The following is a 113,459-nucleotide window of genomic DNA, read 5'->3' on the forward strand; positions in this document are numbered from 1 at the left end:
GCAACAAAGCCATTCAGACACACCACGCAGGCATGCGCTCTTTCATGCACATGCTGCCTGAAACAACGACAGAAGCAGAGCTGCTCACGCTGATTAAGCGCCTGAATACTGACCCTGAAATTCATGGTATTCTGGTACAGCTGCCCCTGCCTGCCGGGCTGGATGCGCGCACCGTGACAAATGCCATTTTGCCTGAAAAAGATGTTGATGGTCTGGGTGAGATTAATGCAGGCCGTCTGGCATCGGGTAAGCCAGGCCTGATCCCCTGCACACCACTGGGCTGCCTTATGCTACTCAGACATGAGCTGGGCGACATGAAGGGCAAACATGCTGTTGTCATTGGCTGCTCAAACCTGGTAGGCAAACCCCTCGCGCTGCTGCTGCTCGAAGAAGGCTGTACGGTCTCTGTCGCACATATTCACACTAGAAACCCTAAAGAACTGGCACAGCAGGCTGATATTCTGGTTGTCGCAACCGGCGTGCAGGGTCTGGTAAAAGGGGACTGGATTAAACCGGATGCTACGGTCATTGATGTCGGCATTACCCGCATCACACTTGATAACGGCAAAACACGCCTTGCCGGAGATGTTGTGTTTGATGAGGCCGTCAGGACAGCGGGGCGCATTACCCCTGTTCCAGGCGGGGTTGGCCCTATGACGATTGCCTGTCTGTTGAAAAACACACTAACAGCAGCGCAGCTTCTGGTCACAGGACAGGCAGAATGAGCCTGTCACGCCTGTCTGTTGAACTGATCCCCCGCAGTCCCGAACATCTGCTGGAAGATGTTGCTCAGGTTAAAGCTCTGCTTCCTGCTGCTGACACACTGAATATTCCTGATCTGCGGCGATTTGCGCTCCGCAGCTACCAGGCAACTGATCTCGTTCGTCCGCTGTTTGCACAGGCTATTCCGCATATTCGTGCCATTGATATCGCACCTGACGCTCCCCTGCCCGGTGCTGAACAGGAAGGTCTGAGCGAAGTACTGATCATTCATGGTGATCCGCCACCTGATCTGTCTTACCGCACATATCCAAACAGCACAGAGACCATTATACGTCGGTATCGCAAAGAAGCGCCGCATCTGAAAGTTTATGCTGCCTTTGACCCGTATCGTCGGGCACCATGGCAGGAGCTTGAAGATGTTGCCCGTAAAAAAGAAGCCGGAGCACAGGGGTTTTTTACACAACCTGTATTTGACCTTAAACTGTTTGACCTGTGCCAGGAGTGGCTTGAAGGTGAAACTGTATTCTGGGGTCTGTCACCGGTTATTGGCCCACGCTCACGCTCTTACTGGGAAACGACAAACCGTGTGATTTTTCCTAATAATTTTATACCAACGCTTGAAGAAAATATCCGGTTTGCACAGGCGGTATTACGTACCCTGTCACAAACAGAAGGGCGGGCCTACCTGATGCCTCTGCGCGTTAAGCTGGAGAACTATCTGCCACCGCTTCTTGAGGCCCTAAACTAAAACTTTCATAAACTGTCTCATTATTTTAATAACAGGGCAGTTTATGAACTACTTTATTCAAAATAAATTTTCAGAACTCATCCTGAAAATTTCAGATTTTATCATTAAATCACCCTTACTTTATGATGCAGTAAGGGTGATTTTTTAATTATTCTCCGCCATATAATGCTGTCAGAGTGGCATGCCCTAATGTGTGGTGGTGCACATAAAACCCAACAGCGGCAGCGCTGGTCTGCTCACTGACATCAATAACGGGGATATCGAGCGCATCCACACGAAAAATATAGCGATGTGGTTTACCTGGCGGCGGAGCTGCGCCACCGTAACCTGGTACCCCGAAGTCTGTTCTGACCTGAGCGGCAGCGGGTGGCAGCCCTCCTTTGCCTGAACCTGCTCCTTCAGGCAGGCTGGTTACATCAGAGGGAATATTTGCAACGACCCAGTGCCACCAGCCTGAACCTGTCGGGGCATCAGGATCATAAACCGTGACAACAAAGCTTTTGGTGCCCTCCGGTGCGCCTTTCCAGGACAAAGCCGGAGACAGGTTCCCCCCGCTCTGCCCCATGCCGTTATAAACCTGTGCCTGGGGCATAATCTGCCCTTCGGTAAAAGCCGGGCTTGTCAGAACAAATGTCATGAGCTGCGCTCCTTAAATATCTTACCAGTTCTGGCTGATGAGCCAGAATTCTTCAGATGTCAGCGTAACCGCTTTTCCTGCATCAGACTCTGCTGCAGCCTGCGCCAGTGCCTCAATACGCTCAATCATAATCACTTTACGCTGATGGGCTTCAGTTTTTTCTGTGACAGACTGCAGCACACCAAGTGATGTTTTAGCTGCACAGGCAACGCGGGCAGCATCAAGCAAAGCATAAGACATCGTTTTCACACTCCTGTAGATATAAATAAAACGCTCCGGGAATCTGGCTATTAAACAGTTTTTATTCAACCCCTCTGGCGCGCACCCGCACGATTGCGTAAACCCAAGCTGTCATGAGCAACCGTACCGAAGATTTTGATTTTCACCTGCCCGATGCCCTCATCGCACAGGAACCCGCCCGCCCGCGTGAGAGCGCACGTCTGCTGGATGTGCCTCTGCATGGTGCGTTTTCTGACAAACGCATGTCTGACTTCCCTGGCTTTCTGAAACCGGGCGACCTGCTTGTTGCAAATGATACCCGTGTTATCCGTGCCAGCATTCAGGCCTGTCGGGGTGAAGCCCGTATTGGCATTACCCTTGACCGCATTCTGCCAGATACATCATGGCATGTGCTGCTGCGCAACGCCCGTCGGGTCAAAGCAGGAGATACACTGACTTTCCCGACCTCAGCCCACACAGCAACGGTGCTGGCTCGTGAAGAAGGCGGTGGTGCCATCCTGCGCTTTTCAGCCGAGGGCAGTGATTTTGATACCTTCCTCAGCGAAGCAGGCACACTGGCCCTGCCTCCTTATATTCACCGCCCTGACGGCCCGACTGAACAGGATGCCCACGACTACGCCACCATCTTCGCACAGCATAAAGGGGCCGTTGCAGCCCCCACAGCCGGGCTACACTTTACGCCGGCTCTGCTCAGCGCCATTGATGCCACAGGGGCAGGCCGCTGCACTCTGACGCTCCATGTCGGGGCGGGTACCTTCCTGCCAGTGCGCAGTGATGATATTTCTTCACACCATATGCATGCCGAGCATGGCATTATTACACCCGAAACTGCTGAGCGTATCAACGCGACACGTCAGGCTGGCGGCCGCATTATTGCTGTTGGCACCACAAGCCTGCGCCTGCTTGAGAGTGCGGCTGATGAACATGGAGTTGTTCATCCTTTCAACCAGGAAACCTCTATTTTTATCCGGCCGGGCTATCGTTTCCGTGCTGCAGATATGCTACTGACTAACTTCCATTTACCGCGCTCCACTCTCTTTATGCTGGTGAGTGCCTTTGCCGGCCATGAACGCATGCGCCAGGCATATGCCCATGCTGTAGAGACAGGTTATCGCTTTTATTCCTATGGCGATGCCTGCCTGCTGCGCTGCGCCAGCTCTGTACACACAGCTCCCTCCCCCGCACAGTCATCATAGAGGCTGACTATGACCCGTTTTCACTGGACCTGCGAAAGCACTGATGGCGCAGCCCGTGCCGGCACACTCCACACGGCCCACGGCCCTGTTGCCACGCCCGTTTTCATGCCTGTGGGAACGGCAGGCACAGTCAAAGCCATGACGATGGATTCTGTGCGTTCAACCGGAGCAGGTATTGTTCTGGGCAATACCTACCACCTTATGCTGCGCCCGGGTGCAGACCAGGTTCAGCGTCTGGGCGGGCTGCATAAATTTATGGACTGGCCAGGCCCGATTCTCACCGATTCAGGCGGGTTTCAGGTCATGTCGCTGGGAGCTTTGCGCAAACTCGACCAGGACGGCGTCACCTTCCGCTCGCACATTGACGGGTCATACCACCGCCTGACCCCTGAAAGTTCGACAGACATTCAGCATAAGCTCGATGCAACCATTACAATGTGCTTTGACGAATGCCCTGCCCTGCCGGCACCGACAGAGAGCATTGCCGCCTCTATGCGTCTTTCCATGCGCTGGGCTGCACGCTCACGTGAGGCCTTTATCGCCCGCCCGGGTTACGGCCAGTTTGGCATTGTCCAGGGAGGCACCGAAGCTGACCTGCGCGCAGAAAGTGTAAAAGCTCTGACCGATATCGGCTTTGAAGGCTATGCTATTGGCGGCCTCGCCGTGGGGGAAGGTCAGGAACTGATGTTCTCTACCCTCGACAGCACCGTGCCACTAATGCCTGAAAATACTCCGCGTTATCTCATGGGTGTTGGCACACCTGATGACCTGCTGGGAAGCGTTATGCGCGGTGTCGATATGTTTGACTGCGTGATGCCAACCCGCGCCGGTCGTACTGCACGAGCCTATACCGAGCGCGGCACCCTCAACCTGCGCAACGCCCGCCACGCTGACGACTCACGTCCTATTTCTCCTCATTGTGACTGTCTGGCCTGTTCACGCCATAGCCGGGCCTACCTGCATCATCTATTCCGTGCCCGCGAAATTCTTGGCCCCATGCTGCTGACATGGCATAACATTGCCTATTATCAGCGCCTGATGCGCCAGATCCGCGAAGCAATTACTGAAAAACGCCTTGATGCTCTGGCGAGCAGGCTCAGGGCAGAATGGGCTATGGATGACTGGAGCGAAGATGAAATGCCTCGCCCGATAATACCACCGGTACCCTGACCTGGTGCCGGCGCCCGACCACACTGCGCCAGCGGCTCTGACCAGACTGGCAGAGCGGATCAGACACAAAGCCCTCACCCTTGGTTTTAATGCCGTAGGCTTTTGCCCGGCACATCTTGGCCCTGAGGTACGCCACCGCCTGAAAGATTTTCTGGCACAGGGGTATCATGGCGAAATGGGCTGGCTGGCAACCCGCACTGACGAACGTGCTGACCCTCAAAGCCTGTGGCCCGAAGCCAGAAGCGTCATTGCACTGGGCCTGTCTTACGCCCCTGAAGGTGACCCGCTGGCAACACTGGCCCGGCCCGAATGCGGTAATATTTCTGTTTATGCCAGGCACCGTGATTATCATGATGTTGTTAAGGGCATGCTCAAACATCTGGCACAGTTTGTCGTCAACGAAGGTAAAGCAACCCTAAGCAGGCAAAACCTGCACGACCAGATCCCTCCTGAGGTCAAGGTATTTGTGGATACAGCACCAGTTGCTGAAAAACCCCTGGCTGAACAGGCAGGCCTTGGCTGGCAGGGTAAACACACAAACCTCGTTTCACGCACAGAAGGCAGCTGGCTTTTTCTGGGAGAAATTTATACCACCCTTGCTCTCCCCACATCACCTCCTTCAGGGGGGCAGTGCGGCAGCTGTACACGCTGCCTTGAAGCCTGCCCGACACAGGCCTTTCCCGAGCCTTATAAAATGGACGCCCGGCGCTGTATCTCTTACCTGACTATCGAACATGCCGGTCCTATACCGCACGATTTACGCCCTGCCATAGGCACACATATTTACGGTTGTGATGACTGCCTGGCCGCCTGCCCCTGGAACCGCTTCGCCCGGACCTCACGACATATCAAACTTCAGGCGCGCCCTGACCTGACAGCACCTGCCCTCAAAGACCTGGTTCAGCTTGACGACGCAGCTTTTCGTAAATTATTCGCAGGCTCACCCGTTAAGCGCATCGGCCGCAATCGCTTTATTCGCAATGTACTCATTGCAATCGGTAATAGTGGCCAGACCGACCTGCGCTCTGTTATACAGCCCTTGCGGCATGATTCTGACCCAATCGTAGCAGAAGCTGCAGACTGGGCAGAGGCCCGCCTTAAGGAGACCCTGCCATGAGTGCCCATTTGCGTAAGCGCACGCTTATTTTATCAGGACACGATACCAGCGTCGCTCTTGAGCCTGAGTTCTGGGATGTTCTTGACGATATTGCTGCAGACAACAAACAATCTGTTCCTGTGCTTGTTGCCACCATTGATGCAAAGCGTACACCACCCCAGTCTCTGGCCTCCGCATTACGCGTGCATGCTCTGACAACAGTCATCAGCCGCCATGCATCACAGACGGCTTTGCAGGAAAATTCTCCCTGACAGGGCGCTTTTCTTCTCCTCTCCTTTTTATACTGCTATAACTTGTTACCAGCGGGCATGGCCGTGTGCCTTCGCAAACGCAACAGAGGACTGAGACAAACAGGATGGCTATCTGGGGCAAAATTTTCGGGGGTGTTACCGGCTTTGCTGTTGGGGGGCCCGCAGGCGCGGCATTAGGAGTCGCACTGGGGCATGCGGCTGATACCGGTGCTCTGCTTCAGCCAGAGAGCGGATGGAGCGACCGCTTTGCCGCACGAACCAACCCTGACCCTGGTGGAGCAGCGACCTTTATGGCTGCAAAGCTGGCCGCAGCTATGGGTAAAAAAGAACAGCTCTACGGCCTGTGCAGCGTCATTTTATGTGCCAAGCTCGCGAAATGTGATGCCCCTGTGAACCGCCACGAAATTAATGCTTTCAAGGCCCGCTTTCGCGTTCCTCAGGAAAATATGCGCGAACTGGGCCGCCTGTTTGATATGTCACGCCAGCGCACAGATGATTATGATAAATTTGCCCGCGAACTGGGGCAAACCTACGCTGATGATAAACAGGCCCTTGAAAACCTGCTGGCTGTTTTATTTGCCATCGCCCGCGCTGACCTGAAAGCCGGTGAACCTCTCGCCCCTGAAGAGTTACGCTTTCTCAGGCAGGTCCATTCGCTGTTTGGTCTTGGAAAAGGCGCATGGGACAGGGCAGATCAGGGCATGGCCAGCCCTGCAATGGCTGAAAACGATGCTTACATGATCATGGGTATCGAGTCGTCTGCTTCAAACGAAGAAATTCGTGCGCACTGGAAAATGCTCGTAAGGCAATATCACCCTGATGTTATGGCCGCACGCAATGCATCCGCCGCAGAAATCGAAGTAGCTTCGGCTAAAATTTCACGAATCAACGCAGCATGGGATATTGTAAAAAAAGAACGGGGCATCTGACACCAGGTAACAAGAACGCTACCCGGAGAAAATGCTCTGTGATCTGATGTAATGAAGCAACAAAGACTGTAAAATTTTACCTGCAAAGCGTATGATCTGTTCAGTCCATATTGCTTTTTTTATACCCTGCTCTCAGTGCAGGGGTGTTTTGCGTTGCATGGCTCCGTTCTCGTGCTAGATAAGTTGCGTACCAGACGGGAACTACAACACGATCTGACCGTATTCTAACTACGGCATCTCGTCTTTCATGGCGATATGGCAGAGTAAAGGTGACAGGTAACAATGAATTCCGGACGAAACGGTGCGAGGGTCTGCTCTCACGCTCAGAGAAGCAACAGACAGAACCAGACACACACACAGGCTCGTGGCCGTTTCGCCATACGAAGTGCTGTCGTGGTGTGCTCTTTCATGGTGCTGGCAGGATGCAGCAGCATTAAAGCACCTGTGCCAACAGACCCTGACGCTCTGGCTGACTATAAGCAGGCTAACGACCCGTATGAGCCGCTGAACCGTAAGATCTTCACCGTCACTATGAAGGTCGATAAATGGGTTCTTCACCCGGTTGCTAAAGCCTATGTCTGGTCTGTTCCGCACCCTGTTCGTAATGCCATCGGCAATATGATCACAACAATGAATGAACCATCCGTCTTCTTTAACGATGTCGGGGCAGGCAAACCGCGCCTGGCAGGCGATGCGTTTGTACGCTGGTGCATTAATATGTCAGCCGGGCTGGGCGGATTGATTGACGTCGCTAAAATGGCCGGCTACCCCCATCATAATAACGATGGTGGCATTACAATGGCTAACTGGGGCATCGCTTCAGGGCCTTATCTTTTCCTGCCAATGGGCCCCTCCTCTTTCCGTGATGGCATTGGCTATGGTATTGATCAGGGCCTGTCACCGTGGAATTATGTCCCGCGTGGATATGGTCTTGTAAGCTTTAACTGGGCCTATAACATGATGGGTATCGTCCATAGTCGTTCAGAGCATCTGGATGACCTTGATGCGCTCCAGCGTGACGCTCTCGACCCTTATGCAACTATTCGCAGCGCTTACCAGCAGCAGCGCAAAGCACAGGCTGAAGCTATTAAAAACGACCACCGTGCCACCGTGCCTTTGTGGTACCATGTTAAGAACCGACAGCAGGGATAAATCAAAGATGAAATTTTTGCCTGGCCGCCGATTTGTTCTCAGATCTGCCAGTCTCTTTATGGCATGCAGCCTTTTTGTTGCACCGGCATGGGCAGCCCAGAGCGCAAGGGACTTTGTTAACAGCCTGGGCACACAACTGGTGACAATCGTTAATAGTCCTATTTCTCTCCCTGAAAAGAGGGAGAAAGTGCTGCCACTGCTACAAAAAAATGTCGATATTGATGCCATTGCCCGTTACTGCCTCGGTCGCTACTGGAAAGTCGCCACCCCGGAAGAGCAAAAAGAATATCTGCAGCTTTTTCATCAGACTCTGGTCGGTGCCATTACCGATAAACTTGGTGATTACCGCGGCGTCAGTTTCTCAATCGGTGCGGTGACCTCATCAGGAAATGAAGACTCCGTAGAAACCACTCTCGTCCGCCCGCAACAGCCACCTGCTAAAATGCAATGGATTGTAAGCCGGGCATCGGGCTCAGAGAAAGTCGTTGACGTCATTGGCGAAGGTGCCAGCCTGCGCATGACCCAACGCCAGGATTATGCCTCTTACATTGCCCGAAACGGCGGCAAGGTCAGCGCACTAATCAGCGCACTAAAACGCCAGATTGCCAACCACAGCGCAGCGCAGCAGTAATCTTGCAAAACAGCGACGCCTGATATTTTTCATTTAACGTATCAGGCGCGCTCTTCTTCTGTCAGAAAACGCAGGAAGGCGCGGCGCTGGCCGGAAGCTTTCATAAACCAGCATACGCTGGCCATCACGTTCAAACGTATCACACTGCCGCATCCCTATCCCTTTAAGAATGCTGCATGAGGAAAGATTACTTTCCTTAGCAACGGCGATAAGACGTTCAACACCGGCATCATGTGAAAAATTAAGCGCAGCACTCGCCGCCTCACGTGCGATTCCTCGCCCGCTTGCCCAGGGGTAAAGCGAAAAACGCAAACTAAAGCCACGACCATCCGGACGGTCGTGCACACCGGTCATACCAACGAACCGGTTTTCTTCATGAATAGTAAGAATACCAACCTTGTGACATGCCCAGAAGGCAATATCGTCAGCCATATCCTGCTCAGCCTGCTGCCGTGTCCGTACACCACCGAGCATCTGCCCAAAAGCACTGCCATCCTGCTTCAGGCGCACCATATCTTCCATATCAGACCAGCTGACAGGCTTTAGCAGAAGTCGGCCTGTGCGCACGGTACGCGCATCAGTCATTGGGCAAGCCCTCTTTTCAGAAAAGCCTCTCCGGCATCAATACTAAAGAACACGAGCGAACAACCGTAGCTAAAAAAAAAGCACTGACACAAGAGCGCCAGTGCTTTCAGCCTGATCAGCGCGCTATAGGGCGATATCTGATACGGCTGGGCTCTGTTGCATTTGGCCCCAGGCGGCGGCGTTTATCTTCTTCATAGGCTTCGAAGTTTCCTTCAAACCATTCAACGTGAGAATCACCTTCAAACGCAAGAATATGCGTAGCCAGACGGTCGAGGAACCAGCGGTCATGGGTGATCACCACAGCACAGCCAGGGAACTCAGCCAGAGCCTCCTCAAGTGCACGCAGGGTATCAACGTCAAGATCGTTAGTAGGTTCGTCAAGCAGCAGAACGTTACTTTCCTGGCGCAGCATTTTAGCCATATGCACGCGGTTACGCTCACCACCGGAAAGGATGCCGACCTTCTTCTGCTGGTCTGAGCCTTTAAAGTTAAAGGCACCGGTATAAGCACGCGATGGCACAGCCCGTTTACCCAGATAAATCACATCAGTGCCGCCGGAGATCTCTTCCCACACTGTTTTTTCAGGGTCCAGATCATCGCGAGACTGGTCAACATAACCAAGCTTAACAGTTTCACCAATTTTCAGCGAACCCGCATCTGGCTTTTCTGCGCCAATAATCATTTTAAACAGGGTCGATTTACCCGCACCGTTTGGCCCGATCACCCCAACAATGCCGCCTGGTGGCAACTTGAAGTTAAGATTATCAATAAGCAGACGCTCACCAAAGCCTTTGCTCAGGTCTTCGGCCTCAATAACGGTGCTGCCCAGGCGCGGACCGGGCGCAATAACGATATCTGCAACGCCGTTCTGCTTCTCAGCACTCTGCGCCAGCATTTCTTCATAGCGGGCAATACGTGACTTACTTTTAGCCTGACGCGCTTTAGGGCTTGACCCAATCCACTCCTGCTCAGCAGCAAGAGCGCGCTGACGGGCACTTTCTTCTTTCTCTTCCTGAGCAAGACGTTTGCGTTTCTGCTCAAGCCATGAAGAATAATTGCCCTCGAAGGGGATGCCACGGCCACGCTCGATCTCAAGGATCCAGTTGGTCACATTATCAAGGAAGTAACGGTCATGGGTGATGACCATAACTGTGCCGCTGTAATCCTGAAGTGTTTTTTCCAGCCATGCAACGCTCTCAGCGTCAAGATGGTTGGTTGGTTCATCAAGCAGAAGAATGTCAGGTTTCTCAAGCAGCAGACGGCACAGTGCCACACGACGGCGCTCACCACCTGAAAGTTTATCAACCGGGCTGTCGGCAGATGGGCAACGCAGTGCATCAAGCGCCATATCGAGCTTACGGTCGAGCTCCCAGCCATCGCCTGCATCAATTTTTTCCTGCAGCTCTGCCTGTTCAGCCAGCAAGGCTGTCATTTCATCATCTTCCATGGGCTCGGCAAAGCGCATGGAAATCTCGTTAAAGCGATCAACAGCTTTTTTCAGGTCACCGAAACCCTGAGCAACGTTTTCGCCAACTGTGAGAGACGGATCGAGCTGTGGCTCCTGCTCAAGATACCCGACTTTAACACCTTCAGCAGCCCAGGCCTCACCACCATATTCTTTATCAATGCCGGCCATAATTTTCAGCAGGGTCGATTTACCCGCACCGTTAACGCCGAGAACACCGATTTTTACGCCGGGAAGGAAGGAAAGCGTAATGCCTTTAAATACTTCACGCCCACCAGGATAAGCCTTGGTCAGGTCTTTCATCACATAGACGTATTGATAAGCTGCCACGAGATGAGACTCCTCACAATGGAATAATAAATTTAGGCCGTCTGGTAAGGGACGTGAGGTTATAGAGAAACCTGCGCCCGGCAGGACTTGAACCCGCAACCTAGCCGTTATGAGCGGCCCGCTCTAACCAGTTGAGCTACGGGCGCGCAGGTGTTCTCTGATTTACGCAACCTGAGCCATTTGGCAAGAGCTGATGAGCGAATTTTCGATAAAAAGTCATCTTTTCTGTTCTGCCTTGGCAAGAAGCCTTGCGCCGGATAGGGTCTGCCCTCTCTACTGACTGATAAAACCGGAGTACCCTGAGTAATGGATATTTCTAAACTTTCCCCTGGCAAAGATGTTCCCAACGACATTAACGTCGTGATCGAAATTCCTCAGGGATCATCTGTCAAATACGAAGTCGACAAAGACAGCGGCGCAGTTATTGTTGACCGCTTCCTTTTCACACCAATGGCTTACCCGACAGCTTATGGTTTCATTCCCGGCACACTGGCTGCTGATGGTGACCCGACCGATGCCCTGGTGCTGACACCGTCTAATGTTGTGCCCGGCTCTGTTATTCGTGCACGCCCGATTGGTGTACTGAAAATGGAAGACGAATCAGGTCAGGACGAAAAAATCATCTGCGTACCACATGATAAAATCTCCCCCATCTTCAGCAAAGTGCAGAGCATTGCCGACCTGCCCGAACTGACAGTGAAAGAAATCGAACATTTCTTCACTCACTACAAAGACCTTGAGCCCGGCAAATGGGTTAAAGTAACCGGCTGGGGTGACCGCAATGAAGCAGGTGCTTTCATTACCAGTGCTCTCGAAGCTGCAAAAAAATAAGCCTGACGTACTGTCACGCCTGATATAAACAGAGAAACCGGAGGCGGCCTGACATCGGGCCCTCCGGTTTTTTAATTCTTTTTTGCAAAGAACTGTTTTCATAAACATACGGCATCCCCATCTGTCATGATATCCTGGCCTGACATAGCAGGCCGCCATCCGACAAAGGAATTGCCGCGCATGAGCAGCACCTCTCCTGCAACCACGCATAAGCGCCAGCCAGCAGTTTTTATACCCCATGGGGGCGGCCCCTGCTTTTTTATGGACTGGCCTGATGTATGGGACAAAATGGCAGAGTTCCTGCGCGGGTTCAGCCATACACTCCCTCAGAAGCCAGATGCTCTTCTGGTCGTTTCAGGACACTGGGAGACGGAAACACTCACAGTAACAGCGTCAGAAAAACCTGAGCTGATCTATGACTATCACGGCTTTCCTGAGCATACCTATTCCTTACGCTACCCCGCTCCGGGCAACCCGGCACTGGCCACACAAATCTGTTCGCTTCTCAAAAATGCGGGGATTAGCGCAACATCTGACCCTGATCGCGGCCTGGACCACGGTGTTTTCATTCCGTTCATGCTGGCTTTCCCTGATGCAGACATCCCGGTTGTTGAGCTCTCCTTACGCCAGGACCTTGATCCGGCCTTTCATATTCAGGCTGGTAAGGCGCTCGCTCCGCTCAGAGACCAGAATGTACTCATTGTCAGCACAGGCATGAGCTACCATAATCTGCGTCACTTTATGACAGCCAACCCAAAGACAGATCAGGACGCGGTAGCATTTGACACATGGCTTGATAAAGCAGCCTGCCTGCCCGAAGCAGAGCGCAACAATGCCCTGATACATTGGGAGGAAGCCCCCGCTGCACGCGTCATTCATCCGCGTGAAGAACATCTGCTCCCGCTGATGGTCGCAGCCGGCGCAGCCGGAGCTGATCAGGGGGAGCGTATTTATAGCGACACAGTTCTTGGCAAAGCTCTCTCGGGCTTCCGCTTCGGATAATCTCGGGGGCCTGCTCTAACGCAGGCCTCACCCCTCACAGAACAGATCAATCAGAACACTGTATTCAAAGCACACTGGGGCGACACCACAAGACTGGTATTGTGGCCGGCAAAGTAAACTGATGACCCACAGATGACGCCAAAATTGGGGCTCCAGCTGAACTCAACTGCCGGTGCAGCCAGCCAGTCACCTGACGGGCTGCCCATATTGTCAATGATACTGCCATCCTTCATGACACCGCGCACACGGCTGCCATTGCTCCAGTCACGAGCAATATCCATTGCCAGCACCCACTTCTGATTAATACCATATTCGAGAGAGAAACCTGCCGAACCAAAAAGGCCGGCGCGGGCGTTGCCACGAAATCCGGGCTCTGTGCCGTAACTGCTCATACCATGCAACTGCGCTTTGTTCAGGGGCTTACGCAGCGTTGCCCACATACGCAGGCGCAACGCATGGTTACCGGGCAACGTGTAAGTGGACTGCTCAGTCAGAGCCAGGCGCAGAGTATATGTTCCAGACCCTACACCATCCTGAGTGCGGTCGATTCTCTGATAATCTCCGGTCGGAAATGCCATACCCACAAAAGCACTCAGAGCCGGAATAAAACGATCAGGATTCGCATCCAGATAACGCCACATCACATCAACCGGCAGATCAGAAAACTTGACCCCGCTGCTTGTCTGGTTCCCGTGACCGCCCCAGCGATAACTGAACGTCGGCAATGTCTGCACACTGACGTTGTCCGTGATAGAATATTTAATCATTGTAAAATTAGTGATATTTTTTGTGCGCGGATGTAACGGCCCGATATTCCCGTTACTATCAATATACCCCACAGGCTGATTGTAGGTCACATAAGGCTCAATCGCGAGGATACCCTTTTGCGTCATAGCCCCGGAAGGAGAGACAAGAGAACCCGTATACCATTGCGGCTTCGTAACAGCCTGTACTTCAGGAGGAGCAGTTAAAGAATGTTCAGTCTCAGATGCCAGGACAGAAGAATAAGAGCTGAAACAGAGCGAAACGGTAAATGTTGTTAAAAACTTTACTGCATAACGTGCTCTATATCTGATCAATTCTGTGCCCTCCCTCTGACCGCATCTTTTTCAGCTTTTTTGCCAGTCATTCTGCTTCATTAACAGAGAAACAGGCACGGTCTTTATTATTACAGAGAATAGCACCAAAGATAAATAAAATTTCATTTTAGCAACGATAAAATGCTGAATGTTGCTTTTCAGGCAACAAAATGGACATATTGTAACAGCACCTCAAAACGATAAATTTAAAAAAATGCACAAAAACGTATTTTTTTGAAAAAAGCATATTGCCAAAGAAAAAAACAACGCTATAAAACGCGACATACCGACGCACACGAAACGACAGTGAGCGTCAGAAAATGCGGGTGTAGCTCAGTTGGTTAGAGCGCCGGCCTGTCACGCCGGAGGTCGCGGGTTCGAGCCCCGTCACTCGCGCCATTCTCTTAAAAATTTTATCAGAATGAGCGCACCATGTGACACAGAGTTGTGTCCTGGCATGTAACTTCATATCAGCATATGACTTAAGGCAGACCCGCTCTGCGGTGCCTGCCTCTGATCACATTTAATCACTACAAACTGTTACTCAGCTTTCAAGAGCGCTTACACCGTCAAGCGTTACAGCAACGCCGTGTACGGTAGCCGCAATACGTGCAGCAGTCTGCACAGCCTGAGCACCCAGAGCTTCTCTCACAATTTTTTCATGGCTCGTAATGCACAGCTCACAGCCATTAATCGCTGAAACAGCCAGAGACCACAGTTCAAAATCTTCTTTTTCGACCCCGGGGCGGCCAATAACACTCATACGCAGCTGTGCAGGCATTTTAGCATATTCATCACCAGCCATATGAACAAAGCGATAATAAATATTATTCATACCCATAATCGCGGCAGCAGATTTTGCTGCATTCAGCGCTTCAGGAGAAAGACGGTCAGAAAACTCAGCCGTAACAGCTTTAATCACTTCGTCATTACGCGACGCAAGGGCTGAGGCAACAAAGGTACCAGCCAGCTGCTGCGGTGTCAGCGTAACATCGTTTGCCAGAGAGCTAAGGTTAAGACGCAGGTCTTTTGCATAATCAGGAATACGATTTTTCAGAGCATCAATAGACATCAGATCCATCCTTATCAGGAAAATAAAGCAGGCAACATCAAACACTGTTTCATTGCACTGAAACAGACAGCAGCAGACTCAGTTATAAAAAAGAAAAACGGGCGCTTTGTCTGAAATCAGAAAACGCACAATGGCAGCGCAGCGCGCTTCTGCCATCAAAACCCCACCACAACAGGAAGGGATGCCAGAGGCATGCTATGCTGCCTGAGCAGCATAACACCCCCTGACGCACAAAGAAGATCAGACTTTAATAAAGTCGTCGCCTTTGTTCCAGTTACATGGGCACAGCTCATCGCTCTGCAGGCCATCAAGAATACGCACGATTTCCTGTGGGTTACGACCAACTGACAGATCGTTAACAGACACGTGGCGGATGATACCCTGCGGGTCAACAATGAAGGTCGCACGCAGAGCAACGCCTGCGTCTTTTGCCATAACGCCCGTGCCTTCTGTCAGCTCACGCTTAATGTCAGCCAGCATCGGGATTTCGAGGGTTTTGAGGTCCTCGTGGTGCAGGCGCCAGTTCAGGTGAACGAACTCGCTGTCGATAGAAACACCGTAAACAACGGCATCACGGTCAGCAAAGTCAGAAGCCTTTTTACCGAAAGCAACGATTTCGGTCGGGCAGACGAATGTGAAATCTTTAGGCCAGAAGAAAACGATCTTCCACTTACCAGCGTCAGATTTGTCAGAAATCTGGACAAACTGCCCTTTCAGACCTTCCGGACCACCAGGAACGGCTGTCAGATCAAACTCAGGAAATTTATCACCAACTGTCAGCATAAATCTGCTCCTTTATTATGCCAGATACATCAGACAACGACACAGACTGCCGTTGTGTGTGGGCTTATCTATGGCGCGATATGACAATTCATGCCAATGAATATTTTATATCCAAATCATCGACCCATTCGATCATTACATCTCACCAGCGACCTTACCGGAGACCACATCTGTGCTTCCCCTGCCCTCTGCACAGCAACTGCGCTACCTTATTACCCTCTCAGAACTGCGCCATTTCGGGCGGGCAGCGGCGGCCTGTGCTGTAACGCAGTCTACCCTGTCAGCCGGGATTATGACACTCGAACGTCAGCTTGATGCCCAGCTTCTTGATCGTACCGTTGGCAAAAAAGTAGTGTTTACCCCCCTGGGGCAGGAGGTCGCCCGTAAAGGGCGTCAGGCCCTTGAGGCTCTTGAGGCTGTACCACAACTTGCAGCAGCTGCCCGTACCCCGCTGACAGGCCCTCTACGCCTGGGCGTTATTCCGACAATAGGGCCTTTTCTTGTTACCCCGATGGTGCGCACAATACAGGAGCGCTTTCCTCAGATTGTACTCTCCGTGACAGAAGATACGACTGAACGTCTCCTTGAGAAACTGAGCCTTGGCCGCCTGGACCTGCTCATCCTGGCAATGCCCTGCCTGTGCGATGGCACCGAAACCCTGCCTCTGTGGCGCGACCCCCTTCAGGTCATTATGCCTGAAGGGCATCCTCTCGCCTCAGCCAGCCACGTTTCTGCCGAACAACTTGAAGATCAGCGTATGATTATGATGGAGGACGGTCACTGCCTGCGCGAGCAGACACTGGCCGTCTGCCGTCAGGGACGCGGATGGGATAGTTCAGACGAAAATGATGCAACATTTACGGCTACATCCCTCCATACGATGGCAGATATGGTCGCCCTTGGCCTTGGTATCGGCGTTGTGCCGACTCTGGCCATCGACAACGGCCTGCTCAGCACTCATCCGGTTATCAGCCGTCCACTCTCAGGCGGGCCGGTCTGGCGTACAATCGGCCTTGCCTGGCGGCCGCGCTCTCCGCGTTCTGCTGATTTTCATACCCTGGCGGCAGCCTTTTCAACCTTGGCTCCCGCGGCAGAATAAAAAATGAAAAACTGCCTGATGCAAAGAAAATCACTGTATAACGGCTCAAATTATTGACTCAGAGCGCCCGAAACGTTATGTGCGCACTCATCTTAATTTCAACTCATCTGGAACTGGCGGAGAAAAACAGGCCATGAAAATCAGAAACAGCCTGAAATCGGCCAAAGTGCGTGACAAAGACTGCCGTGTAGTACGTCGTCGTGGCCGGGTTTATGTTATCAACAAAAAGAACCCTCGCATGAAAGCCCGTCAGGGCTGATTTATGTTGTCTCTGGCCTTTTAAGGCTGGCAGATGAGACATGATATCCGTATAACCCGTTTTTCCATTCTATGGAGGAGCGGGTTTTTGCGTTCAGGATCTTTTATTCGCAGCGCCTCAGGGCATCTCATTAAAGGCCTGCTGCTTTATACTGCACTCAGCAGCACTGCGGCTTTATGCGCATCAGCACATCATAAAAAAGCTGAACAGACATCTGAAGCCCTGCCGCCGCCCGCAGCGGCATCAGCCCATGCACCGAAAAAATCACCTGCCGATGAACTTCAGGCAGCCCTGGTGGTACAGCTGACGCATACAACATCAGCTGATGAGGCGCATCTTATCGCTGATAAGCTGGAAAGCCTTCGCTCAGCCGGCCTCTCTCCCACGACACTTCTTTTGCTGCGCCGCGCCAGAAAGGATGTCACAGACCAGAAACCTGATGACGCCTCGGAAGACATGAACGACGCTCTGGCATTGCAGCCCGAAAAAGCTGTGTTATGGCGCTCTCGCGCGCAGATTCGTCTTGTTGCAGGTGACCTGAAGGGCGCTGTCAGTGACCTCGGCACAGCCCTGCAAAAAGACCCGGATGATGCGACCAGCTGGGCCCTGCTCAGCACGGTGGAGGAACAGCGTAAAGACGGCAAAGCCGCACTGAAAGCATGGCAAAAAGTGCTCTCGCTTAATCCGACAGCTGACAAAAACCATAAACGCCTTGATGCCCTGCATATCCTGGCTTACGGGCAGCCAACCTGATTTTCAGGCCTGACGGTTCTGAATAAGGCTCTTACGGATTTTACGACCGCGTTCTATCCGGTCAACGATATACTCTTCATCAGCCCAGCGGATAGCACGGGCCATTGCCTGTGCATCTTCAGTAAAGCGCGCCAGCATTTCCAGCAGTGCCTTGCGATTAAGCAGGAAGATATCACGCCACATGATCGGGTCAGAAGCTGCGATGCGTGTAAAATCCCGAAATCCTGATGCTGCAAAGTCCAGCACTTCAGAGCGCGTTTCATCTGCCAGATCATCGGCTGTACCACAGATTGTAAAGGCCAGAAGGTGCGGAAGATGGCTGACAATCGCACAAACCCGGTCATGGTGCGCAGGTGTCATTTCACGCAGGCGGCTACCACATCGCTCCCAGAAGGTCAGAGTCGCTTCAATCGCTTCATGCGGTGTGTCTTCGAGCGGTGTCAGCAGGCACCAGCGATCTTCAAACAGGGTAGCAAAACCTGCATCAGGCCCTGAGAATTCTGTACCGGCCATAGGATGCACAGGCACATAGGCAATATCAGGCCGCAGGTAAGGCGTAATCGCCTCGATGACTGAAACCTTAACCGAACCGACCTCGCTCAGAATAGCACCAGGCTTCATAGCGGGCAGAACGCTGGCTGCAACATGCCCCATAGCACCAGCAGGCACACACAAAAGCACACAATCAGCCTGAGCTGCCGCCTCAGCAGCATCGGTCGTTACTTCGTCAGCAATACCAAGCTCCTGCACACGGGCACACACCGCAGGATCAATATCAACAGCGATAGTACGACGCGCAAGCCCAGGAAATTCACGCACACGACGCAAAACTGAAGACCCGATAAGCCCGGGGCCAACAACAGCAAGAGTCTCGAAAACAGCTTCAGTCACCACCCTCACTCCTTCACGGCCGAGAAGTCAGCTTCCTCAATAACCTCTGGCTTCTGTGCTCCGTCCTTACTGGCGGGCAGCTTTCGCAGCCCACGCATTTCAAGCATCTGCCACACCAGCAACACCGGTACACCAATACTCAGCTCCCGGCCACGCCGCAAAAGGGAAAGGCCCAGGGAAACTGAAGCGTCAATACCAAAAGCATGCCCAAGAGCAATATAAGCGCCCTCCTGCACCCCGAGGTTGCCTGGCACCAGAAAGCCCATAGACAACACAGCACAGGTTACGCCTTCAATCGCAATGGCGTTCACCAGGTTAAGGTGCACTCCCAGAAAACCAGCTGTAAGCCACAGCATGCCTGCACTGCTGATCCAGCCAATAAGATGATAAAAAGCGGAGAGAGCAATACGCAACGGACGCGACCAGACGGCTTCCATACGCTGCTGCACTTCGTCTGCACTATTCAGCAGGATATCCTGCCACTGTGCAAGAATGTTACTGGTCAGCTTATTGCCCAGATGGCGAAACAGACTGCCGCCGTGCCTTTGTGTCCAGACAAAGCCTGCGGCACCCATCATCAGAAAAACCGCGCCAATGATAACAGGTATGACAAGAGGACTGTTACGCTGATGCGCAGCAAGGCACCCAACAGCCAGCAGCACAAACGCTACCTGCCCCATCACCTCAGTTGTAATATCAACAAGGTTCGCGGTTGCAGCCTCAGGCAGGTCCACTTTGCGTTTACCGGCCCCGCGCACAGAACAGGTGGCACGAATACCGATAACAAAACCGCCGAGCTGGGAAAATGGCAGACAGGATGCCGCTGCGTCCCGCACCATACGCGCACCGGTCAGCTTCAGGAAGCCAATCTCTGGCACAGCCGCGCTCCAGGCGAGCCCAAGCACACCATCAACCAGAAGCTGACACAATACCATAAGCAGAAAGCCGCCCGGACCAATGCGCATAACCGCATGCGCCACGGCACCAAAACCACTCCACGCCATAGCTGCAGTAATAACAAGTAAGCCCAGCAGGGTCAGAAAAACAGTAAGCTTCTTCACAGTACGCGCTTTAGTGTCTGCCCGAAAAGCCCCCGCCGGACCTTCCAGAAACCTGTCATGAAATCATCATGAAGGAGGGCGTTAGGTATATAAGTCAGACCTATTACACCAGCACAGGGTCTGGCGCCACCTTGGATGACAGGATAAAAGAAACAAACCAGCATTTCGGGCTTAACAGCCCTGTTCTTACTTCATACCCCTGCGGGAGCCCCTTTGATGACTGCTCATACGCTTGTAACCGGCGCAACCGGTTTTGTTGGCTCAGCCGTAGCCCGCGCTCTGGTTAAACATGGCCACTCGCTCAGGCTGATGGTGCGCAAAGGAAGCGACCGTCAGAACATTGCCGATATTCCGGCTGAACTGACAGAGGGCGACCTCTCCCGCCCGGAGAGTTTTGATCAGGCCGTCAAAGGCTGCCGCTACGTATTTCATGTTGCCGCTGATTACCGTCTGTGGGTGCCAGACCCAACACCGATGATGACCGCCAACGTTGAGGGCACACGCAAACTGATGCTGGCTGCAAAAGCAGCTGGTGCAGAGCGCATTGTCTACTGTTCCTCCGTCGCTGCTCTGGGGCTGATTGGCGATGGCACGATCAGCAATGAAAATACACCGGTGCATGAGCATAGTGTTATTGGCATTTATAAACGCTCCAAATACAGAGCTGAGCAGGAAGTGCTGCGCCTGGTACGCGACGAAAACCTGCCTGCCGTGATTGTTAACCCCTCAACACCAGTGGGACCGCGAGACATTAAGCCAACACCTACCGGGCAGATGATTCTCGACTGCGCTGCCGGGCGAATGCCCGCTTATGTTGATAGTGGTGTCAATATTGTGCACGTCGATGACGTGGCCGAAGGTCACGCTCTGGCGCTCGAGCGTGGTGTTATAGGCGAAAAATATATTCTTGGCGGAGAGAACTACCTGCTGCGTGACCTGTTCGCCATGGTTGCAGAGATTGCTCACGTCGCAAAACCAAAAGTCCGCCTTTCCCCCGAGGTGATATGGCCCGTTGCTATTGCTTCAGAATGGCTATCCCGCAGCTTTGGCATTACCCCACGGGTCACCCGTGAAATGCTGGCAATGTCACGAAAAAAGATGTTTTTCTCCTCTGACAAAGCCATCGCAGAACTGGGCTATGCTCCCCGCCCCGCACGAGAAGCCGTTGAAGATGCCGTTAGCTGGTTTCGCTCACATGATATGCTGAAATAATATTTCAAATATCAGTAAAGACTTAAAAAAATATGGTAAAATCAGGCGGTTTTTTATGCCTGTTTTTACCATAAAAAATAATTAAAATTAATTTACAATAATCTATATAATCTATAAACGATCCAAAGATATTTTTATAAAAATCAAAATGGAAATTTGTTATGAAATTTTCTGCATATATTATAGCCGCCTCATTACTTCTCGGGTCTGTTACTTCGGCTTACGCAAACGCATATGACAGCATCTCTGTCTATGCCATCGAAAAATCTCACGGATCAATCGCTACCGGGTCAAACACAGCCTATGTGAAGACCTATAATATCACCATATCTAATTTATCAGATACAGAAGCTGATTTATCCAAGATCTGCTTAAAAGCATACTCTGCCGAAAACAAAGAACTCAGACTTGATACAGTAGATGCCAACCTGGTTACTGGTTTCCTGAAAAAGGGACAACCAGCAACAGGTACGGCTATCTTTGCCTCACACGATGACATCATCTCAAAACCCGTTATCGTCAAACTCTCTGACAACTGTAATTTTGTCAGAATCTCCCGCTAACAGACTTATTAAAATTACTCAGGGTGCTGACAACAGGGAATGGTCAGCCGCATCCCGCTCTGTCTGACACTGTGCAGCATCCACCGGAGGCTGAGTGTGCGCCATAGCGCGCAGCTCATCCTGAGCAGCTTTAAGATCCTCCTGCAGCGAAGGTTCCCGCAGCAGAACACTCATTTGCGATGCTGCATTCAGGTAACCAGCCTCTACGTCTGACTTCCAGTGGACGCCGCAAACAATCCGGCTTTCACCAAAAACACGACCCCGCTGCAAAACAGGACCAGCCTTCTCAGGCAAAAGACTGGCCAGCACCAAGGCCATGCCATATCCCGCTGTTGTGTGACCAGAAGGGAACGAAGAATAAAGCCCTAAGTCAGCGACTGTTGTGCATGTTGGCTGGTCAGTACCAACAAACGGACGACGACGGTGCCAGAGGTGCTTAACCTGAGATGTTCTCTCTTTAATCGCCGGGGCAACCTTATCAAAAAACGACTTCAGATGCGGAGCTTGTTTAAGATCAAGTTTATACCCAACAGCGCATGAAAAATCTTCCAGCAGGGTCGCTTTATCAAGGAGTGCATCATGCTGAGCAAGCATCCAGCGTGAGCTGCCCCGCAGGTCACGGGTTGCTTTAAATACCTGATCATCATCAGCCTGACCTGCACTACCCGGAACAGGCGGCGGTGGCAAAACCTCACGCGCGTCAGGCAAAGACGCAGCCGGAATAACCGAACCAGCGTGCCCTGAAGAACAGGCCGACAAAGCAGCTGTAAAACTCACTACAAAACACAGAAGACCTGCGCTCTTTTTCATTTTCATCTTCTGTATCCATTACACCATCTGAGAAGGCTACGTTTCACACATCGTCTTGAAAATTTCTATCCTTTCACAAAATATTAACCATTACTCTCCATTAAGAACTCAGACTCTCTTTTATAAGAACCTCAGTCAGAGACCTGAGTGCTGAACTGAGTTCAGAAAAATTTTCAATTTTTTCATACGTTGCCTCTTTCATATATAGGCTGCGACGCATTTCGATCTGCAATGCATGAAAGCCGTTCTGCGGTCTGCCATAATGCTGCGTGATATAACCGCCAGCATAAGGCTTATTACGTGACACTCTAAACCCGGCCTGGCGCAGTTCATGTTCAGCACAGTCAGTAAAACGGGCCGCACAGCTCCGGCCATGACAGTCACCCAGAACAAAATCGGGTGAACCCGCATCAGGCGCATCAGGCATGGAGTGGAGATCGAGCAGAAGCACTATTCCAAAGCGTGTATGGGCCTGCCCCAGTAACTGATATAAAGCGTGATGATAAGGGAGCCAGCATGTCTGTATTCTTCGTGCGGCCTCCTCAAAAGGGATTGCCTTACGATAAATATTACAGTTACCTGCGGCGATACGCGGTACAGACCCCAGGCCAGAAAAAGCCCGTTCAGACGGTTTTACAAAGGCCGGCACCGGCCCGTCAAACATACGAGGATCCATATCCCAGGCTGCGCGGTTTGCATCGCAAAACACACGGGGAAACAGGGCATGAAGTAAGGTCGGCCCACACGCCTGAGCTTCAGCCGCCAGCTCTTCAACGTAGCTATCTTCACCGCGGCGCAAAACAGATAAAGGCTGACGACTGTTACTGACAAACGCCTCAGAATAACACCGCCCGGAATGAGGAGAAGCCAGCACAACCGGCACGACAGTCTTACCCACAACGCCATATGGTGCGCTGGCTTCACTATGAAATTGTTCACTGTGAGCAGGAAAAAAGGATTTCAGACCTTTACGCACAAAAAAATGGGTAAAATTTTTCATTCCTCTATCATTGTAGGGTTGCACACAGAACACAAGCAGGATAAAAGCCCCACAGGACAGGAATGGTGGGCGCATAGCTCAGCGGTAGAGCACTACCTTGACATGGTAGGGGTCGTAGGTTCAATCCCTGCTGCGCCCACCATTCCTGTCGCAGAAAACTGCGGTTTTTAAGACATTCCCCAAAAATTTATATATCATTTAATGCCATCTGATACCGCTTAATATCATTTGGAACTGTGCCAGATCCGTGCCAGATCCGTTCTGCTATAAACCCCACCAGACTCGTATGTCCTCTTTATATTCAGCAGGCATTTTTTTGGCATAGTGAGCAACGATGGACATTGTAGCCCATCCCCCCTCTTCTTTTAGAGCCAGAATGTCTTTGTGCAGACAATAATGCCATGATGCCCATGTGTGCCTCAGATCGTGCGGAGTTATATCCGGCACAAAAAATGACTGCTCTCTACTTTTCCCCTTCGGAGTCCATACACGCATATGGCCAGAGAATCCGGCATTGCGACATGCGACAGACCATGCCGCCTTAATCTGGCCGCCGCTCTGCCGTTTGTTATCCGCGAATCCAGCCGTCACCCTATCAACTCTGTGCTTTGGCCTAAAAACCGGGCCATCACGATCTTTTAATGACAGCAAAGAATTTATAACTCTCGGCACAAGCTCAACGTACCGTTCATTCCCCTGTTTTTGCCAGACGACTGCCCTCCTCCCTCGTATGTCAACATCTCGCCAGTCCAGTTCAACCGCCTCAGACAGCCGGCATCCTGTGCATAGAAGAAATATAAGCAATGGCCTGATGTGGGGTGCGGCCGCCTGAACCAGTCGTGTTGCGTCGTCAGGATTTAAAAAAAATGATCGCGACTTCGGAATTGATGGGCCTTTAAATGCAGGCTTGTCACACCACTGACGGATTGCTGCAAACGTCAGAACAGACTGTATCGGTGTCAAAACTCCTCTGACTTTTGTAGCTGGTGAGGAATCGCGACCCTTTTGCAAAATCCTGGCATAAGAGTTGTCGATTACCTCCTGCGTAATATCAGCCAGCTTCATTCTGCCAAAATGAGGGAGAAGTCTTGCAAGATAAGCTTTTGTTGCTTCTGACCGATCTTCAGCTTCGACATACGCCTGAACAGCACTGGAAAATGTTATGACAGCTCGTGCGCCGTAAATTCCTGCCGTCCAGAGCTCCGCCTCGCGTTTTGCCCGGTATGCTTCGGCTTGCTTTTTGTCAGTAGTGCCTGTGCTCTCAAATATGCTTTTTCCGCAGACGGTTCCACGGACGTAAAGGTATTCGCGGCCGGCGCGACTGACAATTTTGAGGGACATTCTAAACTTTTCAACAGTCTTTCAATATCATCACCAGAGAAAACAATTTTTTTACCCCATCGTCTATGAGTGGGGCCTCCTGCAAAAACAGGCGTCTCCTGCAGGTGTTTTCTCAGTCTTGTTTCACCTATTTTGCCACTCAATCTAGGCAAAAGATCCTTCATCATGAGAAGGTTAGATAACTCATCACCCATGCCGCCCCTCCTTTTTCAGCAATTCCGCGGCAATAGCAGCATACCTCTCGTTAAAAATAGCGCATGATAAACGAGGGCATGCAGGATCAGGCCAGTTGTTTGTGGTCATACGGCGGCTCCTGAAGACTTCAGATGAAAAAACAAACGAGCGCATGCCCGAACATCAACAAGAGCGTCATGTGCTCCCTCAAGCTTTTCTCCGAAAAAGTGCTCTATACACTCCTCAAGTTTTGGCGCTTTTGGCTTATTAATACCGGCTCTGACCATCCGGGGCGTTGGCGGCAAATCAACAATCGGAGCTGATATCTCCATCGTGTCACAGGCAGGTTTATCAAATACCCAGCCACGCTTCAGACGGCTGAACATAATTCGTATAATTTGCCGATCAAACTTCTCATTATGAGCAACGACAAGATCTGCTTTATGAAGAAGGTCATAAAAGGCTGTTGCAACAACTGCCTCTCTGATTCCTATTTTCTTTGCTGTTTCTGTGGTGATGCCATGCACAGCTGCTGCGCCAGCAGGGATAGTCCAGTCGTCAGGATGAACAACCAGATTAATACATGACTGCTCAACGCCTTATCATCTGTAAGAATTGCCGCAAGCTGAACGCAACGTGGCTGCTTAGGATCATCCAGACTACAATATTTGTCCGGAAGGCCGGTGGTTTCTGTATCATAAAAAAGAATCATGCTACCACCTCTTCAATCTGTTCTTCTGCTACCTGCTCTGAAAACTCTGAGCGTTTATCGCCAATCATATCAAACACGGTTGACTGAACCTCAGGCGCAATCGGTCGTCCTGCTTCCTCTGCTCTCTGAATTACCATCTCCCACTTCGACCACAAACCATCCACATCATTCGCATGAATGCACTTAGTTAGACGTTCCGCAAAAATCTTTATGTGATCTATATTTGCTGCAATAGTCTTACTCTCCGTCTGAGATGGGGTTATATCAATGGTCGGCCCCAGGATTTTACCGTCCATTTCATCATTAGTATTTGTACCACCCGTCTGCTCAGGAAACGCCATGCGCAATGCCTGAGCTTCAGCGCACTTTGCCAGCTGGCCGTAAGCACGTTTTTTCCACATGGTATTGGGTGCATCAGTATCTTTTTTTGCTGTTGCGTAGTTCTCAATCCAGTACTCCTTGGCTGTAAACTCACATTCGCGCCCATGCACCAGGCGGCGCACCGTCATTCGGCACCATTCAGGGAAACGAACCCGAACACCTCCAAGCTCGATATTTTGCAGGGGGCCAAACTCAGGCTCACTTTTGCCGATATATTGACCAGTACGTGATGCTTCAATTCGATAAAGAGAGATGCCGGGCATAACCACATCCCGCATACGGCCAATACTCTTGTCCCATATAGGAACAATATGAACCGGCTTTTTCATCACATCCAGAGAAGCTGCACGACAGTATCCGATAACCATGCGGATGCTGTTATCCTCAGCCCCCGGATATAAACTGTCCCTTAAGACGTTTATTAACTCGTTTTCCTGCTCTGGGTTAAGTGGCACTAAATTAGTCATATCACACATCCTTCCTAGCACTCACACGGAGAACCGGAGCACCACCATTCGATAAGCTAACGCCAGGTAAAGAACCTTTACGGGCCAGCTTGTTTAATTCGGTTCTGTTGAGCTTGTCTGGCTGGGGTTCCCACAACTCAGGATGCAGGATCTTGAGCGCAGACTCATCCGTTATCATCGCGGTCTGAGGAGATCTGGCTAAACTACCGACCCACACATCGGACTGCATAGCAACAACACCATCCTCCTGCATTTGCCCGCCAAGTTTTTCACGCAGTATTTCAGCTGCACGTTTAGTGTGCTTTGTAAGGCTCTCAAGAGTTCCGATCAGATCCAGCGTATCATTGTCTGTTCGCGCATTTTCTGAACGAATAGAAAGCATCGTTTTATTTATTGCCGACAAATCAGCTTTGAGGTGGTCGGCGTAAACCTGATTGACAGCAGTTAACATAGGATCAGACACAGCTCACGCCCCCAACGTAATCACGCACTTCCCTGCGCAGTTCAGGATTTTTCCTAAACAGGTCACGAACCTCCTGACGAAGGTTATACAGCTCGTTAAAATTGCGTTGCACACTTCTGAGATTTAGCGTGCTGAAATCTGCCATTGAGCAAAATGAGTCTAACAGGTTGTCAGTGTTTCGCTGAAAATCCTGTAGCTCACCTTCGAGTAGCAGCTGCGTACATTTAATCAGGCGCTGCATACGCTCAACGCATTCAATTGCCTGCTTGCGGCTCATGACAACACCCCGCGTCCGATATCAAAAAATACTGAAATTATCGACAACAATGCGGCAATCAGATCACCTGTTACGGCCTCTCCCGTCTCTGTGAACATCATCCACAGGGTTATGCAGAGCATAAATGCAATACCGAACAATGCCTGCACCAGTTCATTGTCAGCGGCGCGACAGAACGCATTGACAACATAGCCAGCTATCCAGCCAGCTATTGCGCGAAAATTATGCGAGTTCACAGGCGTTCTCCCGTGCGAGTTCATGGATTTTCTCAACATCATCGCGCTCTATTTCCTGAGCGAGTGCTTCCAGATCAGGAGCGACTGCGAGAACAGCCAGATCCCCGTTACACTCCAGCTTGCGCGTCAGGCCTGCTATCGTCTGAGAGGCCTCTCGCAAAATGCTGACGATCATTGCAATCGTAGCGTTATCTCGTGTCGGCGATACATTGTGCCGGATAGGTGCATAGATCGGGCTGCCCGGTACTGATCGTATATTGTCAGGGTAGTTCATGGCCCATCTCCTTTCGGTTGATGGGCTCAACGTAAGTTTTTCTTACTTACGCGTCAAGCAAAAAAGAAAGTATTTCTTACTGTTTGTGATTTACGTTCTTACACACCAAAAGGTATATGGAGCCTAAATATTTATTTTCAGTGTGTTTTGCCACGGTATAAACTTACCCGCCCCACAAAGCGGACATACGCAACACAATAAAATGCAAAAATTTTAATAAACAACAATAGTTATCAACAGGAAAAATCTGCAACTCAAGCTAACCGTGCAACCACTTATGAAAATATTCTACAGATTAACGATAAATATTGAAGTGCTAATGCTTATAGATGCGCATTAAATCACTACCTTATTAGCTAATAAGCCATACCTAAGGTAATAAGCATATTCCTATTTATTGCATCTATTTCAACCACGTTCGTAATAGATGCTAAGAGCGATAGGTTTTCAGGGCCAATATCTTTTGCTATGGCAGGATCATAAATCGCCCAACGAGAAACATTAATATCTTCTCTTCTGCTCACGTCAAAATTTGCAGAGACAATAGAGTTAACTTTGCGTGGGCGAACTTCATCGATCAAAAGTGGTGTCTTGTTCTTATACACAGCTTCAATGTCGAAAGTGTGCATCTTCTTACTCGCCCCCAAAAAATCAGCATTTTTTTTAGTGGAAATTCCCGGGAACCAATCATCCAATCGATCTATGAACTCCTTTGCTATGTCGCGATAGACACGAGGCTCTGCATAGTTGGCAAGTGATAAAGCAAGCTCAGAACTTGCATTCGAGACGAGTGCGACAAAGGATGGTATCTCAGATACGGATATTTCTGGACTAAGGAGTATCCCATCACGTGACGTAAGCCCATATCTTTTGGCGACTGCACTTGCCAGTCTCGCACCAGAATAAGGTCTCTTTCCTTCGGACACAATCCTATCCAATGCATTACCATCATCAGTAACTAATATTCTATCACCCTTAGGGCCAATGATTATTCGCACAGAAACAGAAGAAAAATCATAATATAAACAATCAGTTACAACTGATATAATATCGCCACGGACAAGAAGCTCTCTGTCTGCATTTATTTCTTTTTTTACCTTCTCTATAATAGCCTGTCTTGTGGAGGAAGACCGAATTTCTCCATGTGTTCCGGGAGAGCTACCCAGCATTCTGTGATAAACCATAAAACAGCCTCCTCCCAATTTTCTATAGAATTAGGTAAATTATTTGCTAACGGTAAATGTGCTTTTTGTGCACCGTCTATCAAGCGTAATCGATTATCCTGCCATAAGTGCACATGTGGACAGCCAACCCGACGAGGAAATCCTGGAGGAAGCTCACCCTTATTGATGTGCCACATGTCCTCATGGCCAATTTCTAACCTGGCAGCCTGAAAGCCAGATTGAGTCGAATAATGCACTTTAGCCCTTTTGTCACCCTGACCGGGGTAAGCAGTGAGTATAATCTGGTCCGTAAGCCCTATACCTTCTAGGCTCAAAGCACATATTTTTTGCCACTCACCGGACGAAACAGGAACTGGCGTCCACCCACCAATTACCCCAATTTCTTTCTGAGAACCCATCCTACGATCTAGGTCTGAAAATTGAGACTTAGTAAGCTTCATATCAGAGTAATATCTCTTCCGTTAAGTTAAAATATCAAAGCCGGAATTAAAGTCCGGCAACATCACTTCCAGGCCCATTTCCCGATTACTCGCCCATTAATACTAATCTCATCGAGAGTCAGTTCATAAGTGGAATACGCAGGATTTATACTCATAATCCTTACGCGACGTGGCTCTTCCATCCCAGGTAACAACTCCAGCCGCTTAAGAACCAAACCGTAGCCATCCCAAAGAACATAAACCCCAGGAGGAGATGGCACACGATGAGAAGTGTCCATTAGCACCCGATCGCCCGCTTGATACTCAGGCTCCATGCTATCTCCCGCCACTCGAATGATGGCGAGTTTATCCGGGACGTCTGAAAAGGCAGAAATATAAGCACGAGGTATCTGCCAATGCTCTGCTGGCCTCAAACCTTCACCAGGCGAACAAAGCTGCGGCACCGCGCCTGGTCCCGCTGAAGTTACCACATCATATTCGGGTATAGTTATGTAAGAAGGAGCGTGGACTATTTTAGTAATCTCTCGTCGACTGCCTTTTTCTGAATGCAGTTCCTCCCAAGAGGTACCTAAAAAAATAGCAAGATCCTTTAGACGCTTCCCAGTAGGATGTGTCTTGCCTGAAATCCATTGACTAACCGCCTGCGATGAAATGCCTAAGGCGTTCCCTATGTCGGTTGGTCCTACACCAGCGGACGCCATAGCATCCTGAAGATTCTCTTTGAAAGACATTCTTTCTTTTACCCTCCTTTCGCATATTTACATAAGTAAGAAATACTTGCTCTATTAGAAAGAATAACTTACGGTGCGGGTATGACCAGAAACCCTACTAGCACCAGGCCACCATGTGTGCAGGCCGCAATCAATAAAGCGGGCAGCGTGTCAGCGCTCGCGAGTATTGTTGAAGTGACACCCGCTGCTATTCGTCAGTGGCGCGCCATTCCTGTTCATCATGTAAGAAAAATCAGCGAAGTTCTTCAAGTTCCGCTATGCGACCTTATACCCACGGCACGCTCCGTAAAGAATAAGTATCAGGCACAAGCTGGGAAAAAACATTCCGTATCCTCATCCACTCCGTATGTGGAGCCTGTGTGATGACCACTCAAATAATGCCGTTCCATATTGAGAAGAAGCATGACGGCGAATTGCGCATTAGTGAAACTGAACTGGCGCGACGTCTTGGTTACGCGCGTGACCGAGATTTTCGTAGAATTGTGAAAGCATATCGCCGCCGCATTGATAGGCTCGGTTCCGCGCTGCTGCTGCGCGAAACCTCTGGCAAGGCAGGCGGAAGGCCTAAAACTGTTGAATGGTTCACTCAAGAACAAGCTGTATTTCTTGCGAGCAGGTCCGACACAACAGCCGCAGATGACGTAATGGAAGGTATTTCTGTCCAGTTCGTCGAAATGCGCAAGCGTTTGACCAATACGGCTCCAGCACTAACAAAAGAGCTACTGGCAATGAACATACTCTCTCCTGAAGTCAGAGTATGGGAAAAGAAATTCGAACCGCCATTTTTTGAAAAGCTCCACCGTGTTCTCGGTGTACACAGATCGACACGCAACAATCATCCACTCTGTGGGAAATTCATCAATAAATATGTGTATGAGTTCCTGTTTGGTAATCTTGGTCTTGAAGTAATACGCGACGCCAACCCATCGAATACTGAATACCACCGTGCATTCAAACATCACCAGATGCTGAAGCCAGAGCATGATGAGCCCTTCAGAACTCATATAAAAATGCTGACCGCTCTGTTGTCTGTTGCACAAAGCCCGAAGCACTTCAATGACATATTCAATACGGCATTCCCTAAGAAACAAACCCAAATCGGCATGATGTTCAACGAAATATCGCAACGGGTTTCTTCTCCAGCTCTGGAGTATGTAAAATGACAATCACCCTGGAGAAGACTTCTGCCCGGCGTCCTCGATCCTGGACGCGCGATGAGGATATCGCGCTGGCGTGGGCCGTATACCGCAACCAATCTACGGCTGACGTGTTGCGCGAAATTGGCCGGAGTTCAACACGATGATCGTCACCCGCCAGAAAACAATCCCATGCGGGTTTAAGCCTGCGTTTTCTAAACCAGACTATGCCCGCGAATGGACAGCGTTCGGCAATCAGAAGCGCAATCCTGATCATCTGATAAATCAAGCCACTCTCGACCCTGATATTCTCGTGGTTCGTCAGGACGGCATGCAGACGATCTATCTGAGGCCATGAGGTCACGAAATGCTGTCCACACCCAGCAACTGCGCTACCTGCACCAGTAATTTTCTACGTTCGTCAAGCGTAGCAAACGGGTGCAGGAACGACCACAACTCGGCGGTATCAACCAGAGAATGTGCCAGAAATGGCGTGCCGATTAATGTGTTCGGATCAGCGCAGTCGTATGAGTGTGGATCAGTATCACACAAGGTTTGTCTCCGTATTCGTTCTCACAAAACAGAATATGGAGGAAATAATGAGAAATATTTTGGAAAATCGTTCCAAAATTTTGGAAAACTGTCCAATGACGATGACTAACTCAGTCACGCATGACGCCCAGATGATGGCCCGGACAATCGTTAAGACGTTTGGCCCTGGCCTTGGCGTCAAAGCGACCATTCACCGCCTTGCTCGCGTCCTGAATATCTCAGAGCGGCAGGCGAAAAGCATTTACTATGGCGAGCCGATAACAATTACGGCGCAAATTTTTATGAAGATGCTCGCCATTTATCAGGAAACACTGGGCCGACTGCAAAAGAAAGCGGAAGAAGAAGCCGCTATCTATCGCGCCTTAAATAATGAATGGGACGAAAATGGGGAAACTCATTTTGCAATGGCGGATTGTCATCACTCGAAAGCGCGCAAAGAGAGCACTGTGCCGAGCGCTCTACTACAGAGAGATTGCTGAATGGCTGAATGCCCGGGCCAACGCTCTACAGGAAAAAGCAACTCGTCTCTCGAAGGAAGGCTGCGAATGAAAAATATGCTGGATACAACCGATATTTACGCACTTCTTAACCGCAAGGTTAATGAAATGAAGACAGCTAAAAATTTTGCTCTGGCTCATGGGCTGACAGAGGGCTTTCTTTCAGCTGTGCGTAACGGTTCCAAACCCATCCCAAAACAAGACAGCCCGTTAACCCGTGCCCTGGGCATTGAATGGGTAAAACCAACTGATGGTTACTGGCGTTTCCGGGAGAATGTATAATGAGTGACATTGGCCACAACAGCGAAGCCACGACCGGCGGGATTGCAGCTGACAGGCTGCGTAGCATCATAGAAAGAATTGAGAGGCTGGAAGAAGAGCGCAAAGCTCTGGCAAGCGATATTAAGGATATTTTCACGGAGGCAAAATCAGCCGGATTTGATGTAAAGGTTATTCGACAGATCATCCGCCTACGCAAGCAGGAACCGGCAGAGGTGGAAGAGCAGGAAACGCTGCTCGACATATATAAACGCGCTTTAGGGATGTAATGATATGGCCCGTATACGTAGCATTCACCCTGGTATTTATACAGATGAGTCCTTCGCCACCCTCTCTATGGCTGCACGCATTCTCATTATAGGCATTTGGAATCATGCTGATGATGGAGGTGGCTTTGAGTGGAAGCCTCTCTCTTTAAAAATGAAAATTTTCCCGGCCGACAATATTGATGTGTCTGAATTACTCCATGAACTTGAAGCTGGCGACGTTATAAAAAAATACGAAGTTGACGGAAAAAATTACGGAGCAGTTCGGAACTTCGGTAAGTGGCAGAGGCCTAAAAAGCCTTCCAGGTTCTGCCCTATGCCGGAACCAGTTCGGAATTATACATGCACAAATGATGATAAAAACGAAACCAGTTCCGAATTGGATGCATCTGAGGCCACCAATAATGGAAACCAGTTCCGTACCAGTTCCGAACCAGTACGGAAATTCAATTTCAGAAGGGAGGAAGGGAGGAAGGTAATAGTTATACATCCTCACTACGTTCGGATGGCGCGGCGACGCCGCCCCGAGACGAACAGGTTCGTGCGACCTGGGGCAAGATCGAAATTATACCGGGAACCTGACCAATGAGCACCGCTGTAAAAATTCAAAACGCTAACTCCGCTCCGGTTGCAGCAATGGCGGCCCCGTCCGCCAGCCTCGATGCAATGCTGTGGGCCATGCGCTCAGGCATCCCGACGATTGCCCGCGACCTCACCAGCGAGCGTGTGCAGGAAGCCCGCGCTATCGTTGCCGCCGGATGTGGACCGGCAGACCCCCGCGTTGTGCTCTCATGGCTGACAAACCTCGCAGCAATGATCGTCAATGCGCCGGTTTTCGAGAATGCGCCGGAGAAGGTCAGTGCCATCCTGGAGGTCTGCGAGGATCTGCCCGCCGGTGTCTGGACGCGCGAAACCCGCCTTGCCTGGGTACGTCAGGGCGAACGGGGTAAGTTCTGGCCAGCTCCCGCCGAGCTGTATGCGCATCTCAGGCCGTATGCCGACCGCATCACGCGCCAGTTCGAAGGCTGTCAGCGAATTGTGAGGACGGCAGAGCAGCAGACACGCACTAAGAGCCGTCAGGTTTAGCGGAAAGCACGATGAAACGTGCGGGACTATACTTCACACATAAAAGCATGAAAAACGCATGTGCGATGAAATATGAGGGAGGCCAGACATAGCCAAGGGCTTTGAAATCCTGCCTCGCTGCTGGGTGGTCGAACGAACATTCGCCTGGCTCGGTCGCTGCAGGCGGCTCGCCAAAGACTGGGGAAAATCCATAGCCTCGTCAACAGCGTGGACTTTGATCGCCTCAATCCGCATGCTGACACGCAGAACCGCAACGCATTGTCAGTGCTGAAAAATTTCGGATCAGGCTCTTAAGCCGAATAATAATATAAAAGACTTGCGTTTTTGATACACAGGTCCTGAAATAGGCATTCTGAGGATAGTCCGCTGGAGATTCTTCTCATTTCCACATAACCGCTTTTGCATCAACATGGACGAACCAGACGATGACAGGATAACGTGTTCATTGCGCGGCGCTTGGCGGGTGTCCTTGGAATAATACACGCATATCTAAGACCAAGTCATATGGCCACCGCAGCACCGTAAAAAGAGTAGTGCAACAGCAAACATTATCTAAGTCCAGAAGCTCTCCGAATACAAGGAAAGAAACTCTATGATATTCAGAGTGCAGTTATCTTCTTACCTTAAGAAACTATCATGGGTATTTTTTGGACATCTTTCATCGACGGTCAGAAAAGAACGGAACTGCGCAATGTTACCTAAGGCCGATTTATTTCCGGATCCTAATCTACCTATCATCGAAACCCTTAATGATCATGCAGACAGCGACACTCCTCGTGACTATTCTTTGCTTGTAGATGGTCCATGGGGCACTGGTAAAACGTATTTAATCAAGAAATTTATAGAAGGACGAGGAGCAAAAGAGGAAGATCGACCTCTATATATATCTCTTTACGGCATAAAGGACGTAGAAGAGCTTGATTCTGAAATATTAACAAGTTTATATCCGCGCCTAAATGGAAAAGGTGCCCGTCTAGCAAGTTTTGTTGGGAAAACTCTTCTGAAAAATGTTCGTATTGATCTTGATGATTTTAAGAAAGGGCTGACGGCAGGCGGCGGTGGTATCGAAATTGGTGGGTTTAAATTACTAGAAACTAGCCCGAAAGGGCGTATCATTATTTTTGATGATCTTGAGCGTTGCGCAATTCCACCAGGTGTTCTTTTGGGGCATATCCATCAGCTGATTGACGATGGTAAGAACCGGGTTATTCTGGTGGCAAATGAGACTGAAATCGCTCAAGATGACAGTGCGGCTCTCAGTGAATACAAGAAAGCAAAAGAAAAGACCGTTGGTTTTTCATTGACATTGCAAAGCGACTTCAATGGAGCGTTTTCTGCCTTTGTTTCGGAAATGTCTGATCCGACATACAGATTGTTTTTAGATGATGCAAAATTAAGGATTGCAGAACTTCCGGTTCATACCTCGGAGATTAACCTTCGCGTTTTGAAGCGTGCAATTACAGCATTCGAGATATTGTTCTCCTATATAGATGAAAATTTAAAGAAAAAAAAATATTGGTTAGGAATTCAAGATATATTTCTAAATGTCTATATGGCATTTATTTTAACGAGAGAAGATCACGTGTCGATTGAAGTTTTAAATAACGAGGCTCTTCAAAAGGAGCGGCGCTATACCTATTTTTCTTCGCGACGCCATGAATCTACAATAGCCACCCCGCTTAGTGATGCGATGAGGCAGGTGCGCGAAAGGTATACATTTGACTTCCTGAAAGCGTCCGCTATCTCGTTCCCAGTTTTGCATGACCTCGTATGTCATAATCACGTTAATCCGGAAGCCCTGAATGCTGATCTTTCCAAGCATTCCTCTTTCAATCCACCAATATCGTGGCCTGCATGGCGGAAACTGTATACATACTGGGACTTGGCACCAGATGAATTTGTAAGTGCCCTGAATTCTTTCAAGGAGGATTTTATCAAACGCGTTTATGTAAGCATCGATGATATTCTTCACTCATTTAGCGTCTATCTGCAAATGAAAGAAAGTATGCCAGAGAAGTTTCCTTTAGATGATAAAATGTCGCAATTTACCTCCTATGTGGATGATGTGATAAGAAGCAAGTCGGAGTTATTGGACTGCTCAATTGACTCTAACGGCGATAATGAAAATCGTTCATCGTCAATACTTGGCTACCAAAGTGAAGGACACGGACAATTTTCAGATGAATTCGCACAGGCGAAGGAGATGTTGATCCATAAAATTCGTGAAGGGAAAGTCTCACGAATTGCAAAAAATGCTGAAGATTTTTTTGATAAGACCAAAGATAACCCTGACCTATTTGATGAGTTGCTTGTCAGTAACGCGTCTCGTAAGGCACCCTACGCCAGGATTCCGATTTTGGCCGAAATTGATTATAAGCTCTTTTCTCGTCACCTAGTCGACTTGGATCCTGTTACACGAAAGCGTTTTCTTGCTACATTATTCAATCGACATGATCTTACTCGCAATCTCAACGATGAACAAATACGGAAAGAAAAATCTTGGTTAGATCGTGTAAGAACGGAAATGATAGATTTATTTGGAAAAGAATCAATACAAATTTTAAAAGACTCCTATATCGATACTGTTAAGAAATATATTAATCCATGTATTCCAGAAATGAATGAGTGACGCGCAGTGGTTTCCTTAAGAGTCTATCGATTTTCAATAAACCTCTACGAAGAGGACATGACTGAAGATACTGCCTGACCACTACTGCTGACGCCAGCAAAATCATTCGTGCCTAAAAAGACAGCGATGCAGGTATGGTGACATACCTGTGGTCTCTTCAGAGACAGTCACGCTTGAGCAGGTAAACCTGCTCATAATAAAGGCTCTTTCAGGAGATTAATACGTCTCGGCAGATAGTTGCTCTAATCAGTGCACCAAGACTTTAAAATTACGAACCTGGTGCACCAACTAGTAGCTCTTCAACTCTCCCGGGTCAGGCTTGAATAGCAGATTGTTCAGGTAATCTATTTTCTAAAATATATGGACCTCCTGCATGGATATCTATTGCCATCAAAGCAATACTACCCATCGGGCGCTGGCCCAGCTTTAGAAGAGCATTACCCTTTGTCCAGCGCACTGTCTCGCCTTCTATATTATTCCACCCTGATAGTTCAGGATCCTGCAAGTGATCTGTCAGCGTAATAGTTGTATCTCCTTCACAGAGCATCACGCTACCTACAAGAACACCAAGTTTCCTGCGATCATCGACAAACGGACCAATAACATCACAGGGGCGACTGGCATGAGAAACAAGTCGAACACTCTCAATACCAGCAGGTATCATAAACATTACCCGGCCATCGCTCTCACGGATCTGACGTATCGTTGCGCCAGTTTCCGTAACAAGATAGAGGTTATGGTCATGCACTAAAGGCTGAACGATGGTCTGTACATCACGCCCCTTTTGTTCAGCACGACTTTTAATCTGACAGAAAATTAGTTCAACATCATCGCGTGAGACAGTCAAAGGAGCTGCCGCGTCATTCCAGCTCAAAGTGCGAGATCGTGAAAATGAAACGACATTTCCTGTCTGTGTAAATGTATGACGGTTACCGGTATCGAGGTAGCTTTCTGTAAGCATACCATCTGCCATAATGACTGAGTGCTCTTCAGTTTCGATGTGATAATACTTATAAGCATTAATGGAGGTATCATAAAAAATAGAACTACCATTTACGAGCATTCTTGCCGGAACAAATTTGCCATCAAAAAATAAACAATGTTCAGCTGTAATCAGAAGGTCTTTGAATGGCACTCCATCTGCAATAGAATCCTTAAGGATGCGAATAGGGTAGCCCGCCTGATCCAAAGGAAGATGTGGGCGTATTACACAATGTCCCTCTCCTGCCCACGTCACATGACGATTTTTTTCAACACCATCAACATAAGCAATCACTTGATCACCAACTGACAACTCCTCAACCGGAACCAGTCCTGATGGTGTAGTAATCAAGCTGCCAGCCAGAAAACATGCTTCTGATGATTCAAATGTTGCTGTCTTATAAACAGTAAGAGCTTCATTGACGACTGTTGGGTTTGATATATAGCCACCGCTACCAACTAATACGTAACTTGTATTATCCCCACCAGCGAATTTACTACCATTTAGCGTTCCAGACGTGTAGCCACCGCTATATGACTCTGTAAAAACATCATCTGTTGATGATCCGCCAGAATATATAGTAGTAACCTCAGATTCATACGAGTTGCTTAAAGATGACCCGCCGGAATATATATTCAAATAACCATTTGCTGTATATGATGATTCTATAGTTCCACCAGATGATACGTATATAGTACCATTTGCAGCTCCAAATGTAGCTACAGATACCAGGCCAGATACAACAGCTCCGCTACTTATTGTCAGGCTTGCATTCCATAAATTAACCGGACCAGAAACAACTTTCGTACCACTAACGTATACAGTTTGCCCTGCATTATTAAGCTTTGCTACCCAGGTTCCTCCTGATATTACATTGTTGTTATTTGTGATATCAGGTGGCGTTGTTTTGCTAACAGCATTATTATAAACTGCGCTAGAAGCAAGAGTAAATTGTTGATTTGAAATGGATGGATATGATATATAACCACCGTTCAAAACATTTACATAACTTGTATTATCCCCACCAGCGAATTTACTACCATTTAGCGTTCCAGATGTGTAACCACCGTCATATGACTCTGTAAAAACATCATCTGTTGATGATCCACCAGAATATACAGTAGTAACCTCAGATTCATACGAGTTGCTTAAAGATGACCCTCCAGAATAAATATTTAAAGGTCCATTAGCAACATACGATGATTCTATAGTTCCTCCCGACAATACAGTGAGAGTACCATTCCCAAGCCCAAATGTAGCTACAGATACCAGGCCAGATACAACAGCTCCACTACTTATTGTCAGGCTTGCATTCCATAAATTAACCGGACCAGAAACAACTTTCGTACCACTAACGTATACAGTTTGCCCTGCATTATTAAGCTTTGCTACCCAGGTTCCTCCTGATATTACATTGTTGTTATTTGTGATATCAGGTGGTGTTGTTTTACTTTCGCTCATTTACAACCCCATAAAAAGTTAGATACTTTGTAACTGATTTTAATTTCATAATAATTGGTTAATTTTTTCAATAAAAATATTATTAATTTTAAATAAATGTGTCATTCACTGTAATGTGACCTGCAAGAATGACACTATAAAATCACATGTATGTGTCTGATCGTCACTCTATGCACACCTTTAAATTTTGTAATGAATATTTAAAGTGGTGCATTACATTAAACATAAATTTCCTGCACAATATATGTTTCCATTTTGAAGATAGATCGCTTTCCTTTTGACTGTATAAAAACTCTGGTACTCGCCGGCAGTTTGTACTATGACGAATCATGAGCAATACAAACGAGTTATGGCCGGGTTGCTGCACGGAAAACTACCGTGAGCATCTGACGAAGCCCAGAGACTGGAACGCGGCGTGTTTGATCACGCAGATGCGTTCGGGCCTTACTCTTGAGCAAATGACTGACGCACAACGCAAAATATGGGAGCGTTTACATGGCGATCACGAAAGCCCGCAAACGCAGGCCGATTGTCTACACACCTCAGTTTCAGGATAACGGCCCTACAGACGAACGCCGCCAGCATGATACGATTACAAACTCATCACCCCCGCGCGTACGCCAGACTATTCAGAGCCTGCTAAATAATGGTGATATCAGCCAGGATGCCGCCAATGCATCAGAACGCTGGCACCGCGACTATGTATTTGGTTATCACGGCTACGCTGAATATCCTGAGAACTATATCCCTGAATGTAACGGACGCCATGATGAAGTATCGTGGGCGTGTGTAAGAGCAAACGCATGCGGGCGTATTATCGATATCCGTCGCGCTCTTGGCATGTGCAGTCATATACGGCTTGAAATGCTTATCGTTAAAAACATGAGCTTTCGTGAAATGGGGGCTGAGCTATTCCCTAGTATCAACAAGGTAAAAGCCGGACAAAAAACATCTACACAGTGCTGCCTCCTCCTGGAACAGCTCCATAATTTTTATGCCAACCAGAAAAAAGAAATTGACAGGTAATTACCCAAAGGGTACAAAAACACCATAATTCGATAACTACGTCTAATAGCCGCCATGTGCGGCTTTTTTTGTATCTGGCCCCATGAAAAACTTAAAACCCGGCGACGTTGTGCGGCTAAAGCTGCATGACGCAATCTGCGTTGCGGTCGGCAAAGATTATGCATACGTCTGCACAATCGTGTCCGGAAAAGAACCGACAAAGCATCGTGCAGATATCCGACTTCCTCAGATGGAGGCGTCGTCTTTCAGCTATTCGACATTCAGCCGCATCCGATGCACACCTGAAACTGCAATGAAGCTCGGAAAAACAATCGGGCGTGTATCAGAGAAAACACTCAGTGATATCATTATTGGCATCACCCGAGAGCACCGCATGCGCGAAATGGAACAAGAGACCGCGAAACGCGGCAACCTTGCCCACGGTTTAAGTGGATGGATACGCCATGAGCATACTGCCATCGCTTAATATCCGCAGGTGGGAACCCTCAAATCTCATGCTCTCAATTATGAATTTTAAATTCTTCGAAAAATGACAGAAACGCAGAAAAAACAACGCGGTAGACCGAAAGGTAAAGTCGGACAAGCAACCATGCGTCGCCGTGCGTTAGTTGAGCGCGTAGAGAAATCGCTGAAATCCAAAGGCCGAACCCCCCTTGAGATTTTTGCCGCCGTGATGGGTGGTGATCTCAGCATTACTGAAATGCAGTTTGAAGCAGCAAAAGCGGCTGCCCCTTACATTCATCCCAAACTCTCGTCCGTGGAAATGAACGCGACTGTAAGGCGGCGCATAGAGGATATGTCTGACGATGAGCTTGAAGCGCTCGCAAACTCTGGAGATAGCGCGGAAGAAAGCTAAAGCTGAACTATCCAGACGCCAGACTGCACGTGAAGGCTCTCTCGCGTTCGCTCAATACACAATGCCGGGTTACAGGGTTGGTGCTCATCACAGGTTACTCTGCGAGAAACTCGACGCTGTAGAACGCGGTGAGATTAAGCGCCTGATGGTGTTTATGCCCCCACGACACGGCAAGTCAGAGCTGACCAGTAAACGCTTTCCTGCATGGTATATGGGGCGGAATCCTAAAAAGCAGATTATCACAGCATCCTACGGCGCCACTCTCGCACAAGGTTTCGGACGCGATGTGCGTAACATTGTCGGATCCCCTGAGTTTGCGTCTTTGTTTCCTGGCGTAGGTGTTGCGTCTGACAGCTCTGCCCGTGACAACTGGCACACCAATAAAGGCGGCGTTTATACCGCCATGGGTGTTGGTGGCGGCCTCACTGGTAAGGGCGCGCATGTTGCCCTCATAGACGATCCGGTTAAAGACCGTCAGGACGCAGAAAGCCCCGTCATACGTGAGGCAACATGGGACTGGTATCGCTCTGTATTGCGAACCCGACTAATGCCGGGAGGAGCCATCGTTCTGGTACTTACACGGTGGCACCCTGACGATCTGGCAGGGCGTCTGCTTGATGAAATGGTGAACGGAACCGGTGAGAGCTGGGAGGTTCTTTCTCTCCCTGCCATCTGCGAAACTGAATCAGATCCCCTGGGGCGCAAAGCTGGCGATGCACTCTGGCCTGACGTTTTCCCGCTCAGAGAGCTGCGGCAGATTGAAAAATCTGTTGGCCCTCGTGAATGGGCAGCTCTGTATCAGCAGAAACCTGCTCCATCTAAAGGTGCACTATTTGATACGTCTGTCATCAACATTGTCGATGCTGCGCCAACTGGCGGAACAATTGTCAGGCGATGGGATCTGGCCGCAACAAAACAAGTCGGGACACGCGATCCGGACTGGACTGCAGGTGTCAAAACGTTACGCACGTCAGACGGCAGGATTTATATCCTTGATATCGTTCGCCTTCGTGGTGGCCCTCTCGATGTTGAAAAATCAATTATGGGGACGGCATCACAGGACGGCCCTCAGATTGAAATTATCCTTCCACAAGACCCGGGGCAGGCAGGAAAATCTCAGGCAGAGTATCTGATACGAAAGCTGGCGGGATACCGCGTCAAGGCTGTTCGTGAAACAGGAGATAAGGCAACTCGTGCCGCTCCTTTTGCCTCGCAGGTAAACGCAGGGAATGTCTTCCTGGTTAAAGCCCCATGGAACAGGACATTTATTGATGAACTCACATCATTCCCCGCCGGGGCTCATGATGACCAGGTCGATGCCGCAGCCGGAGCTTTTGACCGCCTCGTAAACGAAAACAACTGGACCAGTATTTACGAAAGATTAGCCGAGTGACGACTAAACCAAAATATCGCGTCCCGGCTCGCGTTCGGACATTTGACGGCTATGTAAACCCCGCAACCCGGACTGGTCGTGGGATGGATAACCTTGCCTCAGCCGGTGGCTATGCCTTCACCTACTGGACAAGAAATCGCACTCAGCTGGAAGCTGCCTACCGTGGTTCATGGATTATCGGAAACGCTGTTGACTGCGTTGCTGAGGATATGACCCGCGCAGGAATTGACATAACCGGGCTGTCAGATTCTCAGCAAGATGAGCGTCTTCAGGCAGAAATTTCACGACTGGGCATCTGGCAGGCATTCTCAGATGTTGTGAAATGGGCACGTCTTTTCGGTGGCGGTCTCGGCATCATTATGATCGACGGGCAGAACGTCTCTGACCCTCTGAATGTAGACAGTATAGGCGAAAATCAGTTCAGAGGCATTTACGCCATGGACCGGTGGGTCGCGATACCGGATTACACAAGACTGGTTAAAGAACTGGGGCCTGACATTGGTAAACCTGAATTCTACCAGATTGCCCCTGGTGACTGGCCTTTCTCTGGCCTCAGCGTTCATTATACTCGTGTTATACGCATGGATGGCGTGCGTCTGCCCATATACCAGAGACAGTATGAAAATGGCTTCGGCATGTCGATTGTCGAACGTATTTTCGATGCACTGACTGCATTCGACAGCGGTACCGTAGGCGCATCACAGCTTGTGTATAAAGCACACCTGCGTGTGATGAAAATTGCCGGGTATAAAGAAGTTATGGGCGGCATGAACGACGCTGCCAAGCGTGGAATATTCGCCCAGATTGATAACATCAGACAATTCCAGTCAAATGAAGGAATGTCTGTTATCGACAAGGAAGATGATTTTCAGGCACTCGTTTACTCGTTCTCAGGATTAAACGATATTCTGATGCAATTCGCTCAGCAGGTTTCAGGCTCAGTCCAGATACCAATGACACGGCTGATGGGACAGTCTCCCGCGGGTTTTTCTACCGGAGACAGCGATATCCGTCAGTATCAGGAGGGTATCAGCCAGAAACGCGAACAGGCACGTCCTGTCGTTCATCTGATCGTGGATATGCTTTACCGGTCACTCTTTGGAAAGCCACCTCCAGAGGCACTCAATTTCAGGTTTAAGTCACTATGGGAAATAGACGACGAACAGAAAGCAAATATTGCTTCAACCCGGACAACATCAGTCATCAGCGCTTTTGAAAGCGAATTGATCAGCCAGAGAACGGCCCTGCAGGAACTTAAATCCGGGGCTGATGTGGACGGAGCGTGGAACACAATCACCGAGCAAATGATCGAGGAGGCGGACCCCACTCCACCATCCTCCAGTGAGTTTGATGATCAGGGAATGGGCATGCCTCTCTCCGGACTAACAATACACCGCGTTCCTGAGAGAGATTTAACGAAGGAGGTCATTACTCCTGACAGTGAGTAAGCCTCAATGGATTACGATAATCAGGCTGTATTTCAGGCACGGAAAAGTCAGGCCGGCGAATATGAGCGGATGCTCAGAAAAATTGCCCGCAATATAGGCGACCTGACTAAAACGATGGGTGCTGATGCTGTTATCGACAACCCTGAGCCATTGCAGGATGCCCTCAGTAAATACGCTGAAGCCATAGAGCCATGGGCTAACGTTGTCTCAGGAAGGATGCTGAAAAGCGCAAACCGCATCAATTCGCGGCAATGGAAATCATATGCGCAGGTCATTGGTCGTGAGCTGGCCCATGAAATTGCAAATACTGATACGGGAGCCGCAATCAGAGACCTGCAGCAATACCAGGTGCTTCTGATTAAATCACTTCCGATTGAAGCCGCTCAGCGCGTGCAGAGAATTGCCACTGAAGCACTCAGTAATGGCAACAGATACGACGCACTCAGGCAGGAAATTTTACGGACTTCTGAGGTCACTGAAAGTCGGGCAACTCTCATTGCACGAACCGAGAGCAGCCGCTGTGCCGCTACACTCACTCAGGTTCGCGCGCAGATGAATGGCTCATCTGGTTACACCTGGCGTGCACACCGGGACAAACGAACAAGACGCTCACATCGCGAAATGAATGGTCGCTTCGTCGCATGGGACGAGCCTCCAACACTGGATAATCTGACCGGGCACGCAGGGTGTGTCCCTAACTGCAGGTGTTTCACGATGCCTGTATTCGACTAAGGCAAACAATGCGCACTGTTGATAAAACCATCGGCAAACTCAAAGATGTTTTCACGATCAGCAAAGAAGGAAATACCCGCGAGCGGTTAGCTGATGGCTCCTTGCTCTGCCGTGATGTGCCCTTCGCCCGCACAGGAACGATGCTTTATGATCAGTCAGAGTTTGCCGGGTCACCCGATACAAACGGCGACCCGATAACCTCTCCTGATGGTGTCATAATTGTCCATCGTGACGATGAAACACTGTTTTCTGAGCCCACAATAACAAGCTTTGAATCAGCCCCGGTTACAGTGGGGCACCCGCCCGACTTTCTGAATCCTGATAACCGCGCAGCCTATGACCAGGGAACCATCAGAAACATACGCCGTGGCGATGGAGCTCTGTCTGACTACCTGCTGGCTGACGTTATCGTTAAAGGCCGCGAAGGTCTGGACGCTATTGAGAAAAAGGGAATCCGCGAAGTTTCTCCGGGATATGACGCGGATTACGAGCCCATCGAAGGTATGCCCGGTCACTACAAACAATCCACAATTACAGGAAACCATCTGGCGATTGTTGAACGAGGCCGTGGTGGCCGAGGCGTCAGAATTGGTGACGAACAAAAGGAGCCAGACGTGGCTTTCAGAAAAAAAACATGGGGCGCTCGTTTACTGAACGCCATTACGACAAATGATGCTGATGGTATTGAAGAAGCAATCCGTGAAGGTGCCGATGAGATGCCAGAACGTGTGAAGCCAACCATCGCGAACACGAGCGATGAGCAGGTTGCCACAGTCGAACAGGACGATCAAAAACGCCATACTGAGGTCCTCGACGCCATCCACGATCTTGGCAATAAAGTCACAGCTCTGGTTGACGTGCTCACTCCAAAAACAACGGATGATGAGCAGACAGAGCAGGACAGGACTGATGAAGCAGTTGGTGCTGCACGGGCAGATCAGCGTAAAGATGACCTGAAAGCCGTCGAAGAAACGGAAGATGAAGCGGAATGCCTGACCGAGGAAGGCAAACGCGTTCCTACCGGCGATGCCGCTTTCTCAGCAGTACGCCTGAACACAATTCAGGTTGCCGAAATCATTGCTCCGGGTATGCGTCACGGTACCGTTGATACCAGCGCATCACGAAAAGAGCAGCGTTCTGCTGTGAAGAATATCCGTGTTGCTGCACTCGAAAGTGCGTTACGTGGCCCACATGCTTCTGTCGTGCGTCGCTATGTTGGCGCTCAGCCTGTCCGCAATATGACTGCAGATGCTGTGTTTGTGGCGTTCCGTGCCGCGGGTGATGCGATCGCGAATACAAACCGAAGCAGCGTAATGCCGCAGTCCGCATACATACCCTCTCACTCACACACCCATAGCAATCCAGCCGCAGAAATGAACGCCCGTAACCGCGCGTTTTGGGGTCGGAATAAATAAGGCGAACTCTCATGGTTGCTTATCTCAAAAGAATGGACACAGGCTACGCTGGCGGATTATCCCGCGAGCCTGGGCCTGGCGATATTGTCAATGAAACCCTCGACAGCACGATAGACTGGTCAACATACGGCTTTGGCCGCCCGGTCAAATACACAACCGCCGGTAAAATTACGCCGCTCGCATCAGGTGATACCTCAGCTGATATCATCGGGTTTCTGGTGCGTACCTTTCCCGGCCGTGCTGTCTCTTACACAGGTCTGGCCGCTTACCCTCAAATCAATGGCGGTGCTGTACCGGTTGCGCGTCGTGGCTTTATGACCGTCGCTCTTCAGGGAGCAACAGCTGCGACCAAAGGCGGAGCAGTTTACGTCCGTGTTGCGGGCACATCGAGCACGGAGGTTCCTGGTGGTATAGAGGCTGCAGATGACAGCACAGCTGGTAATACCATTCTTCTGGCAAACGCGCAGTTTGAAGGTCCTGCCGGCACAGACGGCATTGTCGAAATCTCTTTTACGATCCTGTAAGGACGGCGATATAATGATTGAACTGAAAAGGCGCGTCCGCACACAGGATGGCGCGTTTACTTACGATGCTCAGACACGTGACAGCATCGGCAACTTCTTTGTCGGTGAGCTTGAGCGTCTTGACCCTACACTGCACGAGCCTCTGGCTGCTGTTACCTGGGGACGCGATATTGATCTGCGCGAGGATGTTGGGCCCGGGGATGACCTGTCCAGCTTTACGCAGTCAGCATTCGGATCTGTAGGTGGCACCACGCCAGGCGGTATCAACTGGATTGGCGATGAAACAACGTCTATCCCTTCAGCAACGGTTGATCTGGATAAAGTCGCACAGCCTCTGCGTCTGGTTGGCTACAATCTGTCATACACCCTGCGCGAGCTTGAGAAATCCATGCTCCTGGGGCGTCCTGTTGATCAGCAGAAACTGGCTGCGATCCGTCTGAAACACCAGATGGATATTGACCAGATGGTCTATGTTGGCGATCCGAACAGCTTCGAAAACGCATATGGCCTTGCAAACGGCTCCGACGTGGCGACGGATACTGTAACAAGCGCGTGGAGCGCAGGGACAGCAGCTCAGATGCAGGATGACATTCTGGATGGCCAGCAGAAAGCATGGCAAGCATCAGGATACGCTGTCTGCCCTTCTCATATTCTATTGCCTCCTGCTCAGTATGCGCTACTCAACAGAACCAACAGTTCTGCCGGCACGCAGTCTGTTATGGAATACATCAAGCGTAATAACCCGTTTACACAGTCTACTGGCCGCGATCTCGATATTCAGCCGGTCAAATGGCTGAATGATGCCGGTGCAAGCGGTGCATCACGTGCAGTGTTTTACACGAAGGATGTGAATTATGTTCGTTATCCTCTCGTGCCTCTCCAGCGTTCGCAGATCACTCCGCAGGATATGTGGCTGCGCACGACCTACTGGTCTCTGCTCGGTCAGGTTGAGTTCGTGTATCCTGAAACCCTGCACTACAAAGACGGCATCTGATGATTGCCGTTCTGGTGAAACAGCCGTTTTTCATTGGGAAACGGTATTTCCCCAAAGGCCGTGCTGAACTTAACGAGGCAGACCTGGGGAATTACCTGGTCCAGTCCCGCACTGTTGTTTTCGGGGGTGGTTTAAAAACTACTCCTGAAGCAAAAACTGCTGACAATACTGAAGTTAGCACAGATGAGACCTCAGACAATGATGTGCAATCCCGATCAGGTCGCCGTGGACGCAGACCACGTAGTGACAACTGATGACTTCAGAACGTTTTTCCCTGAGTTTTGTGATGCGACCAAATACCCGGGCAACCTGATCGTCACTTATCTGCAAATTGGCGTTCAGTTTGTGAGCATTTCAAGATGGCAACAAAGCTGGAAGCTCGGCGCATGCCTTTTTGCTGCCCATGAACTCACAATGGGAACAATCGCAACAAAGGCAGCTGCCACAGGAGTACCCGGGCAGGCCACAGGGATTGTTTCAGCAAAATCAGTCGGGCCAGTCAGTAAATCATACGATACATCGTCCGCGATGTTCAGTGACGCCGGCTATTTCAATCTGACCACTTATGGCCAGAGATACTGGTATTTCATGCGTCTGTTCGGAACAGGCGGCGTGCAGTTGTAAGGTTACACAGTGACTACAGGGGGCAAAGCAGACGTTACGGTTACTCGTGACAAGGCCCGCGCCGTCCTGAAAACCATTCGGGACCTGACAAACCAGCGCGTTCTGGTCGGCATACCTGAAGACGAGAATGAACGACCAGAAGGTGACGCAGGGAATGCTCTGATCGGATATGTTCTTGAAACCGGGGCACCCGAACGGAACCTTCCGCCACGACCATTCCTTGTGCCGGGCGTTGAGAAAGTTGTCGATAAATCACTCGAACGCCTGCGCACGGCTGGCAAGCAGGCTATGGAAGGCGTTGCCGGAGCAGTTAATATCCAGCTCAATGCCATAGGTCTGGAAGCCTCAGCTTCTGTTAAAGACAAAATGGACACAGGCCCCTTTGAGCCCCTTGCCGACGCAACCTTACGTAACCGCATCAGCCGCGGTGGTGGCGCGCAGGCCGGGGCGCGGGAGGAGCTGGCTAACCGCGAAGCAGGGAACCCTCCAGGGACTGACCTCGCCCAGCCTCTGATTGACACAGGCAACCTTCAGAACTCAGTGACCTACGTTATCCGCGATGCAAGGAACCGCATCTGATGCCATTACTGGACGTATCAGACATACTGGATGACCCTGACTTCAATCAGGCCATCACCGTAACGCGCTCAGTAAAAGATGTTGATGAGCGTGGCGAGACAACCATCAAACAGACAGAAATGCTGACCTATGGTGTCGTCGCCCCTATCACAGCAAACGAATTATATCGTCTGCCAGATGCAGAACGTCTGTCAGGTGGCTGCACAGTCTATTGCCGCTTCCCTCTGTTCACAGGACAAAACAACTACACAGCTGACCGTATTACAGCAAACGGGTCGCAGTATGTGGTGATTTCCGTTGATGACTGGGAATCATTTGGCCAGGGCTTTGTTGCAGCAAAATGCGCCTTACTCGACATGCGCGATAATTGAACAGCATCATGACAGAGAACTCTCCGGCCAGTGGGGGTATGCTACAGACAGCAACCCTGAACGCAGCTGAAGATGTAAATCTCGACCTGTTGCTCGGAGACTGGATTTCTCAGCTGACCGGTTTACCCCGCAACTTATGCCGGCGACGCTGGCAGGAAAGTCCGCCGGTACAACCTGCCAGAGACACAGACTGGTGTGCACTTGGTGTAACTACCGTTATGCCAGATCAGAACATTGCGGCAACTTTTAAAGATAATGTTTATACTCTGCACCTGCACGAAACCATTGAAGCATTATTTTCATTTTATGGGATCAACGCTTCACAAAATGCCATGTCTTTACGTGTTGGTCTGAATGTCAGCGTCAATCGTACATTTCTCACAAATAACGGCATGACTTTTCTTCGGTCATCAGACGTTCGTCGCGTGCCAGCAATTATCAATCAGCTCACCCTGATGCGCTCTGATATTTCCATGCAGTTTCGACGGCAGGAACAGCGCACTTACCCTATTCAATCCGTTCTGGTTTCAGACGGATACATCACCACAACTGATGGTTTTAACTGTAAATTTTCAACGGAGTATGCCGAATGACGGCTGGCCTGCCCTTATCTGATATTGTGAATGCTCAGGTCACGCTTGACCCACAGGCGTCTGCAACACGAAATTTTGGAACTCTGCTGATCGTTGGCTCCGAGAGTGTTTTATCTGACACTGAAGATCTGCGTTCATATTCCTCGCTTGATAGTGTTGGCGATGATTACGCAGTCACATCGCCAGTCTACCTTGCCGCCACACTGTTTTATGCACAGTCACCGCAACCTTCGACACTCTATGTCGGTGAGCAAAGAACGTCAGAGACTAATCTGACGACAACGGTACAACGTCTGGCCGCAGCATCCGGAGACTGGTACGGTCTGGCTTTTGCTATGGCAACGATGCCGACAGATACAGTTATTGTTCAGGTTGCTCAGCAGATTGAAGCACTGACACCGGTTCGCACATTCTGGGCTACGACACAGGATGCCAATGCCATCGTATCATCCGGCACAACTGATCTGGCTTACCTTCTTTGTCAGGCAAATGTCAGCAGAACCTGGTGTCAGTATTCGACATCAAATCCATATGCATCAATCTCTGCTTTTGCGCGCATTGCCACTGTCAATTACAGCGGTCAGAACACAACTCTCACGCTGAAATTTAAAAACGAACCTGACGTCACAAGCGAAACTCTGACCACTACTGAGTATTCTGCGCTCAAAGCAAAATACTGCAATGTGTTTGCCCTGCTCCAGAATGGGGAGAGTATTATCCATGAAGGCTATATGGCCGACGGAACATGGGCTGATACGCGTATCGGCTGTGATGCTTTCCAGAATGGCCTTCAGGTTGCTGGGTTTAATCTTCTGTATTCAAATCTGAAAATTCCTCAGACTGATGCAGGCATGGTGATCCTCAAAGGAACATACGACACCGTATGTCAGACCTACGTCACTAATGGTCTGTTTGCTCCTGGTGTGTGGACAGGTCCCACTATTGGCGCTCTGAAAAACGGCGATACTCTCAACGACGGCTATTATATTTACTGCCCTTCTGTTGCTTCTCAGTCTGCTGCTGACAGATCAGCCCGAAAGGCCGTAACCATGCAGATTGCCTGCAAACTGGCTGGAGCTGTCCATTCCTCTAACGTCCTGGTAAACGTGGTGCAGTAATGACAACAGGCGCGACATACAGCTTTCTTGATGTTTCCTGCTCTCTTGTAGGGCCGGGCATCGCAACAACACTCGGCAATGAAGCAGGATCCGCAGAAGAAGGTATTTCTATCGAGCTTCAGGCCGATAAAAATACAATGACCACGGGCGCTGACGGAGGCTATATGCACTCCCTTCATGCTGCTAATGCAGGCACGGTTACTGTTCGTTTACTAAAAACATCACCTCAGAACCAAATTCTGATGGCCGCCTATAACGCTCAGAGAATTAGTTCGAGCCTCTGGGGGAAAAATGTCATCACGCTTATCCAGTCCAACGCCGATGATGCGATTGTCTGCACCGGGTGTGCTTTTGTGCGTCAGCCCAACCTGGAATATGCGACTGACGGCGGCACTAACACCTGGACATTCCACTCCGGGAAAATTACCGGATTGCTTGGAGCATACAGCTAATGGAAGAAGTCGAAATTAACGGCCGTAAATACACCGTCAAAAAACTTCCCGCTATGCAGCAGTTTCATGTCGCTCGACGCCTTGCGCCCATTCTGGCAGCTTTTGTAGCAGGTATCCCATCAGGTGGTGAGATAACAGACTCACTCGCCGGGTTTGATCTGGCAAAAATCGGTGAAGAAATTGCAGCTTTGCCTGATAAAGACGCGGAATACATCCTTAATACAGCACTAAGCGCAGTAACCTATCGCGATGAAGAAGCACAGCGAGATTACTCCATTCAGGTTCGCCCTGGTGTGATGCGCTACAACTGGATTGAGCTTCCCGAAATGCTCCGCCTGACGGTCTCTGTGATTCAGCATAATCTTACGGGTTTTATTCCCGCCGCGGCCTCAGATTCGAAAGACAAGGCCCCGGCGTAACCTTTGAAGTTATTCTTCTACCTGATGACCTCGATTATATGATGCGACCCGTTATTGCCGGAATGTGCAAAATGGAAAGCCTCAAAGATGGCGCTCTTGATCTGGAAGACGTCGCGTTAATGAATGACGCACTCGATGCAAAAACAGAAAATGAAATAAGGTCGAACGCGGCCAGGAAAGAATAATGGCAGACGCAGGCGTTATTAAAGAGTTTCTGGTTGGCCTTGGTTTTAAGATTAACCAGAAAGGCCAGCGCGACTTTAAAGAGGCCCTTGATGGCGCTCAAAAAGCTGCCCTTGGCCTGATCGCTGGGTTGAGCGCTGTTGTCGCAGCCGTTGGCAAGGTAGCCCAGTCATATGAACAACTGGGGTATGCCTCAGAGCGCGCTCAGTCTTCAGTCTCTGGTATGCAAAGGTTTGCCTTCGCCATTTCACAGGTTGGAGGTAATGCTGATTCCGCACGAGCCAGCCTGCAGTCGATTGGTAACTTTCTGCGCTCTACTCCGGGCGGAGAAGGCTTTATTCAGCGGCTTGGTGTGCAGACACGAGATGCGCACGGTCATCTGCGTGATACAGCTGCGATCATGTCGGATATGGGATCACACTTCAGGACGATGCCATACTGGCGCGCCCGGGCGTCTGCCGGGGTTCTGGGTATAGACGAAAACACTCTTCAGGCCATGATGAGAGGTGGTCAGGGTCATTGGCAGAACAGATACGCTGAGATTTATCGTCGCCTTGGCGTTGACCAGAATAAAGCAGCAAAAGCCTCACACCATTTTATGCAGGAACTGCGTGATCTCGGTGTCGTATTCCAGGCTGTCAGAGATAAAGTCGCTATCACTCTGATGCCCGTGCTGGAGCGATTTCGTGACTTCTGCTTTCATATGTATGACAGCTTCACTCATCTAAGCACGGCAACAAAAATATGGGTCTTCGCGATAGGGAGCGCTGTTGTTGCCTGGCGCTTGCTTAATACCGCATTTATGCAGTCTCCTGTTGGCCGGGTTCTCGCGCTCGGAGCTGCGCTTCTTGCTCTTTACGACGACTATAAGAGCTGGCAGTCGGGTGCGAAATCTCTGATCAACTGGAAAGAGTGGCAACCTGGTATTGATGCCCTGCAGGACGGGGTAAAGCAGGTAGGCATACTTCTCAAAGAGTTATGGCCTGATGTTGAGCCTGCACTTGCCCCTATGGGCAACTTCTTCAGGAATATTCTTGTTGATAGCCTTAAAGCTACAGGACATGCCATTTCAGGAATTGCAAAAGCACTTGATAATATTGCTCATGGACGGTTCAGAGCGGCCTGGGGAAATATTATGGATATGACACAGGAAGGTGTGGGCAACCTGAAAAATATTGGCCAATCCGGAGCAGGTCTCTTATCTTCTGGAATAGGTGCTCTTTCCGGAATGGATGCCGGGAAAGTCAATACCGCCATGCAATATCTGACTGACCAGGGCATAGACAGGGAGCATGCTTTGGCAATGATCGGAAACTGGCAGCAGGAAAGCGGACTGTTAAATCCAGAACGGACTGATAAAGGTCATTTTGGTCTGGAACAATGGGAACCCTACAGGCGGGATACTATCCTGAAAAACCTTGGTATTGATGTAAAGAAAGCGGGTTTTTTAGACCAGATGAGGGCCGCAGTATGGGAATTACGTAATGGACCAGAGTCCAAAAACTGGGATGGTTTCCTTAAAACATCAGGAATGTCTGATGCGGCAGCTTTTTTTGCTAAAAACATAGAACGTTCTGGAGAAAAACCGGGAGACCCAGGATTTGATTCCAGAATTGCATATGCGGCAAAAGCTGCCTCAATCAGCAACTTTAATACTCTGGCCGGCTCTCACGCTCCAACAATTAACCAAACGGTTAACATCACCAGTAATGGTAATCCCGCTGCTATAGCCAGCGCTGTGCATGGCGCGACCACACATGCGTTAAACACAGCAGTTCGGAATATGAAAGCCAGAAGGCAATAAATGGTCGTATCTGATATTGCATCTCTGCTGTTCGACAGTAACCGGAAGATAACCGGCCAGGATGGCACCACCGTCATTCCTGACCTTGCTATCCGGGAGCGTCACATCGACAGACTTGGCATCACCTCAATGCCAGTACAGACCGGAGCAGCAATAACAGACCATGCTTTCTATATGCAGCCCGAGTTTACACTCGAGTTTGGCTGGTCAAATGCCACTCTTGCCGCCACATTATCAAACTTTTCAGGCACTACTCTTTCTGGCCTGGTCAGCGGCGACTTCGGTGAGCAGTATATCAGGACCGTATATGCAAAAATCCTGAAACTACAAAAATCCCGGCAGCTCTGCACTGTAGTAACAGGAAAACGAACATACAAAAATGTTCTGATAGAAAGCGTCGAGACAAACAGCAGTTCAGAAACAGCTTATTCAATGTTTGCAGTGATGAATTGCAGGTCACTAAACCTTGCTCATAGTGCTGTCACTCAATCAGGGATAACAGCAATAAACCAAAAAATACCCGCAAGCACATCCCCTGAAGCAAGTAATGGCACAAAACAGTTGCAGCCTGCCAGCAACAGCTCCGGGCTGGCCAGTATGTGGAGCGGCGTTAAGTCAGCTTTTTCGAGTGCATTTTCATGACAGTTTTCTATGAAGTGCCGCTACAGCCAACCAATCAGACTGTGAGTGTCTCAATATCAGGCAGCTCATACAGTTTCCGAACATATTATTGTAACGAGGAAAACAGTGGGTGGGTTCTGGATATTTCAGATAACAGCGGAAATCCTATTATACAGGGAATCCCACTGGTAACAGGAGCCGATCTTTTAGGACAATTCGCATATCTGAACCTTGGTTTTTCCCTGATGGTTACAACTGACAGTGCTCCGGCCGCCGTTCCGACCTTTGAAAACCTCGGCATTAATGGTCGTCTATACGTGGTAACAAATGACCAGTAAATTCCTGCGTGTCTGCACAATGGTTCTTTCTGATAATTCAGGTAACAAACTCACATTATCAGACTTTCGAATAGTATTTCGTGTAACACACGGGATCATGCAGACACCACGGCACTTAGAAGCCAGAATTTATAACCCGAATGCGGCCACAATAAACCGTATTAAATCAAAATACTCTGTCGTTGAATTATCTGTGGGGTATGGCTCTGATGACGATGCCAGTCTTCTGTTTCAGGGTATGATCTGGCAAACCCGGGACGGTCGGGAAAATCCGACTGATACTTTCATTGATATCATTGCTGCCACGCGAGACACTGCTTTCACCACAGGCACAATCTCAACTGTTCTTGCTGCTGGTTATAAATACAGTCACGTTCAGAATGTAGTCGCTCAGAACATGGCTTCTGACAATATTGCTGCTGGCGCATTTCCTGATATCCCCGGATCTGCAGCTCGACCTAAAGTAATGTATGGCATGACCCGGGATCATTGCCGGACCCTCGCGCACAGTACTGCAAGTATGTACTTCATGGATGAGGATAGCCTGAACTATGTCGCGATTGCAGATACATCCCGCGTCAGGACAACGCAAACTGTCATCGAGCTAAGCCCTGAGACCGGCCTTATTGGCATCCCGGTTCAGACCCCTGATGGAATTGATGTTACCTGCCTGCTTGATCCTGCCATTAAAGTGAATTCACGCATCCGTCTGATAAATGCCGCGGTTCTGGATCAGATCGCTGATCTGTCTTATTCGCCGTCTGATGTTGCGAATGCACAATACAGCTCGGATGGCAGCAGGGCCCATATATCAGGTGTCAATGCAACCGGCGATTATCGTGTGGTATGGGCAGATCACTATGGAGATACCTACGGCAATGACTGGTTTTCATCCCTGAAATGTATCTCAATTGACCCCTCAGACACTGTGCAGTCACGCTCTGCGCTGGAGGTAACACCAGAATGAGCACGATTGATATTCGTGAACGCTACAATGACCACCAGGAAAATACACGAGTAGCAGAAGATGCTCTGCAATCACGCATCTGGACGATGCTGCCAGGAGTGATTGTGTCATTTACTGCTGCTGATGGTGCGCCGATTGCATCTGTTAAACTGGCAGTTAAAGGCTATGACAGCGCAAATGACGGGTCACGCTCGTTTCATGACCTGCCAACCTTGCCTCATTGTCCGGTTGTGTTCCCACGCGGTGGTGGCTGCTCCCTCACATTCCCGGTTAATGCTGGTGATGAATGCATGGTACTATTTTCCAGCCGCTCCATAGATGAATGGTGGCAGTCAGGCATAGGGCAACCTCCTTTCGATTACCGCCAGCATGATCTGTCTGACGGACTTTGCTTTGTCGGGCTGACCAGTAAAGCGCGCCCTCTGGCAAATATCAGCACAGCAGCTGCTCAGCTCCGTTCTGACGACGGAACTACACTGATCGAGTTAAATGCCAGTTCAAAAGAGGTACGCATTGTTGCAACAGGAGGAATTACGCTGGATGGACCGGTTAACATAACCGGTGCAGTTACCACCGAAAGCACCATAACGGCACAGGGCGATGTAAAAGCTGGAAGTATCAGTCTCACAAGCCACGAACACCCGGTCACAGAGGCTCCGGGTACAACGGGGACGCCTCAGTAACTGAAAAAATATCCGGTCGGCAGTAAATTCTTATTTATAAAAATTCAACTACCGAAACAGCCCAAGAAGAACACATTTTTGTAAGGTTAATAATAAGAATAAATAATATTTAAATAAATACAATCTAATTCATATGAAAAAAATATACCCAAATTTTCAACAAATACTAACTCTATTTTAACACTAAAAACAAAAACTTGAGTGATATACGGATTTTTAGCGTGCGATACTTAATTGATGGAAATATTGTTCGGTCATTTTTGTTTTTGCTAGCTATCAACTAATATTTAACTGGAAACTCAACTCATGGATATAATGGCAAAGCTCTCTGCCCACCCCCAGTCCGGGCTGGTCAATCAGCAAATGCTCACTGTTCGCCTGAGCCTGGAAGCAGCACAGCACGATAATACCGTACGCGAGAAACTGCTTGAAAATCCCGGAGCCTATCTCGCCTCCGCGGGTTATCCGCTCAGCCCGGATATGATCCCTGATTTTAACCGTTTTATCCATAATGACACCAGTATTCCTGCAATATTAGGTCAACTTCAGAGCGGAGAAGGTCTTACCAACCTGGAAGGCATTCGTTGCACAATCTGCAAGGTCGCAGCATACGGCATCGCAGCTGCTCTGGTTGCCCTCGGAGCTGCTGGCCTCACGACTCTTTCAGTAAGTTCAGGCATAGTAATAGCTTTAGCAGCTTTTGCAGGAGTATCCGCTACAAGCGCTCTGGCGTTCATTGCTGGTCTTGCTTCGGTTATTAGTGGAGGCGTCAGTACAGTGTCCGGGTATATCTGCTCCTGGACGGGAGCTTGCTCCTGAACACGGTGCCTACTGAGATTTTGAACTAAATATTGCATTGTGATTCACAGGGTGTCGAGTGACGATAACCCTGTGCATTGCATTTTTTACTACCTGCGAGAAAATTCCTGAATCCTCGTAAAATACAAAACTTAATCATCATAAAAATTCTTTAATAATCTAATAATTTTTTATTTTACATCATAAAATTAAAAACAGGAAAGCGGCCTTCGGGTCGCTTTTTTTATGACCAGAGGCCAGATATGCGCATCAGACTTATGGATAATGATGGGGATATGACCTTCGGGCAATCCCTTGCTAATTTTACGACAGATACGCCTGCCGGGGTTGCGCAGCTGATCGGAACACGCCTGAGACTGTGGTCAGGAGAGTTTTTTGCCGACACTTCGGATGGCATGCCCTGGGCCAGTGATGTGCTCGGAAACCGCACAACCTCTGTTTACAACGCAGCAATACAGGCACGAATTGCAAATACAGAGGGTGTTTCATCTATCACCAGTTACTCCAGCACGCTCAACAACAGAAAACTTACCGTTAGTGCTGAGGTTCAAACGAACTATGGCATTACAACAATTATATTCGGAGAGTCCTGATGGCTGTTTCGTCTGTCTCTGATATTGCCTGCACAGTTAGCACAACCGGCATTACAGCTCCGACTTATGATGCGATTCTTGACTGGTATCAGACGCAATATCGTTCAATTTACGGATCTGATGTCGTACTTGATAACTCTACACAAGACGGCCAGTGGATCGCTATTCAGGCACAGGCAATGAACGCCTGTAATCAGGCGATGATCACCGTTTTTAACTCCTTTTCTCCGGCGAAAGCTCAGGGCACGGCGCTGTCAGGCAATGTTAAAATTAATGGTATTACGCGCTCGGCTTCGACAAACTCCACCTGTGACGTTGTAATCACCGGGGATGTAGGAACAATCATCTCAAACGGTACTATTCAGGATACGGTTAATCGTTACACCTGGTCTTTACCTTCCGGCATTACGATCCCATCTGCCGGATCAATTACTGTCACCGCAACCTGTGAAACATCTGGTTCAGTTTCAGCCGCGGCCGGCACGCTGACGATTATCGCAACTCCAACCAGTGGATGGACTTCTGTTACGAACAAAACCGCTGCCGCCACAGGGTCTGATGCTCAGAGTGACGCCTCTCTCCGGCTACAACAGGCGGCCAGCACTATGCTCTCCAGCGTTGTGATTATGGACGGAATTACCGGGGGGATTCTTAGCCTGTCCGGAGTAACAAATGTTCAGGGTTATGAAAACGACACTGATACTACAGATAGCAACGGACTGCCGGCCAACAGCATAGCGCTGGTCGTGAAAGGAGGCGATGCCTCAGAAATTGCGACTGTGATTGCCAACAAAAAAACTATGGGAACACCAACCTATGGCACCACAACAGAAACAATCACTGACAGCTCAGGTGCACAAAGAAGCATCAGCTTTTTTCGTCCGGCAGAAACGCAGATCTATGTCACAATTACCCTTAAAGCACTCACAAACTATACAACATCCATAGGTTCTTCTGCAGCTCAGGCTGTTGCTGACTATATTGCCGCTCAGAATATTGGCAGCACAATACACACAACTCGCCTCTATAAACCGGCAACACTTGATGATGCAGCTGGTGGTCTGACCTACGATATCGTGAGTATTGAAATTGGCACCTCTGCCAGCACGGCCTCCGCAGACAATCTGGCATTATCCTTCAATGAGCGTCCAAACTGCACTGCAGCGAATGTAACGGTTAACGCCTCATGAGCGTATCAACTGACAGCTTTACCGGCCTGATAACCACTGAACATCAGGACAAATCAAAGTTCGTCCAGACTGTTTCCTTATCCTGTCAGGGGTATGCCGATCAGATAGCTCTCTGCAATCAGACCTGGGAACTTTACGATCTTGATAACGCAGAAGGAGCACAACTCGACGTGGTAGGGTTGTGGGTAGGCCTGTCACGATACGTTGCACTGGCAATCGACGTTTACTTTTCCTGGGATGTATCCGGCGTTGGATGGGATCAGGGTGTCTGGTGGGCGGTAGGTGATGCCGAAGATATGGTCACAACTCTCTCTGATGACCGGTACCGCACTTTGCTCAAACTTAAAATCGCCTGCAATAAGTTTAATGGCACCCTCCCTGAAGCCTTAAAAATTCTTAGCGACGCTGTATCGGCAGATGGCTGCACTGTATCCGCCTCCGAAACCTCTATGGCAGTTACGTTCACTATAACCGGCAACATTTCTACCGTAATGAAAGCAGTCATAGAGGGAGGCTATCTTCCCCTCAAACCTGCCGGCGTCTCTGTGACCTACAAATTTTCTCAATGAGATCAATAAATGGCAGATAATAAAATCCTTCCATGGGCCGCAGGGTCTGATCCTAATGTCATGTCTGATACAGACTACGCCGCAGCACTCGCGGCAGGAGGAACTTACGCAAACGGTGTTGAATCTGGGCAGGCTTCTTCCGCACAGGCGAATAAAACCTGGAAACAGTCCGCGGCAGTCTCTTCAGGTGTTGCTCAGTTTCTGACTGACAATCTCTCAGTAGATGTGACAGATACTGATACAGCTGCAACTTTTTCAGACCGCATTGCAAATGCTATTCTAAAATTATCACAGATTAGCCCTTTCAACTCATCCTTTGCTACCGCAACAGGGGGGTATAAGAAATATGCAATTGTCTCGGACAGTTCAGGGAATTTCTGGGTCAGCACAGCTGACAGTAACCTGACTACTCCGGGGGCTACCGGCGCGTCCTGGCAGAGCCTGTTCAATGGATACGCCACTGAGAGCTGGGCTAATGACACGTTCGTTGGAAAAGCAGAAGGCGATCAAGATTACTCACCACTACAAGCGGGCGTGAATAAAACATCTGGTGAAATCTGGCTTTCATATACAAACAGCTCGGGAACTGTGGAGTATGTATTCGCTCAGATCGCAGGTGATTATGCACTACAAACTGCGTTGACCGCTGAAGTAACCAGAGCCACAACAGTTGAAAGTAATCTCCAGTCATCAAAAGTAAACCGCGCTGGCGATACAATGACTGGCGCTCTTTATAATTCTGTCGGTTATAATGTAAATTATAACCAGGCCGGAAGTGACGCGAATGGCGTTTGGTATAACGGCTTCACCTCACGGCCTTCTCTGACATCATCAGCTTTTTCTACTTTTGTTCATAGAACGAGAACGGGGAAATATGACTATCTGTCATTGCAGCTAACTAATTCTGATGGAGGCTGGCAGCAGTTAGAATTTAGGCCGGACGGCAGACTTTACACAACTGGTGGAAATACATTCGCTTTAACATCTGAACTTCCTGCGTCAGGAACCACTACACACGGTTCATATATTACAGTTGGTAATATCAGAACCCTGTATTTTATGTTGGAAAACATACAATCAGGAACGACATACGAGTTCGATCTGCCATTCTCAGGAACACCTCACTCTATAGTCGTGGCTCCTATAGCCGGTGCATCATCAGGTTCTGATCCGGCAACAGGTGCATGGTCAGCTTCAGGTTTTGTATTCTGGAATGCGGGCAACCTGAACGGTTCATACTCATTTATTGCGACAGGCCCAGCATGACGAACCCCATCACATCAGGGCGCTGGTCCCCTTCATCAGCCCGCACGATCGAGGCTGTCGCACCGGTTAATTTAAGAACGCGGGGTCTGCTGGCAGAGATTACACCTCTGTCTCTAGCTCCTAAAAACAGCGGTGATGTTCTCGATTTCTCAGTAGATTTCTCAGCATTGTTCGACAGTAACACTGACGCCCTGAGCAAGGTTTGCTCTGTCAGTATCGCGAATAAAACGAACGATCCGTCAGAGCTGACAATACTCTGGACCAGCATCGTCAACGGTCTGGCATGCGTATTTCTGGGTGGTGGCATCACTGATACAATCCGCTCTCTCACGGTAACGGCGGCAACACGCAATGGCCTGACGTTATCGACAACCGTTGAACTGGCGATCACTGGCTCAGATAACTGCACGCCCTGCCTGTGCGATTATCCGACGCTGCCAGACGGGACCGGCATACCACCGAATACGGTTATTTTGCCCGGTGACGCAGTCCTTACGATGGGTCCGTCAGTATCCACTCTGATTTCATCAGACCGTATCTACACGCCTGACCTGTCACACTACATCCTTTCACCAGATGGGCGACCACTGCTCACAGAGACCAGAGACGCACATACAGACGTTCTCCTTCTCGCATAATCCACTATCTGGATTTGAAAAAAATGACCGGCTTCGTGCCGGTTTTTTTATGTCTAAAACCCAACAGGGAGACGCTTTCATGAGCGTAATTCTATAATGTCGTGCGGTAAGACCTCGGCGTCTGGCACGCCGGTCACATCCCTGCCACTTGCCTCATCTGTCGCACTGACTGACACACTCCTTGGTGTCGTTACATCAGGCGGCGTGACAACAGCGCAGCAGGTTTCAGTCGGCATTCTCAGCAGTGCTATTGCATCGGGCGCAGGCCTGACAGACGCAGTAACAGCGGCGCAGAACGCGGCACAAACTGCGGCAAACGCAGCGACAGCAGCCGGAAATAATGCAGCAGCTACCGTTTCGGCGATGCGTGGCGTTGCAGGGGGCGTGGCTGCTCTTGATAGCGCAGGCCATCTGGCACTGAGTGATGGTGCAAAACTGGTCTCAGTTCTGACTGTCACGTCAGCAACCCAGTCAACGCCGGCCATACTCTCACCTGATATCCCGCTTTCTGACCAGACACAGATCGGCACAGGCGGCACGATACTGGCTGACATTATCGCCCGCGCCGATGCTCTGCCGTCTGGCACCTATTACGTTGATCAGAACGATGTTGTCCGCAGAGCTCGCATTGTCGGCACACTGCCCGATGATGTGACGGTTAACGGCGGCGTTTATATCGCAGGCAGCAGCACCCTGCCCGCAGGCCTCACCTCAGAAGGCAACGTCATTATCACTGACGGCACGGTCTATTTCCCAAACACTTGGAACAATAACGGCGTTCTCTGCGCCGCAGGAGCATAATTTATGTCTACAGCAACAGGCACACCAGTATTCGTCTCAGTTGGTGGCGATGCGTCACTTGCAACTGCCACATACACAGCATCAGGTGCAACCACTTCAACGACTGTAACGCTTGGCGATCTTGCCGCATCAGTCGGTAGTAATTCCACTGATATCGCAACGGCAACTACTAACGCAGCAACAGCACTCTCAAAGGCTAATGCTGCACAGTCAGCTGCTAATTCAGCCAGCACCACAGCAGCATCTGCTCTATCAGTAGCAAACGCTGCCATTCCTGCCACTAAAATTGGTGCTACAAGTGGCGTTGTCGGTATCGACTCTCAGTCACGCGCATCAATTCCAAACGGCGCGCAATTCGGCGCATCAGCAACAAATGCAATAGCGATTCAGTTCGGGAACGGCACAAACGCAATCGGGTCTGTTTATCAGTGGTATTACGTTAACGGAACATCTAATGCCGATATCGGCATTCAATTTACGGGCGGAAGCACAGCAGATGGCGGGCAGGGAAGTATTGCTTACTCGGCAATACAACTTGCACCGGCATCAGCTAACGTAACGGCACTTGGCACTGCATCTTCGCCGTGGTCTGGTGTTGTTTCACAGACTGCAGTGCAAGTCGTATCTGATGCAAATGACAAAACAGTTGTAGGCACAATCGGCGCATCTGATTATACAGCGGAAACTACAAAACTACGAGCTGCATGGGCTGCTATTTCTGGCGTTGTTTACACGCTGAATTTTCGCACGAACAAACGCAACCATATCGGCGTTATTGCTCAGACGGTTCAGTCTGCATTTACTGCACAGGGACTAGACCCGTCTGACTATGGACTCTGGTGCTCAACGCCTAAAACAAAACAAGTAGAAAGCACTGTTGACGGGGAAACTGTTTACACAACAGAGCCTGTCTATGAAGCAGATGGTAAAACTCAGGCGACTCAGCAGACTATTCGCTACGAGGAACTTCTCACACTTGGAATTTTCTGTGAACGTCTCGAACGTGCTGATCTGGCTGCTCGCGTGACTTCTCTTGAGTCAAAATCAACCACTACAACAACTACGGCCTCAACTACTTCAACAACTGCTTGAGGTGACAGATGAGCAATATTGACAATTCAGTATGGAGTCTCCGTTCATCGGAGACTCAAATCTGCATACAGTATCCATCCACTCAGATGCGTGTTGTTGTGGACGGTGACTGGCCAACGGATTTGAGTGATACACGCACACCCTCCCGCGTGACATGCGCTGTGATGTGTGGCAGCACTACTCTGTTTACAGCGCAAGCAGATTTGAGTTTTCAGGGTCATTTTTCTGTGCTTAATGAAAACAAAAAATCTCTGAAATTTGTGTGGTATAATTACACCACAGGCGATGATCTTACAGTAAAAGTCGGGCCATGGCTGGCTTCTCAGAAAGTCGATATGAAGGCCTACGGCAATGCGCCGGGTTATGAAATGGACAGAACTTTAATCCGTGACGTTCTGTGCAATAAAATTTACAATGCTATTTGTGAAGAACGAACATGGCCCGGACCATTAAAAGCACCCGAGTATGTCTATACAAAAACCATGACGGACAATTCAGGTTTCCCGTCTGGTGCACTGTTCGGATGTGACGGTTTCCCGTGTGAAATCTGGCAGGGAGATACGTTTAAAGGGCTGTTTGTATGGCGCACTACTGCTCCTGCAAAAGACTTTTTAGTCGATAAGTCAACAGGAGATGATTATCTAGTTCAGGCAAACTATGGCGATGATACATTCTGGACGACTTACAATGAGAGTTTTCTAAAAATATCAGCTCCGAAAACAAAAAAATACAAAGCTGAATATCTTACTACTCTTATTGATTATACCGCTGGATGTATTGCAGGAACATCATCATGGGATGATTTATCAAATTATGCTGACGTTCAGAGTTGGCTTGATTATCTGATACATTGCGAGCTGACGTATAACAAAGACGGAATGGTAAATAATCTGTATCTGGCATCGTGGGATAAAACGCACTGGTATCTTTATCCTTATGATATGGACGAGACACTCGGCGTGTATCCATGGTCCAGCACTAAAAATGTTGCCCCAGATCAGATGGGTTTCGCTACAGATGAATATACTATGTGGAAGAATTTGCGCACAGGACTCGATGGTAAAATTCAGAAACGATGGGCTGAATTACGTTCATCAGAGGTAATTTCTCCAGCATCTATTTTCGCTCTGGTTAAATCCCTGACAGATTTAATGGACGTATCAGCATATCAACAGGATGTGGAGCTATGGGGAACAAACTCCATTTCTTCAATCCCGTGGATATTGTGGTGGCTGAATGGCCGCATTGCGTGGCTCGATGAACAATGGAGCTATAGCGCGTCATAACAGCGCATGACGAACGAAACCGCCTGAAAGGGCAGTTTTTTATTTCTGGACTACAAAAATATGACGGAAGAACAGAGCGGGGGTTCTGCCCCTGCATCTGACGAGGATCTGCGCCAGATTGTCAGAGACCATACGCAGGATATTGCACAGCTCAGACAGGATGTTGGCGAGATAAAACTAAGCCAGAACAACCTGCGCGACGAGGTTATCGCTATGCGTGCTGAAGGCAAGCAGTGGCGCGTTAACAGCGACCAGAAAACCGAGAGCCTGCAAACCTCGATAGATAAACTCACACGGGAAATGGCCGTGCGAAACGGCGTCGAGCAGGAGAGAAACCGCCAGTCTCAGGAAAGAACACAGGCTCTGCGCCGTCTGTCTCTGTTCTTTGGGATGCTGTGCGCCATTCTCGGGCTGATCAGCACGACACTTTTTTCCTCTCAGACATTCGACACAGCGTTCTGGGGGCATTTTCACCTGCACCCCCGAACTGAAAGCCACACACATGCAAAACCAGATAACTGACCCTGTGCAGGCTGTTGCCCGCACAGCCTGGGGAGAAGCGCGCGGAGAAGGTGTGCGCGGGATGCGTGCTGTGATGAACGTTATCGCTAACCGTGCCGCAACTCCCTGCTGGTGGGGGCGCGATTACCTCACAGTCTGCCTCAAAGCCTGGCAGTTTTCCTGCTGGAATGAGAACGACCCCAACCGCCCGAAACTGCTCTCTGTGACCGGCACAGATCCGCAGTTCAGAGATGCTCTCGATCTGGCGGCACAACTCATATCCCGAAAACTGCCGGATATCACGCAGGGATCGGACCACTATTTTGACACTCGCACCAAAACACCGGCGTGGGCCGATAGCAATGCGTATCGCTGCACGATTGGCCACCATGCGTTTTATCGCCTGGGGCCTTACGGTCAGGAAAAAAACAATGGCTGACGAAACGACACCTGCAGAACAGGTAGCCACCAAAAAAGAATCGGTTGCAACGACAATCAAAGCAACAGCGGCCGGCCTCTCACCTATGGCGCTGGTGATGGCATTGCCAGAGCCATATTCCACCTGGGCGCTCTATGCCTGTGTGGTGTTTGCCTGTGCGGGCCTTGCCGCAACGCAGATTCCTATGCCGGAGCATCCGAACAGCAAGCTGCTTCCCTTCTACAAAATCCTCAATTTTCTGGCTGCCAACTGGAAATTTGCCGCGAACACAGCGATGGCGCTGCGCGGTAAGACCAGTTCAGGCGTAACGAAAGATACCTCAAAATGAAAAAAGCACTTCTTCTCCTGCCGTTGCTGGCTGTTACTGCCTGCGCCAGCACCTCTCAGGGCAAACTGCGTCAGGCTGTGTACGACATGGACAGCGCATATCACATCCTGGCAAACCCGATGCCCGATGTAATGGCAGGTAAGGTGCCGGGAGTAACACTCACGGACACACAGAAAAGCCTCGTGAAACGTGCCAGCCAGACGGTTTTCAATGAGCTGAGCACGCTGAACACCTCAGTTCAGAATGGCGACAGCATCACAGAGACAGCCGTTGCCGCAGCGCAGACTGATCTCGCATCCTTCACGGCCTGCTGGAGCGGCGTGAAAACAGGAACAACACCGGCGGAATGCACCGCCCTTGCAGGGAGCAAATAATCATGGACGCAGCAGCAATCAGTGCAATTCTTGGCGTAGCCGGAACTGTTTTCGAGCTGGCAGAGAAATACGGGCCGGAGATTTACGAGACGGTGATCAGCGCGATCAATCAGACCAAGTCAGGCACCGGGCCGACCACGGCAGAGCTTGAGGCAATCTTTGCTAAATGCAAAGCCGACAACGAAGCCATTCAGAGTGCCTGACTTTGAACTTGGCATGATAGTCGGTGGTGGCGGGGTAACTCTCGCCATCACCTTGCTGGCTATCGTGTGGCGCATACTCGTCGTAAAATCTGACTTCTGGCGCAATGCTGAAGATAAGTAAAACTGACAGTGTAATTTAAAAAATCATTTATCCCAGTTAACTTTATTACACATAAAAATTTGACAAAATATACTTTTCTTTAATTTTAAATGGCAACGAGTTAGGTGCTATTTAACAGATCTGACATCCACAAGAGGAGGTGAAAATGCCTATAATCGTCGCCGGGGTTGGAGGATCAACAACCTATCCGGATGATACAGATCTAGCATCAATCGCAAATATTCAAGCTGCAACATCAGTAACCGTTACTGGCTCAGGAACCGTAGTTAATACTGAAGCCCTGGCAGCACTCTCAGCCCTCAAAACATTAACAGTAACCGACGGGGCTACTATTGTTGATAATGGCGGTCTGGCAAGCATATCAACTTTAAGTAAAATTGAAATAAATGGCGGAACTTATGAAGACACAGGAGGAGCAATCAATGTAAACCTTCTAAGTGATATAGTAATAGGGCCCACGGGAGGCGTTTTAAAAATAGATGCACCGTCACTTGTAGGTGTATCACTAACCACTCCAATTTCTTATGTAGATAGTAGCGGCAATACTACAAGTACACCCCCTAAAAACTTCGTACTTGATCTTCCATACCTTACATTTAAAGACCTTATTGGAACAACACATTATATTCCAATTGATGTAACATACAATGGAACGACAACTGTAGTACAGGATAATACTGGACTTGTTACTCAACTATTAAGCTCTCTTGGAATTAGCTTAGTAACCCGTACAATTACACTTGAAGGCAACCCTTTCGACTTAACAAGCGGACAAACAAAAGAATATACCGGAAGCACTTCCAGTTCTGATGCTATTATTTGCTTCTTAAGTGGCTCTATGATTGATACTCCATCAGGTCTGGTTGCCGTTGAGGACTTATCAGTTGGAGACCTCATAAATGTATATGAAAATAATAAACCTCATATACGTTCCGTAAAATGGTCAGGGTATGCACACTGCGCTGTAAAACCAGAAAAGCCTGATGATATGGCTGGTTATCCGGTGCGAATTCTGAAAGATGCCATTTCCCCTGGTGTACCGTTTAAAGACATGCTGATTACTGCAGAGCACTGCCTGTTTTTTAACGGTACTTTTATACCGGCACGTATGCTGGTGAATGGCCGTTCGGTTTTTTATGATAAATCCATCACTTCTTACACTTATTATCATATTGAAACAGAATCTCACTCGGTGATCATGGCTGATGGCATGCTAACCGAAAGCTATCTGGACACAGGAAATCGCAGAACTTTCCAGCAGAAAAGCAGTGTTTTCATCTTCAACGAAAATACAAAAAGCTGGGAGAACGATGCTGCCGCTCCTCTGGATGTATCACGCGAACGGGTAGAACCCATTTACCGCCAGATTGCACAACGTGCAGATAAGATGCTCCTGCCCATTCAAAGCAATCTTCAAATATTAACTTCTGAAAGCAACCTGCATCTTCGTTCAGCTGCCGGACACGTTATTAAGCCGCTCCGTAATATTGAAAATCATACCCTTTTTATGATTCCTGGCAATATTAACACAGTTCAGATTGTCTCAAACAGCAGCAGACCGTCTGATACACAAGGTCCATTTGTCGATGACAGGCGTAATTTGGGCGTGCTTATAGGTAAAATCTTTTTTTCCGAGGGCAATACAAAAAGAGAAATCACACATCACCTGATCGACGAAGATCTTGAAGGCTGGCATAGCCTGAGCCACCCATCCTTACGCTGGACAAACGGCTGTGCTTATCTACATCTGGGGCCACGCGAACCCGGGAGTATTGGCCTGCTGTCAGTCAGCATTGAAGCTGCCGGCCCTTACTGCATAACGCATGAAGAACTCAACCTGGCAACAGCATAGCACTATCAAGGATCTGGTGATGCTTTGTCACCAGATCCTTTTATACGGGTGTGATACAATTATCGAGAAAAACATAGGAGATTCCCGCAACAACGAAAACCAATACAGAATTTCACCCTAAATATGCCAGACGCCATAAGATTAATAAATCTCATATCCGAGGTAAAAAATTTTATCTGTTTTGTAAAATGCAAAACCCGAACCATAAAATTATCTTTAAAAACGTAAAAAACTACCATTTTTTAAATCAAATGTATGTCCGCAATCCACATCGCAGCAAGCTTCATCTTCTATCTCAAAGAAGGAGTCCTGAGCCTAGAAGATGTTTGGTAAAGGTGATGAAGCCATCACCCGGACAGACCGCTTGCCCTCCATATTTGAGGGTAACTTAAACCTGAAAAGCCTGTTGAAGCTCGGTTACAAAGACTCGCAGTTTTGGCGTCATAACCGGACCTGCGTTATAGAGCAGGTGCATGGGCCTGTCCGGAACTGTCCACCTGGGCATAAACCGGACAAGCCGTTTGCTTTTAATATCAGGAAGCAGGGCCTGCTCATATCCCAGCAGAATGCCATCGCCAGCAAGTGCTGCAGAATGCAGAACACTTGAATCATTACTGATTATCCGCCCGGAGACGGTCACAAGCCGCGTAACGCTCCCTTGAGAAAAGTGCCAGGTCGTTACAGGGCCGCCGGAATTTTCATATATGAGACACTCATGACGCATCAGATCTTCGGGCTGCCCTGGAAAACCGTGTTTTTCCAGATAGGTCTTAGCCGCACAAATGACCCGACGATAGGCCGTCAAAGGACGACTGACCGCTGTAAGGTCCGTCTCCAGTTCACCAATTCGGATCACAGCCTCATGACCATCCATTGTGGGATGAACCAGTTGGTCTGTCAGTGACAAATGGACTTGAATTTCTGAATATTTTTTTTGAAAATTGTGAACAAATGGCAGGAATACTGTTCGCCCGAAGGTGACGGGTACACTGACAGATAATATGCCACGCGGTGTGCCAAGCGTATTGGCTGCCAGACTGTCCGCTCGTTCAACGGTCTTCAGAACCAGGCGACACTGCTCGCAATAGAGCCGTCCTGTTTCAGTCAGACTTTGCCGACGTGTGGTCCGATGTAACAGGCGAGCACCAAGGTGATGCTCCAGAGCCTCTATATGTTTAGCGACCATCTGCGGCGACAAAGTCAGCTGCTGGGAGGCCGCAGCAAAGGACCCCAGTTCCACGACCCTGATAAAAATCTTCATGCTGGTTAAACGGTCAAGCATTCATCATCCTCAGTTGTGACTGATGTCTCATATCGACAATTTATCCAGCAAAAAAGAAGAATATACTGAAGGCTTCGAGTGATTGGTAAGCCCGGTTCTGAAGGAGACTTTTGAAATGCCTGTTTATCTTGTTCGCATGGAGCACCCTGACGGCGAGGGATGGGGACAGCATGTCGCAGCACACGTGTTGTATCTCAGGCGCCTTATACAGGAAGGCAGTCTGCTGGCCTCTGGTCCGTTGCAAGGCACCCCATTGCGCTCCGGCTTTCTGATTATGAAAGGCGCCGGTCGACAGGAAGTTGATGCGATGATTGCCAGTGATCCCTTTGCATCAGAAGGTTTGATTTGTGAGCTGCGCATTGAAGAATGGGACCCGCTTTTCGGGTGTCTGTCAAACCATGCAACAGGCGTACTCCCACAAGACTTGAAATCTCTTTTCCCTTTATGACAACAGTGCTGTATTTCTTTGAGAAATAAAAACGAAAGGGAGGCTTATGCTTCTGAACGATCTTCAGTGGTATACTGTAGGGGATGCCCGCATTCTGAAAATACAGGACCTGACGCTGAAAGCACTCTCTCCTGAACAGCTACTTCCTGACTGGAATAATGCAACGGCACTTCAGGCCTATCCCGACCTGCCTGAAACGCTGGATGCCTCAGAAAAGAAAGTCCTTTTGAGCGTTCATAGCTGGCTCGTCGAGGATCGCGGCCGGAAAATTCTTGTGGATACGGGAGTTGGAAATAACAAGGTCCGTCCTGCTGCTCCGCATTTCGATCATTTGCAGACAGTGTGGCTTGAAAATTTAATGCGCACTGGCGTCAGGCCTGAAGACATCGATTTTGTTCTTCTTACCCATCTGCATGTCGATCATGTCGGATGGAATACACGCCTGAAAAATGGCATCTGGGTTCCGACCTTCCCGAATGCCCGATATATTTTTTCCAAAGCCGAATACGATTTTTTCAGCAATCCTGCTCATGATAGTGCCCGTAATAAAACCAGCTTCATGACACGCATAGATAGCGTTGATCCGATTGTTTCGGCAGGTCTTGCAGATCAGATTGACGTAGACGGATCCGAAATTCTTGAGGGAATTTCCTTTCATTCCACACCTGGACATACGCCACATCACGCATCTCTTGTGCTGAAATCTGGTATGGAGCGTGCAATCTTTACGGGAGATGTCATGCATCACCCTATGCAAGTGCGTGTTCCGGAGTGGAGTGCCGTTTTTGATGCAGATCCCCAGACAGCCATCGTATCGCGCAAATGGGCTTTGAATTACGCTATTGAACACGATGCGACAGTATTCACATCACATTTCCCGATGACATCTGTTGGCAGAGTTATGACAAGTGACCAAAACATGAGCTGGTCCTTCCTTTAGAGCCACCATTACGCTGGCATGTTACGTCATCCAATAAGTCTTTACGAAGAGGGCATAACTGAAGATGCCGCTTGACCACTACTGCTGACGTCAGCACAATCATCCGTGCCTAAAAAGACAGCGATGCAGGTATGGTGACAACCTGCGGTCTCTTTGGAGACAGTCACGCCTGAGCAGGTAAACCTGCTCCTGACCATGGCCGGGCACGACGAGGATTGGCCTCGTCTGTGGTCGGTCGTCGTTGTCCATGTTGCGACCGGCTCGTGTCCGTCTCACCAACGGAAAGGCACAGCTATGAAGCTAAACCACATCAACCTCTACAGCCACGATACTGAAGCTGATCGCGCAATGTTCGAACAATATTTCGGCCTGCGAACTCTCGTTGTGCGTGGAACCAAAATGGCCATCATGCAGGATGATGACGGGCTGGTACTAATCGTCAATCATTTCGCCAAAAAACTCGAAGACTTCAGTTACCCCAGGCAACCCGACATCATGCACATTGGTTTCATACAAAAGTCTCACGAAGACGTCGATGCTCTGTATAAGCGTCTCAGTGCGGATGGCTGGGAGGTGCATGCTCCATGCGACACACATGGTGCATGGTCCTTCTACTTTCGAGCAAAGGGCGGCTACTTCATCGAAGTAACGACATTGACGCCGTTTCGACCCAGAGAAGCGTATCAGGGAAATCCACAATCATACCCGGCATGAGGAGTGCAGTATCAGTGCTAAGGGGTTGTGAAGAGCACTCATATGTTCAAGATGATTTCAATCAATTCCTTCATCTCGAACTTAGGTATTAGATAAAAATATCAGGGCGCCTGAGGAAAACAGGCTGACCTTCATTGGCAAGCTCGTTGAGTCATAATCTCTCGCTGACTTCAGAAGATTAATGCGTCCTGCCCCTGGTATTACAGTCGCATTTTACACCTGACCGCCATGCTCAAAATAACGAGCCGGTGTTTTACCGAGCGCTTTTTTAAACATCTGAATAAATGCCGTAACCGATTCATAACCTAATGCTTCAGAAACCTTCTGAACGGCAACTCCTTTAGCAAGCTCTCGTAACGCTATAATCAGCTGAAGCTGCTGACGCCAGCGGCCGAAGGTCAGTCCGGTCTCCTGTACAATCAGTCGCGCGAGAGAGCGTTCGCTCAAAGCAACACGCTCGGCCCAGATTGCCATTGTTGCTCTGTCAGCAGGGTTACTGGTGAGCGCTTTTGCTATTTCCCTTACTTTCGGATGATCAGAAACGGGCAGGTTCAGCCGCTCCTCTGGCATAAGGGTCAGTTCATCAAGCAGCACTCTGACAAGTCGAGCTGTGTGACTATTAGCGCTGTAGTCAGAGGAAAGACCTGCAAGATGAAGAATCATCTCACGTACAATAGCTGATATTCCCAAAGTGCAGCAATAATCAGGTAAAGCAGCAGCACCGGGTTCAACAAATAAAAAAGCAAGGTGAGCATTATCTGTTGCACGATTGCTGTGTACCACCCCGCCAGGCACCCATACACCACAATTGGGAGGTACGATCCAAATACCATTGGCAGCTGTAAAAGTTACCGCACCATGTAACGCAAGAATAAGCTGCCCCTTACGGTGCGTATGTGCCGGAGCATCAAGTTCATAACGCGTAAACTCCAGACTGAGCGCGATGGCTGGCTGGTAAGATGTATCGGGATCAAAATCTTCAGGAGCAATCTGAGAGGGCAACATCGTTATTCTGTTATTTTTGGCAGGATAAAATGATTATCAGTCATTATATCGCAATTCATATAAGCGAAAAATAGCTATAACAGTGAAAGAGCCCTACGGCACCTACACTGGAACAGATTTTTTATGAAGAAAAATTTCTCATCATTCATGGTATCGCGACCAGTGCTTCTTATCACCGGTATTTTGCTTATTGCCACCAGTCTGCGCGCGCCCGTTACAGGAATTGCGCCTTTACTCACGATGATCCATAAAACTTTCGCACTGACCACCTTCGCAACTGGCACACTAACAACCCTGCCACTGCTGGCTTTTGCTTTTGCATCACCCTTTTGCGTGTTGCTGGCAAGGCATTATGGTCTTGAACGCAGCCTGATGCTGGGCCTGGTGCTTATTACATCTGGTATTTTTATAAGATCATCCGGAACAGTCTCGATGCTATTTGCCGGTTCAGCTGTTATCGGGCTGGGTATTGCTATTGCTAATGTTCTTCTGCCTGCATTGCTGAAACGAGATTTTCCCAAAAATATTACAACGTTAACCGCTGTCTATGCTTTTGTTTCTGGCGTAGCGGCAGCTGTATTTTCAGGTTGCGTTGTACCTCTTGCCACTCTGCCCTCTTCAAACTGGATGCGTGCCTTAGAGCTTTTTGCCATTCTGCCTTTACTGACAATTGCTGTCTGGCTACCGCAACTACGTAACCATACTCAGCCAGTTGCCGAAACTGCTTCTCCACAGACGTTTCACACGAAAATATGGCAATCTTCTCTGGCATGGTATGTCACGCTATTTCTGGGTCTTAACTCACTGATTTATTATACAGTCATTACCTGGCTGCCCAATATTCTGACCGCAGCAGGCTATTCACTTCAGGAAGCGGGATCTCTTCATGGACTAACGCAGCTAGCCACGGCCATTCCGGGTCTGGTGCTTGTACCCACACTACACCGCTTTAAAAACCATAAAGTCATGGCAGCCGGGACGACCATCATTACAGGCATTGCTTTACTGGGACTACTTTGCTGGCCGCATCACGCGACTATCTGGACAACGCTTTTTGGTTTTGGCACCGGAGCAAGCTTTATTATGGCTTTATCTTTTATTAGTCTCAGAGCTGGTACTGTACGCCAGGCAAGCGCTTTATCCGGGATGGCACAAACCATTGGCTACACCATTGCCGCAGCGGCGCCACCACTTGTTGGTGCACTGCATGATACATCCGGCAGCTGGTCTGCCCCTATCGCCCTGTGTATTACAACCTGCGGCATTATGGCAGTATGTGGATATGCAGCGGGTAGTTCGCGCCAGCTATAACCATATTATTTACCCTCATATCTGACCAGAGACGACAAAACATGGCAGGCAGAATTCGGCCCGCTGTCTGAAGCCATTCAGCGGGCAACACAGTGTGCAGAAAGCTCGTGAAAAAAGACTAGGAGCGCTGCACTTCAACACCCGCTGCAATGCACACCATAGCCTTCACAGGTTTCATGCTGAAAAACGTAATACGACTGCTCATACAAAGTAAATAACACCCTCCAGGAGGAGAGTGCCGCGATGACAACATGGCCTTATTGTACGACAGGACTGTAGCCAGCACACGACTGGTGCTTGGTTGTTCATGTTTCCTGCATATGCGATCCTCCCTCGAATTTTATCTTGGAGCATCTTCCGGCTCAGCCCGGAGGACTCCTGATTCCAGAAGGACAGTCTCGTGGATCTCAGCCAGAAAATTGCAGATTACGGCGCTGATGCCGTACGTTTTTACGCCAGAATGGCAAAACTTGATTACGATAATGAAGTCCGGGAAGAATTTGTAAGCTCATGGATAGCGAGGAAGCTGTTCGAGAACGATGGACTAACTGTTCACGTCGAGCGGGAATACACCAGGATAATACGAGATCTTAAGAACGAAGTGACCTCGACAGATATTTCCAGTATGGGAGGCTGGCGCGCAGATATTGCCATTTACGGCCCTGACGGTTCCCCCCTGTCGATCATCGAAGTCAAGATCTGCGATGAAGGCGACCGTGGTGGCACGGCAGTATTGAGAGACCGTGAAAAAATCAACGTGCTCAGTAAGCGGGTAAAGATTGATACCTATCTTGCTATCCTGCTCACGGACATTAATGACACAAACAAATGCGCTGATCGTCGTCAGTGTCTGGAGAAGAAGCTGCCCGGAAGCTTCACGGGCGACAGTGGAGCAATTCGTGCACTGAACGGGGAGTGGGAATGGCAATTTTTGGCCGGAAAGTGGTGAAATCTTTCACCTTCCCTTCCTTCTCTGTTTTCAGGGCAGGGGGTATGATCCTGAGATCGTAGAACGCAGCCCTTTTATCTTCGGGTGCCTTACATGGTTAAACCACGAGAGGCTCTTTGTTGCAGAGAGAGTGGTTATGATTCACAGGCCTACCGATGAAGGATGAGCCTGTGAGTGACGTATTTTTGCTTTCTGAACACCAGATGGAGCAGATTTAGCCGTTTTTCCCTCTGGTGTAATGCTTGAGTGAAGCTGTGTATAACTTCGGTATCTGTGCCAGATCCGTGCCGCTTTATGCGGATGATAATTTTATATAATATAATAAAATCAAATATTTATATAAAATAATAACTACCTTGACATGGTAGGGGTCGTAGGTTCAATCCCTGCTGCGCCCACCATTCCTGTCGCAGAAAACTGGGTATTTTTAAGACATTCCCCAAAAATTTATTACCAATACTAACCTAAATTCATTCATGGCTATTTGGTATCATATGAAATGACTGACTGATGACGCCATGTTTGGTTCTGCCTTTGCAAAAACAAGAACCGGATCATGCAGAGATTCCGCCTTCCCGGCGACTTTCAGTTTTGTATCTCAGTGTTGTCTGCCGTGTTGTCTGCCGTTCGTAATTTCTTTATTCCATCCGCGAAAATATCATCCTCTCTCAGCAAACATATCCATCGTCTTGAGGCATTCGTCCAACACAACAGCACGAGCCCTCTTTCAGCCCGATACTTCCCCGCTCCGCGGCTTCCTCAACTCTTAAGACTTAATAAGAAAGAACCCTTCCGCTTTAAAATTATGCGTCTTTACACAGAGATTAAGGCCGGGCATTTATAGAACCTTGAGTAGTAAATCATAGTAACTACTATAAGGGTAAATCCAAAACCTGAATGGCTAGTGCCATGTTATTGTCGAGGCTATCACGTATTCAGTTTCTTAGTATCAAACCGACTTTACAGCCTGCAAACAAAAACCAGGAATAGAGCCTTTTTTATCGGGACTTGAAAATTAATATTTTCTCACATTAGATTACGAAGTAATTATAAAGAATATCAGAAGGCGGGCTATTAAATCTCATCTGGTTATTCTTCTATGACCCGCGAAACGTATATTATGGGCGCATATACATCATTACCACTTTGATCATTATGAAGCTGCACACAGGAGTGTGTTTTTATATTTTTAAACTTAATGAAGCAAAAACTCAGCACATACCACACTCAATAAACAGGGGCGGCGCGTGACCACCCCTGACAAATATGCTCAGGCTTCTAAACCACCATCCACTGGCAGGGCTGCACCCGTAATATAACCGGCTTTAGGGCTGGCCAGGTAAGACACCATGTCAGCAATGTCCTGCACCGTGCCATAGCTGCCGGTTGCTGTAAAACTGCTAATCAGCCTGGCAGACTCACCTGTAGCTGGGTTCAGATCTGTGTCAATCGGGCCCGGCTCAACCACATTAGCTGTAATACCGCGTGGCCCGAGGTCACGGGCAACACCCTGTGCAAAACCACGCAGCGCAGCTTTTGTCGCCGCATAAAGTGAAACACCAGGGAAAGGCGCACGCGCACCAAAAGCAGAGCCAATGTAAATAAGGCGACTGCCTTTTGTCATGTGCTTCACAGCTTCTGATGTTTCAACCATCACACTGCGCACATTCAGGTTAAGCACCTGCTCAATCTGCTCAACGCTCATTTCATCAATCGGGCCATAAGGATAAATACCGGCATTACACACCAGCACATCAAGACGACCAAAGATTTTCACTGTCTCAGCAATAACGTGCTTATTGCCGGCTACTGAGCCACCATCAGCCTGGACAGGAACAATTTTACGGCCCGTAGATTTCAGCTGTTCAACTGTCTCCAGCGCAGCTTTTTCATTGCGGGCATATGAAAAAGCGACATCATACCCATCTCTGGCCAGCTGCCCGACAATGGCTGCGCCAATACCACGACTACCACCAGTCACCAGGGCTACGCGTGTTGTCATCTTCACTCTCCTTCGAAACGATTACAGGCCAAGCATCAAAGCAATATTCTGCAAAGCAGCACCCGATGCACCTTTACCAAGATTATCCAGACGTGCCGTCAGCACAGCCTGCCGGCTATGCGTGCTGCCATGCACACGCAGCTCCATGCCGTCATTGCCCGCCAGTGCGGAAGCCGACAAAGAGCCCTCAGCCGGCAAAACCTTAATTTTATCCTGTCCGGCATAATGAGCCATCAGAGCTGAGTGCAGATCTTCAGTTGTCACATGGCCTTTAAGGTCATCAAGATGCAGCGGCACTGACACAATCATGCCACGTGGAAAATGCCCAACTGACGGTACAAACACAGGGCGGCGCTTCAGCCCTGCATGAAGGTGAATTTCTGGCACATGCTTATGCTCAAGCCCCAGACCATACAGTTCAAAAGCCGGGCCGCCCTCCTGCTCATGCGCCTCAATCATGGCCCGGCCACCGCCTGAATACCCGCTGACAGCATTAATACTGACAGGATAATGAGCATCCAGCACACCAGCATCAATCAGCGGGCGCAGCAGAGCAATCGCTCCGGTTGGGTAACAGCCGGGATTTGAGACACGCTGTGCCGAGGCAATTTTCTGTGTCTGACCTGGCGTCAGTTCAGGCAGACCATAAACCCAGTCAGACGCTGTACGAAAAGCAGAACTGGCATCAAGCAGACGTGGTGCACCTGCACCCTCCTCTGCCATCATCTCCGCAGCTTCGCGTGAGGCTGCATCAGGCAGACACAACACAACCAGCTCTGCCGCCAGCATCGCCTCCTTGCGGGCTGCCGGATCTTTACGATGTGCCGGGTCTATCGTGTGCAGCTGCACAGGCAGGTCCACAAGGCGCTGTCTGATCTCAAGGCCTGTTGTGCCAGCTTCACCATCAATAAAAATAACCGGATTCTGCGTCATGCCGTATGTCTCTGTGAGGTGTGTCGAAAAAAAACCCTCATACTCTGCTCAGCATCAGGATCGTTGTCTTGTCGGCAGACTATTCGTCATGCATCTTCCTGGCATTATAGGGTGTGACGCTCCGCAGATGAAGAGGGCAACGGAAATAAGAGCCATCTGCACAATGCAAAGGGCTACAGCCCTCGGGAGCTTGCACAAAGTATCATGAGAGGAAAGGCACTCTTTATGGCGTCAGAACACTTACCTGCCTCTGCCAGCGAAGCGGAGCAGACTGCTGCACAGGAAATAACACGTCTGGCAGCGTTAATGGCACGACTGCGTGACCCGCAGGGCGGCTGCCCATGGGACCTGGAACAAACCCCCCTGACCATTGCCCCCTATGCTATTGAAGAAGCCTATGAGGTACTCGATGCCGTTGAACGGCAGGACTGGCCTGCCTTTGCTGATGAACTGGGAGACCTTTTGCTTCAGGTGGTCTATCAGTCCCGCCTGGCAGAAGAAGCTGGTCTGTTCTCGCTGGCCACAGTAGCCCGCTCTGTCACTGAGAAAATGATCAGACGCCACCCTCATGTCTCCTTCAGTCGTGATGTACTGGGAAAGGAAGCTTTTGAGGAAACCGATACAAAACACAGAGCTGACACTGACCTGCCTGCTCAATGGGAGAGTCTCAAAGAGCTGGAACGACAGAAGCAGGGCGTGTCATCCGGTGCGCTGGCAGGTGTGCCGCCGGCTCTGCCTGCTTTACTGCGCGCCTCAAAAATTGCAGGGCGGGCCGCACGCGTCGGGTTTGACTGGCCGGATGTCGGAGGTGTTGTCGCCAAGGTTCATGAAGAAATGGATGAATTTTCGGTTGAAATGGCAGCCGGTGACAAAGATCGTATGCAGGATGAGCTGGGAGATGTGCTGTTCTCTCTGGCCAGCCTGGCCCGCCGCCTGAAGCTCGACCCTGAAGCCTGCCTGCGCCAGGCCTGCGATAAGTTCACCCGTCGTTTTGAAGCCGTTGAAGCCAGGCTCTCAGCCCGGGGGCTGTCTATGCAGGACAGGCCGGTTGAGGAACTGGATGAGCACTGGCAGGCTGTAAAAAAAGAACAGGGCTGACACACAAATTATATATCTGTGCGCACCTCTGACTGACCGCTTCTTTTAAGCAGCAGCAGCGCAAAGAGAAAGACTGCTATACCACCGAGAGAGAGTAACGCCCCTCCCTGCCCCAGCGCACCATAACCAAAGTGCCTGGCCAGCAGGAAACTGCCCATTGAGGCACCAAGTGCATTCGCGATGTTAAAAGCGGAGTGGTTAAGCGATGCGGCCAGTGTCTGGGCATCTCCTGCAAAATCCATCAGACGGGTCTGCAAAGCAGGTCCCAGCCCGTTCACAAACACCGCAATGGCCAGCATATCCACCAGCAAAGCAAACTGGTTATGCAACACAAACGGAAACATCACCATAGCCACGGCACTACCGGAAAGAGACAATAAAGCTGCAAAATTAATACTGCGGTCAGCCAGCCATGCCCCAAAATTTGTGCCGCTCAGCATAGCAACACCCCAGGCGACCATAAAGCCCATCACTTCCCACTCTGGCACGTGTGTCACCTCAACCAGAACCGTTGTCAGATAGGTGTAAATACCAAACATGCCTCCAAACCCGATCGCCGCTGTCAGCAGGGTCAGCATAACCTGCACATTACGCATCACGGCAATTTCACGCAGTGGAGAATTTTTCCGGTTTGGCCAGTCAGCAGGAATACAAAACCACACGCCGGCAAATATACATAAACCCAGCAGGCCTATTACCAGATATGAAACCCGCCAGCTGGCATGATTAGCCGTAAATGTTGCCAGCGGAGCCCCAATAAGCGTTGAAATCGCAATACCTGACAATACCTGCCCTACGGCCTGACCGCGCTTTTTACGCTCTGCCATAGAAGCGGCAACCAGAGCCGAAATACCAAAAATAGCACCATGAGGCAGACCGGTAACAAAACGTGCAGCCATGACAGCCGAAGGCGATGAAAGAGACACGCACAGAATGTTACCAAACGCAAACAGCAAGAACAGCAAAAGCAGCAGTTCCCTGCGCGACAGGCGCGCGCCAAGAATGGTGATCAGCGGAGCACCAATGACAACCCCTATTGCATAAGCCGTGATTGCATACCCGGCTGATGATGCAGAAAGTCTGAGGGATTCGGCAAATTCCGGCAGCATGCCCATAATGGCAAACTCACCTGTGCCGACAACAAAAGTGCCTGCCGTCAAAATCAGCATAGCCACTAATCTGCCATGAGGGGCCTCAACAGGAGGCATAGCACTACTGATGGGCGGTATCGGTTCTGAGGACATAAACAGAGCTCTGATGACATAAAAAGAAGCGGCAGCTCAAAATATATTGCTACCCGCCACAAAGAAGGGCTGTGTGCCTATCATCTTTTTCGTCACCATTCGAGTCTGAGACGTAACGAAAAATGCCCGGCCACAACAGACCGGGCATTTTTACAACATTTTTCCTGACAATTAAAAAACTTAGACTGCTTTTTTAGCAAGATAACCCACCAGACGACGAGAAAAAGCATTCACGTCTTTAGGAGGTTCACCGTTCTGGATGCTTGCAACATCAAGCAAGATCAGTGCCAGCTCATCAACCGACTGACCCGCCTTAGCCATATCTGCCAGATGATGCACTACAGGATGTGCTGGATTCAGCTCAAGAATCGGTGTCACGCCGGGCATACTCTGATTGCTGCGCTGCATCAGTTTTTGCAGCTGCAGGTCAGGTCCTCCTTCAGGGGCTGTCAGCACCATCGCGCTGTCAACCAGACGGTTCGTCGCTCTGACATCTGAAACCGCTTCACCCAGAGATGCCTTGAGAGCCGGAATAAGGGCTTCCATTTCAGCTTTCTCAGCATCACTCTCAGCTGATGCACCAAACTTCTCAAGGTCACTCTGCCCCTGCGCCACATTACGCAGCGTTTTTCCTTCATAAGAGGACAAACGATCAGGCCAGAATGAATCTACAGCATCAGAAAGCAGCAGAACCTCAATACCACGCGCCTTGAAACCCTCGATCTGAGGTGAGGTCTCAAGAGAGGCTGCACTATCACCTGTCAGATAATAAATTGCTTCCTGCTCAGGCTTCATGCGACTGATATAGTCATCAAACGAGGTCAGCCCCTCAACAGCACTGGAACGGAAACGACACAGTGCTGCAACTTCATTACGATGCACCGGGTCATCCCACATGCCTTCTTTCAGAACCGGACCGAAGTTCTCCCAGAAAGAGGCATAAGACTCGCTGTCTTTCGCGCGGGTTTTCAGCTCAGACATAACTTTGCCTGTGACTGCTTTACGAATACGGACCAGAACAGGTGTTGCCTGCAGCATCTCACGTGAGACATTGAGAGGCAGGTCTTCTGTGTCAACCACACCCTGCACGAAGCGCAGCCAGGGCGGAAGAATCTCTGCTTCATCCGTAATAAACATACGGCGCACATGCAGTTTCACGCGGCTTTCGCGGGTCTGTTCTGCAAATTCAAAGGGGCGGCTGCCTGGCACAAACAACAATGCTGAAAATTCAATTGTACCTTCAGCACGCCAGTGCAGGGTGTCCCACGGTGTGTCGAAATTATGCGTTGTATGGCGGTAAAAATCGTTCAGCTGTTCCTCAGTAATCTCGCTGCGTGGCTTCAGCCACAGCGCGGTTCCTTCGTTCGCTGCTTCTTCTTTCCCTTCACGCATAATGGTCACAGGCCATGAAATGTGATCAGACCATTTTTTAATTATGCTCTGCAACCGCCATGGATCAAGAAACTCGTCCGCATCCTCTTTAATATGGAGCGTAATATCTGTGCCGGGCTTATCTCGCGTAGCAGGAGAGAGCGTATATGCGCCCTTACCTTCTGAGGTCCAGCGCCATGCCTCGTCAGAGCCGGCACGGCGTGACACAACATCAACCTTATCTGCCACCATAAAGGCTGCATAAAAGCCAACACCAAACTGACCAATCAGACTTGGGCGATCTTCTGGTTTTGCATTAGACAACTGGGCACCAAAAGCGCGTGTGCCAGAACGGGCAATAGTGCCAAGGTTGGCAACCAGCTCGTCGCGGGTCATACCGGTGCCATCATCGCTGATAGTCAGCGAGCGGGCCTCTTTCTCAGGGTTAATGCGAATACCTGCGCCGTCTGGCAGGGAAAGAGCACCATCTGTCAGAGCTTCAAAGCGACGCCGGTCAGTGGCATCAGCCGCGTTAGCGACCAGTTCGCGCAGAAAAATCTCACGCTCTGAATAAAGTGAGTGAACAACGAGGTCGAGCAGGCGCCCTACTTCTGCGCTAAATTCCCGTGTTTCGGTTCCTGCTGCGCTGCTGGCTGCATCTGTCATAATCATAGATCTCCGCGTTTTGCGTCCTGTATGCATCACAAGCACAAAAGCCCCTGCCCGCAGGCCAGAAGCTTTCACCTTCTGCATCACAGGCAGAGATGAGGAGAGAAAAGAGAGTTTTCAATATGCCTGTTTCATGTTTCTCTGACTTTATTCTCTTTTAGCCTGCTCTGCCTTTATATGAGGCCAGCCAGGGCAAAGAGTAGCACGCAAAAACAGAGTAGATCAGCCCACACATTAAAGGCCCGAACATGCTGCAACATCTCAAAGCTCTGGTGCACAAATGGTTTCGAAAGGCGACGGGCCGTAATCCTTCTGCCGCAGGCAACCCTCCACTGGCCGTTTTTACAATGGCTTATAATGAGCATGATATGCTGCCCCTGTGGGCACAACATTACATCCGTCAGGTCGGGGCAGGACACGTCTATATTCTTGACCACGGAAGCGATCATTTACCGCCTCTGCCCGGATGCAGTGTTATAACACTCAAACGGGATGAACTGGATGAAATTGAACGCACAAAAATCGTTGAAAATTTTCAGCAAAAACTTCTTCAAAACTATCGCTTTGTCCTGTTCACTGACTGCGACGAATTTCTGATTGCCCGGCCTCAACAGTACCTCTCTTTGCGCGATTATGCACAAAACTGCCCTTACAAAACGGTACAGTGCGTTGGTGTTGATATTATACAACAGGAGGCGGATATGCCACCTGTCCGGTGGCATCAGCCAGTCCTGCACCAGCGCCCTTATGGCGCCATACGCCCGTGGTCATGTAAGCCCTTACTGTCATCTGTACCTTTATCCTGGCAACCAGGTTTTCACACATGCGATCAGCCTGCGACACTCGACACCTGTCTTTGGATGATACATTTAAAATATGCTGATCAAAAAAGAACATTGCAGAGATTATCTCTGACACGATCTCTGCAATGGAGCCAGCAGGCAATCCGACTCAGGCACGGAGACTCTCACCGCATCAGCGATGAGCAACTTATTGATTTTTTCAATATTTTTCAAAAAAATAAATCTGAAAAAAACCTGGATAAACTTGACCTCAGAAATATTATACAGTCCGGCCAGGAAAGCAGCCTTTACCGCATTCCCCATGAATTTATAAATTCACTATAAAAATTATCCGATATTATCTATCTTTTTTGCTACTTTATATACCGTCTCTCTCAGCCAGCTATGCACGGGGTCATTATCCCGTCGGGGGTGCCACGCCTGAAACGCATCAACATAGGGCAGCGCAAAAGGATAATCAAAAGTCGCCAGTCCCGTTTCTGCTACCGGGACATGATTAATAACCATATCGGGTAGTGTTACAATCAGATCAGTATAACGGATGCTATCAACCATCGCTTTGTAATTTGGCACAACAAGAACAATGCGTCGCATTAAGCCATATTGCTCCTGCAATATTTTATCTATCGGGCCGCGGGCACGCCCTCTGCGCGACACACTGATATGATCATAATGTGTCAGGCTTTCAGGTGTAATGCCTTCCTTAAAAATGGGATGATCCTTACGCACAAGCGCCTTCATCATATTATGAAAAAGTGTCTGACGTCTTATCTCTGATTTGAGCATATCTGTAGCTCCGATATAGAGATCTACAGAATCCTTACGCAAGGCAAGGTCGGCCTCATCATCAAATTCAGGAGCAAAAACCAGCTCGCAGTTCGGGCAGTCACGCCGCAGGGCTTCAAGCAAAGGCAGCGCCAGGACAGAAATCACCACATCATTCGCCCGAATAACAAATTTAGGCGACATAAGATGAAGGTTATCAAGCACACGGGTTTCAACCAGTGTATCTGCAGCTCTTACAACCTCCTGCACCCGGTTTAAAATACCCAGAGCAAAGGCGGAGGCAATCAGATGGCGTCCGCAGGGCACCAGAAGGGGATCACCGAACACAACACGCAACTTAGCCAGGTGACGGCTCATAGCCGGTTCACTGACGTTCATACGCTGCGCTGCCACAGAAACACTCTGTTCTTCTATCAGAACCTGAAGGAAGCGCAGCAAATCAAGATCATATCCTCGCATGCCGGCACCTTATCATTACACCTAACGAAAATGAAATTTATAATCATTCCGGAAAGTGGAATCCTGAAATAATCAGAATGAGGGTTTTCTTCATTTAAGTTCCAGTGATTATTCCACCATCTCTCTTCAGACCACCGGAAGCCGGAAAATCACTATGGACGCAGCTACAACACATATCAGTCCTGCCCCTGAGGCTGCTGCGCCTGTTATCCATGCGGCCCCTCCTGTGCCCTCCTACATCCCGCCTTTTGGGCTGCGTACTGTTATCGGGTGCCTGGGGGTACTGATGGCAGTACATATCGTAGGGTTTAACGAACACGTCACACAAATCGGCCTGGCAGATATCAGGGGAGCCATGCACATAGGCCACGACGAGGGCACATGGTTTATCACTATATACGAAGCCTTTAATATTGCCTCTATGGCCTTCACCCCATGGTTTTATGCAACTTTTTCTATTTATCGTTTTGCCATTTTCATGACGGCGATTGCCGCTTTACTGGGCATCCCGGCCCCGTTTATGCCTGATGTCACCTCGCTGTGCGTGCTGCGTGCTTTTCAGGGGCTGGCATCAGGTTGTCTGCCCCCCATTCTCATGACGGTCATGCTCAAATACCTGCCACCTCAGATCAGAGTATTCGGCATTGGTGGCTATGCCATGAGCGCAACATTTGGCCCCAACCTGGGTCTGCCTCTTGAGGCATTCTGGTTTGAGCATGTTGGCTGGCACTGGCTGTACTGGGAGGTTATTCCTATGTCTGCCGTCGCTGTTGCAATGATGGCTTATGGCCTGCCCCGTGACCCTGTGCATCTGGAACGCTTTGAAAAATTCAACTGGCTTGGTGTGTTAACCGGCCTGCCTTCCATCTGTGCGCTGGTCACAGTGTTGTATCAGGGTGATCGGCTTGACTGGTTTCGTTCCCCGCTGATTATCAACCTGACATTCTGGGGTATGGCTGCTTTTATTGTTTTCGTTATTAACGAAGCCTATCACCCCAGCCCTTTCTTTAAGGTGCAGTACTGGAAATCCCGCAATATTCAGTCTGCTCTGCTGTCGCTGATCGGTATCCTTGCTATTTGTAGTCTCCTCTCAGAAATACCGGCGACATACCTTGAAGAAATAAGAGGCTACAGACCTATTCAGACTGCCCCGATTTCTCTGGTTGTGGCTCTGCCACAGCTGATTATGCTGCCTCTGATTGCCGCCATCTGCAACAGTCGCAAAGTAGACTGCCGCTATATTCTGGCAGGCGGCATGCTGTGCTTAGCCGCAGCATCATGGCTGGGTACCTGGCTGACACCTGACTGGGTGCGTGACAATTTCTACATTATCCAGATCCTGCAGGTCTTTGGTCAGCCTATGACTGTCATCGCTACACTGATGCTGGCAGCACTAACCCTGGGGCCGGCAGATGGTCCTTACATTTCGGGTATGGTGAACATGCTTAAAGGGCTGGCTAATGCCGTGGCTTTTGCCATTTTCTCAGTCATGACACGTCGTCGCGAGCAATATCACTCTGCCATGCTGCTCGACCATCACGGGAATAATGGCCTGGCTTTGCAGGGTATGGGCAACCCGATTGGTCAGCAGCTTTCAAATACATCGCCCGATGCAGGGCATGTCACCCACAATACACTGGAGGTTTTTCATACCTTCATCCACGAGCAGGCACTCGTGCTCGGACTGGCAGATATTTACTATGTCCTTATCTGGGTCTGCCTGTTCTTTGCTGCGCTTAATCTCATCCTGCCGCGCCGCATTTACCCGCCCAGCGCCCCTGCTGCGACGGCCCCTGCACACTAACTTTTGCGGAACAGACACATGCTTTATAAAAAACCTCTGCTTTATGCTGGTGGTGCGGCAATCGTGCTCACTGCCGCCGCCTGGGGCGGTGCCCGCCTGGTAACGGGCAATGGCGTTGACCAGTATACAAATGATGCCTACATCACTGCCGATTTTACGGCCGTTGCCCCTAAAGTCGCAGGGCGTATTGACCGCGTTCTGGCTGAAGACAACGAAGCCGTTAAAGTTGGCCAGGAACTCGCTCATATTGAAGATGATGACTACCGGGCAGCTCTTGAGGCAGCGCAGGGCCGCCTGAAAGCCGCTCAGGGTTCTGTTGATAACCTTAACGCTGAGCTGACACAGCAGGATTCTATCATCGCTCAGGCAAAAGCTGCCGTTCAGGCTGATGAAGCGACTTTGCTGTTTACACGCCAGAATATGACACGGTACCGCACCCTTTCATCAGGTGGTGCAGGTACAACTGAGCAAAAACAGGCTGCTGAAGCCCATGAAAAAGAAGCTGAAGCCACCCTGCTGCGCGACCAGGCTGCCACGACCAGTGCTATCAGCCAGATTGACGTTTTAAAAGCACGCCGCACACAGGCTGAGGGGGAGCTGCTTCAGGCGCAGGGAGACGCGCATCAGGCTGAGCTGAATCTGTCCTACTGCACCATCCCGGCTCCTGTTTCAGGCATTGTGGGTGAGCGTGGCGTACGTGTAGGGGCATATGTGCACCCGGGCACTGCAATTCTTGCCATTGTACCCACAGATAAAGCCTATGTTCTGGCAGATTTTCAGGAAACACAGCTTACTCACGTGCAAACGGGGCAAAGTGCAACAATATGGGTTGATACCTTCCCTGGCCATCCGCTCAAGGCACATGTTGACTCCCTTGCCCCGGCAACCGGCGTCGCCTTCGCGCCTATTCAGCCCGACAACGCCACCGGCAACTTTACAAAAGTTGTGCAGCGTATTCCGGTAAAGCTGACATTTGACGATGGCCAGCCCCTCGCCTCCAAAGTGCGCGTAGGTATGTCAGTCGAAGTCAGCATTGATACTGCTTCCACCCCTTCAGGTCCTCATGCCGGTGATGCTCGCTATGTCTGGCACTGATTTTTCTCATGCACAGCGCAGTGTGCGTCTGCCACTGCGTTATGCCCTGGCCTCTGTCTGTCTGGCAGCTTTAAGCGCCTGCACAGTTGGCCCTGACTATCACAAAACAGCTATTAAAACGACGAACGCATGGCACCAGAGTGTTACTCCGCAAAACAGCCATCCCGTCACAGCATCTGCTGACCCGCAATGGTGGAAAGAGTTTAACGACCCTACCCTGACAGCACTGGAGCAGGAGGTTGCCAGCGCTAACCTTGACCTGCAGGTTGCGTCTCTGCGACTGCAGCAGAGTGAAGCTGAACGCAAAATTGCGAGTGCGGCACAAATGCCCCATCTCGGTGCAAATGCGTCTTATGCCCGTGAGCGCGCCAGTAGCAATGGTATTCTTGGTCTGCTGGGAAAAATGGAGCAATCCACTCCTGGTGACATCGCCAGCGGAGCCCAGGGCTTTGGCCCCGCAGCACTGCCCGGCAGCGTTGGCAACCCCTCATTCAATCTGCCGCAATATGGTATGAATGCCTCGTGGGAAGTCGATCTGTGGGGACATGTACGCCGACAGGTCGAGGCAGCAACAGCAGCCCTGCACGCAAGCGAAGATATGCGGCGTGACGTGATCGTCTCGCTGATGGCGGAAACGGCACAAAATTACATAGACCTGCGCGGCGTACAGGCGCAGATGGCTATTCTTGACCATAATATCAATATTGCCCGCAACAGCGTGAAACTCACGAACATGCGGTTTGCACAGGGTGCTGCAACCAGGCTGGATGTCGCAGATTCAACCGGGCAGCTCCGTGGATTTGAAGCCCGGCGTGCTCCGCTTGAACGCCTGCAGGTGCATCTGCTCAACGCACTAAGCTTTCTGGTCGCACGCGAACCAGGCACTCTGAACGAACGCCTTGGCAAAGCCGGGCCAATTCCGCCTGTTCCTGCAAACCTGCCTGTGGGCCTCCCCTCTCAGCTGGCAGAAAGACGCCCTGACATTCGTATGGCAGAAGAACGCCTGCATGTTGCTACCGCCAGCGTTGGCGTAGCCGTCGCTGACTTCTTCCCCCGCATCACGCTGTCAGGCAGCCTTGATATACAGGCTCTGCAATTTAGCGGCCTGGGGTCATGGGCTTCACGTCAGTATGGGTTTGGGCCAACGGCAACTTTCCCGATTTTTGAGGGTGGACGCCTGCTGGGTCAGTACAGACTACGTAAAGCACAGCAAAGAGAAGCTGCTATTATGCTGCACCGCACCGTGCTGAAAGCATGGGAAGAAGTGGATAATGCCATGGCTGACCTTGCCACAGCGCAGTCTGAACGGGACAGGCTACGCGAAGCAGTAGCCCAGAACGAAATTGCCGTTGAAACAGCTCAGGCACAGTATAAAGCTGGTTCTTCAGACTTTCTGTCTGTGCTGACGGTGCAAAATCAGCTTCTGGCCTCACAGGCCCGCTTTGTTGAAGCCACCACCGAAATTTCACGCTCAGTCACCCGGCTCTACCGTACCCTTGGCGGTGGATGGGAAAATGCTTTTCCTGTCACCCGGTCTTCACACAGCTAGGTAAAAAGGATCATACCTCATGTTAAAAGTCAGGCGTGCAGAAACACTTGGTCAGGTCACAGATGGAGAAGCACACCTGCACTGTCACTTCGCATTCGGAGCGTATAACGACCCGGCACATATGCACAATGGCCGGTTACGGGTAGTAAACCAGGTCAGCCTGCCTGCTCAGGCACAGTATGTGGCGGGCCCCGAGAAAAATGTTGATATTGTAACCTGGGTTACGCAAGGCTCAGTTACAACACAGTGCGAGCACTTTCACGCTGAGACAATCAACAAGGGTGATATACAGGTGTTGTGTACTGCTACCGGGTGCACCGGCCTGAGCTGGAAGGCTGGTGCAGAAGCAGCACAGCTCCTGCAGTTCTGGTTTTTGCCTGACTGTAAAGGCGGCATCCCCATGCAGGAAATCCGGAATACCAGCGGATATCCTGACACAACAGGGTTTCGTATTATTGCCTCCGGTTTTCCCGATGACGATCCCGAAGAAGAAGAAACGATCAGAGATGGTGCACCAGCAGCCCTACTGGGCAGCGGGCGCCTTTTGCACACCACTCTCAGCGCCAGTGAGGGGGCCCGCTACCAGACCACACCAGGGCGCTCGCTCTTTCTGCTCGTTGTCAGCGGGACTGTCACACTTGAAGGTACCACACTTGATGCTGGTGACAGTGCCGCCATTTCTGAGCAGCAGGAGCTCCTCATCATAGCACAGAGCGATGCCTCCGTGCTGCTTGCCGACACAGCATACGACGCTTCTTAACCGGCGTGCGCGATATGACGGGCCAGAACCTCTGGTGTACAAACGGTCTCAGCCTGGCAGAGCCTGCTCTGCAGCACCTGAGGCTGACCATGATCTGCCCTGTCTGCGACCGGTAAAGTTTCACGCAGCTGCTTCAGGCTCTGATGGAAAATAACGAATTTAACCTGATTTTTTCCATCTGGCATCTGCCAGAGTTCAAACCCCAGAACAGTGTCTGGTGCTGTTGGGTCAGGCTGATCTTTAAATGACCAGTCAAGGCCAAATAGAGCTGACAGCATATCAAGTGTGGTATCATGCCCCGCAAAAACAACAACTTTTGCATCCTGCGGGAAAACTGCCTCAGCAGGTGACGACGGCACTTTATTATCGAGCAGAGCAAGAATGGCTGAAACCAGAAACTGACCACGACGCGCAGCCAGGGCCGGCATACGCCTTATAGTTTCACTCTGATAATTATGAGCTGGCAACACTATATTGAGCAAAGCAATCTGACTATCATCAGATGATGAGGCCGGCAGGCTGACCGTTGCAGGCAAACCCTGTGCGTATTCTAACAGCAGATTTTCAGAAACTGTTGCTGAAAGTGCCAGACCACCAGAAGCGTGAGGAGCACCTTTTTTCCAGGTCAGGCGTGCAGGAGCTGTAAAACATATAGCTGGCGTATGCCCGCACCCTTCAGGATCAAAGAGCTTTTGCAGCGTCTCCTCAGCCTCTCTGACATCCCGGGGTAAAGCACCAGCCTCATCATGACGGTAAACTGCCTGTAAAATGGCAGAAATATTATGCTGATCAGCATAAGCATGACCGCTGGCCAGGGCATTAAACAACGGATCTTTCTGACCCGGAGCCAGAGAATGTGCCTGGGAAACACATCCGCCGCTCATACTCTGTGCAAGAATATCTCCTGTTTGACGCGTACGGGTATCCGCCGCATCAGCCCAGACAAAAAGTGATGATGTGTGCGGGCATACCTGTTTTTCTGCCCCACCCAAACCAGAAAACGGGGCATAATAATGCCTGATAAAATCACCCATCAGGTGCAGGTCTGCCCGGCCATGGTCCGTCAGCTGCCCCGGAGGCACAGGCCAGGGGCTCCATGAACGACCGGTTTTTACGTTAAGCGTCTCAATTTTTTGTGTCGGGCTGCGAATACCATGGCGGGCCACCAGTACAACACGCTTAAGAACCGCTCCGGAAGGCGGCGCACTCTGCTCACTGGCAGCAGCGGACGACACTGATAAAACAGAAAAAAGGGCAGCACACAGAGCGCCCTGTGAAATACGAGAGAAAAAAGCAGACAAATTCAGCCCTTCGGAAGTGCCCGGGCAGCCTTCTCGCTCAGGCGTGTCACAAGCAACTGGTTAATACGAAACCCTTCAACATCGACAACTTCAAAACGATAGCCAGCCTGGTCCACTCTGTCCGTCTTGCGTGCCATGCGCCGCAGACGGTGCATAACAAACCCGCCTATCGTATCAAACTGTGTGCTGTCGGGCAGATCTGCCAGATGGAGCTCACGCATGACATCACCAATCGGGGCAGCTCCGTCAATCAGCCACGAGGTTTCATCACGACGCACGATGGCCTGCTCGTCAAACGGGTTCGCCAGACCGTCCATCAAAGCACCCATAATATCTTTAAACGTGATAAGCCCGACAACCAAACCATATTCATTCACGACCAGAGAAAAACCGACACCATGCGTATCAAACTGCGCAAGCGTGTCCCACAAATTCAGGGTTTCAGGAACAGAGAGGACATCACGGCGCATTCTGAAGATCGGATCAGCCGGTATTGTCTCCCCCGGAACCGGAGGGATTGTCGGGTCAACAACTGAGGCCAGAACATCCTCCGAACGGATAGAACCGACAACCTTATCAAGCCCGCCATTACATAGCGGGTATCGCGAATAAGGCTTTGCTCTTACTTTTTCATGGTTACTACGGGCAGTGTCCTGCGTATCGAGAAAAACAATCTCATCGCGCGGGGTCATTGCTGATGTCACGGAGCGATCCTGCAAACCCAGCACATTTTCAATCATCTGATGTTCCTGCTCAAGCAGAACACCCGAAGCCGTACCAGCGGCTAAAATAGCGCGTAAATCTTCAGGTGTGACAGGTTCAACAGCAGAAGCTGCCGGAATTTTAAGAGCACGCAAAACCGCATCAGAAATTTTAGAAAAAATCCAGACAACCGGATAAAGAACACGCAGGGCAAATTTAGGAAACCAGCCTATGCTCAAAGCAACTTTATCAGGAGCATTCATTGCCACACGTTTTGGCAGCAGGTCAGCAAACAGAACAAAAACACCAGTAACAAAAATAAAACTGGCAGCAGAACCAAGCTTTTCAGCAAGCCCTGGCCCGACACCCCAGTATGTCAGCAAAGCGCCAAAGGGCGGAGACAGCATTTCTGAGCTGACAATCCCCCCCAGAATACCAACACCATTAAGACATATCTGCAGGACCGTCATGACCTGTCCGCTATTGCGGCGCAAAGCAAGAAAAGCCTGAGCCCGATGATCACCTGCCTCAGCACGCGAGCGCAGCCTGACCTCACGCGCAGCAGCGAACGAAATCTCAGACAGAGAAATCAGAATACTAACTGCAATAAGAAGAAAAAGGGTCAGAAGCCCCAGTAAAAAAAGGATCAAAGGAATGCTCTGGATAAGATAATGCACGAAGTGCTTCGCGGCTGACTATACCCTTTATAACCTGTAATGCCTAGGCTTATGACCTGTGAGACAAATGAGTTGTTAAGCAGTCAGGCATCATGTTTTTAATATACGAAGCATGTTACGAAACAAAATTACACAGGATATAAACCATAAATGATAAAAAAAATATAACAAAATAAAACGATTTAAAATATAAAATTAATAATAACCTCTTTTAATTTATAAAAATTAAAATAAATATATAAATATTAAGCCATAAATAAAAATATAAACTTCATAATTTATAATTATATTATTTTTTTTGATTATTTTAAAAAAAAATACCAAAAAAAAAACACAATATAAGAAATTGTTATTTTTTATAACAGGTTGCACTGTTTTCTTTTTTGCTTATGGCTAATAAGCATGGTTTTATGCAATAGTCTAAGAATTAGTTCAGTCACCAGCTGTCATACCAAAGGGATGGCAGTCACAAAACCAGAGAGTCGTCTATGAAGCTGAAACAACTCCCTCTCCTCATGGCCCCTGTTCTGATGCTGGCCGCCTGTGCGCAGACGCCCATGGGACCAACAGTGATGGTACTGCCAGGCAAAGATAAGTCTTATGCAGAATTTGCTCAGGAGCAGTCCTTCTGCAAATCGCAGGCAAACTCTGCTGTAAGCGGGCAGGCTGAAAACCAGAACCATCGCGCCCTGTTAGGTGGCCTTGCCACAACCGCACTGGGTGCTGGCCTTGGTGCTGCTATTGGCGGCGGCTCAGGTGCTGCTATTGGTGCTGGTGCAGGCGCACTGGGTGGCGGCCTTGGTGGAAGCATGTACACCAACAACCAGCAAGGCGGCATTCAGACCCAGTACAACAATGCCTATGCACAATGCATGGTTGCCTATCACAACGTACTCGGCCAGTAAGTCGTCAGTATAACAGAGCAGGTACAAAACCTGCTCTGTCTCTCCCGGTAATTCCGGCCGGGAAAGGCTCTTTACCCCATGCCCCCCTCCTCTTCTGTTGCAGCTGTTATTCTGGCAGGTGGCCATGGAACCCGCATGGGCGGGTGTGAAAAGCCCCTGCTATCCCTACAGGGCACACCAGTACTCTCCGTCATTCTCAGGGCGTTACAATGCTCTCTACCTGCAAGCTCCATAGCACTCAGCACTAACAGCCCGGCCTCGCTATATACCGCATGGAAGTTACCTTTGCTGCGGGATGATACAACAGATACCGGCCCTCTGAGCGGACTTCTGGCAGGACTAAAATGGGCGAGACAATCAGGCGCTGATACATTAGTGACAATACCGGGTGATACACCCTTTATTCCTGACACATTAACCTCTGACCTCACTCCCGCTCCGGCGGTGGCTATATCTGATGGCCAGCGGCATCACCTGGTTGCTTCATGGCCCGTAAGCTGTGTTGAAAATTTACAAAACTGGCTTTCAGACAAAGAGAATAAACATAAACGCCGCGTGCGCCTGTTTGCAGATACCCTCGGCATGAAAGAGATTTCTTTCTCTGCTTCACCTTATGATCCATTTTTTAACATCAATACACCCGATGATTATGCAACAGCATGCCAGATTATGCAGAGTATAAAAAATGATTTCTAAATCACTTATTTTTTCATGGGATACAAAAAAAATTACAGGTCATGGCGTTTCAGAGCAATCTTTAAAACTGGCAGATGAAACACCCGTCACTTTTATTATCAACAGCATTTCTTATGCAACAATGATGATAACATCTGAAAATATTGAAGATTATAGTTACGGTTTTTTAAAAACAGAACGCCTTGTTTCCTCGCCGGATCATATTCGCTCGCTAACCATAGATACAACAGAAAATGGCATAACAGTTAACGTGCTTATAAAAGGAAGTGATTTTAAAAAAATCCTTCAATCACAAAGAAACATGACAGGACGCACCGGTTGTGGCGTTTGCGGCACGCAGGATCTTGAAACACTGCACTCGAACCTTCCTTCCGTTGCACAAAAACCACCTGTAACGCAGGCTGCTCTGCTTAAAGCACTTAATGAGCTCCCTCACCTGCAAATATTAAACAAAGCTGTGCATATGGTTCATGGTGCCGCCAGATGCAGCGTAAATGGTGATATCCTTGCCTTACGCGAAGATATTGGCAGACACAACGCACTGGATAAGCTGATTGGAGATGGTTTAAGAAATAATATTGATTTTTCAGAAGGGTTTTGCCTTATTACAAGCCGCTGCTCATATGAAATGGCACAAAAAGCCATTATTGCCGGCTTTACAACACTGGTTGCCATCTCTGCACCAACTGTGCGTGCACTACACCTGGCACAACAGGCTGGCCTGACACTCATCGGGCTTGCCCGACCAGAAAGCCAGTTTATCTTTACACAGCCTGAGGCTACTCACCCACCAGCTTAAAATGCAGCCTGAAGGCGCGTCACAACAGAATTCCCATTACGACCGGATATATTATAAGGCAGCTGATTTCGTGTCACAATAAAATGGTTATAATCAAGCATAACCCTGAAGTGACGATTAGGGTACCAATTCACACCACCAGCCCATACTGTTTGCTTTCCCCCTCTTATACCAGCCGATAAATCATTAAGATCTGCGACACTATATCGCCCTGACACCTCAAGCGCGCCCCACTGACCATGCTGAGGATCAAAATCTGCCTCAACACCAGGAGCAGAAAAAGCTCCCTGCCTGATGTCATAAGCACGCGGCTTACCCAGTATAGTATAAGTTGCTTCACCATAGTACCCATCAAAATTAACGACAGGCAGACCACGCTCGCTGCGCTGTACACCAATATGATAGTACTCCCCTATCATAATCAGTCGTCGCCAGCGCAGGCCAAGCTCCGGGCCTGCCGCCCAGACAGGCCCTGTATTACTAACCGTAGCAGAAATAAGCTTTGTACCTGTCAGACCTGCCTCTGTCGCCTCTCCCGGAGAGTAACGTCGGCCGGCAGAGTTTTGTGTCGTTTTAAATGCACTCAGTGCTGAAATTCCAACATGTATATCGACATTTTTTGAGATATAAGGACGGCCGGCTACACGCAGGGTTGCACCAGTCTGGCTGTCAGAAACTGTAGAATCGTTCCCTCTGGTTCCATAACTCTGACCCGTAAAATATCCTGCTATCCACCAGCGTTTTTCATAATGCAAAGCTCCCGCACTAAAGCGGGAATCTCCTGCAGCTATGTTACGCACAATATTAGTAATGCCCGGCCGCTCAAGCATCTGAAAATTGTTGGAACTTTGTGAATCATAAAATGTGACGCGTGGCTGAAAATAGCCAACTGTTACATAAGTATGAGAAAAACCTGTATAATTGATATTTGCTTCATATAAACTAACTTTTCCGTCTGAACTGCTTGACCCCCAGTCGGGAGTGACATTCGCTATCCAGTTTTTATATCGAAAAGAAACCGGCAGCCTGAGACGACGTAAATTTTGTGTCAGTCCAGGAAAATTTCCCTTCGTTTCACCAGGGCGCGGAGACATACCAAAAAAACCACCAATATCTTCATGCAGGGCAAGCCCCACTGAAAAAGCATAAGCGGCATCAGCAGAAGCAATAGTAAACCGCCCACGAGGAAAACCTATAATCATGCCTCCCACGCGTACGTTTTCATCTTTCTGTGTAGCCCAGTGAAAATGCTTCCACGACTCAACAACACCACGGTCAGAAGGCGGTGTACCAATTTCAGATAAACGCAGAATATTATACTGTGAGGCACTATCAGAAAATTTTATTGCAGGGTCAGATGGGCCAGACACGACATGACGCACTTTTTGCTCAGACAACTCAGTAGCCGGGAGCAGAGCAGCAGGTGCCGCTATTTTTTTCTGATTATTACGATTAGTCCGGGCTTCACTTTTTGCCAGGCGCACTTTGAGCGATGAGATCTGCCCCATCAGCTCACGTCGCATAGCAACCATCTCACGTCTTAACTCCTGTATCTCAGCAGCATCAGAAGATGCAGCCAGAGCCGCTGACGCATTACCTGTTGCCAGACATGAGAACAAAAAAAAGCCTGAAGAAAATACTGTGCGGCGCATCAAACACCATTATAATTACAAAATCACCTCTTCTTTCGATTATAAATGAAATTTATTTTATTTATATATAATTTTGGTAACTTTAATATAAAAATGGCTCGCCTTTGCAGGCGAGCCACACAGTCTCATGCAATCTTAAGTTTAACTTACTTCCATGAAGACAAAATAGATGTTTTTACAGCCGGTGGCAAAGTTACATAGTCCAGCCCGGTAGCAAGGCTATCGCCTTTTTCAAAACCCCAGGTGAAAAATTTCTTCACAGCTTTACTACGTGCTGCATCAGCCGGAGCAAGCGGCACCAGAACATACGTTGCAGAAACAATCGGCCAGGCACCTTGTCCGGGAGTGTCAAGCAGATCAACCGCGAAATGATCAGCATGCTGCCAGTCTGCTGAAGAGGCTGCCTGAGCAAAGCTCTTCTGGCTGGCTTCTACATTTTCACCGGCATGATTACGCAGCAATACGGTCGTCAGGTTATTTCTGCTGGCGTAAGCAAACTCAACATACCCGATTGCGCCTTCTGTGTTATGCACCGTAGCCGCAACCCCGTCATTACCGCGTGCGCCCAGACCACCAGGCCATGAGATTGACGTCGCTGCCCCCTGATTTTCTTTCCAGCTGGCAGATGACCGTGCGAGGTAAGACGTAAAAACAAACGTTGTTCCTGAACCATCAGCACGGTGAATGGGAGCAATAGCCATGTCAGGCAGCTTCAGACCTGGATTCAAAGCTGCAATTTTCGGATCATTCCAGTCCGTAATCTCACCGGCATAAATACCGGCAAGCACCGGTCCACTCAGCTTAAGGGTCGCTGTTTTAACGCCAGGCACATTGATAACAGGAACAATGCCACCCATTACGGTAGGAAACTGAAACAAATGTGCTGAAGCAATTTTGGCCGGAGCAAGCGGAGCATCAGATGCGCCAAAATCAACCGTACCAGCCATAACCTGATTTTGCCCGGCACTTGAGCCAACGCTCTGATAATTAACACTCAGTCCTGTTGCGCTGGCAGCGGCATCACCCCATGCCTGATAGATAGGAGCAGCAAAGCTTGAGCCCGCACCGGTAATGCTCTCGGCCAGCGCCGTACCAGAGCATAAACTACCGGCAAGACCGGCTGCTGCCATCACTGCAAAACATGACCGTAATGAAAAACGCATCTATCTACTACCTTCTGAGTATCAGCTTTTAACCAGAGCCATAACACTCTTTATTTTAGCCTGCTGCTGCAAAGACTATCATAATCTGCTCTTAAGTTGCATGACTGTTTCATGACACATGAGCAGGTAACCAGATCAGGCAATCCGTGCCCTGACCAACAACACTCTCGATCCTGAAGCGCCCGCCATGACGGGCTATAATATGCTGCACGATCGCAAGCCCGAGACCACTCCCCTGCACGACGGCAGATGTCCTGGGCACACGATAAAACCTCTCTGTCAGACGCGGGAGATGGCGGGCAGCTATACCCGGACCATTATCTGACACCCTGATTTCCACACCGGAATGTCCCGGCCACCCTTTACCAGGCTCTGCATCCCTGCAGGTCACTGTAATTTCAGGTTTATGGTCCCGCGGCAAATCAGAATCCTGTGTGGCATATTTCAGCGCATTTTCAACCAGGTTCATCAGCACCTGCACCATCTGATCAGTATCACCGGCAACAGACTGTACTGACAGGTCAGACACTACAACATGCAGTTTTGTTTTTTGCCGGCGACACAGCACCGAAGCCTCACGCTCGAGCTTACGACACAACTCCTCCAGGACAATCTGCCCCCGAGGACGCTGATGCTCAAGCATCTGCACCTTTGAAAGATAAAGCAACCCATCGAGCAGACGCTGCATGCGCTGCCCCTGCTCTGCCATAATGGACAAAAACTCTTTCTGCGCATCAGGATCGCCCGCAGCAGGCCCCTGAAGGGTCTCTATAAACCCAAGCAATGCAGCAAGCGGTGTACGAAGCTCATGACTGGCATAAGCCACAAAGTCCGCATGCTGACGCTCTGCCATTTCCATTTTTGTTACGTCGTGCAAAACAACAAAAGTCAGAGCAATATCGCGTGCAAAGCGCTTTTTTCGGTTCTGATCAACGGCGAGAAAATAAGGCGAAAAAACATGCCGCTGAAACAACGCTCTGACAACACGTCGCACAGGTACGTCCTGAACAATCAGAGCCTCTTCCGGCGCCGCATTTCTGGCAGCGTCTTTTTCCTTCAGTCTGTCGAGGCTGCTCTGGAAAGCAGGATGACGCTCTATCGCATTCAGCCCGCCTGAGAACTCTGCCTCAGCATAGGGCGATGTATGCACTATACGACGTTCAGAATCGAGAACGACCATCGCCACCGGCAGGGCAGCCGCAATCGGCTCAATAACAGCCAGCAACCTTGACTGCGACATTGGCCGCAAAAAGCGGTCAGATTTCGCACCGGCCCGATGACGGGAGCGCAACATAAGGGCCGTTACGATACCAGTGATACTGCTCCCGGTGACAACACCTCCCGCAGCGTACAGCAAAGCAGCAGAAAGCATCTGTCACCCTTTTGTCAGAAGCACATTCTCAGGCAAACGGAAGATCAAGGGAATAGCCCCGGGCTCTTACCGTTCTGATCAGGTCCTGTTCACTCTCATCATCATTGAGAATCCGCCGCAGACGCCGGATGTGCACATCAACTGTACGAAGCTCTACACAGGAGCTGCGTTCCCACGCGTGCTCCAGCAGTTCCTCACGCGAGAACACCTGCCCGGGATGCATCATCAGGAACTCAAGGAGACGATATTCCGTTGGTCCGAGAGACAGTTTACGCCCGTTACGCTCAGCCTTATGCTCGACCCGGTCAATGACCATATTTTCAAAGCGCAGCGTTTTGTCTGGCGGTGGCAAACGACGCAGCAGGGCCTTAACACGCGCCAGCAGGGCCTCCATACCAAAAGGCTTAATAAGATAGTCATCAGCACCCGTATCAAGACCACAAACACTATCTGTGTCCTCACCGCGTGCGCTCAGCATAATAATTGGTAAGGATCGGGTTTTAGCCTGACCGCGTACACGGCGGCACACTTCAATCCCTGAAACACCAGGTAACATCCAGTCAAGTAAAACCAGATCAGGCAAACGTGCAGCAATATAATCAAGTGCTGCCTGACCGTCTGCTACAACGTGCACCTCATAACCCTGCTTATCAAGATTGTATGATACGAGGCGAGACAGCGCCGGATCATCTTCCACAACCAGAATATGTGTTTTATGCGTCATAACCTGCTCAACTGCTATTTGGGCGGATCATACGCGTTTATGTCAGGCAAACACAACTCTGGCATGAATAAGTACAAAATTTCATAAAACCAGAGAGAAACATCATAACATATTGATAAATATGTATAATATTTCTACTTCCCTCCTTTACTGTTTCATGACAGTTTTATGAAAAACATCCGCAGGCTACCTCTCTGCCATGCATAAAACATGACAGAGAGAAGTCAGCATCAGGCACCACAGCAAATAACAAGGTTGTCGTTGTTGGCATCATACAGCAGATAAGGCCCTGCAGCGAGCACCTGCACTGCAAGCATAGCAACAGAATTTGCTTTACGCTCACCCAGAGAAAGGCAGGCGTTACCTGTTGTCCACCGGCAATTCACCTCCTTACGTGTATCCCAGCCTTTAAGCTCACCACTCTGCAAATGTTCGTCGATAACACGCGTATCATTAAGCTGAAACAAACGAATGTCACCAACGAGAACACCAAGGGAACGACGATCATCAACAAACGCACCAATGGCATCACTTGGACGACTGGCACGCGATACCATACGCACATCTGTAACATCCGGCGGAATCATAAAGACATGGTATCCGTTAGCCTCGCGCACTTTGCGAAGTGTTGCGCCACATTCTGAAACAAGATGGAAAGCAGAATCATCTGTCGTAATATGCTGAAGCGGCCTGGAGACACCAATCCCCTCCCGAACAGCCCGTTGCTCAATAGCACGAAAAATAGGCTCAACATGCTCACGCGTCGTTGTCAGTGGCGCTGCTGCATCTTCATCCCAGCTTCTGACGTCACCCCGCTCCATTGTCAGAAGGTTACCATACTGAGCAAACAATGAACGGTTACCGGTATCAAGATAGCTTTCCGTCAGCATACCATTCGCCCAGATAACAGAATGAGACTCAGTTTCGATGTGATAATAGGTATAGCCCGTCAGAGAGTGGTCGTAGAATACTGAACGGCCATTAACGAGCATCCGAACCGGTACAAAATTCCCGTCAAAGAACATGCAGTGTTCACCCGTCACCAGCAGATCTTTATACGGCACACCCGGCGCAATAGCATCCTTAAGCACCCTTACCGGATAGCCCGCAAGATCTTCTGCCAGACCGGGACGGACAAGCATATCTTTCTGCCCGGCCCAGGTAATTTTGCTTGTGCAGATTTTACCGGTCTCATGTTCAAAAACATTAACGATGTCACCGGGCCTGAGTTCTTCAACTGCACGATCACCCTCGGGTGTCGCGATCATAGAACCCGCAAGAAAGCAGACCTCAAGCAACAAATAACCATTAGCTGAGTTTGAACTTAAAGAAACACCGGAAGCTTCAATGCCAGTAATATTCAGAACAAAACTTGTTCCATTCTGAAGTGACAGCTGAATCTGATCAGCAGACGGAAAGCTCATTGCAACAATATCTGACTGCAACACGCCGGCAATTTCAATACGATCTGAATCTCCTGAACCATGGCCATTAAAGCCCGATATGACAGTCGAAGCAGTACCGCCACTGGCCAGCCCTGAAATAATCAGCCCGCTGTTATTGCTCCCATCCATATAGACTGTCCCGCCACCATCAGGCCAGATGAAAAGCTTTCCACCCTCATAAACTGTATTGACCCCTGAAAGAACAGACCCGCTATCCATGACAACAATGCCACCACTACTAACGGATGCATCTCCGAGAGTGCTGCCTGACTGCATAATAACCTTAATACCGTAACTAACCGGCGCATTCAGAAACTTACTTTGGTCACCATAAGTCATCGTAACCGGATCACTGCCGTCTGCCGGATTTTTTTTATCATCATTATTATAGCTTGACATAACTTCCACACCACAACTGCCAGGAAAACCAGAATTATTTCCATTATTCCATTTAATGAAATTAAAGTTAATATGTTTTTTGTTTATATGTCAAAGTTTATACTTATTAATAAAATATATATTAATTTGTTATAAGAAAACATTTTTATATATTTATTAACAAACACATTAATTTTAAATAGTTTTAATAAATAATGAAATTTAATATAATGTTAATACATTTATTTACAAAAAGTTATTGTTATTTAAAAATAAATTCAGTAAATACAAAAACTTAAAATGAATTATGGCAATTAAGATTATAAAAAATAATATATAACGTTTCTATCGTGAAAACTATAAAGATAAAAAATTAATTATTAATAAATATAATAAAAGTTATAAATAAATACATAAAAAAAACCGGTACATAATGCACCGGATTTTTTTAGTCATCAAAAATCTCTGCTGCAGAAATTCTTTTTAGCCCTCGAACGGGTCACGTACCAGAATGGTATCATCACGATCAGGGCTGGTTGAAAGCAATGTAACCGGCGCCCCGACCAGCTCTTCTATACGGCGCACATATTTAATAGCCTGAGCAGGCAGATCAGCCCAGCTACGGGCACCCCGGGTCGTTTCTTTCCAGCCTTCAATCTTTTCAAAAACCGGCTTTACGCGCGCCTGTGCACCAGGAGCTGAAGGAAAACGATCAATCTGCTGACCATCAAGCTCATAGCCTGTACAAATGGCAATTTCATCCAGCCCGTCAAGCACATCAAGTTTTGTCAGGGCCAGACCGTTAACGCCACCAACCCGCACTGCATGGCGCACGAGAACAGCATCAAACCAGCCACAACGACGCGGACGCCCCGTCACCGTACCAAACTCATGACCACGCTCGCCAAGCTTACGGCCAGTGTCATCAAACAGCTCTGAAGGGAAAGGCCCTTCACCCACGCGCGTGCAGTACGCTTTAGCAATACCCAGAACAAAACCAGCAGCAGCAGGCCCCATACCTGAACCCGTACCTGCATTAGACGCCACAGTGTTTGAGCTGGTCACAAACGGGTAGGTGCCATGGTCAACATCAAGCATCACAGCCTGTGCACCCTCAAACAGAATCCGACTACCAGAACGACGGGCATCATCGAGAATATCCCATACAGGCGCCATATAAGGCAGCACCTTCGGAGCAATGTCTGTCAGAAACGCCAGAAGTTCCTCTTTACTGAAAGTCTCTGCATTCAGCCCTTTGAGAAGAGTGTTATGATGCAGCAGCAGCTCATCAAGCTTCCAGTCCAGTGTTTCCGGTTCGGCGAGATCGCACAGGCGAATAGCACGGCGGGCGACCTTATCTTCATAAGCCGGACCAATACCGCGACCGGTTGTGCCAATTTTACGCTCACCACGAGCAGCCTCACGCGCACGATCCAGCGCACCATGGACAGGCAGAATCAAAGGCACATTTTCAGCGATTTTGAGAGTCTCAGGCGTAACCTTCAGCCCCTGTTCCTGGATACGGCCAATCTCAGACAGCAGGGCCTGCGGGTCAACGACCACACCATTGCCGATGATACCCAGCTTACCGTTTACAACACCTGAAGGCAGCAGAGACAGCTTATAAACCTGGTTACCGACAACCAGCGTATGCCCTGCGTTATGACCACCCTGAAAACGCACAACAACGTCAGCGCGGCTGGCCAGCCAGTCAACGATCTTGCCTTTACCTTCATCGCCCCACTGCGACCCGATTACAGTGACATTAGACATAACACTCTGCTCCTGGAAAAAACCTGCCTGTCATCGTCATCGGCAAACATGAACGATGAAGAAAAATAAACTTCAAACCAGCTCGATGCAGCTCGCATCGAGAAGAATATGACTACACCCAAGGCGCCGGGCCTCAGCATAATAAACAGCCTCACCCTCTGCCGGAGCACACAGGCTGTTAATTGCAGCAACGCCGCGCCCGCGCAGGGCATCTGCGACATCTGTGCTGGCACCCGGGGCAACATACACGCGCTGCATCACCGGCATATTAGGCACAAGGCGAAACAACACATCAGGACGAAACGTCAGGCCACAGGCCGGCTCGTCATCATTACACAGATAACGCCCGCCACGCCCCAGCTCTTCAGAGCAGCCCTGTGCAAACACCGTAACACATACGCCGGTATGGTATTTCCAGCCTCTGAACTCAACCGGATCAATCGTCAGGCGCAGGTCAGGTGACTGAGCCTTAATAGCCGCAACAACTTCTGTCAGACGCTGCAGCGCAGCGCGCGCGCGCGCAGGCAAAGATACCCGGGCCAGCAAAGGCAACACTCTGTCAGCCGGGCCTGCAGCCTGCAGAAGGGCTGTCAGGATCTCTGACAACCTGCCTCCCAGAGCAGACACCGCAGCGGCGTCTTTACGGTCAAGTGCGCGCATAAGAGCCGGACGCTCCGCCTCTGGCACCGCTGCCTCTTCAAGCAATGCGGGAATCAGGGACGGCATAGTCAGGTCAAAGGACACGCCGGGAATGTCGAGCTGCTGAAGAGCTTCAGCTGCAACGCAGATCACCTCAGCATCAGCCTGGGGGCTGTCAGGGCCGATCAACTCTATGCCAGCCTGCATGATCTGGCGGCCACTCTCATCAGCTGCTGATGGCAGCACAACAACGCATGACCCGGCATAAGACAGACGCAGGGGGCGCGGAAGACGCTGCAGACGAGTCGCAGCCATACGCGCAATCTGCGGTGTAATGTCAGGGCGCAGCACCATCATCCGCCGGGTCTCAGGGTCCATCACGCGAAAACTCTGATCCGCCAGGGAGAGACCTGATCCACTGAGAAGCGTTTCTTCAAACTCCATCAGAGGCGGGCGCACATGGTCATAACCATATGACGCAAACACGCGCACAAGAGCTGCAACGCCCTCAGCCTCGGTCCGTGCCTCGGGAGGGAGCAGATCAACAAAACCGGTCGGCAACAAAGCCGGGCTATATGGGTCTTCCGTCATAAGGGCCTCTATACATTGCCTGTGACACCCGTCATACCCGCAGGCACTCACTTTTCATACACTCAACAGTTAATTATGCCTCACCTGGCAGGGTTTCCCACCCGGGACCAATCACTGTAAGAATTCTCCGCTCCACGCCATCTTTGCGCAACACAATGATATTGCGGTCTTCAAGCCACTCGAGCACACGCCGTGCGCGCCCCTGTGACACCGTACCATAAACCCTGGCAATTTCTGCATCAGCCGGACAAGGCTGCCGGGCAATAGCCGCACGTGCAAGACACAGAAACACGGACTGAACATCCTCAGGTAAAGCCTGAGCCAGAGACTGAGCCTCCTGCCATTCAGGCGTGACACTCATATCCTCGCTTACACCGCTCCGTGCCGTAGCCAGTGCACGGTTAAACCTCTTAAGGTCAAGCGCGTTGCGTCCAAGGCCCGCTATACGGCAGCGCACCAGAAAGTCCTGATACAACACAGGAGCAGGCCGAAACGTGTTCTCTGCACTCTCAAGCATTTCACGCAGCACGGCCATCATACGGGCTTCCCGCTCCTGCTGACTCTCAGGCGTTTCTTCCTGCTCAGGCTCTGTGCGGGCCGCAGCCTGCTGCTGAGCCTCACCATGCGCGGCAAGACTTGAAAGCAGATCGGGTGGCGGGGCAGCGGCAATTTTCGCGGGCCGGGAAGCCACCTCAAACGTAGTAAGAGGAGCAAGAATCAGGTCATGCACCGGTGCTGATGGCGGCTCAAACGGTGCCAGAACAGGCCCGGCAGAACGACTTTCTGTTTCAACTGCACCGATTCTGACAGAAACAGGGCGACGACACAAAGCCGGACCCAGTGCAACAAATGTGCCTCGTGCAAGGTCACGGAAAGCCTCAGCCTGCCGGCGCTCCATCCCCAGAAGGTCAGCAGCACGGGCCATATCAATATCAAGAAACGTACGGCCCATCAGAAAATTAGAAGCCTCAGCCGCAACGTTTTTTGCAAGCTTGGCCAGACGCTGGGTCGCGATAACTCCAGCCAGCCCTCTTTTACGACCACGGCACATCAGGTTGGTCATCGCCCCGAGCGAAGCTCTGCGCGCCTCATCTGATACCTCGCCCGCTGCGGCAGGCGCGAAAAGCTGAGCCTCATCAACCACAACAAGCACAGGGTACCAGTATTCACGCGGCACCTCGAACATCCCGCCCAGAAAAGCTGCAGCCCATTTCATCTGCTGGTCTGCATCAAGCCCTTCCAGATTCAGGACGACAGAAGCACGATGCAGGCGCATACGCTCACCAGCAGCGTGCAGCTCCATCTCTGAATACTCAGCACCATCAATAACCAGGTGACCAAATTTCTCCGCCAGGCTTACGAAATCACCTTCAGGATCAATAATCGCCTGCTGCACGAGACGCGCCGACTGTTCAAGCAACCGCCTGAGCAGATGTGACTTACCTGAACCCGAATTGCCCTGCACCAGAAGACGGGTCGCAAGCAGCTCCCCCAGATCCATCTGTGCCGGACCACCGCCGGGTACATCGCCGATTGTAATCATATTGCTCATGAAAGAGCAGATACCGTCAGGATCATGGTTGCTGCAACCACTCCAGCACACCTTTTGCAGCTGCACGCCCTGTTGCGAGGCAGGCATGCAACAGATAGCCGCCTGTCGGGGCCTCCCAGTCGAGCATTTCACCTGCGACAAAAACCCCGGGACGGGCTGTCAGCATAAAATGTTCATCACACGCGGTATGCATCACACCACCCGCAGTCGAAATAGCCCTGTCGCGTGATTCTGTGCCGACCAGACGCACCGGCACAGCTTTAAGACGTGCGGCAAGCTCTTTTGATGTCGCAGGTACATCACCAGTCTCGCGCAGTAATGCGCCGGCCAGCGGAGGCAGGCGCAATGCCTTGCGCAAACGATTGGAAAGACTCTCACGCTGGCGCACGACTGAAAGGCGGGCAGTCAGGTCCGCCTCACTCATCCCGGGCCTGAGATCAAGCATCAGCGTAGCAAAGCCATCGCGCTGTATGGCCTGACGCAACGGTGCTGAAAGCGCATACAGCGCCCCCCCTTCGAGGCCCGTCGCGGTTACCACGATCTCACCCTGCACGGTACGTCCATCAAAGGTCAGGGCAACAGGCTTAAGCGGCGCGCCCGCAAAACGCTCACGAATCACCTCAGACCAGGCAACCTGAAAGCCGCAGTTAGAGGGCACCAGCGGCGCAACCGACACACCCTGCCCTGCCAGAACAGGTGCCCACGCACCATCACTGCCAAGGCGTGGCCAGCTTGCCCCGCCTGTAGCCAGCACAACAGCATCAAACTGAAAAGGAGAAGCAAGCTCTGGTGACAAAGAATATCCGGGACGCGCAGAGCTGAAAACCGGCTGCCCCTGAGCATCCCAGCCTTCCCACCTTGTGAGCGTATGCAGCTGCACACCCTGCGCACGCAGGCGGCCAAGCCATGCCCGTAATAAAGGGGATGCCTTCATCATCTCAGGGAAAATACGCCCTGAAGACCCTGTAAAACTCCTGATACCCAGCCCCTGCATCCACTGAGTGATATCTTCAGTAGTCCATGCAGCAAGCGCAGGTGCCAGCCAGGGAGCAGCCTCTGCATAGCGCGTCAGAAACACATCTTTTGCTTCGGAATGGCTGATATTTAACCCGCCACGGCCCGCCATAAGCAACTTACGCCCCGGGCTTGGCATCTGCTCTACAATATGAACCTGACACCCCGCCGCAGACAAATACTCCGCCGCAGCCAGGCCGGCAGGACCACTGCCAGCCACACACACACGAGCTGCCTTTGTACCTGCGTTTTCTTCTGAAACAGACACCCGGCTCAGCCTGCGCTACCAGCTGCCCGCACAGCAGCGGCCAGCTCTCTGATCTGCTGTAAAACACGCGGCAATGTCTGCTCTGTCGCCCTGCCTTCTGCATCAAGAGTATCTGCCAGCGTTGCCAGCAGCGCTGATGCAACAACTGCTCCGTCAGCAATGCTGGCAGCAGTTGCGGCCTGCTCTGGCGAGCGAATACCAAAACCAATAGCAACCGGCAGTTTTGTTGCCGCACGCAGGCGCGGCAGCACCTCACGCAGGTCAGCAGCACTTGCGGTACGCGTACCGGTTATGCCCGTAATACTGACATAATAAACAAAGCCTGATGCATGAGAGAGCACATAGCGCAGACGTTCATCTGACGTGGTCGGTGCAACCAGACGAATAATATCAAGACCGGAAGCATCAGTATGGGGTTCAATAACGTCAGCTTCTTCAGGTGGCAGATCAACAATAATCAGACCATCAACACCCGCGTTAGCCGCATCCTTACAAAAACGTTCATAGCCGTACGTTTCAATCGGATTGAGGTAACCCATCAGGATAACCGGCGTGTCCTGATCTTCTTCTCTGAACTGCGCCACCATTTTCAGCACGCCGGTCATTGTTGAACCGGCCTTAAGGCCCCGCAATGCTGCCTGCTGAATAACCGGCCCGTCAGCAGAAGGGTCAGAGAATGGCACACCAATCTCAATCAGGTCGGCACCGGCAGCCGGCATCGCCTTAAGCAATGCCAGTGCTGTATCATAATCAGGGTCAAATGCCTCAAGATAAGGAATGAGCGCACCACGCCCCTGAGTGGCGAGAGAAGCGAAGCGGGCGGCAATACGGCTCACAGTTTTACTCCCAGATAATCAGCAACAGTAAAGATGTCTTTATCACCCCGGCCAGAAATATTGACGACCAGAAGGGTATCTGCAGAGAGTGTCGGAGCCATTCGGGCCGCACAGGCAATCGCATGCGCTGACTCAAGAGCCGGAATAATACCCTCAGTGCGGGTACAGAGCTGAAACGCGTCGAGTGCCTCCTGATCGGTAGCACCTACATATTCAGCACGACCAATGTCATGCAGCCATGAATGCTCAGGCCCGACACCGGGATAGTCAAGCCCGGCACTGATCGAATGTGCCTCGGTGATCTGACCATCTGAATCCTGCATCAGATATGTACGGTTCCCGTGCAGGATGCCAGGACGCCCACGCTCAATAGAGGCTGCTGTCTTGCCACTGTCGAGTCCGTGCCCGGCGGCCTCAACGCCAATCAGCCGCACAGATGCATCATCAAGGAACGGATGAAAAATACCCATCGCGTTGGAACCACCACCAATAGCGGCAACGATCAGATCAGGCAGACGCCCTTCGGCAGCCATAATCTGCTCTTTGGTTTCATCGCCAATAACACTCTGAAAATCACGCACCATCGCCGGGTAGGGATGCGGTCCGGCCACCGTACCAACGAGAAAATACGTGTCCGCTACATTTGCCACCCAGTCGCGCATCGCTTCATTCATAGCGTCTTTCAGTGTGCCGGCACCGGCTGTAACAGGCACCACCTCAGCGCCGAGCAGACGCATACGAAATACATTAGGCTGCTGACGCTCAACATCGGTCGCCCCCATGTAAATCACGCATTTCATGCCAAAAAGCGCGCAGACTGTGGCCGTTGCCACCCCATGCTGACCGGCACCGGTTTCAGCGACAATACGCTTACGCCCCATGCGACGGGCCAGCAAAATCTGCCCCATAACGTTATTAAGCTTGTGCGAGCCTGTATGATTCAGCTCTTCACGCTTCATATAAATTTTTGCGCCACCCAGCTCTTCAGTCATGCGGCGGGCAAACCACAACGGACTGGGACGACCGACGTAATCCTTCAGATAATAAGCCAGCTCTTTATGAAACTCAGGGTCAGCTTTCGCAGTATTATAGGCCTGGTCCAGCTCAAGCAGCAGTGGCATCAGGGTTTCAGCCACATAACGTCCGCCATGCCACCCACCAAAGTGCCCGCGTTCATCAGGGCCCTGCCGGAGGGAGTTCGTCTGTGCTGCATCTGCTATCATCTGGATTCTGCCATCTACTGTCTGTGCATGCTGCTCACGAAGCCATAAAACTCCGGGAGCAGGTTCTCTGGCTTACCAGATTCTGCTGGTATTTGCACAGAGGCCTGCAGACTGTTTCAGCATGAAGTGAGGTCACTTCATGAGAATACATATAATTTCAGGCAAAACAGTTCTTGCGGATGATTGACAGCGTTTAGCGATAGCTCTACATAGTTCAGTCAGTTACTGGCTGACTTCACCTGCCCAGTACTCTCCCCGTCCTTTTATAGTCAGGATCTTCCTGCGTCGGTTTTTGCAGAGTATCTGCATCACTGGTGTTTTAAATACCCTGCCCGTCACAGGATCTTTATTACGATCCCGGCTTCCCTTTTCTGCTCACCTTGCCAACTCAGGGCATCTTTATATGCAGCTTGCAGAACTCAAGGCCAAATCTCCGGCCGATCTTCTGGCATGTGCCGAAGACCTTAATATCGAAAATGCCTCCTCTCTGCGCAAACAGGATATGATGTTTGCCATCCTCAAAGCTCTGGCCGATAACGACCAGGCAATTTATGGCGATGGTACACTTGAAATCCTGCATGACGGATTTGGCTATCTTCGCTCTCCGGAATCGAACTACCTGCCAGGACCGGATGATATTTATATCTCCCCTCTGCAGGTACGACGCTTTGGTCTGCGCACAGGCGATACAGTTGAAGGCCAGATTCGCGCACCACGTGATGGCGAACGCTACTTCTCACTGCTCAAAATCAACAGCATTAACTACGAGCCTCCCGAGGCCGTTCGCCACCGTATCAACTTCGACAACCTGACACCGCTCTACCCTGAGCGTCGCCTGCAGATGGAAGTTGAAAACCAGGCTCCTGCTGTCAGCGAAACCAGGGGTAAAAAAGGCAAAAGCACGCAGGATTTTACTCCGCGCGTCATTGACCTGGTAACGCCCATTGGTATGGGCCAGCGTGCGCTGATTGTTGCACCACCCCGTACCGGTAAAACCGTCATGCTGCAAAGCATTGCGGCATCAATCTCAGCAAATCATCCTGATGTCTTCCTGATCGTTCTGCTGATTGATGAACGCCCTGAAGAGGTCACCGACATGGCCCGCTCTGTACGGGGCGAAGTGATTTCTTCTACCTTTGATGAACCAGCACACCGCCACGTGCAGGTGACAGAAATGGTGCTGGAAAAAGCCAAACGCCTGGTTGAGCATAAGCGTGATGTTGTTATTCTGCTCGACTCAATCACGCGTCTGGCCCGCGCTTACAACACTGTTGTGCCATCATCAGGTAAAGTGCTGACAGGTGGTGTGGATGCTAACGCCCTGCAGCGCCCCAAACGCTTCTTTGGTGCCGCCCGTAATATCGAAGAAGGCGGTTCACTGACCATTATCGCCACCGCTCTGATTGATACCGGCAGCCGTATGGACGAAGTGATTTTTGAAGAGTTCAAAGGCACAGGTAACTCTGAACTGGTACTTGATCGTAAGCTGGCGGATAAACGTACGTTCCCCGCAATCGACATTACCAAAAGCGGCACCCGTAAAGAAGAACTCCTTGTTGACCGCGCCACCCTCTCTAAAATGTGGGTTCTGCGTCGCATCCTGGCCCCTATGGGCACGATGGATGCCATGGACTTCCTGCTTGATAAGCTCAAATACAGCAAATCAAACAATGACTTCTTTGAAGCCATGAACAACTGACGGCTTTACAGCTCTGAGGTTACAAAAAACAGGAGGCCTGGGGCCTCCTGTTTTTTTATAAACGGTTATCCGCCAGCTTTCTGAATACGCAGCACAACCACATCTCCTGCCTCACTGTGCTCATCTAAAACCTGATGACCAAGCTGCCGCACAGAACGAGTGACATTAGTATAAGTCTCCCCTGTTTTAAGACGCACCTGCAAATGTCCCCCCGGCGCCAGAGCGTCGAGTGCAAGGCGGGTTCTTACAAATGTCATGGGGCATTTTTCCCCGGTAATATCGAGCATTATATCCTCTGCGGTTATAAGTCAGGAAGGCGATTTGCTGCCATCCTGGCGAACTGCCACACATCAGACCACTTAAATTTTACGCAGCAAAACATGTGGAAAAGGTAAAATTGGACAAACACCGCCAAATTCGGCTACCTGATGAAGAATAACGCAGGTGATCACAAACAGGATTTTTACCTTTGAAAGCGCAACCGGCAGAAGAGTCACGTATCGCACAGCTCTGTATTGAACGCGGCCTGAAAATGACAGGGCAACGCCGGGTTATAGCACGCGTATTATCGGACGCAGATGACCACCCTGATGTCGAAGAGCTTTATCGTCGTGCATCTGTACTCGATTCACGCATTTCAGTTGCTACTGTTTATCGTACCGTTCGTCTTCTTGAGGAAAAAGGTATTCTTGAACGTCGTGACTTTGGTGGCGGTCGTGCACGCTATGAAGCAACCGAATCAGGACGGCATCACTATCATCTGATTGATGTTGATAACGGGAAGGTTATTGAGTTCGAAGACCCTGCCCATGAAGAATTTATGCGGCGCGTGGCTGAGCGTCTTGGGTTTGAGTTCGTTTCTATGAGACTGGAACTCTTTGGTAAAAAGCTCAGAAGCCCGGCCAGCACTGATAAAACAACCCGGCATGACAGGGAGAAGGAAAAACACTCATGAGTTCAGTTCTCAGACCTGGCAATACCTCTCTCTCCACTCTCGAACTGGAGCGCAATGGCTTTCCTGAGCTGCGCGGGGGCAACCTCAGCGTGCGTCTTGCCACGACAGATGCTGAACGTGATGCAGCTCATGCGCTGCGCTATAAAGTTTTTTACGAAGAAATGGGCGCAAGCCCCGATGCCGAAACCTTACGGCTGAAGCGCGACATTGATAAATTTGATGCCGTGGCAGACCACCTTCTGGTCATTGATAATGATATCGCTTCTGACGCACGCGGAGTTGTTGGCACCTATCGCCTGGTGCAAAGCGAGGCTGCCGCTAGAATTGGTCATTTTTACTCCTCGAGTGAATATAATATCTCCAAACTAACCGACTTCCCGGGGCGCTTGCTCGAAGTTGGCCGCTCGTGCGTTGATAAAAACTATCGGGGGCGGGCAGCCATGCAGCTCTTATGGCGCGGCATTGCCTCCTATATTTTCCTTTACCGAATCGATATTTTGTTTGGATGCGCCAGCCTGCCGGGCACCAACCCTGACAATATCAGCAATGAACTAACCTATCTTTACCACAACCATCTGGCCCCTCCTGCCCTGCGCGTTGAGGCCTTATCTGAACGCAAGGTCGAAATGCTGCGTGCAGACCCACAAGCACTAAACTACCGTGCCTGCCTTGCCGGCCTGCCACCTCTTATCAAAGGATATCTGAGACTTGGCGCGTATGTGGGAGATGGTGCGGTGATTGATCCGCAGTTTAACACGACGGATATTGCAATCATCGTCAAAACAGAACTTATGGCTGATAAATATTACAGACATTATGAGCGCCGTCTGCGTGATGCCCTGGATGAAAGAGAATAAACTCTGATACGACCAGCCAGGCCAGCGCACATGATACTCCGATGAAGTATTTTGCCTTTTTGCGCAAACTTCGCCTCCGACATCTTATTCCCCGACATACGGGCATAATGCTGAGTGCCGGTGCCCTCTCTGCACTGGCCTTACCGCCGGTGCACTGTCTTTTTGTACTACTCCTGACTTTCCCTCTCCTGGCCCGCACAATCGACAAAAGCTCTGACTGGAAACGAGCAGCCTGGGCAGGGGCAATGTTCGGATTTGGGTTTTACGCCACAAGTCTTTACTGGCTGGTCAACGCGGTAATGATCCGCGCAGCCGATTTCTGGTGGTTTGTGCCCTTTCCCTCTCTGGGGTGCGCTCTCATTCTCGCTCCGGTTACAGCCGCACCAGCTGCTTTGTGCCGGTTAATCAGACCAGGCCCGCTACGCATGGTCGCTCTGGCCGCAGGCTGGACACTATGCGACATGGGGCGTGTTTTTATCTTTAGCGGCTTTCCCTGGAACCCCCTGGGCAGTGCACTGGCTGTGCCCGGCAGCGCAGGGGATATACTGATACAACCTGCCGCATGGATGGGTGTGGACGGCATGACATTTGTCATCGTTCTTCTCAGCCTGTTCTGCGGTGCCGCTTTGCAGGATGGCTGGCGGCAG

The 113,459-nt window shown here is 49.9% G+C and carries 124 protein-coding genes, 3 tRNA genes and 1 pseudogene (2 of these 128 cut by a window edge); 83 read left to right on the forward strand and 45 right to left on the reverse strand.

What is annotated here, in order from left to right; all coding sequences use genetic code 11:
• Positions 1-725, forward strand: partial view of a bifunctional methylenetetrahydrofolate dehydrogenase/methenyltetrahydrofolate cyclohydrolase FolD gene (gene folD, locus GOB58_RS00460; RefSeq protein ID WP_173559018.1) — the 3' portion only. 184 nt of this gene lie to the left of the window's left edge; 725 of the gene's 909 nt are visible here — the last part of the coding sequence; its start codon lies beyond the left edge, outside the window; it ends in the stop codon at positions 723-725.
• Positions 722-1,471 (forward strand): methylenetetrahydrofolate reductase, encoded by a 750-nt coding sequence (locus GOB58_RS00465; RefSeq protein ID WP_173559019.1) that lies wholly within the window; start codon positions 722-724, stop codon positions 1,469-1,471. Before folD ends, GOB58_RS00465 begins: the two co-directional genes overlap by 4 nt.
• 148 nt (positions 1,472-1,619) lie before the next feature.
• On the opposite strand, the gene GOB58_RS00470 is transcribed toward GOB58_RS00465, so the two are convergent.
• Both GOB58_RS00470 and GOB58_RS00475 read right to left on the reverse strand, forming a co-directional pair.
• Positions 1,620-2,108 (reverse strand): kinase inhibitor, encoded by a 489-nt coding sequence (locus GOB58_RS00470; RefSeq protein WP_173559020.1) that lies wholly within the window; start codon positions 2,106-2,108, stop codon positions 1,620-1,622.
• A gap of 21 nt (positions 2,109-2,129) precedes the next feature.
• A complete protein-coding gene (locus GOB58_RS00475; protein WP_173559021.1) occupies positions 2,130-2,348 on the reverse strand; it encodes a hypothetical protein in 219 nt (72 codons plus the stop codon).
• Between the two features lie 113 nt (positions 2,349-2,461).
• Here GOB58_RS00475 and queA point away from each other — a divergent pair, with 113 nt between their 5' ends.
• The 7 genes from queA (at position 2,462) to GOB58_RS00510 (ending at position 8,794) form a co-directional block, all read left to right on the forward strand.
• The gene (queA, locus tag GOB58_RS00480; RefSeq protein WP_173559022.1) at positions 2,462-3,544 is read left to right on the forward strand and encodes a tRNA preQ1(34) S-adenosylmethionine ribosyltransferase-isomerase QueA; all 1,083 of its coding nucleotides are present in this window, start codon (positions 2,462-2,464) and stop codon (positions 3,542-3,544) included.
• Positions 3,545-3,553: 9 nt separating this feature from the next.
• Positions 3,554-4,714 (forward strand): tRNA guanosine(34) transglycosylase Tgt, encoded by a 1,161-nt coding sequence (tgt, locus tag GOB58_RS00485; protein WP_173559023.1) that lies wholly within the window; start codon positions 3,554-3,556, stop codon positions 4,712-4,714.
• A gap of 4 nt (positions 4,715-4,718) precedes the next feature.
• The gene (gene queG / locus GOB58_RS00490; protein WP_265792603.1) at positions 4,719-5,831 is read left to right on the forward strand and encodes a tRNA epoxyqueuosine(34) reductase QueG; all 1,113 of its coding nucleotides are present in this window, start codon (positions 4,719-4,721) and stop codon (positions 5,829-5,831) included.
• The gene (locus GOB58_RS00495; RefSeq protein ID WP_173559024.1) at positions 5,828-6,082 is read left to right on the forward strand and encodes a ribbon-helix-helix domain-containing protein; all 255 of its coding nucleotides are present in this window, start codon (positions 5,828-5,830) and stop codon (positions 6,080-6,082) included. Before queG ends, GOB58_RS00495 begins: the two co-directional genes overlap by 4 nt.
• 104 nt (positions 6,083-6,186) lie before the next feature.
• On the forward strand, positions 6,187-7,011 hold the full coding sequence (locus GOB58_RS00500) for a TerB family tellurite resistance protein (protein ID WP_086555199.1): 825 nt from the start codon (positions 6,187-6,189) through the stop codon (positions 7,009-7,011).
• A 408-nt stretch (positions 7,012-7,419) separates the two neighbouring features.
• Complete coding sequence (locus GOB58_RS00505) at positions 7,420-8,163, forward strand: MlaA family lipoprotein (RefSeq protein ID WP_369822950.1); 744 nt, start codon at positions 7,420-7,422, stop codon at positions 8,161-8,163.
• Positions 8,164-8,170: 7 nt separating this feature from the next.
• Complete coding sequence (locus tag GOB58_RS00510; protein WP_086634921.1) at positions 8,171-8,794, forward strand: MlaC/ttg2D family ABC transporter substrate-binding protein; 624 nt, start codon at positions 8,171-8,173, stop codon at positions 8,792-8,794.
• 33 nt (positions 8,795-8,827) lie between these two features.
• Here GOB58_RS00510 and GOB58_RS00515 read toward each other — a convergent pair whose 3' ends face one another.
• The 3 genes from GOB58_RS00515 to GOB58_RS00525 all read right to left on the reverse strand — a co-directional run bounded on the left by GOB58_RS00515 (position 8,828) and on the right by GOB58_RS00525 (position 11,320).
• Positions 8,828-9,379, reverse strand: a complete 552-nt coding sequence (locus GOB58_RS00515; protein WP_173559026.1) for a GNAT family N-acetyltransferase — start codon at positions 9,377-9,379, stop codon at positions 8,828-8,830.
• Positions 9,380-9,494: 115 nt separating this feature from the next.
• Positions 9,495-11,174: an energy-dependent translational throttle protein EttA gene (ettA, locus tag GOB58_RS00520; RefSeq protein WP_173559027.1), complete on the reverse strand. Its 1,680-nt coding sequence runs from the start codon at positions 11,172-11,174 to the stop codon at positions 9,495-9,497.
• A 72-nt stretch (positions 11,175-11,246) separates the two neighbouring features.
• Positions 11,247-11,320, reverse strand: a tRNA-Ile gene (locus GOB58_RS00525).
• Positions 11,321-11,480: 160 nt separating this feature from the next.
• Here GOB58_RS00525 and ppa point away from each other — a divergent pair.
• Together ppa and GOB58_RS00535 are read left to right on the forward strand one after the other, a co-directional pair.
• Entirely contained in the window at positions 11,481-12,005 is a 525-nt protein-coding gene (ppa, locus tag GOB58_RS00530; protein WP_086555204.1) for an inorganic diphosphatase, read from the forward strand.
• 180 nt (positions 12,006-12,185) lie between these two features.
• Positions 12,186-13,007 (forward strand): DODA-type extradiol aromatic ring-opening family dioxygenase, encoded by an 822-nt coding sequence (locus GOB58_RS00535; protein WP_173559028.1) that lies wholly within the window; start codon positions 12,186-12,188, stop codon positions 13,005-13,007.
• A gap of 50 nt (positions 13,008-13,057) precedes the next feature.
• Here the strand turns inward: GOB58_RS00535 and GOB58_RS00540 are convergent, their stop codons facing one another.
• Positions 13,058-14,002: a hypothetical protein gene (locus GOB58_RS00540; protein ID WP_242005197.1), complete on the reverse strand. Its 945-nt coding sequence runs from the start codon at positions 14,000-14,002 to the stop codon at positions 13,058-13,060.
• Between the two features lie 406 nt (positions 14,003-14,408).
• Between GOB58_RS00540 and GOB58_RS00545 the strand changes: the two genes are divergently transcribed.
• A tRNA-Asp gene (locus GOB58_RS00545) sits at positions 14,409-14,485 on the forward strand.
• Between the two features lie 145 nt (positions 14,486-14,630).
• On the opposite strand, the gene GOB58_RS00550 is transcribed toward GOB58_RS00545, so the two are convergent.
• Positions 14,631-15,158, reverse strand: a complete 528-nt coding sequence (locus GOB58_RS00550; RefSeq protein WP_086555206.1) for a carboxymuconolactone decarboxylase family protein — start codon at positions 15,156-15,158, stop codon at positions 14,631-14,633.
• A gap of 240 nt (positions 15,159-15,398) precedes the next feature.
• Positions 15,399-15,941, reverse strand: a complete 543-nt coding sequence (locus tag GOB58_RS00555; RefSeq protein ID WP_086555207.1) for a peroxiredoxin — start codon at positions 15,939-15,941, stop codon at positions 15,399-15,401.
• Between the two features lie 172 nt (positions 15,942-16,113).
• Between GOB58_RS00555 and GOB58_RS00560 the strand changes: the two genes are divergently transcribed.
• From GOB58_RS00560 to GOB58_RS00570, 3 genes are all read left to right on the forward strand, one after another.
• Entirely contained in the window at positions 16,114-17,040 is a 927-nt protein-coding gene (locus tag GOB58_RS00560; RefSeq protein WP_086555208.1) for a hydrogen peroxide-inducible genes activator, read from the forward strand.
• Positions 17,041-17,173: 133 nt separating this feature from the next.
• The gene (ykgO, locus tag GOB58_RS00565) at positions 17,174-17,299 is read left to right on the forward strand and encodes a type B 50S ribosomal protein L36 (RefSeq protein WP_003625637.1); all 126 of its coding nucleotides are present in this window, start codon (positions 17,174-17,176) and stop codon (positions 17,297-17,299) included.
• A gap of 87 nt (positions 17,300-17,386) precedes the next feature.
• Positions 17,387-18,052 carry a tetratricopeptide repeat protein gene (locus GOB58_RS00570; protein WP_242005173.1) on the forward strand — a complete coding sequence of 222 codons (666 nt, stop codon included), beginning with the start codon at positions 17,387-17,389 and terminating at the stop codon, positions 18,050-18,052.
• Between the two features lie 3 nt (positions 18,053-18,055).
• On the opposite strand, the gene GOB58_RS00575 is transcribed toward GOB58_RS00570, so the two are convergent.
• Positions 18,056-18,943, reverse strand: a complete 888-nt coding sequence (locus GOB58_RS00575; protein ID WP_173559030.1) for a prephenate dehydrogenase/arogenate dehydrogenase family protein — start codon at positions 18,941-18,943, stop codon at positions 18,056-18,058.
• A 5-nt stretch (positions 18,944-18,948) separates the two neighbouring features.
• A complete protein-coding gene (locus GOB58_RS00580; RefSeq protein ID WP_086555211.1) occupies positions 18,949-20,004 on the reverse strand; it encodes a lysylphosphatidylglycerol synthase domain-containing protein in 1,056 nt (351 codons plus the stop codon).
• 216 nt (positions 20,005-20,220) lie between these two features.
• Here GOB58_RS00580 and hpnA point away from each other — a divergent pair, with 216 nt between their 5' ends.
• Entirely contained in the window at positions 20,221-21,216 is a 996-nt protein-coding gene (gene hpnA / locus GOB58_RS00585) for a hopanoid-associated sugar epimerase (RefSeq protein WP_173559031.1), read from the forward strand.
• A 161-nt stretch (positions 21,217-21,377) separates the two neighbouring features.
• Positions 21,378-21,779: a DUF4354 family protein gene (locus GOB58_RS00590; protein ID WP_086555213.1), complete on the forward strand. Its 402-nt coding sequence runs from the start codon at positions 21,378-21,380 to the stop codon at positions 21,777-21,779.
• A gap of 18 nt (positions 21,780-21,797) precedes the next feature.
• On the opposite strand, the gene GOB58_RS00595 is transcribed toward GOB58_RS00590, so the two are convergent.
• Together GOB58_RS00595 and GOB58_RS00600 are read right to left on the reverse strand one after the other, a co-directional pair.
• The gene (locus GOB58_RS00595) at positions 21,798-22,595 is read right to left on the reverse strand and encodes an acid phosphatase (RefSeq protein ID WP_242005174.1); all 798 of its coding nucleotides are present in this window, start codon (positions 22,593-22,595) and stop codon (positions 21,798-21,800) included.
• A 94-nt stretch (positions 22,596-22,689) separates the two neighbouring features.
• Entirely contained in the window at positions 22,690-23,589 is a 900-nt protein-coding gene (locus tag GOB58_RS00600; RefSeq protein ID WP_173559032.1) for an N-formylglutamate amidohydrolase, read from the reverse strand.
• 67 nt (positions 23,590-23,656) lie between these two features.
• Here GOB58_RS00600 and GOB58_RS00605 point away from each other — a divergent pair.
• A tRNA-Val gene (locus tag GOB58_RS00605) sits at positions 23,657-23,731 on the forward strand.
• Positions 23,732-23,853: 122 nt separating this feature from the next.
• Here the strand turns inward: GOB58_RS00605 and GOB58_RS00610 are convergent.
• The 10 genes from GOB58_RS00610 to GOB58_RS00650 all read right to left on the reverse strand — a co-directional run bounded on the left by GOB58_RS00610 (position 23,854) and on the right by GOB58_RS00650 (position 30,269).
• Positions 23,854-24,654, reverse strand: coding sequence for a tyrosine-type recombinase/integrase (locus tag GOB58_RS00610; RefSeq protein WP_242005199.1), 801 nt, complete (start codon positions 24,652-24,654; stop codon positions 23,854-23,856).
• 95 nt (positions 24,655-24,749) lie between these two features.
• Positions 24,750-25,124, reverse strand: a complete 375-nt coding sequence (locus GOB58_RS13015; protein WP_242005209.1) for a hypothetical protein — start codon at positions 25,122-25,124, stop codon at positions 24,750-24,752.
• A 105-nt stretch (positions 25,125-25,229) separates the two neighbouring features.
• A complete protein-coding gene (locus GOB58_RS00615; RefSeq protein WP_265792613.1) occupies positions 25,230-25,631 on the reverse strand; it encodes a 3'-5' exonuclease in 402 nt (133 codons plus the stop codon).
• A 181-nt stretch (positions 25,632-25,812) separates the two neighbouring features.
• A complete protein-coding gene (bet, locus tag GOB58_RS00620; RefSeq protein ID WP_173559034.1) occupies positions 25,813-26,664 on the reverse strand; it encodes a phage recombination protein Bet in 852 nt (283 codons plus the stop codon).
• 1 nt (position 26,665) lies between these two features.
• A complete protein-coding gene (locus GOB58_RS00625; RefSeq protein WP_173559035.1) occupies positions 26,666-27,127 on the reverse strand; it encodes a hypothetical protein in 462 nt (153 codons plus the stop codon).
• Entirely contained in the window at positions 27,120-27,404 is a 285-nt protein-coding gene (locus tag GOB58_RS00630) for a hypothetical protein (protein WP_173559036.1), read from the reverse strand. Before GOB58_RS00630 ends, GOB58_RS00625 begins: the two co-directional genes overlap by 8 nt.
• Positions 27,401-27,640: a hypothetical protein gene (locus GOB58_RS00635; RefSeq protein WP_173559037.1), complete on the reverse strand. Its 240-nt coding sequence runs from the start codon at positions 27,638-27,640 to the stop codon at positions 27,401-27,403. The genes GOB58_RS00630 and GOB58_RS00635 overlap by 4 nt, the downstream gene beginning before the upstream one ends.
• The gene (locus tag GOB58_RS00640; RefSeq protein ID WP_173559038.1) at positions 27,627-27,914 is read right to left on the reverse strand and encodes a hypothetical protein; all 288 of its coding nucleotides are present in this window, start codon (positions 27,912-27,914) and stop codon (positions 27,627-27,629) included. Before GOB58_RS00640 ends, GOB58_RS00635 begins: the two co-directional genes overlap by 14 nt.
• A gap of 356 nt (positions 27,915-28,270) precedes the next feature.
• Positions 28,271-29,098 carry a hypothetical protein gene (locus GOB58_RS00645; RefSeq protein WP_173559039.1) on the reverse strand — a complete coding sequence of 276 codons (828 nt, stop codon included), beginning with the start codon at positions 29,096-29,098 and terminating at the stop codon, positions 28,271-28,273.
• Positions 29,099-29,600: 502 nt separating this feature from the next.
• Positions 29,601-30,269 (reverse strand): LexA family transcriptional regulator, encoded by a 669-nt coding sequence (locus GOB58_RS00650; protein ID WP_194299584.1) that lies wholly within the window; start codon positions 30,267-30,269, stop codon positions 29,601-29,603.
• A gap of 362 nt (positions 30,270-30,631) precedes the next feature.
• Between GOB58_RS00650 and GOB58_RS13020 the strand changes: the two genes are divergently transcribed.
• Together GOB58_RS13020 and GOB58_RS00665 are read left to right on the forward strand one after the other, a co-directional pair.
• Positions 30,632-31,432 (forward strand): P63C domain-containing protein, encoded by an 801-nt coding sequence (locus tag GOB58_RS13020; RefSeq protein WP_242005201.1) that lies wholly within the window; start codon positions 30,632-30,634, stop codon positions 31,430-31,432.
• Positions 31,433-31,568: 136 nt separating this feature from the next.
• Positions 31,569-31,763, forward strand: a complete 195-nt coding sequence (locus tag GOB58_RS00665; RefSeq protein WP_173559041.1) for a hypothetical protein — start codon at positions 31,569-31,571, stop codon at positions 31,761-31,763.
• 2 nt (positions 31,764-31,765) lie between these two features.
• Here GOB58_RS00665 and GOB58_RS00670 read toward each other — a convergent pair whose 3' ends face one another.
• Positions 31,766-31,957 carry a hypothetical protein gene (locus GOB58_RS00670; RefSeq protein WP_173559042.1) on the reverse strand — a complete coding sequence of 64 codons (192 nt, stop codon included), beginning with the start codon at positions 31,955-31,957 and terminating at the stop codon, positions 31,766-31,768.
• Between the two features lie 47 nt (positions 31,958-32,004).
• Between GOB58_RS00670 and GOB58_RS00675 the strand changes: the two genes are divergently transcribed.
• The 7 genes and pseudogenes from GOB58_RS00675 (at position 32,005) to GOB58_RS00705 (ending at position 36,714) form a co-directional block, all read left to right on the forward strand.
• Positions 32,005-32,436: a hypothetical protein gene (locus GOB58_RS00675; RefSeq protein ID WP_173559043.1), complete on the forward strand. Its 432-nt coding sequence runs from the start codon at positions 32,005-32,007 to the stop codon at positions 32,434-32,436.
• A 66-nt stretch (positions 32,437-32,502) separates the two neighbouring features.
• Complete coding sequence (locus GOB58_RS00680; protein ID WP_173559044.1) at positions 32,503-32,736, forward strand: hypothetical protein; 234 nt, start codon at positions 32,503-32,505, stop codon at positions 32,734-32,736.
• A complete protein-coding gene (locus GOB58_RS00685; RefSeq protein ID WP_173559045.1) occupies positions 32,736-33,002 on the forward strand; it encodes a DUF2312 domain-containing protein in 267 nt (88 codons plus the stop codon). The genes GOB58_RS00680 and GOB58_RS00685 overlap by 1 nt, the downstream gene beginning before the upstream one ends.
• Before the next feature lie 4 nt (positions 33,003-33,006).
• Positions 33,007-33,588, forward strand: a complete 582-nt coding sequence (locus GOB58_RS00690; RefSeq protein WP_173559046.1) for a hypothetical protein — start codon at positions 33,007-33,009, stop codon at positions 33,586-33,588.
• A complete protein-coding gene (locus GOB58_RS00695; RefSeq protein WP_173559047.1) occupies positions 33,585-34,085 on the forward strand; it encodes a hypothetical protein in 501 nt (166 codons plus the stop codon). The genes GOB58_RS00690 and GOB58_RS00695 overlap by 4 nt, the downstream gene beginning before the upstream one ends.
• 79 nt (positions 34,086-34,164) lie before the next feature.
• Positions 34,165-34,356, forward strand: a pseudogene (locus GOB58_RS00700) (transposase); the annotation flags it as partial.
• A gap of 420 nt (positions 34,357-34,776) precedes the next feature.
• The gene (locus GOB58_RS00705) at positions 34,777-36,714 is read left to right on the forward strand and encodes a P-loop NTPase fold protein (RefSeq protein WP_173559048.1); all 1,938 of its coding nucleotides are present in this window, start codon (positions 34,777-34,779) and stop codon (positions 36,712-36,714) included.
• A gap of 313 nt (positions 36,715-37,027) precedes the next feature.
• Here GOB58_RS00705 and GOB58_RS00710 read toward each other — a convergent pair whose 3' ends face one another.
• The gene (locus GOB58_RS00710; protein ID WP_173559049.1) at positions 37,028-39,157 is read right to left on the reverse strand and encodes a Hint domain-containing protein; all 2,130 of its coding nucleotides are present in this window, start codon (positions 39,155-39,157) and stop codon (positions 37,028-37,030) included.
• A 495-nt stretch (positions 39,158-39,652) separates the two neighbouring features.
• On the opposite strand from GOB58_RS00710, the gene GOB58_RS00715 reads away from it, so the two are divergent.
• From GOB58_RS00715 to GOB58_RS00890, 38 genes are all read left to right on the forward strand, one after another.
• Entirely contained in the window at positions 39,653-40,183 is a 531-nt protein-coding gene (locus GOB58_RS00715; protein ID WP_173559050.1) for a hypothetical protein, read from the forward strand.
• Positions 40,184-40,265: 82 nt separating this feature from the next.
• Positions 40,266-40,649 (forward strand): hypothetical protein, encoded by a 384-nt coding sequence (locus tag GOB58_RS00720; RefSeq protein ID WP_173559051.1) that lies wholly within the window; start codon positions 40,266-40,268, stop codon positions 40,647-40,649.
• A gap of 123 nt (positions 40,650-40,772) precedes the next feature.
• A complete protein-coding gene (locus GOB58_RS00725; RefSeq protein ID WP_242005175.1) occupies positions 40,773-41,039 on the forward strand; it encodes a hypothetical protein in 267 nt (88 codons plus the stop codon).
• Positions 40,990-42,432, forward strand: a complete 1,443-nt coding sequence (gene terL / locus GOB58_RS00730; RefSeq protein ID WP_173559052.1) for a phage terminase large subunit — start codon at positions 40,990-40,992, stop codon at positions 42,430-42,432. Before GOB58_RS00725 ends, terL begins: the two co-directional genes overlap by 50 nt.
• Positions 42,429-43,880 (forward strand): DUF1073 domain-containing protein, encoded by a 1,452-nt coding sequence (locus GOB58_RS00735; protein ID WP_265792661.1) that lies wholly within the window; start codon positions 42,429-42,431, stop codon positions 43,878-43,880. The genes terL and GOB58_RS00735 overlap by 4 nt, the downstream gene beginning before the upstream one ends.
• 6 nt (positions 43,881-43,886) lie before the next feature.
• Positions 43,887-44,612, forward strand: a complete 726-nt coding sequence (locus GOB58_RS00740) for a phage head morphogenesis protein (protein WP_173559053.1) — start codon at positions 43,887-43,889, stop codon at positions 44,610-44,612.
• 8 nt (positions 44,613-44,620) lie between these two features.
• On the forward strand, positions 44,621-46,027 hold the full coding sequence (locus GOB58_RS00745; RefSeq protein ID WP_173559054.1) for a DUF2213 domain-containing protein: 1,407 nt from the start codon (positions 44,621-44,623) through the stop codon (positions 46,025-46,027).
• A gap of 11 nt (positions 46,028-46,038) precedes the next feature.
• Positions 46,039-46,551, forward strand: a complete 513-nt coding sequence (locus tag GOB58_RS00750) for a structural cement protein Gp24 (RefSeq protein ID WP_173559055.1) — start codon at positions 46,039-46,041, stop codon at positions 46,549-46,551.
• 13 nt (positions 46,552-46,564) lie between these two features.
• Positions 46,565-47,545: a DUF2184 domain-containing protein gene (locus GOB58_RS00755; protein WP_158092957.1), complete on the forward strand. Its 981-nt coding sequence runs from the start codon at positions 46,565-46,567 to the stop codon at positions 47,543-47,545.
• 183 nt (positions 47,546-47,728) lie between these two features.
• Positions 47,729-48,169, forward strand: coding sequence for a DUF4054 domain-containing protein (locus GOB58_RS00760; RefSeq protein ID WP_086636342.1), 441 nt, complete (start codon positions 47,729-47,731; stop codon positions 48,167-48,169).
• 9 nt (positions 48,170-48,178) lie between these two features.
• A complete protein-coding gene (locus GOB58_RS00765) occupies positions 48,179-48,748 on the forward strand; it encodes a hypothetical protein (protein ID WP_086636343.1) in 570 nt (189 codons plus the stop codon).
• The gene (locus tag GOB58_RS00770; protein WP_173559056.1) at positions 48,748-49,119 is read left to right on the forward strand and encodes a hypothetical protein; all 372 of its coding nucleotides are present in this window, start codon (positions 48,748-48,750) and stop codon (positions 49,117-49,119) included. Before GOB58_RS00765 ends, GOB58_RS00770 begins: the two co-directional genes overlap by 1 nt.
• An 8-nt stretch (positions 49,120-49,127) precedes the next feature.
• Complete coding sequence (locus GOB58_RS00775; RefSeq protein ID WP_173559057.1) at positions 49,128-49,712, forward strand: phage neck terminator protein; 585 nt, start codon at positions 49,128-49,130, stop codon at positions 49,710-49,712.
• Positions 49,709-50,830, forward strand: a complete 1,122-nt coding sequence (locus GOB58_RS00780) for a DUF3383 family protein (RefSeq protein ID WP_173559058.1) — start codon at positions 49,709-49,711, stop codon at positions 50,828-50,830. The genes GOB58_RS00775 and GOB58_RS00780 overlap by 4 nt, the downstream gene beginning before the upstream one ends.
• Positions 50,830-51,282 carry a phage protein gene (locus GOB58_RS00785; protein ID WP_173559059.1) on the forward strand — a complete coding sequence of 151 codons (453 nt, stop codon included), beginning with the start codon at positions 50,830-50,832 and terminating at the stop codon, positions 51,280-51,282. The genes GOB58_RS00780 and GOB58_RS00785 overlap by 1 nt, the downstream gene beginning before the upstream one ends.
• Entirely contained in the window at positions 51,282-51,701 is a 420-nt protein-coding gene (locus GOB58_RS00790; protein ID WP_173559060.1) for a phage tail assembly chaperone, read from the forward strand. The genes GOB58_RS00785 and GOB58_RS00790 overlap by 1 nt, the downstream gene beginning before the upstream one ends.
• Before the next feature lie 38 nt (positions 51,702-51,739).
• Complete coding sequence (locus GOB58_RS00795; RefSeq protein ID WP_173558960.1) at positions 51,740-51,886, forward strand: DUF6889 family protein; 147 nt, start codon at positions 51,740-51,742, stop codon at positions 51,884-51,886.
• Positions 51,886-53,688, forward strand: coding sequence for a phage tail tip lysozyme (locus tag GOB58_RS00800; RefSeq protein ID WP_173559061.1), 1,803 nt, complete (start codon positions 51,886-51,888; stop codon positions 53,686-53,688). Before GOB58_RS00795 ends, GOB58_RS00800 begins: the two co-directional genes overlap by 1 nt.
• Positions 53,689-54,330, forward strand: a complete 642-nt coding sequence (locus tag GOB58_RS00805; RefSeq protein ID WP_173559062.1) for a phage baseplate protein — start codon at positions 53,689-53,691, stop codon at positions 54,328-54,330.
• Entirely contained in the window at positions 54,327-54,647 is a 321-nt protein-coding gene (locus tag GOB58_RS13310; RefSeq protein ID WP_407651723.1) for a phage baseplate plug family protein, read from the forward strand. The genes GOB58_RS00805 and GOB58_RS13310 overlap by 4 nt, the downstream gene beginning before the upstream one ends.
• Positions 54,648-54,744: 97 nt before the next feature.
• Positions 54,745-55,614 (forward strand): baseplate hub protein, encoded by an 870-nt coding sequence (locus GOB58_RS00810; RefSeq protein WP_086636352.1) that lies wholly within the window; start codon positions 54,745-54,747, stop codon positions 55,612-55,614.
• Entirely contained in the window at positions 55,611-56,297 is a 687-nt protein-coding gene (locus GOB58_RS00815) for a Gp138 family membrane-puncturing spike protein (RefSeq protein WP_173559063.1), read from the forward strand. The genes GOB58_RS00810 and GOB58_RS00815 overlap by 4 nt, the downstream gene beginning before the upstream one ends.
• A gap of 306 nt (positions 56,298-56,603) precedes the next feature.
• Complete coding sequence (locus GOB58_RS00820; RefSeq protein ID WP_173559064.1) at positions 56,604-57,116, forward strand: hypothetical protein; 513 nt, start codon at positions 56,604-56,606, stop codon at positions 57,114-57,116.
• Positions 57,117-57,358: 242 nt separating this feature from the next.
• On the forward strand, positions 57,359-57,709 hold the full coding sequence (locus tag GOB58_RS00825; protein ID WP_173559065.1) for a hypothetical protein: 351 nt from the start codon (positions 57,359-57,361) through the stop codon (positions 57,707-57,709).
• Positions 57,709-58,899, forward strand: a complete 1,191-nt coding sequence (locus GOB58_RS00830) for a baseplate J/gp47 family protein (protein WP_173559066.1) — start codon at positions 57,709-57,711, stop codon at positions 58,897-58,899. The genes GOB58_RS00825 and GOB58_RS00830 overlap by 1 nt, the downstream gene beginning before the upstream one ends.
• Complete coding sequence (locus GOB58_RS00835) at positions 58,896-59,468, forward strand: DUF2612 domain-containing protein (RefSeq protein WP_173559067.1); 573 nt, start codon at positions 58,896-58,898, stop codon at positions 59,466-59,468. Before GOB58_RS00830 ends, GOB58_RS00835 begins: the two co-directional genes overlap by 4 nt.
• A gap of 9 nt (positions 59,469-59,477) precedes the next feature.
• Positions 59,478-60,734, forward strand: a complete 1,257-nt coding sequence (locus GOB58_RS00840; RefSeq protein WP_173559068.1) for a hypothetical protein — start codon at positions 59,478-59,480, stop codon at positions 60,732-60,734.
• Positions 60,731-61,372 carry a phage fiber-tail adaptor protein gene (locus GOB58_RS00845; RefSeq protein WP_173559069.1) on the forward strand — a complete coding sequence of 214 codons (642 nt, stop codon included), beginning with the start codon at positions 60,731-60,733 and terminating at the stop codon, positions 61,370-61,372. Before GOB58_RS00840 ends, GOB58_RS00845 begins: the two co-directional genes overlap by 4 nt.
• Positions 61,373-61,468: 96 nt before the next feature.
• The gene (locus GOB58_RS00850; protein WP_173559070.1) at positions 61,469-62,173 is read left to right on the forward strand and encodes a hypothetical protein; all 705 of its coding nucleotides are present in this window, start codon (positions 61,469-61,471) and stop codon (positions 62,171-62,173) included.
• 3 nt (positions 62,174-62,176) lie between these two features.
• Entirely contained in the window at positions 62,177-63,265 is a 1,089-nt protein-coding gene (locus GOB58_RS00855) for a tail fiber domain-containing protein (protein ID WP_173559071.1), read from the forward strand.
• An 86-nt stretch (positions 63,266-63,351) separates the two neighbouring features.
• The gene (locus GOB58_RS00860) at positions 63,352-64,551 is read left to right on the forward strand and encodes a CotH kinase family protein (RefSeq protein WP_206752253.1); all 1,200 of its coding nucleotides are present in this window, start codon (positions 63,352-63,354) and stop codon (positions 64,549-64,551) included.
• A gap of 60 nt (positions 64,552-64,611) precedes the next feature.
• Entirely contained in the window at positions 64,612-65,073 is a 462-nt protein-coding gene (locus tag GOB58_RS00865; protein ID WP_173559073.1) for a hypothetical protein, read from the forward strand.
• A complete protein-coding gene (locus GOB58_RS00870; protein WP_173559074.1) occupies positions 65,054-65,491 on the forward strand; it encodes a cell wall hydrolase in 438 nt (145 codons plus the stop codon). The genes GOB58_RS00865 and GOB58_RS00870 overlap by 20 nt, the downstream gene beginning before the upstream one ends.
• Positions 65,484-65,819, forward strand: a complete 336-nt coding sequence (locus GOB58_RS00875) for a hypothetical protein (RefSeq protein ID WP_086555358.1) — start codon at positions 65,484-65,486, stop codon at positions 65,817-65,819. The genes GOB58_RS00870 and GOB58_RS00875 overlap by 8 nt, the downstream gene beginning before the upstream one ends.
• Positions 65,816-66,193 (forward strand): hypothetical protein, encoded by a 378-nt coding sequence (locus GOB58_RS00880; protein ID WP_086555359.1) that lies wholly within the window; start codon positions 65,816-65,818, stop codon positions 66,191-66,193. Before GOB58_RS00875 ends, GOB58_RS00880 begins: the two co-directional genes overlap by 4 nt.
• Positions 66,194-66,195: 2 nt before the next feature.
• On the forward strand, positions 66,196-66,396 hold the full coding sequence (locus GOB58_RS00885; protein ID WP_086555360.1) for a hypothetical protein: 201 nt from the start codon (positions 66,196-66,198) through the stop codon (positions 66,394-66,396).
• Positions 66,389-66,517, forward strand: a complete 129-nt coding sequence (locus tag GOB58_RS13180) for a hypothetical protein (protein WP_265792665.1) — start codon at positions 66,389-66,391, stop codon at positions 66,515-66,517. The genes GOB58_RS00885 and GOB58_RS13180 overlap by 8 nt, the downstream gene beginning before the upstream one ends.
• A gap of 145 nt (positions 66,518-66,662) precedes the next feature.
• The gene (locus GOB58_RS00890; RefSeq protein ID WP_173559075.1) at positions 66,663-68,369 is read left to right on the forward strand and encodes a Hint domain-containing protein; all 1,707 of its coding nucleotides are present in this window, start codon (positions 66,663-66,665) and stop codon (positions 68,367-68,369) included.
• Positions 68,370-68,757: 388 nt separating this feature from the next.
• Here GOB58_RS00890 and GOB58_RS00895 read toward each other — a convergent pair whose 3' ends face one another.
• Positions 68,758-69,651, reverse strand: coding sequence for a LysR family transcriptional regulator (locus tag GOB58_RS00895; protein ID WP_173559076.1), 894 nt, complete (start codon positions 69,649-69,651; stop codon positions 68,758-68,760).
• Between the two features lie 115 nt (positions 69,652-69,766).
• On the opposite strand from GOB58_RS00895, the gene GOB58_RS00900 reads away from it, so the two are divergent.
• The 3 genes from GOB58_RS00900 (at position 69,767) to GOB58_RS00910 (ending at position 71,753) form a co-directional block, all read left to right on the forward strand.
• Entirely contained in the window at positions 69,767-70,099 is a 333-nt protein-coding gene (locus tag GOB58_RS00900; protein ID WP_173559077.1) for a YciI family protein, read from the forward strand.
• A gap of 52 nt (positions 70,100-70,151) precedes the next feature.
• Positions 70,152-71,039 carry an MBL fold metallo-hydrolase gene (locus GOB58_RS00905; RefSeq protein WP_173559256.1) on the forward strand — a complete coding sequence of 296 codons (888 nt, stop codon included), beginning with the start codon at positions 70,152-70,154 and terminating at the stop codon, positions 71,037-71,039.
• Positions 71,040-71,333: 294 nt separating this feature from the next.
• Positions 71,334-71,753: a VOC family protein gene (locus GOB58_RS00910; protein WP_173559078.1), complete on the forward strand. Its 420-nt coding sequence runs from the start codon at positions 71,334-71,336 to the stop codon at positions 71,751-71,753.
• Between the two features lie 213 nt (positions 71,754-71,966).
• Here the strand turns inward: GOB58_RS00910 and GOB58_RS00915 are convergent, their stop codons facing one another.
• On the reverse strand, positions 71,967-72,758 hold the full coding sequence (locus GOB58_RS00915) for an AraC family transcriptional regulator (protein WP_173559079.1): 792 nt from the start codon (positions 72,756-72,758) through the stop codon (positions 71,967-71,969).
• Between the two features lie 123 nt (positions 72,759-72,881).
• Here GOB58_RS00915 and GOB58_RS00920 point away from each other — a divergent pair, with 123 nt between their 5' ends.
• Together GOB58_RS00920 and GOB58_RS00925 are read left to right on the forward strand one after the other, a co-directional pair.
• Entirely contained in the window at positions 72,882-74,069 is a 1,188-nt protein-coding gene (locus GOB58_RS00920; protein ID WP_242005177.1) for an MFS transporter, read from the forward strand.
• 400 nt (positions 74,070-74,469) lie between these two features.
• Complete coding sequence (locus GOB58_RS00925) at positions 74,470-75,018, forward strand: hypothetical protein (protein WP_086555323.1); 549 nt, start codon at positions 74,470-74,472, stop codon at positions 75,016-75,018.
• Between the two features lie 1,270 nt (positions 75,019-76,288).
• Here the strand turns inward: GOB58_RS00925 and GOB58_RS00930 are convergent.
• Positions 76,289-77,020: an SDR family NAD(P)-dependent oxidoreductase gene (locus tag GOB58_RS00930; protein WP_086635771.1), complete on the reverse strand. Its 732-nt coding sequence runs from the start codon at positions 77,018-77,020 to the stop codon at positions 76,289-76,291.
• 21 nt (positions 77,021-77,041) lie between these two features.
• Positions 77,042-77,953, reverse strand: a complete 912-nt coding sequence (argC, locus tag GOB58_RS00935; RefSeq protein WP_086554246.1) for an N-acetyl-gamma-glutamyl-phosphate reductase — start codon at positions 77,951-77,953, stop codon at positions 77,042-77,044.
• Positions 77,954-78,178: 225 nt separating this feature from the next.
• On the opposite strand from argC, the gene mazG reads away from it, so the two are divergent.
• Entirely contained in the window at positions 78,179-79,051 is an 873-nt protein-coding gene (gene mazG / locus GOB58_RS00940) for a nucleoside triphosphate pyrophosphohydrolase (protein WP_233133322.1), read from the forward strand.
• An 8-nt stretch (positions 79,052-79,059) separates the two neighbouring features.
• On the opposite strand, the gene GOB58_RS00945 is transcribed toward mazG, so the two are convergent.
• Together GOB58_RS00945 and htpG are read right to left on the reverse strand one after the other, a co-directional pair.
• On the reverse strand, positions 79,060-80,295 hold the full coding sequence (locus tag GOB58_RS00945; RefSeq protein ID WP_086554249.1) for an MFS transporter: 1,236 nt from the start codon (positions 80,293-80,295) through the stop codon (positions 79,060-79,062).
• 180 nt (positions 80,296-80,475) lie between these two features.
• On the reverse strand, positions 80,476-82,332 hold the full coding sequence (gene htpG, locus GOB58_RS00950) for a molecular chaperone HtpG (RefSeq protein WP_173559080.1): 1,857 nt from the start codon (positions 82,330-82,332) through the stop codon (positions 80,476-80,478).
• A 251-nt stretch (positions 82,333-82,583) separates the two neighbouring features.
• On the opposite strand from htpG, the gene GOB58_RS00955 reads away from it, so the two are divergent.
• On the forward strand, positions 82,584-83,462 hold the full coding sequence (locus tag GOB58_RS00955) for a glycosyltransferase family 2 protein (RefSeq protein ID WP_173559081.1): 879 nt from the start codon (positions 82,584-82,586) through the stop codon (positions 83,460-83,462).
• A gap of 3 nt (positions 83,463-83,465) precedes the next feature.
• On the opposite strand, the gene GOB58_RS00960 is transcribed toward GOB58_RS00955, so the two are convergent.
• On the reverse strand, positions 83,466-84,383 hold the full coding sequence (locus tag GOB58_RS00960; RefSeq protein WP_086554251.1) for a LysR family transcriptional regulator: 918 nt from the start codon (positions 84,381-84,383) through the stop codon (positions 83,466-83,468).
• Positions 84,384-84,537: 154 nt separating this feature from the next.
• Here GOB58_RS00960 and GOB58_RS00965 point away from each other — a divergent pair, with 154 nt between their 5' ends.
• The 4 genes from GOB58_RS00965 to GOB58_RS00980 are packed head-to-tail and all read left to right on the forward strand — an operon-like array spanning position 84,538 to position 89,591.
• Positions 84,538-86,187, forward strand: a complete 1,650-nt coding sequence (locus GOB58_RS00965; protein ID WP_173559082.1) for an MFS transporter — start codon at positions 84,538-84,540, stop codon at positions 86,185-86,187.
• 18 nt (positions 86,188-86,205) lie between these two features.
• Positions 86,206-87,282, forward strand: coding sequence for an HlyD family secretion protein (locus tag GOB58_RS00970; protein ID WP_086554253.1), 1,077 nt, complete (start codon positions 86,206-86,208; stop codon positions 87,280-87,282).
• A complete protein-coding gene (locus tag GOB58_RS00975) occupies positions 87,269-88,831 on the forward strand; it encodes an efflux transporter outer membrane subunit (protein WP_086554318.1) in 1,563 nt (520 codons plus the stop codon). Before GOB58_RS00970 ends, GOB58_RS00975 begins: the two co-directional genes overlap by 14 nt.
• 19 nt (positions 88,832-88,850) lie before the next feature.
• Positions 88,851-89,591, forward strand: coding sequence for a pirin family protein (locus GOB58_RS00980; protein ID WP_173559083.1), 741 nt, complete (start codon positions 88,851-88,853; stop codon positions 89,589-89,591).
• Here GOB58_RS00980 and GOB58_RS00985 read toward each other — a convergent pair.
• A complete protein-coding gene (locus GOB58_RS00985) occupies positions 89,588-90,892 on the reverse strand; it encodes a histidine-type phosphatase (protein ID WP_173559084.1) in 1,305 nt (434 codons plus the stop codon). The two genes, GOB58_RS00980 and GOB58_RS00985, sit on opposite strands and share 4 nt — an antisense overlap.
• A 2-nt stretch (positions 90,893-90,894) precedes the next feature.
• Positions 90,895-92,244, reverse strand: coding sequence for a hemolysin family protein (locus tag GOB58_RS00990; protein WP_086554319.1), 1,350 nt, complete (start codon positions 92,242-92,244; stop codon positions 90,895-90,897).
• Positions 92,245-92,759: 515 nt separating this feature from the next.
• On the opposite strand from GOB58_RS00990, the gene GOB58_RS00995 reads away from it, so the two are divergent.
• The 3 genes from GOB58_RS00995 to fdhD all read left to right on the forward strand — a co-directional run bounded on the left by GOB58_RS00995 (position 92,760) and on the right by fdhD (position 94,671).
• Positions 92,760-93,176, forward strand: a complete 417-nt coding sequence (locus GOB58_RS00995; protein WP_086554256.1) for a glycine zipper family protein — start codon at positions 92,760-92,762, stop codon at positions 93,174-93,176.
• Positions 93,177-93,254: 78 nt separating this feature from the next.
• Positions 93,255-93,872, forward strand: a complete 618-nt coding sequence (mobA, locus tag GOB58_RS01000; RefSeq protein ID WP_173559085.1) for a molybdenum cofactor guanylyltransferase — start codon at positions 93,255-93,257, stop codon at positions 93,870-93,872.
• Entirely contained in the window at positions 93,862-94,671 is an 810-nt protein-coding gene (gene fdhD / locus GOB58_RS01005; protein ID WP_173559086.1) for a formate dehydrogenase accessory sulfurtransferase FdhD, read from the forward strand. Before mobA ends, fdhD begins: the two co-directional genes overlap by 11 nt.
• Here the strand turns inward: fdhD and GOB58_RS01010 are convergent.
• The 11 genes from GOB58_RS01010 to trpB all read right to left on the reverse strand — a co-directional run bounded on the left by GOB58_RS01010 (position 94,668) and on the right by trpB (position 109,301).
• Positions 94,668-96,323 (reverse strand): OprO/OprP family phosphate-selective porin, encoded by a 1,656-nt coding sequence (locus GOB58_RS01010; protein WP_173559087.1) that lies wholly within the window; start codon positions 96,321-96,323, stop codon positions 94,668-94,670. The two genes, fdhD and GOB58_RS01010, sit on opposite strands and share 4 nt — an antisense overlap.
• Positions 96,324-96,469: 146 nt before the next feature.
• Positions 96,470-97,486, reverse strand: a complete 1,017-nt coding sequence (gene pstS, locus GOB58_RS01015) for a phosphate ABC transporter substrate-binding protein PstS (protein WP_086554260.1) — start codon at positions 97,484-97,486, stop codon at positions 96,470-96,472.
• A gap of 109 nt (positions 97,487-97,595) precedes the next feature.
• Positions 97,596-98,858 (reverse strand): sensor histidine kinase, encoded by a 1,263-nt coding sequence (locus tag GOB58_RS01020; protein ID WP_173559088.1) that lies wholly within the window; start codon positions 98,856-98,858, stop codon positions 97,596-97,598.
• 28 nt (positions 98,859-98,886) lie between these two features.
• Positions 98,887-99,582, reverse strand: coding sequence for a phosphate regulon transcriptional regulator PhoB (gene phoB, locus GOB58_RS01025; RefSeq protein ID WP_086554262.1), 696 nt, complete (start codon positions 99,580-99,582; stop codon positions 98,887-98,889).
• Positions 99,583-99,812: 230 nt separating this feature from the next.
• Positions 99,813-101,426, reverse strand: coding sequence for a Hint domain-containing protein (locus GOB58_RS01030; RefSeq protein WP_173559089.1), 1,614 nt, complete (start codon positions 101,424-101,426; stop codon positions 99,813-99,815).
• 462 nt (positions 101,427-101,888) lie between these two features.
• A complete protein-coding gene (locus GOB58_RS01035) occupies positions 101,889-103,178 on the reverse strand; it encodes an adenylosuccinate synthase (RefSeq protein ID WP_086554264.1) in 1,290 nt (429 codons plus the stop codon).
• A gap of 72 nt (positions 103,179-103,250) precedes the next feature.
• On the reverse strand, positions 103,251-104,408 hold the full coding sequence (locus tag GOB58_RS01040) for an ATP phosphoribosyltransferase regulatory subunit (protein WP_173559090.1): 1,158 nt from the start codon (positions 104,406-104,408) through the stop codon (positions 103,251-103,253).
• 73 nt (positions 104,409-104,481) lie between these two features.
• Entirely contained in the window at positions 104,482-105,960 is a 1,479-nt protein-coding gene (locus GOB58_RS01045; RefSeq protein WP_086554266.1) for an ATP-binding protein, read from the reverse strand.
• A gap of 22 nt (positions 105,961-105,982) precedes the next feature.
• Positions 105,983-107,242, reverse strand: coding sequence for a TIGR03862 family flavoprotein (locus tag GOB58_RS01050; RefSeq protein ID WP_173559091.1), 1,260 nt, complete (start codon positions 107,240-107,242; stop codon positions 105,983-105,985).
• Between the two features lie 5 nt (positions 107,243-107,247).
• The gene (gene trpA / locus GOB58_RS01055) at positions 107,248-108,078 is read right to left on the reverse strand and encodes a tryptophan synthase subunit alpha (RefSeq protein ID WP_086635176.1); all 831 of its coding nucleotides are present in this window, start codon (positions 108,076-108,078) and stop codon (positions 107,248-107,250) included.
• Positions 108,075-109,301: a tryptophan synthase subunit beta gene (gene trpB, locus GOB58_RS01060; protein WP_086554269.1), complete on the reverse strand. Its 1,227-nt coding sequence runs from the start codon at positions 109,299-109,301 to the stop codon at positions 108,075-108,077. The genes trpA and trpB overlap by 4 nt, the downstream gene beginning before the upstream one ends.
• Before the next feature lie 403 nt (positions 109,302-109,704).
• On the opposite strand from trpB, the gene rho reads away from it, so the two are divergent.
• Entirely contained in the window at positions 109,705-111,000 is a 1,296-nt protein-coding gene (gene rho / locus GOB58_RS01065; RefSeq protein ID WP_086554320.1) for a transcription termination factor Rho, read from the forward strand.
• Positions 111,001-111,065: 65 nt separating this feature from the next.
• Here rho and GOB58_RS01070 read toward each other — a convergent pair whose 3' ends face one another.
• The gene (locus tag GOB58_RS01070) at positions 111,066-111,287 is read right to left on the reverse strand and encodes a sulfurtransferase TusA family protein (protein WP_173559092.1); all 222 of its coding nucleotides are present in this window, start codon (positions 111,285-111,287) and stop codon (positions 111,066-111,068) included.
• Between the two features lie 245 nt (positions 111,288-111,532).
• Here GOB58_RS01070 and GOB58_RS01075 point away from each other — a divergent pair, with 245 nt between their 5' ends.
• The 3 genes in view from GOB58_RS01075 to lnt are tightly spaced (at most 41 nt apart) and all read left to right on the forward strand, a layout consistent with a single transcriptional unit that may run on beyond the window.
• Positions 111,533-111,955 carry a Fur family transcriptional regulator gene (locus GOB58_RS01075; protein WP_233127613.1) on the forward strand — a complete coding sequence of 141 codons (423 nt, stop codon included), beginning with the start codon at positions 111,533-111,535 and terminating at the stop codon, positions 111,953-111,955.
• Positions 111,952-112,812, forward strand: a complete 861-nt coding sequence (locus GOB58_RS01080) for a GNAT family N-acetyltransferase (protein WP_173559093.1) — start codon at positions 111,952-111,954, stop codon at positions 112,810-112,812. Before GOB58_RS01075 ends, GOB58_RS01080 begins: the two co-directional genes overlap by 4 nt.
• Before the next feature lie 41 nt (positions 112,813-112,853).
• Positions 112,854-113,459: the beginning of an apolipoprotein N-acyltransferase gene (gene lnt / locus GOB58_RS01085; protein ID WP_173559094.1), read on the forward strand. Its footprint extends 1,026 nt past the window's final position; only the first 606 of its 1,632 coding nucleotides appear in the window; its start codon is at positions 112,854-112,856; its stop codon lies off the right edge, out of view.

It is taken from the genome of Acetobacter thailandicus (assembly GCF_011516655.1).
In the GTDB taxonomy this organism is placed as follows: domain Bacteria; phylum Pseudomonadota; class Alphaproteobacteria; order Acetobacterales; family Acetobacteraceae; genus Acetobacter; species Acetobacter thailandicus.

Excerpts from the sequence above, each read along its gene's own strand:
- GOB58_RS00465 (WP_173559019.1), top strand. The coding sequence starts at position 722 with ATGAGCCTGTCACGCCTGTCTGTTGAACTGATCCCCCGCAGTCCCGAA.
- GOB58_RS00470 (WP_173559020.1), bottom strand. The coding sequence starts at position 2,108 with ATGACATTTGTTCTGACAAGCCCGGCTTTTACCGAAGGGCAGATTATG.
- GOB58_RS00475 (WP_173559021.1), bottom strand. The coding sequence starts at position 2,348 with ATGTCTTATGCTTTGCTTGATGCTGCCCGCGTTGCCTGTGCAGCTAAA.
- queA (WP_173559022.1), top strand. The coding sequence starts at position 2,462 with ATGAGCAACCGTACCGAAGATTTTGATTTTCACCTGCCCGATGCCCTC.
- tgt (WP_173559023.1), top strand. The coding sequence starts at position 3,554 with ATGACCCGTTTTCACTGGACCTGCGAAAGCACTGATGGCGCAGCCCGT.
- GOB58_RS00495 (WP_173559024.1), top strand. The coding sequence starts at position 5,828 with ATGAGTGCCCATTTGCGTAAGCGCACGCTTATTTTATCAGGACACGAT.
- GOB58_RS00500 (WP_086555199.1), top strand. The coding sequence starts at position 6,187 with ATGGCTATCTGGGGCAAAATTTTCGGGGGTGTTACCGGCTTTGCTGTT.
- GOB58_RS00505 (WP_369822950.1), top strand. The coding sequence starts at position 7,420 with ATGGTGCTGGCAGGATGCAGCAGCATTAAAGCACCTGTGCCAACAGAC.
- GOB58_RS00510 (WP_086634921.1), top strand. The coding sequence starts at position 8,171 with ATGAAATTTTTGCCTGGCCGCCGATTTGTTCTCAGATCTGCCAGTCTC.
- GOB58_RS00515 (WP_173559026.1), bottom strand. The coding sequence starts at position 9,379 with ATGACTGATGCGCGTACCGTGCGCACAGGCCGACTTCTGCTAAAGCCT.
- ppa (WP_086555204.1), top strand. The coding sequence starts at position 11,481 with ATGGATATTTCTAAACTTTCCCCTGGCAAAGATGTTCCCAACGACATT.
- GOB58_RS00535 (WP_173559028.1), top strand. The coding sequence starts at position 12,186 with ATGAGCAGCACCTCTCCTGCAACCACGCATAAGCGCCAGCCAGCAGTT.
- GOB58_RS00550 (WP_086555206.1), bottom strand. The coding sequence starts at position 15,158 with ATGTCTATTGATGCTCTGAAAAATCGTATTCCTGATTATGCAAAAGAC.
- GOB58_RS00555 (WP_086555207.1), bottom strand. The coding sequence starts at position 15,941 with ATGCTGACAGTTGGTGATAAATTTCCTGAGTTTGATCTGACAGCCGTT.
- ykgO (WP_003625637.1), top strand. The coding sequence starts at position 17,174 with ATGAAAATCAGAAACAGCCTGAAATCGGCCAAAGTGCGTGACAAAGAC.
- hpnA (WP_173559031.1), top strand. The coding sequence starts at position 20,221 with ATGACTGCTCATACGCTTGTAACCGGCGCAACCGGTTTTGTTGGCTCA.
- GOB58_RS00590 (WP_086555213.1), top strand. The coding sequence starts at position 21,378 with ATGAAATTTTCTGCATATATTATAGCCGCCTCATTACTTCTCGGGTCT.
- GOB58_RS00595 (WP_242005174.1), bottom strand. The coding sequence starts at position 22,595 with ATGAAAATGAAAAAGAGCGCAGGTCTTCTGTGTTTTGTAGTGAGTTTT.
- GOB58_RS00600 (WP_173559032.1), bottom strand. The coding sequence starts at position 23,589 with ATGAAAAATTTTACCCATTTTTTTGTGCGTAAAGGTCTGAAATCCTTT.
- GOB58_RS00610 (WP_242005199.1), bottom strand. The coding sequence starts at position 24,654 with ATGAAGCTGGCTGATATTACGCAGGAGGTAATCGACAACTCTTATGCC.
- GOB58_RS13015 (WP_242005209.1), bottom strand. The coding sequence starts at position 25,124 with ATGGGTGATGAGTTATCTAACCTTCTCATGATGAAGGATCTTTTGCCT.
- bet (WP_173559034.1), bottom strand. The coding sequence starts at position 26,664 with ATGACTAATTTAGTGCCACTTAACCCAGAGCAGGAAAACGAGTTAATA.
- GOB58_RS00630 (WP_173559036.1), bottom strand. The coding sequence starts at position 27,404 with ATGAGCCGCAAGCAGGCAATTGAATGCGTTGAGCGTATGCAGCGCCTG.
- GOB58_RS00640 (WP_173559038.1), bottom strand. The coding sequence starts at position 27,914 with ATGAACTACCCTGACAATATACGATCAGTACCGGGCAGCCCGATCTAT.
- GOB58_RS00645 (WP_173559039.1), bottom strand. The coding sequence starts at position 29,098 with ATGGTTTATCACAGAATGCTGGGTAGCTCTCCCGGAACACATGGAGAA.
- GOB58_RS00650 (WP_194299584.1), bottom strand. The coding sequence starts at position 30,269 with ATGTCTTTCAAAGAGAATCTTCAGGATGCTATGGCGTCCGCTGGTGTA.
- GOB58_RS13020 (WP_242005201.1), top strand. The coding sequence starts at position 30,632 with ATGACCACTCAAATAATGCCGTTCCATATTGAGAAGAAGCATGACGGC.
- GOB58_RS00665 (WP_173559041.1), top strand. The coding sequence starts at position 31,569 with ATGATCGTCACCCGCCAGAAAACAATCCCATGCGGGTTTAAGCCTGCG.
- GOB58_RS00675 (WP_173559043.1), top strand. The coding sequence starts at position 32,005 with ATGAGAAATATTTTGGAAAATCGTTCCAAAATTTTGGAAAACTGTCCA.
- GOB58_RS00680 (WP_173559044.1), top strand. The coding sequence starts at position 32,503 with ATGAAAAATATGCTGGATACAACCGATATTTACGCACTTCTTAACCGC.
- GOB58_RS00685 (WP_173559045.1), top strand. The coding sequence starts at position 32,736 with ATGAGTGACATTGGCCACAACAGCGAAGCCACGACCGGCGGGATTGCA.
- GOB58_RS00690 (WP_173559046.1), top strand. The coding sequence starts at position 33,007 with ATGGCCCGTATACGTAGCATTCACCCTGGTATTTATACAGATGAGTCC.
- GOB58_RS00695 (WP_173559047.1), top strand. The coding sequence starts at position 33,585 with ATGAGCACCGCTGTAAAAATTCAAAACGCTAACTCCGCTCCGGTTGCA.
- GOB58_RS00705 (WP_173559048.1), top strand. The coding sequence starts at position 34,777 with ATGTTACCTAAGGCCGATTTATTTCCGGATCCTAATCTACCTATCATC.
- GOB58_RS00710 (WP_173559049.1), bottom strand. The coding sequence starts at position 39,157 with ATGAGCGAAAGTAAAACAACACCACCTGATATCACAAATAACAACAAT.
- GOB58_RS00715 (WP_173559050.1), top strand. The coding sequence starts at position 39,653 with ATGGCGATCACGAAAGCCCGCAAACGCAGGCCGATTGTCTACACACCT.
- GOB58_RS00720 (WP_173559051.1), top strand. The coding sequence starts at position 40,266 with ATGAAAAACTTAAAACCCGGCGACGTTGTGCGGCTAAAGCTGCATGAC.
- GOB58_RS00725 (WP_242005175.1), top strand. The coding sequence starts at position 40,773 with ATGCGTCGCCGTGCGTTAGTTGAGCGCGTAGAGAAATCGCTGAAATCC.
- terL (WP_173559052.1), top strand. The coding sequence starts at position 40,990 with ATGAGCTTGAAGCGCTCGCAAACTCTGGAGATAGCGCGGAAGAAAGCT.
- GOB58_RS00740 (WP_173559053.1), top strand. The coding sequence starts at position 43,887 with ATGGATTACGATAATCAGGCTGTATTTCAGGCACGGAAAAGTCAGGCC.
- GOB58_RS00745 (WP_173559054.1), top strand. The coding sequence starts at position 44,621 with ATGCGCACTGTTGATAAAACCATCGGCAAACTCAAAGATGTTTTCACG.
- GOB58_RS00750 (WP_173559055.1), top strand. The coding sequence starts at position 46,039 with ATGGTTGCTTATCTCAAAAGAATGGACACAGGCTACGCTGGCGGATTA.
- GOB58_RS00755 (WP_158092957.1), top strand. The coding sequence starts at position 46,565 with ATGATTGAACTGAAAAGGCGCGTCCGCACACAGGATGGCGCGTTTACT.
- GOB58_RS00760 (WP_086636342.1), top strand. The coding sequence starts at position 47,729 with ATGAGACCTCAGACAATGATGTGCAATCCCGATCAGGTCGCCGTGGAC.
- GOB58_RS00770 (WP_173559056.1), top strand. The coding sequence starts at position 48,748 with ATGCCATTACTGGACGTATCAGACATACTGGATGACCCTGACTTCAAT.
- GOB58_RS00775 (WP_173559057.1), top strand. The coding sequence starts at position 49,128 with ATGACAGAGAACTCTCCGGCCAGTGGGGGTATGCTACAGACAGCAACC.
- GOB58_RS00780 (WP_173559058.1), top strand. The coding sequence starts at position 49,709 with ATGACGGCTGGCCTGCCCTTATCTGATATTGTGAATGCTCAGGTCACG.
- GOB58_RS00785 (WP_173559059.1), top strand. The coding sequence starts at position 50,830 with ATGACAACAGGCGCGACATACAGCTTTCTTGATGTTTCCTGCTCTCTT.
- GOB58_RS00790 (WP_173559060.1), top strand. The coding sequence starts at position 51,282 with ATGGAAGAAGTCGAAATTAACGGCCGTAAATACACCGTCAAAAAACTT.
- GOB58_RS00795 (WP_173558960.1), top strand. The coding sequence starts at position 51,740 with ATGATGCGACCCGTTATTGCCGGAATGTGCAAAATGGAAAGCCTCAAA.
- GOB58_RS00800 (WP_173559061.1), top strand. The coding sequence starts at position 51,886 with ATGGCAGACGCAGGCGTTATTAAAGAGTTTCTGGTTGGCCTTGGTTTT.
- GOB58_RS00805 (WP_173559062.1), top strand. The coding sequence starts at position 53,689 with ATGGTCGTATCTGATATTGCATCTCTGCTGTTCGACAGTAACCGGAAG.
- GOB58_RS13310 (WP_407651723.1), top strand. The coding sequence starts at position 54,327 with ATGACAGTTTTCTATGAAGTGCCGCTACAGCCAACCAATCAGACTGTG.
- GOB58_RS00810 (WP_086636352.1), top strand. The coding sequence starts at position 54,745 with ATGCAGACACCACGGCACTTAGAAGCCAGAATTTATAACCCGAATGCG.
- GOB58_RS00815 (WP_173559063.1), top strand. The coding sequence starts at position 55,611 with ATGAGCACGATTGATATTCGTGAACGCTACAATGACCACCAGGAAAAT.
- GOB58_RS00820 (WP_173559064.1), top strand. The coding sequence starts at position 56,604 with ATGGATATAATGGCAAAGCTCTCTGCCCACCCCCAGTCCGGGCTGGTC.
- GOB58_RS00825 (WP_173559065.1), top strand. The coding sequence starts at position 57,359 with ATGCGCATCAGACTTATGGATAATGATGGGGATATGACCTTCGGGCAA.
- GOB58_RS00830 (WP_173559066.1), top strand. The coding sequence starts at position 57,709 with ATGGCTGTTTCGTCTGTCTCTGATATTGCCTGCACAGTTAGCACAACC.
- GOB58_RS00835 (WP_173559067.1), top strand. The coding sequence starts at position 58,896 with ATGAGCGTATCAACTGACAGCTTTACCGGCCTGATAACCACTGAACAT.
- GOB58_RS00840 (WP_173559068.1), top strand. The coding sequence starts at position 59,478 with ATGGCAGATAATAAAATCCTTCCATGGGCCGCAGGGTCTGATCCTAAT.
- GOB58_RS00845 (WP_173559069.1), top strand. The coding sequence starts at position 60,731 with ATGACGAACCCCATCACATCAGGGCGCTGGTCCCCTTCATCAGCCCGC.
- GOB58_RS00850 (WP_173559070.1), top strand. The coding sequence starts at position 61,469 with ATGTCGTGCGGTAAGACCTCGGCGTCTGGCACGCCGGTCACATCCCTG.
- GOB58_RS00855 (WP_173559071.1), top strand. The coding sequence starts at position 62,177 with ATGTCTACAGCAACAGGCACACCAGTATTCGTCTCAGTTGGTGGCGAT.
- GOB58_RS00860 (WP_206752253.1), top strand. The coding sequence starts at position 63,352 with ATGCGTGTTGTTGTGGACGGTGACTGGCCAACGGATTTGAGTGATACA.
- GOB58_RS00865 (WP_173559073.1), top strand. The coding sequence starts at position 64,612 with ATGACGGAAGAACAGAGCGGGGGTTCTGCCCCTGCATCTGACGAGGAT.
- GOB58_RS00870 (WP_173559074.1), top strand. The coding sequence starts at position 65,054 with ATGCAAAACCAGATAACTGACCCTGTGCAGGCTGTTGCCCGCACAGCC.
- GOB58_RS00875 (WP_086555358.1), top strand. The coding sequence starts at position 65,484 with ATGGCTGACGAAACGACACCTGCAGAACAGGTAGCCACCAAAAAAGAA.
- GOB58_RS00880 (WP_086555359.1), top strand. The coding sequence starts at position 65,816 with ATGAAAAAAGCACTTCTTCTCCTGCCGTTGCTGGCTGTTACTGCCTGC.
- GOB58_RS00885 (WP_086555360.1), top strand. The coding sequence starts at position 66,196 with ATGGACGCAGCAGCAATCAGTGCAATTCTTGGCGTAGCCGGAACTGTT.
- GOB58_RS00890 (WP_173559075.1), top strand. The coding sequence starts at position 66,663 with ATGCCTATAATCGTCGCCGGGGTTGGAGGATCAACAACCTATCCGGAT.
- GOB58_RS00895 (WP_173559076.1), bottom strand. The coding sequence starts at position 69,651 with ATGCTTGACCGTTTAACCAGCATGAAGATTTTTATCAGGGTCGTGGAA.
- GOB58_RS00900 (WP_173559077.1), top strand. The coding sequence starts at position 69,767 with ATGCCTGTTTATCTTGTTCGCATGGAGCACCCTGACGGCGAGGGATGG.
- GOB58_RS00910 (WP_173559078.1), top strand. The coding sequence starts at position 71,334 with ATGAAGCTAAACCACATCAACCTCTACAGCCACGATACTGAAGCTGAT.
- GOB58_RS00915 (WP_173559079.1), bottom strand. The coding sequence starts at position 72,758 with ATGTTGCCCTCTCAGATTGCTCCTGAAGATTTTGATCCCGATACATCT.
- GOB58_RS00920 (WP_242005177.1), top strand. The coding sequence starts at position 72,882 with ATGAAGAAAAATTTCTCATCATTCATGGTATCGCGACCAGTGCTTCTT.
- GOB58_RS00930 (WP_086635771.1), bottom strand. The coding sequence starts at position 77,020 with ATGACAACACGCGTAGCCCTGGTGACTGGTGGTAGTCGTGGTATTGGC.
- argC (WP_086554246.1), bottom strand. The coding sequence starts at position 77,953 with ATGACGCAGAATCCGGTTATTTTTATTGATGGTGAAGCTGGCACAACA.
- mazG (WP_233133322.1), top strand. The coding sequence starts at position 78,179 with ATGGCGTCAGAACACTTACCTGCCTCTGCCAGCGAAGCGGAGCAGACT.
- GOB58_RS00945 (WP_086554249.1), bottom strand. The coding sequence starts at position 80,295 with ATGTCCTCAGAACCGATACCGCCCATCAGTAGTGCTATGCCTCCTGTT.
- htpG (WP_173559080.1), bottom strand. The coding sequence starts at position 82,332 with ATGACAGATGCAGCCAGCAGCGCAGCAGGAACCGAAACACGGGAATTT.
- GOB58_RS00955 (WP_173559081.1), top strand. The coding sequence starts at position 82,584 with ATGCTGCAACATCTCAAAGCTCTGGTGCACAAATGGTTTCGAAAGGCG.
- GOB58_RS00960 (WP_086554251.1), bottom strand. The coding sequence starts at position 84,383 with ATGCGAGGATATGATCTTGATTTGCTGCGCTTCCTTCAGGTTCTGATA.
- GOB58_RS00965 (WP_173559082.1), top strand. The coding sequence starts at position 84,538 with ATGGACGCAGCTACAACACATATCAGTCCTGCCCCTGAGGCTGCTGCG.
- GOB58_RS00970 (WP_086554253.1), top strand. The coding sequence starts at position 86,206 with ATGCTTTATAAAAAACCTCTGCTTTATGCTGGTGGTGCGGCAATCGTG.
- GOB58_RS00975 (WP_086554318.1), top strand. The coding sequence starts at position 87,269 with ATGTCTGGCACTGATTTTTCTCATGCACAGCGCAGTGTGCGTCTGCCA.
- GOB58_RS00980 (WP_173559083.1), top strand. The coding sequence starts at position 88,851 with ATGTTAAAAGTCAGGCGTGCAGAAACACTTGGTCAGGTCACAGATGGA.
- GOB58_RS00995 (WP_086554256.1), top strand. The coding sequence starts at position 92,760 with ATGAAGCTGAAACAACTCCCTCTCCTCATGGCCCCTGTTCTGATGCTG.
- mobA (WP_173559085.1), top strand. The coding sequence starts at position 93,255 with ATGCCCCCCTCCTCTTCTGTTGCAGCTGTTATTCTGGCAGGTGGCCAT.
- fdhD (WP_173559086.1), top strand. The coding sequence starts at position 93,862 with ATGATTTCTAAATCACTTATTTTTTCATGGGATACAAAAAAAATTACA.
- GOB58_RS01010 (WP_173559087.1), bottom strand. The coding sequence starts at position 96,323 with ATGCGCCGCACAGTATTTTCTTCAGGCTTTTTTTTGTTCTCATGTCTG.
- pstS (WP_086554260.1), bottom strand. The coding sequence starts at position 97,486 with ATGCGTTTTTCATTACGGTCATGTTTTGCAGTGATGGCAGCAGCCGGT.
- GOB58_RS01020 (WP_173559088.1), bottom strand. The coding sequence starts at position 98,858 with ATGCTTTCTGCTGCTTTGCTGTACGCTGCGGGAGGTGTTGTCACCGGG.
- phoB (WP_086554262.1), bottom strand. The coding sequence starts at position 99,582 with ATGACGCATAAAACACATATTCTGGTTGTGGAAGATGATCCGGCGCTG.
- GOB58_RS01030 (WP_173559089.1), bottom strand. The coding sequence starts at position 101,426 with ATGTCAAGCTATAATAATGATGATAAAAAAAATCCGGCAGACGGCAGT.
- GOB58_RS01035 (WP_086554264.1), bottom strand. The coding sequence starts at position 103,178 with ATGTCTAATGTCACTGTAATCGGGTCGCAGTGGGGCGATGAAGGTAAA.
- GOB58_RS01040 (WP_173559090.1), bottom strand. The coding sequence starts at position 104,408 with ATGACGGAAGACCCATATAGCCCGGCTTTGTTGCCGACCGGTTTTGTT.
- GOB58_RS01045 (WP_086554266.1), bottom strand. The coding sequence starts at position 105,960 with ATGAGCAATATGATTACAATCGGCGATGTACCCGGCGGTGGTCCGGCA.
- trpB (WP_086554269.1), bottom strand. The coding sequence starts at position 109,301 with ATGATAGCAGATGCAGCACAGACGAACTCCCTCCGGCAGGGCCCTGAT.
- rho (WP_086554320.1), top strand. The coding sequence starts at position 109,705 with ATGCAGCTTGCAGAACTCAAGGCCAAATCTCCGGCCGATCTTCTGGCA.
- GOB58_RS01070 (WP_173559092.1), bottom strand. The coding sequence starts at position 111,287 with ATGCTCGATATTACCGGGGAAAAATGCCCCATGACATTTGTAAGAACC.
- GOB58_RS01075 (WP_233127613.1), top strand. The coding sequence starts at position 111,533 with ATGACAGGGCAACGCCGGGTTATAGCACGCGTATTATCGGACGCAGAT.
- GOB58_RS01080 (WP_173559093.1), top strand. The coding sequence starts at position 111,952 with ATGAGTTCAGTTCTCAGACCTGGCAATACCTCTCTCTCCACTCTCGAA.